Annotated in this window: 61 protein-coding genes, 1 other RNA gene and 1 pseudogene; 32 read left to right on the top strand and 31 right to left on the bottom strand. The window is 34.1% G+C overall.

Annotated features, from left to right (window positions below; genetic code table 11):
• Positions 1–16 precede the first annotated feature (16 nt).
• The gene (locus tag HHX25_RS20870; RefSeq protein ID WP_205958089.1) at positions 17–5,461 is read left to right on the top strand and encodes a T9SS type B sorting domain-containing protein; all 5,445 of its coding nucleotides are present in this window, start codon (positions 17–19) and stop codon (positions 5,459–5,461) included.
• A 41-nt stretch (positions 5,462–5,502) separates the two neighbouring features.
• Positions 5,503–6,474, top strand: coding sequence for a PorP/SprF family type IX secretion system membrane protein (locus tag HHX25_RS20865; protein WP_169677358.1), 972 nt, complete (start codon positions 5,503–5,505; stop codon positions 6,472–6,474).
• 24 nt (positions 6,475–6,498) lie between these two features.
• On the opposite strand, the gene HHX25_RS20860 is transcribed toward HHX25_RS20865, so the two are convergent.
• Complete coding sequence (locus HHX25_RS20860) at positions 6,499–7,344, bottom strand: carboxypeptidase-like regulatory domain-containing protein (protein WP_169677357.1); 846 nt, start codon at positions 7,342–7,344, stop codon at positions 6,499–6,501.
• A 310-nt stretch (positions 7,345–7,654) separates the two neighbouring features.
• Between HHX25_RS20860 and HHX25_RS20855 the strand changes: the two genes are divergently transcribed.
• From HHX25_RS20855 to HHX25_RS20840, 3 genes are all read left to right on the top strand, one after another.
• Positions 7,655–10,486 (top strand): M16 family metallopeptidase, encoded by a 2,832-nt coding sequence (locus tag HHX25_RS20855; RefSeq protein WP_169677356.1) that lies wholly within the window; start codon positions 7,655–7,657, stop codon positions 10,484–10,486.
• A 250-nt stretch (positions 10,487–10,736) separates the two neighbouring features.
• The gene (locus HHX25_RS20845) at positions 10,737–13,010 is read left to right on the top strand and encodes a protein-disulfide reductase DsbD family protein (protein ID WP_240964598.1); all 2,274 of its coding nucleotides are present in this window, start codon (positions 10,737–10,739) and stop codon (positions 13,008–13,010) included.
• On the top strand, positions 12,991–14,490 hold the full coding sequence (locus tag HHX25_RS20840; protein WP_240964597.1) for an aminotransferase class V-fold PLP-dependent enzyme: 1,500 nt from the start codon (positions 12,991–12,993) through the stop codon (positions 14,488–14,490). Before HHX25_RS20845 ends, HHX25_RS20840 begins: the two co-directional genes overlap by 20 nt.
• Before the next feature lie 570 nt (positions 14,491–15,060).
• On the opposite strand, the gene HHX25_RS20835 is transcribed toward HHX25_RS20840, so the two are convergent.
• Complete coding sequence (locus HHX25_RS20835) at positions 15,061–15,939, bottom strand: LysR family transcriptional regulator (protein WP_169677355.1); 879 nt, start codon at positions 15,937–15,939, stop codon at positions 15,061–15,063.
• A gap of 79 nt (positions 15,940–16,018) precedes the next feature.
• Between HHX25_RS20835 and hutH the strand changes: the two genes are divergently transcribed.
• The 3 genes from hutH to hutI are packed head-to-tail and all read left to right on the top strand — an operon-like array spanning position 16,019 to position 20,758.
• On the top strand, positions 16,019–17,512 hold the full coding sequence (gene hutH / locus HHX25_RS20830) for a histidine ammonia-lyase (protein ID WP_169677354.1): 1,494 nt from the start codon (positions 16,019–16,021) through the stop codon (positions 17,510–17,512).
• Between the two features lie 7 nt (positions 17,513–17,519).
• Entirely contained in the window at positions 17,520–19,517 is a 1,998-nt protein-coding gene (locus HHX25_RS20825) for a urocanate hydratase (RefSeq protein WP_169677353.1), read from the top strand.
• On the top strand, positions 19,517–20,758 hold the full coding sequence (gene hutI / locus HHX25_RS20820) for an imidazolonepropionase (RefSeq protein WP_169677352.1): 1,242 nt from the start codon (positions 19,517–19,519) through the stop codon (positions 20,756–20,758). The genes HHX25_RS20825 and hutI overlap by 1 nt, the downstream gene beginning before the upstream one ends.
• A 93-nt stretch (positions 20,759–20,851) precedes the next feature.
• Here hutI and HHX25_RS20815 read toward each other — a convergent pair whose 3' ends face one another.
• Positions 20,852–21,889 (bottom strand): glutaminyl-peptide cyclotransferase, encoded by a 1,038-nt coding sequence (locus tag HHX25_RS20815; RefSeq protein ID WP_169677351.1) that lies wholly within the window; start codon positions 21,887–21,889, stop codon positions 20,852–20,854.
• An 88-nt stretch (positions 21,890–21,977) separates the two neighbouring features.
• Here HHX25_RS20815 and ffs point away from each other — a divergent pair.
• The 4 genes from ffs (at position 21,978) to HHX25_RS20795 (ending at position 24,088) form a co-directional block, all read left to right on the top strand.
• Positions 21,978–22,076, top strand: an RNA gene (gene ffs, locus HHX25_RS20810) — signal recognition particle sRNA small type.
• A gap of 127 nt (positions 22,077–22,203) precedes the next feature.
• Positions 22,204–23,007 (top strand): SDR family oxidoreductase, encoded by an 804-nt coding sequence (locus HHX25_RS20805; protein ID WP_169677350.1) that lies wholly within the window; start codon positions 22,204–22,206, stop codon positions 23,005–23,007.
• A gap of 84 nt (positions 23,008–23,091) precedes the next feature.
• Positions 23,092–23,484 (top strand): hypothetical protein, encoded by a 393-nt coding sequence (locus HHX25_RS20800; protein WP_169677349.1) that lies wholly within the window; start codon positions 23,092–23,094, stop codon positions 23,482–23,484.
• 193 nt (positions 23,485–23,677) lie between these two features.
• A complete protein-coding gene (locus tag HHX25_RS20795) occupies positions 23,678–24,088 on the top strand; it encodes a hypothetical protein (RefSeq protein WP_169677348.1) in 411 nt (136 codons plus the stop codon).
• Positions 24,089–24,102: 14 nt separating this feature from the next.
• Here the strand turns inward: HHX25_RS20795 and HHX25_RS20790 are convergent, their stop codons facing one another.
• Positions 24,103–25,521, bottom strand: coding sequence for a TlpA family protein disulfide reductase (locus HHX25_RS20790; protein ID WP_169677347.1), 1,419 nt, complete (start codon positions 25,519–25,521; stop codon positions 24,103–24,105).
• A 286-nt stretch (positions 25,522–25,807) separates the two neighbouring features.
• On the opposite strand from HHX25_RS20790, the gene HHX25_RS20785 reads away from it, so the two are divergent.
• Together HHX25_RS20785 and HHX25_RS21560 are read left to right on the top strand one after the other, a co-directional pair.
• Positions 25,808–27,433 carry an ABC-F family ATP-binding cassette domain-containing protein gene (locus HHX25_RS20785; protein WP_169677346.1) on the top strand — a complete coding sequence of 542 codons (1,626 nt, stop codon included), beginning with the start codon at positions 25,808–25,810 and terminating at the stop codon, positions 27,431–27,433.
• Between the two features lie 117 nt (positions 27,434–27,550).
• Positions 27,551–27,718 (top strand): annotated as a pseudogene (locus HHX25_RS21560) (DUF3995 domain-containing protein); the annotation flags it as partial.
• A 101-nt stretch (positions 27,719–27,819) separates the two neighbouring features.
• Here the strand turns inward: HHX25_RS21560 and HHX25_RS20775 are convergent.
• The 3 genes from HHX25_RS20775 to pheT all read right to left on the bottom strand — a co-directional run bounded on the left by HHX25_RS20775 (position 27,820) and on the right by pheT (position 31,484).
• Positions 27,820–28,053: a putative signal transducing protein gene (locus HHX25_RS20775; RefSeq protein ID WP_169677344.1), complete on the bottom strand. Its 234-nt coding sequence runs from the start codon at positions 28,051–28,053 to the stop codon at positions 27,820–27,822.
• Positions 28,054–28,190: 137 nt separating this feature from the next.
• Positions 28,191–28,997 carry a phosphatase PAP2 family protein gene (locus HHX25_RS20770; RefSeq protein ID WP_169677343.1) on the bottom strand — a complete coding sequence of 269 codons (807 nt, stop codon included), beginning with the start codon at positions 28,995–28,997 and terminating at the stop codon, positions 28,191–28,193.
• 60 nt (positions 28,998–29,057) lie between these two features.
• Positions 29,058–31,484, bottom strand: a complete 2,427-nt coding sequence (gene pheT / locus HHX25_RS20765) for a phenylalanine--tRNA ligase subunit beta (RefSeq protein WP_169677342.1) — start codon at positions 31,482–31,484, stop codon at positions 29,058–29,060.
• A 154-nt stretch (positions 31,485–31,638) separates the two neighbouring features.
• On the opposite strand from pheT, the gene HHX25_RS20760 reads away from it, so the two are divergent.
• Positions 31,639–32,850, top strand: a complete 1,212-nt coding sequence (locus tag HHX25_RS20760) for a TlpA disulfide reductase family protein (protein WP_169677341.1) — start codon at positions 31,639–31,641, stop codon at positions 32,848–32,850.
• A 471-nt stretch (positions 32,851–33,321) separates the two neighbouring features.
• The gene (locus HHX25_RS20755) at positions 33,322–34,977 is read left to right on the top strand and encodes an energy transducer TonB (RefSeq protein ID WP_169677340.1); all 1,656 of its coding nucleotides are present in this window, start codon (positions 33,322–33,324) and stop codon (positions 34,975–34,977) included.
• 246 nt (positions 34,978–35,223) lie between these two features.
• Here the strand turns inward: HHX25_RS20755 and HHX25_RS20750 are convergent, their stop codons facing one another.
• The 6 genes from HHX25_RS20750 to uvrA form a co-directional block, all read right to left on the bottom strand.
• On the bottom strand, positions 35,224–35,694 hold the full coding sequence (locus HHX25_RS20750) for a hypothetical protein (protein ID WP_169677339.1): 471 nt from the start codon (positions 35,692–35,694) through the stop codon (positions 35,224–35,226).
• A gap of 1 nt (position 35,695) precedes the next feature.
• The gene (locus HHX25_RS20745) at positions 35,696–37,300 is read right to left on the bottom strand and encodes a class I SAM-dependent methyltransferase (RefSeq protein WP_169677338.1); all 1,605 of its coding nucleotides are present in this window, start codon (positions 37,298–37,300) and stop codon (positions 35,696–35,698) included.
• Between the two features lie 93 nt (positions 37,301–37,393).
• Positions 37,394–39,805, bottom strand: coding sequence for an alpha-ketoacid dehydrogenase subunit alpha/beta (locus HHX25_RS20740; protein ID WP_169677337.1), 2,412 nt, complete (start codon positions 39,803–39,805; stop codon positions 37,394–37,396).
• A 163-nt stretch (positions 39,806–39,968) separates the two neighbouring features.
• Complete coding sequence (locus tag HHX25_RS20735) at positions 39,969–42,722, bottom strand: gluzincin family metallopeptidase (protein WP_317169151.1); 2,754 nt, start codon at positions 42,720–42,722, stop codon at positions 39,969–39,971.
• 201 nt (positions 42,723–42,923) lie between these two features.
• Positions 42,924–43,613: an LOG family protein gene (locus HHX25_RS20730; protein ID WP_169677336.1), complete on the bottom strand. Its 690-nt coding sequence runs from the start codon at positions 43,611–43,613 to the stop codon at positions 42,924–42,926.
• A gap of 79 nt (positions 43,614–43,692) precedes the next feature.
• On the bottom strand, positions 43,693–46,524 hold the full coding sequence (gene uvrA, locus HHX25_RS20725) for an excinuclease ABC subunit UvrA (RefSeq protein ID WP_169677363.1): 2,832 nt from the start codon (positions 46,522–46,524) through the stop codon (positions 43,693–43,695).
• Between the two features lie 211 nt (positions 46,525–46,735).
• Here uvrA and HHX25_RS20720 point away from each other — a divergent pair, with 211 nt between their 5' ends.
• Entirely contained in the window at positions 46,736–47,260 is a 525-nt protein-coding gene (locus tag HHX25_RS20720; RefSeq protein ID WP_169677335.1) for a hypothetical protein, read from the top strand.
• A 195-nt stretch (positions 47,261–47,455) separates the two neighbouring features.
• Here the strand turns inward: HHX25_RS20720 and HHX25_RS20715 are convergent, their stop codons facing one another.
• The 4 genes from HHX25_RS20715 to HHX25_RS20700 all read right to left on the bottom strand — a co-directional run bounded on the left by HHX25_RS20715 (position 47,456) and on the right by HHX25_RS20700 (position 52,250).
• Positions 47,456–49,021, bottom strand: coding sequence for an alpha-L-fucosidase (locus HHX25_RS20715; RefSeq protein ID WP_169677334.1), 1,566 nt, complete (start codon positions 49,019–49,021; stop codon positions 47,456–47,458).
• Positions 49,022–49,164: 143 nt separating this feature from the next.
• A complete protein-coding gene (locus HHX25_RS20710) occupies positions 49,165–49,890 on the bottom strand; it encodes a hypothetical protein (protein WP_169677333.1) in 726 nt (241 codons plus the stop codon).
• A gap of 73 nt (positions 49,891–49,963) precedes the next feature.
• A complete protein-coding gene (ggt, locus tag HHX25_RS20705) occupies positions 49,964–51,652 on the bottom strand; it encodes a gamma-glutamyltransferase (RefSeq protein ID WP_169677332.1) in 1,689 nt (562 codons plus the stop codon).
• Positions 51,653–51,656: 4 nt separating this feature from the next.
• Positions 51,657–52,250: an acyl carrier protein phosphodiesterase gene (locus tag HHX25_RS20700; protein ID WP_169677331.1), complete on the bottom strand. Its 594-nt coding sequence runs from the start codon at positions 52,248–52,250 to the stop codon at positions 51,657–51,659.
• A gap of 78 nt (positions 52,251–52,328) precedes the next feature.
• Between HHX25_RS20700 and glmM the strand changes: the two genes are divergently transcribed.
• Both glmM and HHX25_RS20690 read left to right on the top strand, forming a co-directional pair.
• Positions 52,329–53,717 carry a phosphoglucosamine mutase gene (gene glmM, locus HHX25_RS20695; RefSeq protein WP_169677330.1) on the top strand — a complete coding sequence of 463 codons (1,389 nt, stop codon included), beginning with the start codon at positions 52,329–52,331 and terminating at the stop codon, positions 53,715–53,717.
• Between the two features lie 238 nt (positions 53,718–53,955).
• Positions 53,956–55,506: a sulfatase family protein gene (locus HHX25_RS20690; RefSeq protein ID WP_205958086.1), complete on the top strand. Its 1,551-nt coding sequence runs from the start codon at positions 53,956–53,958 to the stop codon at positions 55,504–55,506.
• Positions 55,507–55,534: 28 nt separating this feature from the next.
• On the opposite strand, the gene HHX25_RS20685 is transcribed toward HHX25_RS20690, so the two are convergent.
• The gene (locus tag HHX25_RS20685) at positions 55,535–56,407 is read right to left on the bottom strand and encodes a lysophospholipid acyltransferase family protein (protein WP_169677329.1); all 873 of its coding nucleotides are present in this window, start codon (positions 56,405–56,407) and stop codon (positions 55,535–55,537) included.
• 62 nt (positions 56,408–56,469) lie between these two features.
• On the opposite strand from HHX25_RS20685, the gene HHX25_RS20680 reads away from it, so the two are divergent.
• From HHX25_RS20680 to cmk, 5 genes are all read left to right on the top strand, one after another.
• Positions 56,470–57,120, top strand: coding sequence for a rhomboid family intramembrane serine protease (locus HHX25_RS20680; protein ID WP_169677328.1), 651 nt, complete (start codon positions 56,470–56,472; stop codon positions 57,118–57,120).
• Between the two features lie 490 nt (positions 57,121–57,610).
• A complete protein-coding gene (locus tag HHX25_RS20675) occupies positions 57,611–59,404 on the top strand; it encodes a Kelch repeat-containing protein (RefSeq protein WP_169677327.1) in 1,794 nt (597 codons plus the stop codon).
• Positions 59,405–59,669: 265 nt separating this feature from the next.
• Positions 59,670–62,120 (top strand): endopeptidase La, encoded by a 2,451-nt coding sequence (gene lon / locus HHX25_RS20670; protein ID WP_169677326.1) that lies wholly within the window; start codon positions 59,670–59,672, stop codon positions 62,118–62,120.
• Positions 62,121–62,216: 96 nt separating this feature from the next.
• Positions 62,217–63,236: a type IX secretion system protein PorQ gene (gene porQ / locus HHX25_RS20665; RefSeq protein ID WP_169677325.1), complete on the top strand. Its 1,020-nt coding sequence runs from the start codon at positions 62,217–62,219 to the stop codon at positions 63,234–63,236.
• A 132-nt stretch (positions 63,237–63,368) separates the two neighbouring features.
• Positions 63,369–64,064, top strand: coding sequence for a (d)CMP kinase (cmk, locus tag HHX25_RS20660; RefSeq protein WP_169677324.1), 696 nt, complete (start codon positions 63,369–63,371; stop codon positions 64,062–64,064).
• A gap of 65 nt (positions 64,065–64,129) precedes the next feature.
• Here cmk and HHX25_RS20655 read toward each other — a convergent pair whose 3' ends face one another.
• Positions 64,130–64,504: a LysM peptidoglycan-binding domain-containing protein gene (locus tag HHX25_RS20655; RefSeq protein WP_169677323.1), complete on the bottom strand. Its 375-nt coding sequence runs from the start codon at positions 64,502–64,504 to the stop codon at positions 64,130–64,132.
• Positions 64,505–64,805: 301 nt separating this feature from the next.
• On the opposite strand from HHX25_RS20655, the gene rpsA reads away from it, so the two are divergent.
• On the top strand, positions 64,806–66,638 hold the full coding sequence (gene rpsA / locus HHX25_RS20650; RefSeq protein ID WP_169677322.1) for a 30S ribosomal protein S1: 1,833 nt from the start codon (positions 64,806–64,808) through the stop codon (positions 66,636–66,638).
• Between the two features lie 86 nt (positions 66,639–66,724).
• On the opposite strand, the gene HHX25_RS20645 is transcribed toward rpsA, so the two are convergent.
• The 6 genes from HHX25_RS20645 to HHX25_RS20620 form a co-directional block, all read right to left on the bottom strand.
• Positions 66,725–67,324 carry a TMEM175 family protein gene (locus tag HHX25_RS20645; RefSeq protein WP_205958085.1) on the bottom strand — a complete coding sequence of 200 codons (600 nt, stop codon included), beginning with the start codon at positions 67,322–67,324 and terminating at the stop codon, positions 66,725–66,727.
• Between the two features lie 178 nt (positions 67,325–67,502).
• Positions 67,503–67,904: a hypothetical protein gene (locus tag HHX25_RS20640; RefSeq protein WP_169677321.1), complete on the bottom strand. Its 402-nt coding sequence runs from the start codon at positions 67,902–67,904 to the stop codon at positions 67,503–67,505.
• Positions 67,905–68,018: 114 nt separating this feature from the next.
• Positions 68,019–69,155, bottom strand: a complete 1,137-nt coding sequence (locus HHX25_RS20635) for a ferritin-like domain-containing protein (RefSeq protein ID WP_169677320.1) — start codon at positions 69,153–69,155, stop codon at positions 68,019–68,021.
• Complete coding sequence (locus HHX25_RS20630) at positions 69,103–70,776, bottom strand: GMC oxidoreductase (protein WP_169677319.1); 1,674 nt, start codon at positions 70,774–70,776, stop codon at positions 69,103–69,105. The genes HHX25_RS20635 and HHX25_RS20630 overlap by 53 nt, the downstream gene beginning before the upstream one ends.
• Entirely contained in the window at positions 70,773–71,330 is a 558-nt protein-coding gene (locus HHX25_RS20625; RefSeq protein ID WP_169677318.1) for a hypothetical protein, read from the bottom strand. Before HHX25_RS20625 ends, HHX25_RS20630 begins: the two co-directional genes overlap by 4 nt.
• 47 nt (positions 71,331–71,377) lie before the next feature.
• Positions 71,378–72,985 carry a phospholipase D-like domain-containing protein gene (locus HHX25_RS20620; RefSeq protein ID WP_169677317.1) on the bottom strand — a complete coding sequence of 536 codons (1,608 nt, stop codon included), beginning with the start codon at positions 72,983–72,985 and terminating at the stop codon, positions 71,378–71,380.
• 433 nt (positions 72,986–73,418) lie between these two features.
• Here HHX25_RS20620 and pyrR point away from each other — a divergent pair, with 433 nt between their 5' ends.
• The 5 genes from pyrR to HHX25_RS20595 all read left to right on the top strand — a co-directional run bounded on the left by pyrR (position 73,419) and on the right by HHX25_RS20595 (position 76,740).
• A complete protein-coding gene (gene pyrR / locus HHX25_RS20615) occupies positions 73,419–73,958 on the top strand; it encodes a bifunctional pyr operon transcriptional regulator/uracil phosphoribosyltransferase PyrR (protein ID WP_169677316.1) in 540 nt (179 codons plus the stop codon).
• Between the two features lie 130 nt (positions 73,959–74,088).
• Positions 74,089–75,018, top strand: a complete 930-nt coding sequence (locus tag HHX25_RS20610) for an aspartate carbamoyltransferase catalytic subunit (RefSeq protein WP_169677315.1) — start codon at positions 74,089–74,091, stop codon at positions 75,016–75,018.
• A 3-nt stretch (positions 75,019–75,021) separates the two neighbouring features.
• A complete protein-coding gene (locus HHX25_RS20605; protein WP_169677314.1) occupies positions 75,022–75,354 on the top strand; it encodes a ribonuclease Z in 333 nt (110 codons plus the stop codon).
• A gap of 8 nt (positions 75,355–75,362) precedes the next feature.
• Positions 75,363–75,833, top strand: coding sequence for a DUF3291 domain-containing protein (locus HHX25_RS20600; protein ID WP_169677313.1), 471 nt, complete (start codon positions 75,363–75,365; stop codon positions 75,831–75,833).
• Between the two features lies 1 nt (position 75,834).
• Positions 75,835–76,740, top strand: coding sequence for a ribonuclease Z (locus HHX25_RS20595; RefSeq protein ID WP_169677312.1), 906 nt, complete (start codon positions 75,835–75,837; stop codon positions 76,738–76,740).
• Here the strand turns inward: HHX25_RS20595 and HHX25_RS20590 are convergent.
• Together HHX25_RS20590 and HHX25_RS20585 are read right to left on the bottom strand one after the other, a co-directional pair.
• Positions 76,737–77,147 carry a hypothetical protein gene (locus HHX25_RS20590; protein ID WP_169677311.1) on the bottom strand — a complete coding sequence of 137 codons (411 nt, stop codon included), beginning with the start codon at positions 77,145–77,147 and terminating at the stop codon, positions 76,737–76,739. The genes HHX25_RS20595 and HHX25_RS20590 overlap by 4 nt on opposite strands.
• A gap of 212 nt (positions 77,148–77,359) precedes the next feature.
• Positions 77,360–77,779, bottom strand: coding sequence for a hypothetical protein (locus HHX25_RS20585; RefSeq protein WP_169677310.1), 420 nt, complete (start codon positions 77,777–77,779; stop codon positions 77,360–77,362).
• A gap of 89 nt (positions 77,780–77,868) precedes the next feature.
• Here HHX25_RS20585 and pdxH point away from each other — a divergent pair, with 89 nt between their 5' ends.
• Both pdxH and HHX25_RS20575 read left to right on the top strand, forming a co-directional pair.
• Positions 77,869–78,516, top strand: coding sequence for a pyridoxamine 5'-phosphate oxidase (pdxH, locus tag HHX25_RS20580; protein ID WP_169677309.1), 648 nt, complete (start codon positions 77,869–77,871; stop codon positions 78,514–78,516).
• Between the two features lie 163 nt (positions 78,517–78,679).
• Positions 78,680–79,177 carry a CAP domain-containing protein gene (locus tag HHX25_RS20575; protein WP_169677308.1) on the top strand — a complete coding sequence of 166 codons (498 nt, stop codon included), beginning with the start codon at positions 78,680–78,682 and terminating at the stop codon, positions 79,175–79,177.
• 262 nt (positions 79,178–79,439) lie between these two features.
• Here HHX25_RS20575 and HHX25_RS20570 read toward each other — a convergent pair whose 3' ends face one another.
• The 4 genes from HHX25_RS20570 to HHX25_RS20555 all read right to left on the bottom strand — a co-directional run.
• Positions 79,440–81,362: an OmpA family protein gene (locus HHX25_RS20570; RefSeq protein WP_169677307.1), complete on the bottom strand. Its 1,923-nt coding sequence runs from the start codon at positions 81,360–81,362 to the stop codon at positions 79,440–79,442.
• A 91-nt stretch (positions 81,363–81,453) separates the two neighbouring features.
• A complete protein-coding gene (locus HHX25_RS20565; protein WP_240964595.1) occupies positions 81,454–83,373 on the bottom strand; it encodes an OmpA family protein in 1,920 nt (639 codons plus the stop codon).
• 12 nt (positions 83,374–83,385) lie between these two features.
• Complete coding sequence (locus HHX25_RS20560) at positions 83,386–84,312, bottom strand: PorP/SprF family type IX secretion system membrane protein (RefSeq protein WP_169677306.1); 927 nt, start codon at positions 84,310–84,312, stop codon at positions 83,386–83,388.
• Between the two features lie 11 nt (positions 84,313–84,323).
• Positions 84,324–86,429 (bottom strand): gliding motility-associated C-terminal domain-containing protein (locus HHX25_RS20555; RefSeq protein ID WP_169677305.1); only part of this gene is annotated, 2,106 nt, incomplete at its 5' end.

Genomic DNA, 86,429 nt, shown 5'->3' with positions numbered 1-86,429 from the left:
ACCGACAATAAATCCGGTGGCACAGCAATGTTATACGGGATCACCATTCAGCATAACCTTATCGGGCACGACTTATAATGGCTCAGCAACCTATAGCATTGGTAGCGGGTATCAAGCAAGTCCGACATTTACAATAAATGCACCGGGGACTTATACGGTAAGCATCCAGGATGATAATGGTTGTGATGCTTCAACAACTTACGTAGTAGCGCCGCAATTGTTATTGTCAGCTAACCTGACTAAAGACTTGGATTGTACGGTTACACCAGATGGAACGATCAACTTGACGCCAAGCGGAGGAACAGGAACCTATACGACCTTTGAGGTTAACTTTAATGGTGGCGGGTTTGCAGTGATTGCAGGATCACCATATACAGTAACTACAGATGGGACTTATGAGTTTAGGGTGACGGATTCTCAAGGTTGTCAGGCAGTATCTAATACCATTACGGTAAACCCATTATCAACACCGACGCTTACAGAGGTCCATACGGATGTAAGCTGTATAGGAGGAGCAGATGGAAGCATTGTAGTAACGGCTTCCAACGGCGTACCACCATACCAATACAGTATAGATAACGGCGCGACGTTCCAGGCATCGAATGTATTTAATGGATTGAATGTAGCAGGAGGGCCATATAACGTAGTGGTTAGAGATGCCAAGGACTGTGATTCGGCTGCCACCGTAGTGAACATTACGGAGCCATCAAGTGTTACGGGAACCGCGGCATTGACCCAAGGGTTGACCTGTGGAGCGGGCAACGCTACCCAGTCGGCCACAGTAACGATTACCCCAGATCCAGGTGCAGGTACGCCCCCATATATGTATAGTTTTGACGGCGGGGTTAATTTTACATCGAACAATACGTTTACAACGAATACGGCAGGCGTGGTATCCGCTATAATTAGGGACAGTAATGGCTGTACGAGTGCACCTATTACAGAAACCGTTCCAGCTTTGGATCCTCCGACCGACTTGGATTTTGTATCGACACCAGTGACCTGTTTGGCATTGACAAGTACCGTTACCTTAACGGCTACAGACGGCGTGGGACCATTGGCCTATGCTATTTTGTCGCCAGCCAGTGCCACAGGGAATGTAACGGGGGCAGCAAGCGGAATATTTACAGGTTTAGCCCCAGATACCTATCTGTTTGAGGTAACCGATGCCAACGGATGTACCTATGAGGAATTATATACGGTTGACCCTGTAGTGAATATTACGGTTTCGGGCGTGTTGGTTAACGATGTAAGCTGTAATGGTGGTTCGGATGGAGCAGTGGATTTTACGGTTGGAGATTTTGCAGGAACGTATAGCTACACCATTAATGCAGGAGCGGCAATAACAGGTCAATCGGCAGCAACGATTAATTTAACAGGGTTGCCAGCAGGAAACCAGGTAATTGTTGTAACGGACGAAACCACGGGCTGTACCGATACGTTTACGGTACCAGTTGGGGAACCAGCAGCTCCTTTATCATTTACAGCTACAGCAACAAATGTATTCTGTACTAATTATAACTCACAGATTACAGTTACAGCATCAGATGGAACAAGCCCTTATACCTATGCGGCAGTAGTATCAGGAGCAGCGGCTCCACTACCAGCAGCATACGGTACTAATAATATTTTAACGGTTGATACAAATTTAGGAACAGATTTAGTCTGGGATGTGTATGTTTTAGACCAAAATGGTTGTCCAGAAATGGATACCGTTACTATTATTAACGATCCGTTACCAACTGTAACAGTTCCTGCGATGGCTTCATGTATAGCAGGGGCAGACCCGTTTACTTTTACGGTAACAAGTAGTACAGGTGTAGCTCCTTTAGAATATTCTATAGGAACTGGTTTCCAATCTAGTGGAACATTTACAGTTGCAACAGCAGGAAGCTATACAGTAACAGTGAGAGATGCTAATGGTTGTACAGCGACCAGTACTCCAGTAACAGTTTATGAACCTTTAGGATTAACCCCAGCAATAACAACATTGCCTGGCTGTTCTGATGATGATGGTGTAATAACAGTAACACCGTTCGGAGGTTCAGGATCTTATGATTATACTATAAGTCCAAATCCAGTATCCATAAGTTTAGCTGGTAATGTATTCTCAGGTGTACCTTCAGGTACTTATACTATTGAAATAACAGATACAGTAACGACATGTACAAATGATGTTACAGTAACGTTATCTGCTGCTACGCCAGTTACATTCACGACAGATGTTGTGAATGTGAGCTGTAATGGTGGGAACGATGGTTCAATTACAGTAAACTTACCAGTAAGTAATGATAATCCAGTTTATACATATGAGATAACGGCTCCTATTGTAGTAGCGCCACAAACCTCAAATATTTTTACAGGATTGGTTGCTGGAAACTATACCGTACGAGTAAATTCTGGTAGAGGATGTTTCGATACATCTGTGGTACCAGTTACAGAACCTACACTTTTAACGGTGTCAGGTACAGCAACACCGTATGCATGTGCGCCAGATAATTCTGTAAATGCATCCATATTAACCATTAATGAAGGAGCAGGAACAGGAACTGCACCATATACATATAGTATTGACGGTACAAATTACTTTACCGCGAATACATTTGATATTATAGATACAGGAAGTCCGCAGACCATCAATATCTTTGTGAGAGATGATAATGGATGTGTAGCGACCAATACAGTAGCTATAGCACCATTACCAGCGTTGGTAGATGCATCTGTAGCGATTGTAACACCAATTGATTGTAATGGTACAGGTTCTGTCGCTATAACAGTTACAGGTGGCTCTGGAAACTTTAGTTACCAAATGTTGCCAAGCGGTACGCCTCAGGCTTCAAATACATTTAATATAACAGATCCAGGAGATTACTATTTCCAAGTGAATGATCTGGATACAGGTTGTACCATAGTGACACCACCATTTACTGTTGTGCCTTTTGATACGATTGATGCCGTGATAACGGCTACAACAGCGGTGACTTGTTTTACAGATACTAATGGCACATTTGAAATTAATGTAACTGGATATACAGGACCTTATAATTATGATATATTGGATAGTACGGGAGCTTCGGTAAGAGGTATCACAGCTGCCAATACATCAACAAACCCAGAAGTTGTAGGCGGGTTGACGGGAGGTAATTACACCGTAGTTGTAACCGAAACGGCGAGTCCGTTCTGTACAACAACATCGAATGTAGTGACTATAGATTCTCCAGCTTCTGCATTAACAGTAACCGCTTCAGAAGCTGCTAATGTGACCTGTGATAATAATGCAGGTGTCATTACAGCAGTAGCTAGTGGAGGTAGAATACCTTACGAGTATGAGTTAACAGGAGCTGCAACGGTTGCATATTCTTCAAATGGAACATTTAGGGATTTGGCAGCTGGCGTTTATACAGTAAATGTTAGAGATGCTGGTGGCTGTATAGCTTCCGATCCGATTACGTTAACAATTCCAACACCTATTGATGCGACGGTAACACCAAGCACTAACTTATTAGCGTGTTTTGGAGATAATAATGCAAGCATAACAGTGAGTCTGGTTACTGGTGGACAAGGAAGTAATTATTCTTATACACTGAATATGGTGTCTCCAACGGCAACATCGTCTGGACCTCAAACTTCTCCAGTATTTACAGATTTAGGTGCAGGAACTTATAATGTTACTGTGACCGATGGATATAATTGTGAGTTCAATTCACCTAATGTGGTTATTAATGAGCCTACGCAAATAGAAACAACTTTAGCAGTAGCTACTACGCAAACCTGTTTAACAAGTAGCGAATTAACATTAAGTGCTACGGGAGGAACAGGACCATATACGTATAGCGATACGCCTAATTTTGTAACCACTTTAGGGTCGTTTGCATCATCAGTAACAATACCTGTGGGTGTTGGAACTCATGTTTATTATGTGAGGGATGCGAATGGTTGTAATGCGAATGCTTCTAATGAAATTAGAATTGATCCGCTTCCAACATTAGTCGTTAATTTAGAATCGGCGAATCCGACCATTAATTGTGCAGGTGATAATACTGGTAGCATTACTGCTACAGCCCAAGGTGGTTTAGGCAATTATGTGTATACTTTGCAAGATGGATCGGGAACTAATATCACACCACTTACACAAAATAGTACAGGAGTTTTCACTGGCTTAATAGCTGGAACGTATCAGGTAAGAGTGGATAGTGATGATTGTTTAGCTACGTCAGCATTGATAACGATTACAGAACCATCAGCACCATTGGAAGCAACTTTTGTGCCAAGTGCTGTGTCATGTCCTGGTAGTAATGACGGTATTTTACAAATAAATGCTACTGGAGGTACTGGGTTGATTAGATATGCTATTTCTCCTAGGTTAGATCAGTTCTTCGAAACATCGACATTTGAAGACCTAGCTCCAGGTACTTATCAAGCTATTGCACAGGATGAATTAGGCTGCTTTGTTTTTGAAAGCTTCACAATTGGTGCACCAACTCCAGTGATAGTAAATGTTGTTCCTGGTTCAATAATGCCTGAGGTTTGTGAAGGTGATTTGGATGGTGAATTTAGTATTGAAATTTCAGGAGGACAAATGCCATATAGTGTAGCCTTAGATGACATAAATGGTGTGTATACAACAGGAACTGCGACGCAAACACAATTTGATTTTGCAAATCTTGCAGGTGGAGATCATATCGTTTTTGTTAGAGACGCACTTGGTTGTGAGTCTGAATGGAATATAGACTTCCCAGAATCAGTAAGTATTAACCCAGTAGCTAATATTGAATACGGTTGTACAGGTAATTTATCAACCAATACAGTTACGGTAACTGCAGATGTCACTGACCTTACAGAATTGGACTACTCATTAGATGGTGGGCCATACCAAGCCAGCAATGTGTTTGTAAATGTGCCACCTGGATTAGATCATTTTATAGATGTAAGACATACAAACGGTTGTATTCAAAGAACCGAAAACTTTGATATTTCTCAATTCGATCCATTAATGCTTGTGTTAGAAGATGGTGAATTAAACGAGATTGTTGCTGTAACCAGTGGCGGAGCCGAACCATTTGAATATACACTTAATGGTGAGTCTTATGGAAGTGAGAACAAGTTTATTATTTACGCATCTGGAGATTATACAGTCACTGTGACCGATAGTAATGGTTGTGTGGCTACTGCTACCAGATATTTTGAATACGTAGATGTGTGTATTTCTAATTACTTTACACCTAATGGCGATGGTGACCTTGATGAATGGGGGCCAGGTTGTACGTCACAATACAAAGACCTTACTTTCGATATTTTCGATAGATATGGTCGAGCCATAGCAACATTACGCGTAGGAGAAAAGTGGGATGGTAAATACAATGGCGCAGAACTTCCAACTGGAGATTATTGGTATGTATTAAAACTCAATGATCCAAAGGATGACCGTGAATTTGTTGGGCATTTCACACTTTATAGATAATGAAAAATGAGATTATGATTTTAAAAACTAAAAGGATTCAAATGCAAAAACTATTTATATATATGTTTCTCTTGGTTATAGCTAACAGCTATAGCCAGGAGTTAAACTTACCAGTTTTTACACAATATTTAGCAGAAAATAATTTTGTAGTCTCACCAGCATATGCAGGTATTGGAGATAACCTAAAGACCAGAGCCAATGGTTTAACACAATGGGTTGGTATAAAAGACGCCCCACAAAACCAATCCGTTTACGCCGATTTTAGAATCGCAGACCGTTCTGGTATTGGGTTATCTTTTTATAATGATAGTAATGGACTTACCTTGCAAAAAGGAGCTAAGTTCTCATTTGCGCATCATCTTATTTTAGATTACTATGCAAAAATGTACTTGTCTTTTGGTATTTCTTATAATCTTAATCATTTTAGAATCGATGTTGCAAATTTTGAAAACAATTCCCAAAACCCGGTAAATACGATACCAACTGATGATAGGTCTACCACAAATAATAATTTTGATGTTAGTGCATTATTTAGATGGAAAGGTTTTTTTATGAGTTTTAATGCCAATAATGTTTTGGGTAAAGATATTGATGAGTCCATTAGAAGATTAGAACCTAATCTACTTTTAAATTATCAAATTTACTCAGGGTATACATTTAGAGGCCCTAAGAAGAGTGGTCTGGAATTCGAACCATCCGTGTATTACCAATTATTTAGTAGTGATAGCAGATCGAGTACAGATTTAAATTTTAAGTTTAGAAAATTTAATAGGAAAGAAGATTATTATTGGGCTGGAATATCATATCGTTTTCTTAATGATCAATTTTTTAAGCCCTTGAATATTGGTCCAATGGTAGGTTTTAAAAAGTCTATTTTCTATTTAGGATATGCTTATCAAATAACAACAAACAATCTATCCAGTTTCAACTCTGGTACACATATGGTTACTATAGGCTTGGACTTTTTGCGAGGTATAAGTAATTGTCCATGTACACAAAGTCCTGTGCATTAATAAAACATTGAGTAAACTTTATAATCAGTCTTTTTTATTAAATAAATTATGAAAAAACTTGCCTAGTTTAGAGCGTTCAATGTCTCCGTTTTTAATTTTTAACCGACGCTCTTTACTTTTCCTTTTATAAAATTTAAAGTGGTTTTTTCTTCTTAACTTATTTAATCGTTTTCTCTCTAGTTCTTCAGGTGAATATGTGTAATGAGAGTTTCCAACGGCATCACCAACTACAACTTCGATATCACCCAAAATATCTTCTTCTAGTTCTAGTAAAACAATATTAGGTGTTTTTTCTGTGATTTTAATTTCTTTCGACTCATAGCCCAGATAACTTATCTGTAATGTATCACCTAATTTGGCTTCTATAGAAAAGTTACCGTCAGGATCACTTGTCGTGCCTCTAGTTGTCCCTTTAATCAAAATGATGGCTCCTGGTAACGGAAGTTTGTCAGTATCTCTTATAACGCCTCTAATATAATTTCCTTTTTTATCAATTGAAGAATGTTTATTTGTTTGCATTTTAGCTTTTTGTAAAGTATCCCGTTGTTCGACTTTGGTTGGTTTTTGTGAATATGTATATTGGCTAGTAAGGCCTAAGAATGCAAATAGACCTGATGCTACGAAAGATAAATAGGTATTAGTCCCTTTTCTTCTTAATACAAGCTCCCTTTTCAATTGAGTGGCTTTAAAACGGCCACAAATATTCGAATTTTCTATAAAAGTTTTTACAATGTATTCATCAGTTTTAGAAGTGAAATCAAAAACAGTTTTTTGACAAATGTTGCAATGCCTTCCTTTTTCTTCAGGGGTCATTTTATTCCAGTCCTCACGACAGGGTTTTGGGATATTAATATTTATTACTTTTCTCATGGTTCAAATAAAGAGAAGATGGACATAAAATAAAACCAAAAATGAGTAAACAAGTCTTTTGATTGAGTAAATAAAACAAAATAGTGTCCAGCTGTTAAATTAGAAAGTGTGTTAAAGAATAAACTTTATATAAATAGTGGATTATGAAACCCACCCATTCTATGTTTTACTTGTGTTATAAATAAGTCTTTTAAAAAAGTGATTAAAATGATACTTTGAAGAAGAAAAAAATCAAATTTAACATTTTATTAGTATGTTAAAGTAAGAAAAATGTTTCCTTAGTATAATATAAATAAAAACACGATTACGAATGATTAAGCAACACGTTAAAGTCATACCGTTTTTACTTTTTGTAGTAAGTATAACACTTAATACACATGGACAAGAGGCTGTTGAAAATTTAGAATTAGATAGATTGCTGCCTATAGACCAAAGTATAAGAAAGGGGGTGCTCCCAAATGGTTTGACTTATTATCTAAAGAGTACAGATGTCACTAAAGATGTAGCAAGTTATTACATTATTCAAAATGTGGGTTCCGTTTTAGAAAATGATAACCAACAAGGCCTGGCACATTTTTTAGAACATATGGCTTTTAATGGAACCAAAAATTTTGAAGGAAAAGGAATTTTGAATACCATGCAAAAACATGGATTGGTTTTTGGAAAAGATATAAATGCCTATACATCTTTTGATGAAACAGTGTATAATATAAACAATATACCCACAATACCAGAACTTATAGACACAGGCTTATTGGTTTTACATGACTGGTCAAATTACTTATTGCTAACAGACGAGGAGATTGATGCAGAACGAGGTGTTATTAAAGAGGAATGGCGTACAAGGCAAAGTGGAGGCATGCGAATTCTTCAGAAAAATATAGGAACTATGTTTAATCATTCAAAGTATGCACAACGTTTGCCGATTGGTTTGATGGACATTGTTGAGAATTTTGAATATAAAGCATTGCGTGACTTTTACCATGATTGGTATAGAACCGATTTACAAGCCATTGCTATCATAGGAGACATAGATGTTGATCAGGTCGAGGAAAAAATTAAAGTATTATTTTCCAAGATTCCAGCGGTAAATAACCCGAAAAAACGTTTTGTGATCGACATTCCAGATAACGATGATATGTTATATTCTATGGCTATGGATGAAGAAGTTACTACATCCAATATGAGTTTTGGAATCAGACACCCAAAACCATTGAAAGAAGAAACGGTTGCAAGCTTAAAAACTTCCTTATTAAATGGTATGGTAACAAGGATGCTATCTACAAGAATTAATGAACTTTCCAAAAAACCAGATGCCACTTTTTTAGCAGCACGTATAGGGTATTCCGATCATTCTAGAACAACAAAAGCCTTTAATATGGCTGTGTATCCAAAACCAAACCAACAACATGCCGCATTTAAATCTGTTTTAACAGAAGTTAATAGAGCAGTAAAGTTTGGTTTTGCCAAAGCTGAGATAGATCGAACGATTACAAATTTTAAAAGTTATTACGAAAACCAGATAAGTAAAAAGAATGATATATCTCATAATCGTATTGTAAAATCAATACAGGATGATTATTTAAATAATGTTGCTATAACAGATATTGAAAAGGAGTTCGACATCGTAAAAACAATTTTTAGCGTATTAAAACCAGAAGAGATCCATACAGCTCTTAAAAAACTATATACAGATAAAAACAGGTTTTTAACAGTAACAGGTGTAAAAGGCAATAATAATTTAACCAAAGAAGATGCACTAAATATCATCAACGAAGTGGAGCATGACACCTCTATAGAAGCTTATACCGATGACTTTGGAGGAAAGACATTAATTTCTGGAATCACAATTAAAAAAGGGACGATTACTTCAGAAGAAGAAAATGAAGCATTGGCTTCAACGACATTTAATTTAGGTAATGGTATTAAAGTACATTACAAATTTGCTAACAAAAATGCTAATGATGTAAAATTAAAAGCGATAAGTAAAGGAGGTAGGTCATTGTTAAATGATTCAGATTTACCTTCGGCAGATTTGTTAACTAATGTTATTCAGTTTTCGGGATTAGGAGATTATTCTGCTACAGACCTACCAAAAGTATTGGCAGGTAAAACAGCAAATACTAAAATTAATATTTCAGGGTTAACGGAAAATATTTCGGGTTCTTCCGTAACAAAAGATACAGAAACCATGTTGCAAATGGTTTATCTACGTTTCGTAAAACCTCGTTTTGATGAGAGCGGATTTGATGTTATCATGCAAAATGTGGAGAACTACAAAATAAGGAGAAAAGAAAACATTTCCGAAAAAATGAGGGATAGTATGACCGTTGCCTTATATGGTAATAATAATCCAAAACGACGTCTATTTAATGACGATTTTATTAAAGATATTTCTTTTGATAAAATAAAGATGATCTATAATGACAGATTTGGAAATGCAGCAGATTTTGAGTTTTTTATCGTAGGCGATATTCAAAAAGATGCTCTCAAACCATTACTGGAGAAATACATAGCTAGCATACCTACTAGTAATGTAAAAGAATCATGGAAAGATAATTCAACACCATGGCTAAGTAGAAAAATAGATAAAGATATCTATCTAAAAATGGAAGATCCAAAAAGTTCTGTAAGGATTTCTTATAAAAATGACTATAAATATAGTTTGAAAAATGCTTTATTGGCTCGTGCTTTTGGTGATATGTTAGATTTAAGATATACCGAAACGTTAAGAGAAGAAGAAGGCGGAACTTATGGAGCAAGCACTAGTGCTGGTTTGTCTAAGCGACCTTTGCAAAAAGCGTCTGTTTCTGTCAATTTTGATTGTAACCCAGAAAAGGTAGAAACGTTGATAGCTATTGTACATGAAGAAATAAATAAAATTGCGAATGGAGATATCATTCAAGTAGATTTAGATAAAACATTAACAAATTATTTAAAGGAACGAAAACAGCAAAAAGACTATAATAGTTATGATATGCGTTTGTTAACACGTTTTTATCGTGAGGGTTATAATATGAATGATTCAAAGAACTTTGAAGATATTATCAATAATATTACAGTAAAAGATATTCAAAACTTTGCTAAAGCACTTTTAAAAGATGCTAAGTCTTATGAAATTGTATTCAAGCCCAAAGTTTAAAATATTATTTGCAGTAAATAAAACATAAAATTAAATAGCAACATCTTTCTTAATACCTTTGTTATTGTGTTAATTATATTTTTGAGTTAGTCTGCTAAAATATACATAGAAAGATGAACAAAAGAGGCTGTTAATAAGTACTTAGATGTTTGCCGATTACAGTTATGAACTTTTAAATGAAGACATCCCAACTGCGTTCGATGAGACAATTTTTTGTTTTAGACGGCCTCTTTTAAAAATATAAAGTATTATGAAAAAGCTTGTACTCTTATTAGCCTTATTTTCTTTAACTATAGGGAATTCTCAAATTTTAGATCCAGTGAAATGGACTACCTCTGTAGAGAAAATATCTGATACAGAATATAAATTAATCTCTAAAGCAAGTATTGAGTCTGGCTGGCATCTCTATTCGCAAGAAGTGCCAGAAGGAGGTCCAATACCTACAACATTTACTTATGATGATGCTAATAAAACCATCAAAATAAAAGGGAGCACAAAAGAGGGAGCAGGTCATATTGTTGATGACCCTATTTTTGAGATGAAAATTAAGTTTTTTGGAGAAAGTGCTGTTTTTGAGCAAATAATAGAAGTGACCAAAAACACAAAAACTATTTCGGGAACTGTAGAGTTTATGGTGTGCGACGATACCAGATGCCTGGCTCCAAAAGAAGTTGATTTACTATTTAATATAAATGAATCAGGAGAAAGTAATTCGAACAAGGTTGATCATAATAAAGAATCTCCAACTAAGGTTGATACTACAGACGACAATAATTTAACGGAAGCAACAGAAGGTGGGGACGAAGTAATAAAAGTAGCTCCCGATATGTCAGCTAACGATACTAGTATTGATTATAAACTACATCACTCAAAAACAGAAGATATAAGCGCAAGCTTTAACTTATCAGGAGAGAATGATTCGAATGAATCTGACACTAAGAAAGCAGTTCATATATCATTATCAAATAAACCAGCTTCAACAGTAAATAATGCTGTTGTAAATAGCTTATTGTATGGTCTGACCTCAGAAGATTTAAGGATCTCTAATGTTAAATGTGAAAGTGAAGTTTCAAGTAGTGCCTCAGAAGTACAAAAAGGAGGGAAATCGTTATGGGGTATTTTCGGCTTGGGTTTTCTAGGAGGATTATTAGCTCTTTTAACACCATGTGTATTCCCTATGATACCGCTAACAGTAAGTTTCTTTACTAAAAAAAGTGGACAAAGTAAAGGCTCAGGAATTTCTAAAGCATTGCTTTACGGTTTTTTCATTTTTGCTGTGTATATCATTTTAAGTATCCCTTTTCATCTTTTGGATTCCGTAAATCCAGATATATTAAATGAAATATCAACGAATGTATGGCTTAATGTAATATTCTTTGCTATATTTTTATTTTTTGCTTTTTCATTTTTCGGATATTACGAATTAACATTACCATCTAGTTGGACAAACAGGACAACCCAAGGAGAGAATTCTGGAGGGCTTGTTGGCATTTTCTTTATGGCACTAACACTAGCTATAGTATCTTTCTCTTGTACAGGACCAATATTAGGCTCATTATTAGCAGGATCATTAACTTCAGATGGAGGTGCATGGCAGCTTACAGCAGGTATGGCAGGCTTCGGTGTATCTTTGGGCTTGCCTTTTGCATTATTTGCAATGTTTCCAAATATGATGAATGCCTTGCCAAAATCTGGAGGTTGGCTAAATACGACCAAAGTGATTTTAGGCTTTTTGGAATTGGCGTTGGCGTTTAAGTTTTTATCGAATGCCGATTTAGTTGCGCATTGGAATCTTTTAAAAATTGAACCCTTTTTAATACTTTGGATTATTATTTTTGGAGGTTTAGCATTGTACCTGTTTGGTAAAATTAAATTTCCTCATGACTCCCCAATTAAAAAGCTATCTTTTTCAAGAATAGCAGGGGGGGTATTGGTTGCAGCATTTACAATTTACTTGGCCTCTGGATTTAGGGTAAACAAAGAGACCAATACATTTACACCGTTAACACTGTTAAGTGGGTTGGCACCACCAGTTGGGTATAGCTTTTTATATCCTAACGACTGCCCCAATAACTTAGACTGTTTTAAAGATTTAAAAACAGGGATTGCTTACGCCAAAAAAGTAAATAAGCCTATTATGTTAGATTTTACTGGATACGCTTGCGTGAATTGTAGAAAAATGGAAGAGCATGTCTGGTCCCTCAAAAAGATCGATGATTATTTAAGAAATGATTATGTACTAATATCCCTTTATGTAGATGATAAAAAAGCATTGCCAGAGGCAGAACAGGTAAATGTTAACAGAATAAATGGAGGTACAAGAAAATTAAAAAATTATGGTCATAAATGGGCTAATTTTCAAACACAATTCTTTCAAAACAATTCGCAGCCTTATTATGTATTGTTAAACTCCGACGGAACTAAAATTTTAAATCAACCAGCCGATTATACACCAGATGAAGATGAATATGCACAGTTTTTAGAATGTGGATTAAAAGTTTTTAATGAAAGCAAGAATGAGTAAAACCTTAAGCGTTTCGAAACTGGAATTATATTTCGAGCCCTTTCGAAATAATATAGTTGGTTTTAACAAATCTTTTGAATCCCCTTACGGCAAACAGAAAATTATTTATGCCGATTGGACAGCTAGTGGGAGGTTATATGGACCTATAGAAGAAAAACTTCTCAATGAAATAGGACCTTTTGTAGCCAACACACACACCGAAACCTCTACAACAGGTTCTGCTATGACTCTGGCATATCATAATGCAAGAAACATTATTAAAAAGCATGTAAATGCTTTAGAAGAAGATGTGCTCATAACGGTTGGAACAGGAATGACAGGGGCTATTAACAAGTTTCAACGTATTTTAGGCCTAAAACTAAATGAGAATTTAAAAGATCATACACAGATTCCCAACGCTTTAAAACCTATCATTTTTGTATCTCATATGGAGCACCATTCCAACCAAACTTCTTGGTTGGAAACGATTGCAGATGTCGAGGTTATTCCCTCAAATGAAGAAGGATTGCCCTGTGCTGAAAATTTGGAAAAACTTATTGAAAAATATAAAGATTGTCCAATTAAAATAGCAGCTATTACAGGATGTTCCAATGTAACAGGTATTAGAACCAATTATCATGAAGTAGCAAAAATCATGCATCGGAATAATGGCTTGTGTTTTGTGGATTTTGCATGCTCAGCACCCTATGTAAATATTGACATGCATCCAGAAGATGAAGAAGCATATTTAGATGCTATTACTTTTTCGCCTCATAAATTCTTAGGGGGTCCAGGATCTTCCGGAGTATTGATATTTAATAAAAAGTTATATAAAAACATGGTGCCAGACAATCCAGGGGGAGGTACTGTATCCTATACAAACCCTTGGGGCGATCATGATTATATAGATGATATTGAAACCAGAGAAGATGGTGGTACACCAGGATTTTTACAGGCCATAAAAATAGCACTTTCCATTCAGCTTAAGGAGAAAATGGGGGTACAAAATATTTTGGATAGAGAGCATGAGCTAAATGAGATTATTTTTGAAAAACTAGGTACTATAGAAAATTTAACAATATTAGCTCCAAATCATAGAGATAGATTGGGGGTGTTTTCATTTTTTATTGAAGATGCCCATTATAATTTGGCTGTTAAGTTACTAAATGACCGTTTTGGGGTTCAAACCAGAGGAGGCTGTTCATGCGCAGGAACGTACGGGCATTATTTATTAAATGTTGATCAATCGACTTCGAAGTCTATCGAGCAAAAAATATTGGAAGGCTGTTTAATTGAGCGTCCTGGATGGGTAAGAATGTCTATTCATCCTACAATGACTAATGAAGACATTTATTTTATCTGTAATGCTATAAAAGAAGTGGCGGCAAATTACGAGGATTGGGGGAAAGATTATGAATATAACGCTTTAAAAAATGAATTCATTCATAAAGAAAATCCAAATATTGAAAAAGAAATAACAAAGGGATGGTTTAATTTGTAGTTGTATATTGACGTAATTTAATACGTTATATTCATAATCTTTCATCCATGCTAAGGTGGGTTTTTGTAGTGCTCTGCTCGAAAAGCAGAAAAATTATAAATATTTAGCTATTATTTGATAATTATTCCTTTGTCATTCCTGCGAAGGCAGGAATCCACTAACTAAGCATTAAGTTTCATGTATAGACCGTTCACCAATATTATCTTTATATCCTAGCTAATAAAACTTGTGGGACCTTATTGGTGTAATAAACAATTTATAGCGACGCATGTTTGAGTACAAAAACCAATTAATTGAAGGCTTTACAAAGAAACATGGCTAAGATAAATTATTTTACTTTAAAACGGATCAATATGTTAATGATGCCTTTGAAAGAGAAGAATATAAAGAAATGGAAACCTCAAGGAAAATTGATTTAACGGAAAAATAAAAGCCCAAATGGAAAGACTTGTCTAAAGATTGGGTTTATTTAATTGAGTAAAACACAGAATTGGTTCAATATTTTTACAATTAAAGTGGATTCCTATCTGTGCAGGAATGACAAAACTTAAATCTTATTCGATAACCTCTCTAAATAAAATCAAAAACCCTATTTAAAATAGGATTTCTATTATGTTTATTCCATACCATTGAAAGTGTTGTTTTTTGTTTTATGTTAGCTAATTCAATGAACTTGACTTTTTTATTATTAATATCCATTAAAGATTTAGGAACAATAGAGACTCCAAAATTGTTTTCTACAAGCTTATATATAGAGCTCGCATGAATAGTATTATGTGAAACGATTGGGGTAAAACCGCTATCATCGAAAATTTGCATGACTTTTTCAAAATAGGTAGCGCTATATTTTGGATCGAATAAGATAAACGATTCCTTTTTTAATTGATACAAAGTTTGGAAGTCTTCTTTATTTAAAATGTGGTCATATGGTAAGACCAAACAAAAATTTTCTTTTAAAATGGGTTTTATCTCCAATTCTTTTGGCACTCTGTCTAAACGCACAAAACCTAAATCAATATCATATGACAATAAACCTTCAATTTGCTTATGATTATCCATTTCTTTCAAATTAAAAAGGATATTTGGGTGTTCTTTTTTAAATGCTATCAATAAATTTGGAATCATATCTTGCATAGCAGACCCTACATAGCCAAATTTTAAATCACCTTTTTTACCATCATTTAACAATTTAGCATGATAAAAGGTATGTTCTAGGTTTTTTAAGTTTAGGGTTAATTCTTCTTTGAGGTATTCACCTGCCTTGGTTAGTATAACTTTTCTATTATGCCTTTCAAATAAAACAACACCTAAATCATCTTCCATCTGTTTAATTCGCCTGCTTAACCCTGGTTGCGAAATAAACAGCTTTTCCGCTGCTTTTCTAAAGTGTAAATCTTTAGCAACAGCTAAAAAATATCTGATATGTCTTAATTCTATTTGATAACTCATGGTTATTGTTTATGTTATTAAATGGTATTGTTGGTTATCAAAAATAAAAATAACTTTGTTATTGACCAATTTTTGTAATATGACATTTAAATACGGTATAGATAACCTAACAGTAAATAAAGTACTGGCCATTTCTAAAGGGAAATTGAATGCGGTTATAACTTCAGAAGCAAAAGAAAAGGTGATTGCCTGTAGGAAAAGGGTAGAAGCTATAGCATCTGGAAATAAAGCAGTTTATGGGATTAATACTGGATTTGGGCCCTTATGTGATGTGCAAATTACACTTGAGGAGACAAATAAACTACAAGAAAACTTGCTTATTACGCATGCTGTTGGTGTTGGAGAACCTATAGACAAAATGTTATCTAAAATTATGATGATTTGTAAGGTACATGCATTATGTCAAGGGTATTCTGGTGTTCGATTAGAGTTAATAGAAAGAATTTTATATTTTGTTGATCATAACTTGTTGCCAGTAGTTCCAGAGCAAGGTTCCGTTGGAGCGTCTGGGGACTTGGCTCCACTATCTCATTTATTTTTGCCATTAATAGGCGTAGGCGAATTTTGGATTGGTAACAAAATAGAACGGGCAAAAACTGTATTGGAAAAACATCAATTAAAACCTTTGTCATTACAGGCTAAGGAAGGTTTAGGGTTGATAAATGGTACCCAGTTTATTTTGGCACATACCATTATTGGTTTGCATAAGATGGGATATTTATTGGATTTAGCAGATGTTGCTGGGGCTATGAGTATTGAAGGATATCAAGGGAGTTCTTCTCCGTTTAGAGATGAATTACATAAAATACGTCCTTTTAAAGGCACTATTGAAGTCGCTGAAAGAATGTTTATGTTGCTTTACAAGTCACAAAATGTAGATTCTCATGAAAATTGCGAACGTGTCCAGGACCCTTATTCAATGCGTTGTATCCCTCAGGTACATGGTGCCTCTAGACATGCTTATTATCATTTAAAAGAGTTAGCAGAAATAGAAATGAATTCTGTAACCGATAACCCTATTGTTTTAAGTGATACAGAAGCCATTTCTGGAGGGAATTTTCACGGGCAACCATTGGCTATGGCATTAGATTATGCTTCCATAGCCGCATCAGAGTTAGGGAATATTTCAGATAGGAGATGCTATCTATTATTAGAAGGGAAATTTGGCTTACCCCGATTATTAACGAGTGGAGGTGGATTAAATTCAGGTTTTATGATTCCGCAATATACCACGGCAGCTTTGGTTACAGAAAATAAATCATTATGCTTTCCACCATCGGCAGATAGCATTCCAACATCTTTAGGGCAAGAAGACCATGTGTCTATGGGAAGCATTTCTGGCCGTAAATTCAATCAAATATTAGGAAACATTGATAAAATATTAGCGATAGAATTAATGTATGCAGCCCAAGCTTTAGAATTTAGAAGACCCAACACTTTTTCAGATATTATAGAAGAAAACTTTAGAATCATTAGGAAAAAAGTACCAAAATTAGAGGATGATAGACTTTTAAAAGATGATATCGATACGATGATTCTGTTGGTTAAAAATCAAGCTTTCAATTTAAAGTAAATATAGAATGACATTTCAAGATCAAATATTACAAGGAATTTCTAATAAATTACCAGGTAAAAGAGTTTATCCATCTGGTGTAAATAAGGCGCCTAAGCGGAAAGATATTCTATCAATAGAAGAAAAAAGATTAGCCGTTAGAAATGCGCTACGCTATTTTCCAAAAGATTGGCACAAGGAGTTGGCTATAGAATTTGCTGAAGAATTGAAAGCATATGGTAGAATTTACATGTACAGATTTAAACCAGACTATGAAATATATGCAAGATCAGTTTCAGAATATCCTGCTAAATCTTCACAAGCAGCAGCCATTATGTTGATGATTCAAAACAATCTTGATCCTGCTGTTGCACAGCATCCTGAGGAGTTAATTACCTATGGAGGTAATGGTGCCGTATTTCAAAATTGGGCGCAGTATCTTCTAGTTATGCAATATTTAGCCATCATGACAGACGAACAAACGTTGCATATATATTCTGGTCACCCAATGGGATTATTTCCTTCCTCAAAAGGAGCCCCCAGGGTTATTGTAACGAATGGCATGATGATACCTAATTATTCACAACCTGACGATTGGGAAAAATTTAATGCCCTGGGAGTGACCCAATATGGACAAATGACGGCTGGGTCCTTTATGTATATAGGACCACAAGGAATTGTACATGGAACAACGATTACAATTATGAATGCCTTCCGCAAAATTTTACCTAAAGGAGATGGCCCAAAGGGAAAAATATTTTTAACTGCAGGATTAGGCGGAATGAGTGGTGCGCAACCAAAGGCAGGTAATATAGCTGGGTGTATTACTATTTGTGCTGAAGTGAATCCGAAGGCAGCAATTAAACGTTTTGAGCAAGGTTGGGTAGATGTATTGATTGATGATATGGATACCTTGATTATTAGAGTACAACAGGCACAGACAAATAAAGAAGTTGTTTCTATAGCATTTATAGGCAATGTGGTTGATGTATGGGAGCGCTTTGATGAAGATAATATTTTTGTTCATGTAGGATCAGATCAAACCTCATTGCACATTCCTTGGACAGGTGGTTATTACCCTGCTGGTATGTCATATGAGGAATCAAACCGATTAATTCGTGAAGCCCCAGAACTGTTTAAAGAAAAGGTACAAGCATCATTGCGTAGACATGTCTTAGCAATTAATAAACACACTAATAAGGGGACTTATTTTTTTGATTATGGCAATGCATTTTTGTTAGAAGCGTCTCGAGCCAGTGCAGATGTGATGTCAGAAAATGGGATCGACTTTAAGTTCCCATCGTATGTCCAAGATATTTTGGGTCCTATGTGTTTTGATTATGGTTTTGGTCCTTTTCGTTGGGTCTGTACCTCTGGAAAATCAGAAGATTTGGATGCAACCGATACCATAGCAGAAACTGTTTTACAGGATATCAAGAGAAGCTCACCAGAAGAGATTCAATTGCAAATGCAGGACAATATTACCTGGATTAAAAATGCGAGGAAAAATAAAATGGTTGTAGGGTCACAAGCACGTATTTTATATGCTGATGCTGAGGGACGGACTAAAATAGCAGAGGCGTTTAATAACGCCATTGCGGCAGGTAAAATAGGGCCAGTGGTTCTAGGTAGGGATCATCATGATGTAAGTGGAACAGATTCTCCATTTAGAGAGACATCTAATATTTACGATGGCAGTAAATTTACAGCAGATATGGCCATTCATAATGTTATTGGCGATAGTTTTAGAGGAGCTACATGGGTATCTATTCATAACGGAGGTGGTGTAGGTTGGGGAGAAGTCATTAATGGTGGTTTTGGGCTGTTGTTAGATGGTTCGCCAGAAGCAGAGGCTCGCTTAAAAAGCATGTTGTTCTATGATGTAAACAATGGCATTGCTCGCAGAAGTTGGGCCAGAAATAGTGAAGCTATATTTGCTATGAAGCGAGAAATGGAAAGAACGCCCCATTTAAAGGTAACAATTCCTAATTTAGTAGACGATAACTTGCTTAACAATATATTTTAATGACAACTCTATTCAAAAATATAAAAGAACTTATTCAAGTCCGGGAAAACCCGATACCATTTGTTTCTGGAAAAGCAATGCGCGATTTACCTACTATTAAAAACGCATTTTTATTGATTGATAATGGATTGATTTCTGATTTTGGAAATATGGAAGACTGCCCTAAAACAGGTTTTTCGGAAGTCATCGATACTACAGGAAAAATGATATTACCGTCTTGGTGTGATTCCCATACACATATTGTTTATGCAGGAAACCGTGAAGGCGAATTTGAAGACAGAATTAAGGGATTGTCTTATGAAGCTATTGCAGCTAATGGCGGCGGAATTTTAAATTCAGCCAAGGTCCTACAAGAAACTTCAGAGGACGTTTTATACCAGCAAAGCAGGGAGCGACTGGAGGAGGTTATTCAATTAGGGACTGGAGCTATCGAAATTAAATCGGGTTACGGTTTAACTCTGGATTCTGAACTAAAAATGTTACGAGTTATTAAACGATTAAAGGAGCATTATCAAATACCTATTAAAGCCACTTTTTTAGGAGCACATGCCGTTCCGGAAGTGTATAAAGAAAGTAAGGGCGCGTATTTAAAACTATTGATAGATGACATGTTGCCAAAAATCGCTGAAGAAAATTTGGCCGAATATATTGATGTTTTTTGTGAAACCAATTACTTCTCTGTTGCCGATACAGAGTTAATTCTAGAAGCGGGTAAGGCATTTGGGTTGAAACCAAAAATACATGTTAATCAGTTTACGGCTATTGGAGGTGTTCAGGTAGGCGTGAAGCATCATGCTTTGTCTGTAGATCATTTAGAAGAAATGAGAGATGAAGATATAGAAATCTTAAAAAATACGAATACTATGCCCGTGGCTTTACCAGGTTGTTCTTATTTTCTGGGTATTCCATATACACCAGCTCGTAAAATAATCGATGCAGGATTGCCATTAGCTTTGGCAACAGATTATAATCCTGGCTCTGCACCGTCAGGAAACATGAATTTTGTGGTTTCTTCTGCTTGCATAAAGATGAACATGACACCTGAAGAGGCTATTAATGCTGCCACTATAAATGGTGCTTATGCCATGGGTTTAGAAGCTAAAGTAGGTTCTGTAACCAAAGGGAAACAAGCAAATTTGATTCTTACTAAAGTAATTAATTCCTATGGGACTATTCCATATGCATTTGGATCAAATCAAATAGAAAAAGTATACCTAAGAGGTAAAACGATTGGTGTTTAAGTATGTATTATTGATTATGACTTTAAGTCGGTTAAATCTTTCAGCTGTATTACATTTAGTAAAAATCACATAATATATAACAGCGTATATTTTCTACTTTTCAATAATTTCTACTTCAAATAGTTTATCCCAATGTTTACCAGTCACAAAAATGGTATTGGTCTTTGGGTTATAGGCAATGCCGTTGAGGACATCCAGTGTTTCATGTTGTGTTACTAACTTTTTAAGAGGGGAAAAATTAATAACACCTGTAACGGCACCATTTTTCGGATTAATAATAGCAACTCCATCTTTTTGATAGCGATTGGCATATATTTTCCCGTCTATCCATTCCATTTCATTAACACCAACAATTTTTCCTTTATTGGTATATACTTGGATAAATGATTCTTCAGCTAAGGTTTCTGGATTTAAAAGCCATATTTTTTCTGTACCGTCACTTTTGTAAATTGTATTTTCGTAGTTGCATAATCCCCAACCTTCCTTGCTGTTACCATATTTAAAACTACTTAGTTTATTAAATGAATTCACATCGTAAACAAACCCAGTACCTTTTCTCCATGTTAGTTGATATATTTTGTCATTTAAGATAGTAAGACCTTCACCAAAGTATTCATCTGCTAAGTCAATACCTTTAATAATTTTACCTGTTTTATAGTCAATTTTTCTAAGTTTGGATTTTTTATATTGACCAGTACTTTCATAAAGAGTATCGTTAAAAAACTCTATACCTTGAGTATACGAAGTGATATCATGAGGGTATTCATTTATAATTTTATAGCTATAGACTTTTGGCGGTACATCATTTAATATGGTTACCGTTGTGTTGACCATTTCTTTTTCACTACTATTAAAGTATACGATGGCTTCTACAGTTTGTTTGCCTAATTTGAAATTACGTAATGGAACATTTTCACCAACATTAATACCATCTAAAGCATAAGAAACAGAATCTATTGTATGATTTTTTTTATTTTCTATAGATAGCAATAACGCTTCATTATTAGAAATATCTCCTTTATTGGCATTTGTTTTTATAGAAAAGACATTTTTATTTTTACCAGAATTTGAACCGCAAGAAATAATTAATCCACCTAAAAATATGATTAATAGATATTTGAATGTATTCATTGTTAATTTTTAATTTGAAGCAAGATATTTATTTAAAATCAGTTTAAAAAATCATTGTGAAAATTTTAAAAGATTGTATCTTTGCACTCGGCAAGTCCTACACAACCAGCTCCTGTTGAATCCTCCAGGTCGGGAACGAAGCAAAGGTAAACGGTTGTAGCGGTGTGATGTAGGTAGCTTGCCTTTTTTTGTGCAATAAATTCAAATCTTGAAAGCGCTAGCGAATCAAGATTTTTTAGTTTAATACATTTCCGTGAAGATGGAAACCTTATAATTTTAATTGTATTTTTGGTACTTCAATATATTAAAAAAAGATGTCTAAAGTTGTTTTAATTACGGGCGGTTCCTCGGGTATTGGAAAATCTATAGGAGACTATTTAATTCAAAAAAACTTCATAGTTTATGGAACTAGTAGAAACCCTGACAAATATAAAAATAATAAGTTTTCTATTTTAGCATTGGATGTTAAGGAAAATGATACTATACTAAGCACGGTTCGTACCATTATTGAAAATGAGGGCCGACTGGATGTTGTTATTAATAATGCGGGAGCTGGTATCACAGGGCCTATTGAAGAAATACCAGAAGAAGAAATTAAGAACAATTTTGAGACTAATTTTTTCGGTCCTATAAATGTTATTAAAGCGGTATTACCGCAAATGCGAGAGCAGCAATCTGGACTAATTATAAATGTAACCTCTATAGCTGGTTATATGGGGTTGCCCTATCGGGGTATATATAGTGCCAGTAAAGGTGCTTTAGAACTTTTAACAGAGGCCTTTAGAATGGAACTAAAAGCATTTAATATTAAAATGACCAATGTTGCTCCTGGCGATTTTGCTACAAATATTGCTGCAGGGCGTTACCATGCACCACTTCTTGATACATCTCCTTATAAAGAAACGTATGGTAAATCTTTAAGTTTAATGGATACTCATGTAGATAATGGAAGCAATCCAAATTTAATGGCACATGCTGTATATAAAATTATAAATACAGGAAACCCGAAAGTACATTATAAGGTAGGAGAGTTTATGCAAAAATTCTCAATTGTTTTAAAACGCATATTACCAGATAAGTTGTATGAAAAGTTATTAATGAATCATTATAAGCTTTAACCAATTTTAATTCTTAAAAAAGGTAAGAAAAGCGTTTTTGGTACATTTTTTGTGATACATTGCTTATAAGCTTAACCTGCAAAAATGAAACGATATTTACCTATAATTTTTTTAATTTTTCTTTTTTCTTTAAGTGCTTGTGAACCTATATTTAATTGTATTATTGGCGTAAAACCTATATTACATAGCAAAACTTTGGACAATGGATTTATTGCTGAATATTATACCGAAGTTATTACTGCTAAAATTAAAAATAAAATTAATGATGATGATTTTAGTTATTCTTTCGATGTTTCTGGGTTACCAGTAGGTTTAAAATCTTCCAGTGAGGGACATAGAAAACTTATTTTGAAAGGAGTACCTAGAGAATCAGGTGAGTTTATTATAGAAGTTTTTGTAAATGTGAGGTCAGTAAACGGGGAAGATAAATTATGTAGAAATAGAGCTTCTAAATCTTATACTCTAACCATTAAATAAGGGGAGCTTATAGTGTGATTAAAAGGCATTAGCTCATATACGTTAGTCTGTTATAACTCCTATATAGTAGTCTGGATAATCATATTCTATGTATTAACAGTGCTAGTATAGAATTTAGAGCTTTTAATGATTATAAACTTTAAAATATTTTTCGGCATATTATTTGATATCTATTGTTTTTAAACCTAGAATTATGAAACGATATTTACTTATAATTTTTTTAATTCCTCTTTTTTCTTTGAGTGGCTGTGATGATTTATTAGATTGTATTATTAATGTAAAGCCAGAATTGCATGCTAAAACTTTGGCTGTTGGATTTGTTAATGAGTACTATTCAGAAATTATTACTGCAGAAATTAAAAACGAGCCCAATGATAATGATTACGATTATTATTTCGATGTTTCGGGCAGGTTGCCAGAAGGCATAGACGTTTTCTACAATAGACATAGAGAAGTAGTTTTTAAAGGTGTACCTAAGGAATCGGGGCGATTTAATATTAAAGTCTATTTAGAAGTGATACCTCATTATAACGAGTTTGGAAGAAGTAATGGACCGCTATGTTCCGACGACACTTCTAGGGACTATGTGATAGCCATTAAATAAAAATAGTTTTTTTATTATTGATTTATTAAGCCTAAGAGCTGTTTTTCGAATTTTACAGAAAAAATATTCGTATTGTTATTCACTATTTTTTTATCTTGATCAACGATTATGGCCTTTGTCATAGGGTGAATGGCCAGAGTTTTGGTAGCTTCTTTGGGGTTTTTAAATATATATTCATTATGGCAAGAAAATTTATTTCTTTTTAATGATTTTTTAGATTTCTCTAGCCCATAATCATCAATATTGATAGTAATAAAAACAACTTCAGGATACTTTACCTTTAGTTTTTTTATCTCTTTATGACTATCTTTAAAATGTTCATGGTAAGTATGAGACCAAAAGCTTATAACCGTGGGAGCATCTATAATTGTACCTATGTCAACTTCTGCATTTTCATGATTAACGAGTGCAATATTGGGAATGTTAGAACCAATTTTCAACGCGTTTAATGAGTTTGTAAAGCTTATCATCTTCTGTTTTCTTTTTTCATCTTTGGCTTTACTTAAATAAGATTTTAAAACAATATTATTATTCTCTACATGCTTGTTTTTTGATACATAATTCATAGTTAGATCATAAAGCAAACCGTCTTTTATAGAAGTATTTGTTACTAAGCTATCAATAAGTTTTAATTTATCTAGATTATAGCACAACGAATACCTGTTAAAATGTTTGTTTTTAGAATGAACGTAGTGTTCTTTCAAAGAAATATTACTGAAGGTGTATTTTAAAAACTTATTGTATTTATAGTAATGAATAGATAAGTCATCATTGTAATTGATATCTTTTCTGTAACTATAAAAATCTTCTGGGAGCGATTTTAGAATATCTCCTTTATTTTTACCATAATGAACAAACGGATATACTTCTTTACTAGAATAATAATCATAATCTATATTGGCTCGTGCAATTTTTTCGAATAGAGGGGAGGTTTCATACTTTTTTTTAAAGGTTTCAAATTTTTTAACCTTTAAGGTTTTTAATGAATCTATATGGTTTTGATAAACCATAGGGGTTAATTGACACAGTTTAAAAATATGTTTTTCCTCAATTTCATTTTCTAAAAACTCATTTATTAAATAGTTATTTTTTTTAGCCCCTTTACCTGTAAAAACAAGTGATTCATCAAAATCTAAAGTATTTAGCCTAAAAAGAACACTATCTTTTGGCTCTAATAATATCATTTGATACTCATAACCATGTCTAAATGAATATAAACCTTCTTCAAGATCATGGATCTTGTATAAAAATCTGTTTCTATTATCTAGTTTTATAGTATCTATAGTCTCTTCAAGCTTTAATAATACGACATAATTAGCAGTTGGATTAATAATTTCGCCACCAATGTATGCGTAATTATATTCCGCTTCACTTTTATTTTTACAGCCTAAAAGTGTTAATAGTGTTAATATTATCGAAAAGTATAACTTCATAAAATCCCCCTAATAGTATTAAATAATACAAATTATTGTACAAAAATATGTGTTGTATTTATAAAGTGCTGTTAATGCGTTGTTAAATATTACTATAGCTGAATAAAAGGAAACTTTTTTATTAAAAAAGAACATAGCTAAGTTTCTTTGTAACCTTTGAATTTTCTACTTTTGCAAAAACTTACAGATTAAGGCTTATGTCAAGGAGTAAATCTTATCATTTTAGTAAGTTTATAAAGCCCTGATTTATTAAATTAAATATCTGAGTAAATAAAAATAACGCTATATGCTATCAGTATCAAATCTTTCAGTTCAATTTGGAAAACGCATTCTTTTTGATGAAGTTAATACGACCTTTAATAATGGTAATTGCTACGGAATTATTGGTGCCAATGGTTCAGGAAAGTCAACATTTTTAAAAATACTTTCTGGTAAGCAAGAAGCTACATCTGGTCATGTTTCCTTAGAATCAGGAAAACGCATGTCTGTGTTAGAACAGAATCATAATTTGTATGACGAACACACTGTTTTAGAAACTGTTTTAATGGGTAATAAACCTTTGTTTAAGATAAAATCTGAAATGGATGCGCTCTATGCCGATTATTCGGACGAAAATGCTGAAAAAATAGGTGAGCTTCAAGTGCAATTTGAAGAAATGAATGGCTGGAATGCAGATAGTGATGCGGCTGCTATGTTATCTAACTTGGGTATAAAGGAAGAATTTCATTACACATTAATGAGTGATTTGGATGGAAAACAAAAAGTACGTGTTTTGTTAGCACAGGCGTTGTTTGGGAATCCAGATGTCTTAATTATGGATGAGCCAACTAATGACTTGGATTATGAAACTATTGCATGGCTTGAAAATTTCTTGGCAAACTATGACAATTGCGTTATAGTTGTATCACACGACCGTCACTTTTTAGATGCTGTGTGTACTCATATTTCTGATATAGATTTTGGAAAAATAAATCACTTTTCGGGTAACTATACTTTTTGGTATGAATCATCACAGTTAGCAGCTCGTCAACGTGCGCAGCAAAATAAAAAGGCTGAAGAAAAGAAAAAAGAATTAGAAGAATTTATCAGACGTTTTTCTGCCAACGTAGCAAAAAGTAAACAGGCAACTAGTAGAAAAAAGATGATTGATAAGCTAAATATTAATGATATAAAACCTACTTCACGTCGTTATCCTGCAATTATTTTTGAGCGTGACAGAGAGGCTGGAGATCAGATTTTAAATATTGAAGGTTTGGCGGCATCTGCAGATGGAGATACTTTGTTTAAGAATATAGATTTAAATCTGGCAAAAGGTGATAAAGTTGTAGTTTTTTCTAGAGATTCCAGAGCAACAACAGCTTTTTATCAAATATTAAATGATAGAGAGAAGGCAGACGCAGGTAAATTTGCCTGGGGAATTACAACAACGCAGTCTTATTTACCATTAGATAATAGCGAATTTTTTAATAATGATTTAAATTTAATTGATTGGTTGCGTCAGTGGGCACAAACAGAGGAGGAGAGAGAAGAGGTTAATATCCGTGGTTTTTTGGGAAAAATGATTTTTAGTGGGGAGGAAGCCTTTAAAAAATCATCTGTATTATCTGGAGGAGAGAAAGTACGTTGTATGCTATCTAGAATGATGATGACAAGAGCTAATGTGCTTCAATTAGATGAACCTACAAACCATTTAGACTTAGAGAGTATCACGGCTTTTAATAATTCACTTAAAAACTTTAAAGGAACGATCTTATTCACGACGCACGATCATGAATTTGCGCAAACTGTGGCCAATAGAGTGGTAGAGCTAACACCAAATGGTATTATTGATAGATACACAACATTCGATGAATACATGCAGGATGCTAAAATTAAAGAATTGCGCAACAAAATGTATTCGGTTACAGCTTAACGGATACTATTTATAATTTATGGATAGTATTATCCTAAAGAATAGATAGTGCTATTGTTGAATTTGGGCTTATAAGCTTTGCCCTATTTTATCTGTTAAACTGAAGTTGTAAATTTTAATGTGCCCGATAGGATCTTTAAATACGGAAGCTGGATAATATCTATCGTATTTATTCTAAGAGCTATTGGTGAATTTAAATATATTGGTTTTTTCAAAAAAATAAAAACATACGCCTTTTGGGAAGCTAGACACAAAATTTTACTCGCCTTTATGCGCTTCGATTAGCATTATTGTTATTTAATAGAAAAGAATTCTCCGAGACTCTGCCTCGAGGATAGTTCGTTTTAAGAAATTCTTTATTAGAAATTTTGTAATCCTGTTATACCTTAGAACTCAGAGTTTATGCTTTCAACAATAGGAACAGCCATGTCAAGCTCATCTTTATTCACAAAAACTTCTTGGAAACCTGGCAATATACCAGCAGCATAACCACTTAAGCGTGCAGATTCGGCTGGGTCTTTAATAATAGCATTAATATTAATAGCTTTTAACTCACTAATAATGCGTTGAACAATCATAAAATTTCCTGTAAATATTTTTATATAATTAGAATCTTTCATAAAGAATGGATTTATAGGTGCATTTTAAAGTTACGAAATTTTAAATTAAAATCCCAGAAATAATGGGGTTTTAATTTTTAATTTACCTATAGATTTTGCATGTACAAATAGGAATATTTATGTAGAAAAGAAAGTAACTAAAATGTGCCTGCAATCCCAATTTTATTTCCAGTAAAGCGAAATCTCCAGGAAATACGATTCTTTTCTTTTGCAGTGCCATGATATGCCTTTGTGTTGAATAAGAACTTATCTACAGCATCTACAACAGCAATACTTAGAACAGCTCCCATGGCAACATCTGTAAGCCAGTGGACGCCTGAAAATAGTCTTGAAACTGGTGCTATTGAACCTAATGTATATATTCCAGCTTTGTGCCATACATTATCAAATTGCTTAGCAATAGCATGGGCCATTGTTATAGATAAAACAGTATGTCCAGATGGAAATGAATGAAATTGCGCTTCTTTTGACCAAAACCTGAATTCTGTGCTTTTATAACCGTTTCCTGGGCGAGCCCTACCAAAAGCCGTTTTACTTAGGCTTTGTATGACACCTGTGGTAAATGAAGATGAAATTATTAAAACACTCGTCTTCCTAATCTTTTCATTTTTTGTAAATAGTCCAAAGCCATAAAGCCCAGCATTCGCAATAAAATAAACTTGTGGGCTTCCAAACCGAGTGCCTGCTTCTTGAAATATGTTTGGCACATCTGGTTCTTGGCGAATAAAGAAAGTACTACCTTCATCATCTATAGTAGAAAGTGCAAAGGCTCCAAGAGCTACAGTGCCTATAGTTGCAAAGTCCTTCTTTTTCCAATGAAAAGGTCTTGTAAAAGTATGCTTTATACCTAAAAGAGTTTGTTTAGCATCGTAGGCTGCTAATTGACCTATGGAAGACGTATCTTTAGATTTTTCTAATTCTAAGGTTGTTTCTTGCGCACTCAATTCGAGAGAGGCCAGAAATATAACTATTAGAAAGAAAACCTTTTGTAACATACCATATTATCATCTTAGTTCCGCACCAAGTTGCTTCTTAAAGTTACCTTGTAGCTTATCCATTACTTTGTCTATTTGCTTATCGGTAAGGGTTTTGTTTTCGTCTTGAAATGTAAAGCTAACGGCGTAACTCTTTTTCCCTTTCGGCAAGTTCTTGCCTTGATAAACATCAAATAAATTAATATCTTTTAATAGCTTTTTCTCACTTTGTCTTGCAATTTTATAAATAGATTCAAAAGTAACTTCATCATCTAATAATAAAGCAAAATCACGTCGTACTTCTGGATATTTTGGAATGGGCTTAAACTTAATTTTGTTATGTTTCACTAAATCTAGAATAGCATCCCAATTAAAATTTGCGAAAAGTACATCTTGAGAAATATCAAAATGCTTTAATATCGGTTTTTTTATTAATCCAAAATCAACCAATTTGGTTTTTCCTTGATTAAGTTCTAATCCTTCACTAAAAAAATCATTTGCAACAGGTGTTTCATTGAATCTTGAAATACCTAATCGTTGCAACACAGCGATAATATAGCCCTTAATTAAAAAGAAATCACTTTTTTTGTTTGGACTATGCCAATTTTCTGATTTTTGGCTCCCAGTTACAAAAAGCGATAAATGCTTGAATTCTTCTCTTTGATCACCAAAATCATGATAGGTTTTGCCGTATTCAAACAATTTTAAATCTGCTCGCTTTCTGTTGATGTTAAAAGAGATAGCTTCTAAACCAGAAAACAATAGTGATTGTCTTAAAACAGACAGATCATTACTTAAAGCATTTAGGATATTAACATGGTACGCTTCCTTTAATTGTTCACTTAAGGATGTATAATTAGGAGTTGTTAATGAATTAGAAAGAATTTCATAGAACCCTTGCGAAACCAATTGATTTCCTATAACGTTTTGTATTTTATAATCTTCAAATTTTGATACACCAGAAATGGAAGCGTTTAACTTTTTGGTCGTTTTAATATTATTGTAACCATATACACGCAATACCTCTTCTATAATATCTGCTTCCCTTTGTACGTCATTTCTATAAGCAGGAACGGTTAAACCAAGACCAGCTTCGGTAACATTATTTACTTTAATGTCTAATGACGATAATATACGTTTAATGATTTCTTTTGGGATCTCTTCTCCAATAAGTTTTTTTGCATTCTCGAAACTTAATCTAACCTCAAAATCTTTAATTTTATTCGGATAAAGATCAACCAAGTCACTAGTAATTTCACCACCTGCTATTTCTTGAATTAATAATGCGGCACGTTTTAATGCATATTCCGTAATGTTAGGGTCTATGCCACGCTCGAATCTAAAAGAAGCATCCGTATTTAATCCGTGTCTTTTAGCAGATTTACGAATACTAACAGGGTTGAAATAAGCACTTTCTAAAAAGATGCTAGTTGTGGTTTCTGTGACTCCAGAACCAATGCCGCCGAAAACACCAGCAATACACATTGGTTTTTCGGCATCACAGATCATTAAATCGTCTTCGTGCAATTCACGCTCTATACCATCTAAAGTTGTGAATTTGGTGCCTTTTCCCAATGTTTTTACTTCAACTTTATTACCTGCAATTTTTACGGCATCAAAGGCATGCAAGGGTTGTCCTAACTCATGCAATACATAATTTGTAGCATCGACGATATTGTTTATGGGGCTTAAACCAATAGCTTTTAATCGGTGTTGTAACCAGCTGGGGGACTCTTTAACTTTTAGTCCAGATATGGTAACACCACAGTAGCGGGGTGCTAGATCTTTGTTTTTTACGTCTATATCAATTTTCAGGGTGCGGTTATCTATACGAAATGCGCTTACCGAAGGAGTAATAAGTTCTAAATTAATATCTTTTTGTAATAAACCAGCTTTTAAGTCGCGAGCCGTACCTAAATGGCTCATGGCATCAGCTCTATTAGGGGTTAGGCCAATTTCGAACACTTGATCGTTTTCAATTTCAAAAATATCTGAAGCCAGCGTTCCAACTTTAACGGTGTTTTTTAGAACCATAATACCGTCGTGCGATTTTCCTAAGCCAAGCTCATCTTCGGCACAAATCATTCCATGACTTTCCTCACCTCGTATTTTTCCTTTTTTTATGGTCCAGGATTCCCCTTCTTCTGTATACAAAGTAGTACCAATGGTAGCAACAGGTACTTTTTGACCAGCAGCCACGTTTGGAGCACCACAAACTATTTGCAAAGGCGCATCACCACCTATATTTACTGTGGTAATTTTTAGCTTATCTGCATTCGGGTGCTTTATACAAGTTAAAACCTCCCCAACAACAACACCTTCCAGCCCTCCTTTAACAGACTGATAGCTTTCAATACCTTCAACTTCAAGTCCTAAATCTGTAAGTAATTCGCTAGTTTGTTCGGGTGTCCATTCCGTTTTTAAAAACTGCTTTAGCCAGTTGTAAGAAATTTTCATAAAAAAATTGCTATTTTAAGAGTGCAAAGATAAAATATTGAAGCTAGCATTCAAACATTGCTCGTAATTTGTAAGCTTAAAAAGCAGAATTATTATCTTTTATTTGTTGGTAATATGTTGTTATTTCGAATAATGTAATTCAAATGATCTTTATATGAGATATATGGCCATCGGGTTATTAGCTTTTTTAGTTTTTGCCTGCACACAAAAGGTTAAAATAAATAAATTAGAGAAGGGAAGGTACCGTGCTTTACTAAAAGTAAATGAAGTTGAAGATTTACCGTTTAATTTTGAAGTGATTTCTGAAAACAAGCTATATATTTTCAATGCTGATGAAGTCATTGAAGTTGATGCCATTACTTATAAAAAGGACTCGGTCTATATAAAAATGCCTATTTTTGAAGGGTACTTAGTAGCTAAAATAAAAAAGGATAAGCTTTTAGGAAGTTTTGTAAAAACAGAACTGAATAGAAAGATGTTATTTTCTGCAGAAAAGAATGCGGTAAGATTTACCGTAGAAGAAAGTGCTAAGCATGATATTTCTGGTAGTTGGGAAACTGTTTTTAGTCCAGATTCAGAAGAAGACAAATATTTTTCAAAGGGTATTTTTAGTCAGGAACAAGATATAGTTACAGGAACTTTTAGAACAACAACGGGCGATTATCGTTATTTAGAAGGGGTTATGGACGGTAACCAGCTTAAACTGTCAACTTTTGACGGAGCACATGCTTTTTTATTCACTGCTACGGTGACTGATAGTACGATGCTTGGCACTTTTTACTCTGGAAATCATTTTCAAGAGTCTTTTGTTGCTAAACGTAATGCTATTTATGAATTGCCAGATGCAGATAGTCTTACTTTTTTAAAAGAAGGTTATGACAAATTAGAATTTTCATTCCCTGATGAAAATGGAGAAATGGTTTCTTTACATGATACTCGTTTTAAGGATAAAGTTGTTTTGGTACAGATTATGGGAACTTGGTGTCCAAATTGTTTGGACGAGAGTAAATTTTATTCAGAATTTTATAAAAACAATCAAGATAAAGATCTAGAGATAGTAGCTTTGGCTTTTGAGTATGTAAAAACCGAAGAAACAGCTTTTAAAAACATCAAACGTTTAAAGGATAAAACAGGTATTACTTACCCAGTTTTGTTAGCGCAGTACGGTTCTGCCAGTAAAGTTAAGGCGCAAGAAAAGCTACCTATGCTGAATCATGTGCTGTCCTATCCAACGACTATTTTTATTGATAAAAAAGATGTAGTTAGGAAGATTCATACTGGTTTTAATGGTCCGGCTACAGGAGAGAAATACCAGGTTTTTAAAAAGGAGTTTGAGGCATTTGTTAATGAGTTGCTTAGCGAATAATTGAGAAGGCATAATACCTTGGCTGTATTTGTTTTCTAAGTTTTATGAAGTCCTATTATTTTTTTAGCGTAAAAAGTTATGTAAAAGTTAAAAAACGAATAAGTGTTTTTAGTTAGTAGCTTGATCGCATTGAGAGACGTGGAAAATTGCTTTGTTTTCCCCCTTTGTTTGTATAGCCTTACTAATACAATTTACAACGTCTATGGTTTTATATTGTAGTGTTTTTTAACATCTTTATTGCCATAGTTGTTTCTTTTACAAGAATTTGTAATGTATTCATAAACTAAAAAATAATATGTTTTTTAGGAGCAATGGCTTCAAAAAATCGACCAAAATGTAACCAATAAAACATCTTAATTTCGAATAAAATATGCTAAAATTTTTATTTATAGTGTATTTTGTCGATAAAATTTGCATTTCATGGATTATAATTGTAGGTTTGGAGCGTGCTATTATTAACAATTATTTAACATGAAAAATTATTTAACAATATTTTGGGTCTTTTTTTTGCTAATTTATAGTGCAAATGCTCAGCAGGAAGAAGAAATAATAACAAAGAATGAATGGTTAAAGCATTGGACGGACTTTAAGCCAAATTTAACCGAGAATAATGAGCCTTCTCAGATATTAGCAGGTGAAATTGCTGAAGATCTAACGCTTTCTAAAAGAGAAACGTATTTATTGTTAGGCCATGTTTTTGTAAAAGAAGGTGTTACACTAACTATAGAACCTGGTACAGTAATAATTGGAGATTATAAAACAAAAGGATCTTTAACGATAGCTAAAGGGGGAACTATCATTGCTGATGGTTTAGAAACAGACCCTATCGTTTTTACATCAAATAGAAGTGTTAAAAAAGCTGGAGATTGGGGAGGTATTGTTTTATTAGGAGATGGGCCTTCAAATAGGTTTGGAAGAGCTTCTGTTTCTTCCCTTTATTCGGAATTAGACCCTAAACTTTATAAGAACACCAATTATGGAGGCGAAAATGTTGTAAGTAACTCTGGTATATTAAAATTTGTAAGAATAGAATATGCAGGTAAAAAGGAGTACTCATCTAGTGGTAGTTTTAGTGGTTTATTATTAGCAGGTGTAGGTAGTGAAACTATTATAGAAAACGTAATGGTAAGTTATTCTGCTGGAGATTCTTTTAAAATTTGGGGTGGAGAAGTCAATTTAAAAAATATGGTTTCTTATAAGTCTAGTGGAAATGATTTTAGTCTTAATTTTGGTGCTAAATCGAAGTTGGATAATTCATTATCTATTAGATTTCCTTACACGTCCAACAGTAGAGGGGCAAGATGTATAAACTTAAAATCTTATGATAAAAAAGAAGATGTCGATTTTTCTAAAAAAGGAACAAGTTTAGTTGCTGAAAATCTGAAATTAATCAATTATAGTAGAGATTTAGAATTTGATATTCAAGCTGGGTTGATAAAGGAGGGTGTTTATGTGGGACATCATACTTTACTTAACATAAAGAATAGTATGATTTCTGGTTTTAAACCTGCAGTTATATTTGAGGGAAAAATCCAGGCGAATCAAGAAAATTTAGAGAAAATTAAAATTACTGATGTACATTTCAAAAATTGTTTAGGGTATGTGTTATCAAAAGACAGTGGTAACAATGCGGCCTTGGAAAATTGGTATTCTAGCAAAGAATTTTTAAACATGTTTTCTAAGGGTAATCAGTTAAAAATACTTATTGCAGATGCTAAAAAAGTAGAATTGGAGAATAAAAAAGCTAAAAAGAATGCTGTAATAGATAAAAATGTTGCTATGCCTTTTGACCTTGTTGAAAAAGCGCCTACATTACCAGGGTGTGAAAGGGCAACAAAAGAAGAATCAAAGGAATGTTTTAAAAAGAAAATGCGATCTCATATAGCCAAAAATTTTCATTATCCAGAAGAAGCGCAGCAAAATAATATAGAGGGACGTGTTTTAGTTTTATTTAATATAGATTCTAATGGTAATGTCAGCAAAATCCAATCAAGAGGGCCGGATAAAAGTTTACAAGAAGAAGCTGAGCGTATTATTAAATTATTGCCTAAAATGCGCCCTGGTGAAAAACAAGGACAGCCAGTTACGGTAGCTTACGGGATTCCTATCGCTTTTAAGAGTTTGTAAGGCTTATAGTATAGCTTTCTTAGAATGATTTATTTTCAATTGCATTTGTTATTTCGATATAAAACCATTTATATTTAATTCTAACACGAGATCTGTGCAGGTGGCTTTTTATAAGTACATATAACTAAAAATAGTAAAAGGGGGGGAGCATAGATATGTTTTTTTATTAACTATTTGAATATGATGTTAAATAGAATTTAGCTTTAAAATTTAAATATATTATATCCACAAAAAAATCTTGACCGTTTATAAATTATTAATCATCAAATTATAATCATATTGCAAATCTTCATGCAATTTTGAGATGATTTTTTTAGAAAGTAACAACTGTCTGTTATACATGTTTTGTAGTTGGACACTTTTGTTAATGCTAGGCGTGAAATCTTTTAATTTCTGGCAGAAGTAGAGAAGGAGTTCCACTTCTGTTTCTTTGTTTTGCGAATAGCGAATGTATTTTTTAATGTTTCTTAAAATTTTCCGAACACTTTTTCTAATATAAAAATAACTATCTCTGTTAATCGATTCAAATGCTTCGTCTATATAGCTTTTTATACTTTCAATATAGCCAGATTCATTATGGGACTCAAAGAGTAAATAGGTTAGAAGCTCTTTGTTTTCCTTTTTAAACCGTGATAGGCGTAGGCAAAGCTCTTGAATCTCTTGTGTTGAAAGCGTATTTAATTCTTGCTTAATTTCTCTTAATGTTACCGCTTTCATTTTAGTGTCCTTTTAATAAGTTGATGCTTACTGTAGCTAATTCGTTATTGGGAAATGTTGTAAAATAATTAAGGTCTGGTTTTAGGCCAGCTTCTGTAGCCACTTTATTAAAAATGTCTACTTCCAGAATATATTGATCGCTATAACCATGTGTGGCATCATAAGCTGTGGCAGCTGTTTTTCCCAAATTATTGGCAGTCAATTTCGGACCTATAGTGTGTAATTCTATAATTAACAGACCAAATCGTTCTACATAGGGTTTCCATTTTTGTAAATGTTCCAGTAAAGAACTTTCTACTAAATTATTGCCAATACGCTTGCCTTCAAAGCTATAAGCTCCTGTAGAGTAGCTTATTCTGCCTGAATTTTGCTTTGGAGATTCCCATATGCGGTTATGGTCTAAAAAGGTTCTAACGTTTAATAAATCTTTTAAATCGATATTATAGTCTTCTTTTAAATCTTTTGCCAGTAAATCGGGTCTGCCAATGTTGCCCCAAATGACCTTTGCCCAAATATCTGCTTTAATTAAATTTGCTCTGGTTACCTTTAAGGCGGCTTGATTAAAATCAGCACCAACTAGTAATAGTGGATATTCATCAAGCACTTTACCTCTTGATGTTTTAAATTCGATAACATCAAAAATATGCTGGATAAAAGCCCCATTACCACAGCCCATATCTAAAATTCCCTTAGGCTGTTCGTCAATGGGTTTATTGAACAACTCAATAATAACATCATCTATTATTTTAAAGTAGGTTGCATGTGCACCACCGCTTCCCCAAACATTCATTTCTCTATCTACGTGTTTTTCTTTTTCATCTTGCGAACTTGTTTTTAGCACTAATGGGTTTCCAAAAATAAGTTCATCTAATTTCATAAATGTTGGTAAGTATGAAACCGTAACGCCGTATGCACTGGCTCGTTTTGCAAAAAATAACCCTTTGTCGGTAAACCGATATGTGTCTTTCTTTTTGGTAAACCAACCTAGGTGCGATAAAAAATCAAGTATTTTTTTGAAACTTTCAGGGTTTTTATGATATTCTTCAGCCCTAAAAGAGGCTTCCATGAAGTATTTATGGAAAAAACCATTAAGGCCTAATAACACGATGATAGGTGCTGCTATAACACCTTCTATATGTTTTAGTACCTGGTGTTCAATAGCGTTGGTTTTGGCTGTAGAAAGCCCGAAATTTTGTTTATATTTTATAAATATTTTTTCTAACACATTGAAAGCATCAGGGCCAATACCTTCTTCTGGAAATTTAACCGAGTAGTTTAATAAACTAACAGCATCAGTATAAATAGGGGTTAACTTAAAAGCCCTTTCACTTTTTGGATTGGTTTCGTAATGAACTGTGTTGTTGGAGGTGTTAATATGCATGTTCAGCCAGCCTTGAGAGGATAGTACACGCAAGCCTACATTAAGGTAGCCTTCGTTTGCATTAAATGTTTTAGACAGATTTTCTATACTAGATTTTTTATGGCTCAACAAATATTGGAGCACTCCTTTTTTGTGAAGCGAATAAGCAGTAGTTGCTGTAGCTATGCCATCCAGATGTCTAAAAATAGTGCTTCTAAATTGCTCTTTGTCTAGCTTTGTTAGCATATGATAGGTTATTTGGTCTATAATATAAATATAAAAAGAAAAACCCTACCAATTTAAATAGGAAGGGCTTTTAAGAATATTTTGTTTTTTGAGCTATCTAAGCTTTGGAAAATCTGTAGGGTTCAATTCATGCATCACATCATAAACAGCTTCAAAAATGTCTTCTGCCGAAGGTTTTGAAAAATAGTCACCATCATTTCCATAAGCAGGTCTATGCGCCTTTGCAGTAAGTGTTTTTGGTTGACTATCTAGGTATTGATAGGCATTTTGAATGTTTAATATTTCGTTTAAAATGTATGCAGAAGCACCACCTGGGACATCTTCATCGATAATCATAACACGATTTGTTTTTGCTACGCTCTTTACGATGTCATGATTTAAATCAAAAGGTAACAAAGATTGTACATCTATAATTTCTACATCGATACCAATTGCTAAAAGATCTTTTGCTGTTTGTTCGACTATGCGTAAGGTAGACCCGTAAGATACTAAGGTGATATCTGTACCTTCCTTAACGGTCTCAACAACACCAATAGGTGTTTTAATAGCGTTTAAGTTGTTAGGCATCTTTTCTTTTAGTCTGTATCCGTTAAGGCATTCAATAACAATAGCTGGGTCGTCACCTTGTAAAAGCGTATTATAAAAACCAGCAGCTTTGGTCATATTTCGTGGCACTAAAACATGTACGCCTCTTACTAAGTTTAAAATACCACCCATTTGAGAGCCAGAATGCCAGATACCTTCAAGTCTATGCCCTCTGGTTCTTATTATTAAAGGCGCTTTTTGTTTGCCTTTTGTTCTGTAGTGTAAGGTTGCTAAATCATCACTAATAATTTGAAGTGCATATAAAATATAGTCCAGATATTGAATCTCGGCAATAGGTCTCAAGCCACGTAATGACATGCCTATCCCTTGCCCAATAATGGTTGCTTCTCGTATACCAGCATCAGCAATGCGCAATTCCCCATGTTTTTCTTGTAAGCCTTCCAATCCCTGATTTACATCACCAATATTACCTGTATCTTCTCCAAAAACCAATGCTTCTGGGTGATTACTAAAAATAATATCAAAATTATCCCGTAGAATGATACGGGCATCAACCTGAGTTGCATCATTGTCGTAAGTGGGCTTTACTTCTTTTACCAGAATGTTCGATCTGTCAGTTTCAGAATACAGATGAGAACTGAAATCGGGTTGGATCTTTTCAAAAATGTTGTTAATCCAATCGCTAAGTTGCTGCTTTTCCTTAGAAGATTCTCCTATAACATACCTTAAGGCTTTTCTTGCGTTCGATAGGATGTCTTTTCTGGTTGGTTCATCGATGCGGGTAAGCTCATCTTTTATTTTAGAAATGAATGCCTTATTAGGGCTAGATGAAGCGACCTGCGTTAATAGGGAAATTAACTCTTGTTTATCTTTTATGATAGGTTTTAAAAAAGTATTCCATGCTTTCTTTTTAGCTTCTCGAACATCTCTTTTAATGGTTCTTTCTATATCGGTAAGCGTTTCATTGGTAGCTATACCGCTTTCTATTATCCATTCACGAAATTTTAAGTTACAATCGTGTTGGATTTCCCATTTTAAGCGTTCTGCTGTTTTGTATCTTTCATGAGAGCCTGAAGTCGAATGCCCTTGTGGTTGTGTTAGTTCTAATACATGAATTAGTACTGGTACGTGTTCTTCTCTGGCTATATTAGAAGCTTCTTGGTATGTTTCTATAAGATTTGCATAATCCCAACCTTTTACACGTAAAATCTCATAACCTTTATGTTTGTCATCTCTCTGAAACCCTTTCAAAATCTCAGATATATCTTCTTTGGTTGTCTGGTGCTTTGCATGTACAGAAATGCCATATTCGTCATCCCATATGCTTATAACCATAGGTACTTGTAAAACACCAGCAGCATTAATGGTTTCAAAAAACAAACCTTCACTAGTACTTGCATTTCCTATAGTACCCCAAGCAACTTCATTTCCATTAATGGAGAAGTTATTAGCGTTAATGTTATCAACATTTCTAAAGATTTTTGAGGCTTGGGCTAAACCTAACAGGCGAGGCATCTGTCCTGCAGTAGGCGAAATGTCTGCACTTGAGTTGTACTGCTTGGTAAGGTCTTTCCAGCTACCATCTTCGTTTAAACTATGCGTTACAAAATGCCCGCCCATTTGACGACCAGCCGACATGGGTTCTAATTCTAAATTGGTGTTAGCATATAGACCAGCAAAAAATTGTTCAATAGTTAGTTCACCAATAGCCATCATAAATGTTTGATCTCTGTAGTAGCCAGATCTCCAATCACCTTTTAAAAAAGCTTTAGCCATGGCTAATTGCGGTACTTCTTTACCGTCTCCAAAAATTCCAAATTTGGCTTTTCCAGTTAAAACTTCACGCCTGCCAAGTAAACTACATTCACGACTTTTTATAGCGATTCTGTAGTCGTTTAGAACTTCTGCTTTAAAATCATCAAACGATATGTCGGTCTTCAAATTTGGAATGGTTTGCATTTAGCTGTGCTTTTTGCTCGTGCAAAAGTAGTTAAAACATGTCATTTTTGCAATTATTTTGGAGTATAAATACTTGTTGTATTGTTAAAAATATCTAAAAAAAATAAATTTAAATGATAATAATTTAACAAAAATCGATTAAAAGTAAAAATTCACTAAAATATTAGTACCAGCGCCTTCTAAATAAACCTAAAAGTATTTGTGGGTCTACAGTAAATTTAAATCTGATTTTTTCATCATAATTAGGTTGCCCTATTTCCCAACCAAGATTAGAATATATGGGAAAATAAATTTCGAAATAATCGGTAACCAAGTTAATTCTTACTCCTGAGTCATATGCAAAATAAGGATCACTAAATTTGTTTTTAACGAGACCAATATCTCCGTATGCCAATACATATTTCCATAGTGTGGTACTTGCATTAAATGTAGCAATCCATTGGTTGGCAAAAGGTGTTTCTAATTTAGATTTAAACCCACCTTCGGCATCAATGTATTGTTGACTAAAAATGCCAGAGGCTTCAGAGCGCCCTAAATAAGGAAGATCGAATAGGTAATCCGTTGGTCTGTCTAAAGCAAAGCTGAAATAGTCTGAAGTGATATCTGTTTTGTTTTTTAAAAAAGCCCCCGCAAACATACGCAGATTTAATTGTCTATTACTTTGAAACAGACGCCTATATTCATAATTGAAAGCAATTTTGCTAAATTTTTCACCGATTTGAAAGTCGGTGTACCATTTATTAAAGTTTATGAGGTTATCGTCTGAATTTCTATAACGAATATTGAAAAGCTTGTAGTTGGGCCTAAAAGTAGGGGAGACATTGTTAACATCTTCATCCCTCTGTATATCTAAATATCTAAATCTTAATGTTTGCCTTTTGTTTGAACGTAAATCACTATTTCTTCTGAAATACAATGTTACGGAAGGCTTTATTTGTCTAACAAACAAGTCTTCGGCATAGGATGTATAACTACCTACGATACCATAATTAATAGCAAATAGATCATTGTCGAAATAATGTATTTTATATAAGGAAGCAGAGCCAGTCAACGATTTGGATTTAAAACCATAGGATGGCTCAATTTTGTAATTGAAAAGTTTTCTTAGAATCGTTGTATTATAAGCACGCATACCTAAAGTGAGCCCGTCATAAATATTGTTAAATTCGGCAACAGGTAATAGGAATACTTGATTATAGTGCGGGTCTTCAATATCCTTGAAAAGTCTAAATTGCAAAGGTTTATTATTAAAAAAGAAGCCTTTTAAAGATTTCCAATTATCTCTTAAGTTGATTTCGGGAACATACTTTTCGTAGTTTAATACAAGTTTATTTGCATTATTCCTAGGAATAGTGAGTGTCTTGCTTTTTATGATATTTTCTATCCATGTTTTAGAGATAATACTATCATTATTTAAAGTGTACAAAGAGATAGGCATCTTGTTATCTCGTTTGTTCTTTATAGTAAGTGTAATGGAGTCTTCGGTTTTGGTTACCTTCTTGATTTTAAAATCTATTTTTTTTCGAGTAGCTAAATAATCTTCAAAAAACCAATCAATGTTTTTCTCGGTTTTAGATTTTAAATAGGCTTCAAAATCTTTAGTTGTGGTTTGTTTTAACTTATGTTCAGATATAAATGATGTTATACTGTTTTCTAGTACTTGCTCGTTTATAAAATCATCTAAGTATTTAAGTCCTATACCTGCCTTGTATTTATTAGCTATGTTGGTGTTGAATTTAAGTAAGGAGTCCTTTTGCATGGTAAGCGGCTGGTCTCTATTTGTTCTAGCAGCAGACATGGCCGCTAAGGTGTATTTGTCATTAAATTTCATATCTGCAATATGAAAGGACTTGATCCCCCAGAAATTAGCCAAGGCTCCAAGAAATTTCATGTCTGGATAGTATTCTTGAACGTAATTCATCAAATAATAAATTTGAATACCATCTAATAGCCATTGTTCTTTTCTTGGATTTACAAGCAAAGTATTTTCTAAATAATTGTGTAGTGCAATTTTTAATAATTTAAGTTCGTATTGAAAATGATTGGGATATGTTTTTATGAATTTAGGTAAAAAATTCACCCCATAAACAGGATCTTTTACATTATCAATTTCTGTTAGCAAAAGTCTCTTGTGTGGATATTCCCCAAAGTTTTTTAAAATAAACTTTGTTACTTTTTCTGTAATTAAAACTCTGTCTATAACATCTAATCCTTCGTCACTTATGTTTGAAACTATAGAAAAATCATCAGATTGTATCGTACTAAAATCTGATCCTTTACTCAAAAACAACTTATTGTTGTTTCTGTTTTTTCCACTTAGTTCAACTATTTGTTTATCAATTAATTGTGTTTTTTTAATTAAATCTAATTCTGAAGTTAGGGTATATGTGTTTGGATGTTCGATTTTTAGTGTAACATCAGATCTGGGGATGTATAAATCATCTAAATTTTTATTACTATAGTATTGCCACTCACCATTATAAACAGCTGGTGTTATGTACCAATATCTCAAACTTAAATTACCCTCATTTGTTATGCCATAACTTGTAAATTTGGCGTTTGGAATTTGAACAATATATTCTAAATCAATTTTATAAGAATCATTTGGTTTTAATGGCGTGTTTAATTCAACTTTAACAACATCTATTTGACCCTTTAGTTGTTGGAATACTAAATCGGCATTATTTTGTTTAATGGAAGTAATGGCAGAATAGCCGCGGTCTCTGTTTTTTGCTAAATGAAAGTCATTTTTATATTCATCGGCAATTCGTATGGCTAGCGGTGTTTTTTTTGTTGAATAGCTATTACTCCAGTCGTTTAAATAAATGGACTGTAATATATCTTGCGTTGTGTTTTGGTATTGAATGGTTTGTGATATTTTAATCTGCTTATTTTCAATATCAAAAACCGCTTTCACATCAATTTTATTTTGGCTAAAACTAGTAAAGCATATTAGGGTACAAAGCGTACAATAAAAAAGATGTAATTTCAATATATTATAAAACATTTAACGGTTATAATTCATAATAAGGCCTTGCAATATAGCAAAATATGGTGGTTTAAAAATTCACCAATGTATATAGTGCCTAAACACTTAGTCGTAAAAGGTGTGTTATCTTTAAAAGTTAGGACTCAAACCAGATTCTTTATAGAACGAATCAAGAATGGCTATAACTTCATCTTCTGTATCGACCAAATGAATTAAATCTAAATCTTTGGGGCTTATATTGGAAAAAGAATCCAGCAAGGTCTTTTTTACCCAATCTAATAAACCTTCCCAAAAATCGGTGCCTACGAGAATAATTGGGAATTTTCCAATTTTATGTGTTTGTATGAGTGTCATAGCTTCAAATAACTCATCTAAAGTACCAAAGCCACCAGGCATAACCACAAAACCTTGGGAGTATTTAACGAACATTACCTTGCGAACGAAGAAATAATCGAAATCCAAGCTTTTATCTGTATCAATATAAGGGTTATCATGCTGCTCAAAAGGGAGGTCGATATTCAGGCCTACAGAGGTACCGCCACCTAAATGGGCTCCTTTGTTACCGGCTTCCATAATTCCTGGGCCTCCACCAGTAATTACACCATAACCAGCTTCTACAATCTTTTTTGCTACTTTTTCTGCTAGCTGATAATATCTGTCTTCTGGTTTTGTTCTGGCAGATCCAAAAATAGACACACATGGGCCTATTTTACTCATTTTTTCAAAACCATTAACAAATTCACCCATTATTTTAAAAATAGCCCAAGAATCGTTTGTTTTTATTTCATTCCATCCTTTATGGTGTTGTTCTTTTCTCATATGTATAAGTTTATGCGTTTATCTGTTTCTTTCGTATTTATATTTTTTAAAATCAGTTTTTCTAAATTAAACCTTTTTACTAGTTCAATTCTTTTTTAAGGAATTTGGCAGTATGGCTTTTTTTATGTTTTACAACTTCTTCTGGTGATCCCTCTACAATGATTTGTCCACCACCTTGTCCACCTTCGTAGCCAACATCGATAATATGGTCAACGGTTTTTATAACGTCTAAATTGTGTTCGATGATAAGGACTGTATTTCCTTTGTCTGCTAGTTTGTTAAGTACGATCATAAGTACTCTAATGTCTTCAAAGTGCAGTCCTGTTGTGGGTTCATCAAGTATGTAAAAGGTGTTTCCCGTATCACGTTTACTTAATTCTGTTGCCAGTTTAATACGCTGTGCTTCTCCGCCAGATAGCGTTGTACTTTGTTGACCAAGAGTAATGTAGCCTAGTCCAACATCCTTAATAGTCTTTAGTTTTTTATAAATTTTTGGAATGTGTTCAAAAAAGGAGACAGCTTCGTTAATAGTCATGTTCAACACATCACTAATTGATTTTCCTTTATAACGAATCTCCAGGGTTTCTCTATTAAAACGCTTGCCTTGGCAGGTTTCGCACTCAACATATACATCTGGAAGAAAATTCATTTCAATAACTCGTAATCCGCCACCTTGGCAAGTTTCACAACGACCGCCTTTAACATTAAAGCTAAAGCGCCCTGCTTTATAACCCCGAATCATGGCTTCAGGGATTTTAGCATATAACGCTCTAATTTCACTAAAGGTACCCGTATAGGTGACTGGGTTGCTTCGTGGGGTTCTACCAATAGGAGATTGGTTAATATCAATGACTTTGTCAATATGCTCTAAACCTTTGATACTCTTATAGGGCATAGGTTTTTTTACGCCATTAAAATAGTGCGCATTTAAAATAGGGTATAGGGTTTCGTTGATTAATGTGGATTTTCCACTACCTGAAACGCCTGTGACTCCTATCATTTTGCCTAATGGGAATTTTACTGAAACATTTTTTAAATTATTTCCAGTACATCCATTAAGTTCAAGGAATTTTCCGTTGCCTTTTCTGCGTTTATTGGGGACTTCAATTTCTTTGTTGCCGTTTAGGTAATCGGCAGTTAAGGTTTCATGCGTTTTTAATTCATCTGGATTGCCAATACTAATTATTTCTCCACCATGTTTACCTGCTTTAGGGCCAATATCTATGACGTAATCGGCACGCTCAATCATGTCTTTGTCATGTTCTACAACGATGACCGAATTTCCAATATCCCGGAGTGATACCAAGGAATTAATTAGTTTTTCATTATCGCGTTGATGTAAGCCAATACTGGGTTCGTCCAGAATATATAGTACCCCTACCAGTTGAGAACCTATTTGAGTTGCTAAACGAATGCGTTGTGCTTCTCCTCCAGATAAGGATTTTGAGCTTCTGTTTAACGATAAATAATTTAACCCTACATCCAACAAAAATTGTAATCTAGATTTTATTTCTTTTAAAATCTCTTCGGCAATTTTGATTTGTTTTTCGGATAAATATTTATGCAAGTTGTTAAACCAAGAAGCCAGCTCAACAACATCTGTATTGGCTAGTTCGGCTATGTTTTTGTTATTTACTTTAAAATAAAGTGATTCCTTTTTTAATCTTGAACCTTGACATTCTGGACATTTAATTTTATCCATGTAGTCTTTTGCCCATCGCTTTAAGGAAGTAGATTCGGCTGTTTTGTATTGGTTTTCAATAAAATTAGCAACACCTTCAAAATCTATTTTATAATCTCGGGTAACACCTAGTGTTTTGCTTTCTACAGAGAATTTTTCATTTCCACCATACAGAATCATTTGTTTGGCTTCTTTTGGAATGTCTTTGTATGGATCGGTTAATTTAAAATTAAAACGCTGCGCAATAGTTTGAAGCTGTTTAAAGATCCAACTATTTTTTTCTGGTCCATGAGGTGCTAGTGCTCCAGCTTTTATTGATAGGCTATCATTTGGAATGATTTTTTTTTCGTTTACCTGATATAGTTCCCCAATACCATTACAGTTTGAACAAGCGCCTTTGGGAGAGTTGAAAGAGAAATTGTTGGGTTCTGGGTTCGGGTATGAAATTCCAGAAGAGGGGCACATTAAATTTCTACTAAAATAGCGGGTTTCGTTAGTGTCTTGATCAATGACCAAGAGGACGTCTTCACCATGATACATGGCCGTATTGATGGTTTCGGTAAGACGCTTATCGTTGTCTGCCGATGTATCAATAACCAGTCTGTCTATAACAATTTCAATATCGTGAGTTTTATAACGGTCTAGTTTCATGCCTTTGGTAAGGTCTTTAATCTCACCATCTGTTCTTACCTTAACAAAACCTTGTTTTGCGATTTGTTCGAATAGCTCGCGGTAATGGCCTTTACGAGAACGTATTACTGGAGCCAATATATTAATACGTTTTCCACTAAAATCATTAATAATAAGTTCCTTGATTTGTTCGTCGCTATAGCTCACCATTTTGTCTCCTGTATTGTAACTGTAAGCGTCACTGGCACGTGCAAATAATAAGCGCATAAAATCGTAAATCTCGGTGATGGTTCCTACCGTAGATCGTGGCGATTTACTTGTTGTTTTTTGTTCAATGGCAATAACAGGGGATAATCCATCAATCTTATCAACATCAGGTCTTTCAAGCCCTCCAAGAAACTGCCTTGCATAGGCAGAAAATGTTTCAATGTATCGACGTTGCCCTTCGGCATAAATAGTATCGAAGGCTAAGGACGATTTTCCACTTCCAGATAATCCTGTTATTACAACAAGTTTTTCTCTGGGAATAGATATATCTATGTTTTTTAGATTATGTGCGCGGGCACCTTTTACTTCAATAAAGTCATCAAATTGGCTCATAAAATCGCAAAATTGCGAAGTTACGATTTTAGTTGTTAAATTCATGTGAAGTTTTATGGCATTTCTAAGTAGGTAGTAATCTTAGTTTTAAAACTAAATCTAATATCTGGAAAGATTGTATTTCAATTTTATATATTTATTTTTGATGATATTTTTGTTTAACCATTAATAGATTTCTGCATCTGCAGAAATATAAAAAAACAATTAATTAATGAAATTATTAGGAATAGGCTCAAGAATTAATCATTCGGAATACGGTAAAGGTGTAGTCACTAATGTAACTACTCAGCATTATTGGGTAACTTTTATTGAAGGGGGATTGGAAACTATAGATTTAGACAGTGATTTTGATATTATTGAAGCAGCAGATGGCGATGTAGATACCGTTAGCTTTTTTGATGTTGAAAGTAGTCTGGTAAATATTTTAAAAAAATGGAGTGACATCAGTGAAGTGGTACCAATTGCAGATAAATATAAAGGAGGCAAGCTTATTTTAGAGCCAGCGGATACTGGTTTAAAATCTTACGAATTGCCAATAGATACTTTTTTCCATAAAATAACGATGGTTAGAGATCGGTTACGTGTTATGGAACAACGTATAAACTCGAGCAGCCTTGATGAACAAGGTAAAATAGATTTACAGCAATATATTACCAGAATTTACGGTAGTCTGACTAGCTTTAATATATTATTTAAATCGAAAAGCCATAATTTTGTAGGACAAAAAAGTAAGTAGTAAAGTTTGTTTTTAGTATGTGTATTTGTTTTTTTGAAAAAAATACACTCATTTGAATTATGTTTATAATAGTAAAAAACAGCAATCAAATTGATTGCTGTTTTGTTTTTTTCAGTTTGTTGTTTTTAAGATTACATACTACAGAGCATAGGTCTTATGGAATTGATTTTGGGATATTTAACTAAATGTTTAGTGTTATTTCGATAAGTCTGAATATATTAAATCTCCTCCTGCAATTTTAAAGCTAGTAGCATAGTTTGATACTTGAAACCCTTCAGGTATTTTAATCAATAAACCATCTTCACGAATTTCATATTCAGGGATTACATCCGACCCCAAAATTTCTATATGACTAATTTTATAATCATAAAGAGGTGATTTCTTTTTAAGTGATTTGATTAAAATCTCTTTTTCTGGTTTACCCATGCTTATGGCGTAAATATCCTTGCCTTTAGATGTAAATCGAATATCAGAACTTTTAAATACACGCTCAAGGTTTTTGCGCTCTGCCATATGTGTGTGTTTTAAATTTTCTACAGTTTCTCCTTCACCAAATTTTTTCCAAGGTCTACTGTTATAAATAGCTTCTCCGTTTACTTTTAACCATTTGCCAAGCTCCGCAAGCACAAGTTTTTGCTTTTCGGGAATCGTGCCATCTGCTTTTGGCGAAACATTTAAAAGCAAATTTCCGTTCTTACTCACAATGTCTATTAAATCGTCAATAACATGGTCTGGAGATTTAACAATCATGCCATTGGTATACCCCCAATTATAAATGCCTAATGCTGTATCTGTTTGCCAAGGTTCCTTTCTAATATCATTTAATTTACCTCGTTCAATATCTAAAACGGCACATCCATCAGGCCAAATATGTCTTGTATTGTTTTTGTAATTGAAAACGACTTCTTTGCCCCATTCGTTTGCTTGGTTGTAATAGTATGATAGTAGTTCTAATTTAGTGGTCATATTTTCATGTGCATTTAGTGCACCATCAAACCAAATTAAATCAGGATGATATTGGTCGATCATATCCTTTGTACGATTTTCAAAAAGCTTTAAAAACGCTGCATCTGCAGGTACACCTTCTTCATGAGGGCGGCCATATAAGCCTACATTTTCGGGATCTGTAGTGTCAAATTTTTCATCGAATTTATAATAATACCAGTTTTCGGCATAATGCGAAGACATACCAAATTTTAGTCCTCTTGATCGGGTTTCCTTAGCTAATTCGCCTGCTATATCCCTCATGGGGCCCATATTCAAGCTATTCCATTTTGTTATTTTTGATGCGTACATAGCAAATCCGTCATGGTGTTCCCCAACGGGTACAATGTATTTTGCACCTGCCTGCTCAAAAATATCGAGCCATACTTTTGCATCAAATTTTTCTGCTTTAAACATAGGGATGAAGTCTTTATACCCAAATTTTTTATGATCACCATAAGTTTCTTTATGATGTTGATAAACATTCCAGGTCATGCCCCCTTGATTACGAACATAAGTTGAATCGTACATTCTACATGGATACCATTCGTTACAGTAAGCGGGTACGGCATAAGGGCCCCAGTGGATAAAGATTCCTAATTTAGCATTGTTAAACCATTCTGGTGTTTGATATGCTTTCACCGATTGCCAATTTGGCTTGTATAATATGCTGTTATTTGATAAGCTGTCGGGTTTGTTGTTTTCTTGCTTTTTTGATTGACAGGATATAACAATAAGGAGAAAAGCAATTTTAAAGGTGTTTTTAATGATATTCATTTTAAACTACATTTTATCACAAAAATAGATTTTATGCCTAGTTTAAAATTTACCATTTTGTTCTTTATGGTGTATAAATAGTTCAATAAAGTTACTATATGCTTTTAATTGGGATATTACGGGAGGTCTTAAGTAATATGATACTAATCGTTAGTTCCTTTAATATGAGTTATTTCTAGGCCTAAAACAAGTAGTTTGTGAAATGTAGGTAATTGTGCACCACTTTTGGTAGTCATCCAGTCGCTCCACGAAGCTTCTAGGCCATCAATGGGGAGTAGCGATGTCCACATTTTAAAACCCGTTGGCTTGCCTGTACTGTCGAGTAACCATAAATAAGAATCTCCTGGCGTGGAGCCTCCCGAAGTATATGTCACTAAAAGCGCTTTGTTGCCATTTTTAAGTTTTACAAGTCTCCGCTCTGTACCTTCATCAAAAACAGTATAAGGAGCTACCAACCAAAATGAATCGTTATTAAAATAATTTAAGGCCTTTGTTATTAACTCTTCAGCCATATCACTTTCAACTTTAAAGCTGTGCACGTAAGCTTTACTTTTAGAATGGTCCTTTAGATCTAAATTTACTTTGAATTCTTTCCAGAAAACTTCACAATTGTGATTTGCCTTGTCCCATTCATAATGGCGCCTTTTTTTGAAAGTCCATTCAATATAGTCGGTATTTTTAAAAGCATCATAGTCTAAAGCTTTAAGCATTTTGAGAGCTAGAGTATCGGCCTCTTTTCCTTGCATGCCCTCGGGTAAGTCTTCATTGTACTTAAAGAATAAAAAACCAAAAAGCAAAAAGCTGGGTAGAGTAAAAAATATGATTACGCCAGTTATAATCTTAAATATTTTCTTTGATTTTTTTGTCATAAAACCTGTGTGCAGTTTTTGGAAACCAGAGAACTAAATTATTAAATACTATTGTTTTAATGAAGATAAAGCTTTAAAAACCGACGGCCGTATCGTCACCTCGATAATCTGCACCCCCTTCTAACAATTCATCATCTAAAACGAGTATTCCATCGACCTTGCCAATCACCGGAGAATCTTTTTCGTTAATAGAATACCCCAGTTTTTCAAGTTGAAAAATTAAAGTATCATCAAATAAATTTGGTTCTATCCGAATTTCATCTGGTAACCATTGATGATGGAAACGGGGAGCATTTACAGCCTCTTGCATAGTCATATTATACTCATGTACGTTAAGAATAGTTTGTAATACAGATGTTATAATTGTGGAACCACCAGGTGTTCCGACAACCATAAATAATTTGCCGTTTTTTTCAACAATAGTTGGAGTCATGGTGCTTAACATACGTTTTTCTGGAACAATGCTATTGGCAACAGCTCCTATAAGTCCAAACATATTAGGTACACCAGGTTTGCTGCTAAAATCATCCATTTCATTATTTAAAAAGAACCCTAAATCTGAACAGTACAATTTTGAACCGTAAGCACCATTTATGGTTGTGGTTACAGACACAGCATTGCCAAATTGATCAACGATGGAGTAGTGGGTTGTTTCGTCACTTTCAACGACTTGGACATCGCCATGTGATACATCGCTAGATAATGTTGCTTTTTTGAAAGAAAAATCAATCATTCTATCTTTTAAATAGGATTTGCTTATTAATGTATCACCAGGTATATTAACGAAATCCGGGTCTCCTAAATAAAAACTTCTATCGGCATAGGCGCGGCGTTCTGCTTCTGTGATAACTTGAATGGATTTTACCGAATTATGCCCAAATTTATTTAAATCGTACGGTTCAATCATTGTCATTATTTGTGCTAAACAAATGCCTCCGCTAGATGGTGGAGACATAGAAATGATTTTTAAATCGTCATACTTAAATGTAACAGGTTTACGCCATTTAACCTCATACTTTGCTAAATCTTCTTCAGTTAATACACCGCCATTTTCTTGGATGAACTTTACTAGACGTTTTGCGGTTCCGCCTTTGTAAAATTCGTTCACGCCATGATCTAAAATACGTTCTAAGGTATTTGCAAGAGCTGGATACTTTATAGTATCTCCCATTTTCCATGCTTTATCAAATAGAATGGAATCTTTATTGGCTTTCAAAAAATAAGGTTGATACTTTTTTATTCTTGCTTCTTGTTTTTGGGTGACTATAACACCCTTATAAGCCAAATCAATTGATGGTTTTATGATATCTTCTATGGGTAAACTGCCAAATTTTTCATGAACAGCAAAAATGCCAGCTAAAGATCCAGGTACGCCTATCGCCATGGCTCCTAAGGTGCTTTTTTCTGGTATTACATCACCGTTTTCATCCAAATACATGTCTTTTGTAGCTGCTAATGGTGCTTTTTCTCTATAATCTAACGCTCCAATGTCGCCATTAGATTTTCGGTAAACCATAAAACCACCTCCGCCTATGTTACCAGCATAGGGATAAGCGACTGCTAAAGCCAATTGCATAGCTGCCATAGCATCAAATGCGTTACCATCTTTTTTAAGAATGTTGCTGCCAATTTCTGAAGCTTCTGATCGAGCGGAAACAACCATAGCGTTTTTCGTTATTAATCCAGTTTTTCTAGGTTCTATGGTATTTTTGCAAGAAACATAAGTGATAAATAATAAAAGTACGAATAGGATTTTTTTCATGGTTTTATGCTTCGTTTAATTCTTCAAGCTTTTGTTTAGAAAAGCTTATTAATTCACTAAAAAATACTGTAAATTCATTTTCAAATTCTTTGTAGAATTCTTCGAGTTCTACTATGGCTTCATGCATACCGGATATGTTTTGGGTTCTTCTGTTCATACCGTCCAGAACTCTGGAGATGCCATCAATAGACGCATAGCTTAAAAGCCAGTTATCGGCGATCATATATGGCATCATTTTTTGTATCCTTGTGGGGAGGATATGATAATGTTCTTTTAACGAATCATAAAAAGCATCTATATAGGTGTGTAAGGGAATTGGGGAGTATTTATTCCAATTTTTAGCAAGAAAATGATCATATAGAATATCTACTATAATACCAGAGTAATGTCCGTATTTTTCATGTAATCTTTTAGTGCTTAGTCTAACCGTTTTATGGGCATCTGTATAAGAGTCTATATTTCGATGTAATAAGATTCCAGTTTGAATATCTTTTGAATATTTCTTGTAGCTTTTTCCCTTGATACCATCTGCAATAAAATTACCAATGGTTACTAAATCATTATTACCAGAAAGATAGATATGTGCTAAGTAGTTCATTTGTGAAATTTACGAATTCCGATTTAAGAATTACAATTTTGGAATTGTATATTTGCCTTTTAATTTGAAAATTACAAAATGACACTTATAAAATCAATCTCAGGAATTAGAGGGACTATTGGCGGACAGGTGGGGGAAAACCTTACACCTATTGACGCTGTGAAATTTGCGGCAGCTTATGGCACTTGGTTAAAGCAGCATAGAGAAAAAGAAAATTATCGTGTGGTAGTTGGTAGGGATGCTCGTATTTCTGGAAAAATGATCCAAAATTTAGTTATGAATACCTTAGTTGGTATGGGAATTCATGTTATTGATGTTGGACTTTCTACTACACCAACAGTAGAAGTTGCTGTTCCTATGGAACATGCCGATGGCGGAATTATTTTGACAGCAAGCCATAATCCGAAACAATGGAATGCCTTAAAGCTGTTAAACGAAAAAGGTGAGTTTTTGGATGCTGTTGAAGGCGCAAAAATCTTAGACATAGCAGAAAGCAATCGCATGAATTTTGCCGATGTAGATAGTTTAGGAAAAATAACAAAAAACAAGGCTTATATAGATTTGCACATTATAGAAGTTTTGGATTTACCATTGGTAACGGTAAAGCCTATTGAGGAAGCTCGTTTTAGAGTTGTAGTAGACGGGGTAAATTCGACAGGAGGTATTGCTATTCCATTACTTTTAGAGCGTTTGGGCGTAGATGTTATAAAACTATATTGTGAGCCAAATGGACATTTTCCGCATAACCCTGAACCCTTAAAAGAACATTTAACAGATTTGTCTGCTGCGGTAAAAAAGCATAAAGCAGATTTTGGTATTGTAGTAGATCCTGATGTAGATCGTTTGGCATTTATGGATGAAAATGGCGAGATGTTCGGTGAAGAATACACTTTAGTGGCTTGTGCAGATTATGTTTTGAGCAGAACACCAGGGAACACAGTGAGTAACATGAGTTCAACCAGAGCATTAAGAGATGTGACAGAAAAGCATGGAGGTACATATGAGGCAAGTGCAGTGGGAGAGGTGAATGTTGTAAAACTCATGAAAAAGAACAAGGTTGTCATTGGAGGAGAAGGTAATGGTGGTATTATTTATCCAGAGTCTCATTATGGTCGCGATGCTTTGGTAGGTATTGCTTTGTTTTTAAGTTTATTGGCAGATAAAAATATAAGTGTTAGTGAGCTTAGAAAAACGTACCCAAACTATTTTATGAGCAAGAAGAAAATTGAGTTGACACCAGGTTTAGATGTTGATGGCATTTTAAAAGAGATGGAAGATCGTTACAAAAATGAACAATTAACAACCATAGACGGGGTTAAAATTGATTTTCCTGAAAGTTGGGTGCACCTACGCAAAAGTAATACAGAACCAATTATTAGAATATATACAGAAGCTAAATCTCAGGAAGAAGCTGACAATTTAGCAGATAAATTTATCGGGGAGATTGGCATTATTGCCAAAGGGTAGCTAATTCACAATATGATATAGTATATGAAAGCGCAAATTTATTTGCGCTTTTTTTGTTTAATATTTCTTGTAATGATATGATGGTTTAAGTAAAATATAAATTGCGATTCTTAAAATTTGAAGGAATTTATAGTTCTGTAAAGTTCAGTATGTAATTAACGGTCAAATATATGGAACTAATGGTCATTTAAAGTAATGGTAGCCGGAAGTATTAATTGAAACCATTAGATTTATAGAAATGAAATATTTCTACCATATGCACTTAAAAAGGTATTCAAGAGTCATACGATTACTTCTATTAATTTTTACAGTATCCTGTCAATCAAAAAAAGAGACTAAAAAAGACATTGCAGATTTTATAGATGAAAGGCCTAACATTGTTTTAATTATAGCCGACGATGTAAGTTGGAATGATATTGCTGTATATGGACACCCGAATATTAAAACACCAAATTTAGACAAACTGGCTAAAGATGGCATGCGTTTTAATCAAGCATTTCTAACAACGAGTTCTTGCAGTCCAAGCAGAACAAGTATTGTTTCAGGACTTTACCCGCACAATACAGATGCAGAGCAATTGTCGTGGCCATTACCAGAAGGTAAAAATACTTTTGTACAACAATTAAAGGATGCTGGATATTGGACTGGTTTAGCTGGTAAATACCATATGGGAGATCCTGTTAGAGACGATTTTGACGAATTGTTGGAGATGCAATGGAAAGATGCACCTATAGGTTTAGATAGGAGATTGGTAGGGGACGGAAGCGGCTGCGATGAGTGGATTAAGCTATTAAAAAGTAGACCAAAAGGAAAACCTTTTTTTACTTGGCTGGCATCATTTGATGCCCACAGGCCATTTTGTGAAGGTATATCTGATACCCCATACAACCCTAAAGATGCTGTAATTCCACCTTATATGCCAAAAACAGAAGCCGTTAAAAAAGATTTTGCCCTTTATTATGATGAGATATCAAGAATGGATGACTACATAGGGAAGGTCATTGCAGAACTAGAAGCCCAAGGAATTGCAGATAATACGTTGGTTTTATTTATGTCAGATAACGGAAGAGCCTTTCCGAGAGATAAAACAACATTGTATGACGGAGGCATTAAGACGCCATGGATTGTTAAATGGCCTGCTAAGGTGAAGGCGGGAAGCATAAATAACAATTTGGTAAGTTCTGTGGATATCGCTTCTACTTTTATGAGTCTTGCTGGACTCAAACCATTAGAGGAATTTGATGGTAAAGACATCAGTACTTTGTTAATGGGAGACACTAAAGACATTCATAGTGAAGTTTATGCGGAGGATCATTTTCATGATTTTGAAGATTATACACGTGCTGTTAGAACCCAAAAGTACAAGTATATAAAGAATTATTATCCAGATTTGCCTAATACTCCTTCAGCAGATGTATTAAGGGACAGAACCTGGAAAAGTATGGTTAAAGAAAACAATAAAGGCACTCTGGCTGAAGCCCAAAAGCGTTGTTTTGAAATCCCGAGACCCGAAGAGGAACTTTTCGATATTGTTGCTGATCCTTACGAGTTGAATAATCTTGCTCAAAACAAAGCGTATGTAGATGTTTTAAATGATATGCGCGTCAGGCTACAAACTATTAGAGAAAAAACAAAAGACTATATGCCAACGGAACGAACTCCAGATGATTTTTTTAGAGAGACTGGATTGCCAACCAAATATCGCATGAGACCTAGGCCATCAAAGGCTGTTTATATGAGAGCCCGTAAAGAAGGTAAAGTGTTAATTAATCCAGACTTCAATGGGTGAAATAAGGGCTAATACATGGTATTAGTCCTTAATCTTTTTTGTGTTTCCAGCGTTTATGTGTCCAGAAATAGTACTCGGGAGCTTTATAAATTTGCTTTTCTACCTCTTTAAGAAATAGATCTGTTAACTCGTAGTTTTTATATGTTTTGGAGTCTTCAGCAAGTGTTATAATTTCTGCTTCATAAAACCCGCGTTTTACTTTAGTGACTTTTAAATAGGCGGTAGACAGATCTAATTTTTTCGCTAAACGCTCTGCGCCCGTGAAGCAGGGAACATCAATTCCCATAAAATTTCCCCAATAAACATCTTTACTGAGTCTGGGGGATTGGTCGCTTAAAAAACCTGTAATACTTTTGATGCCTTCAGATTCATTATGGTTTATAATGCTTGTCGTTTCTTTAGTGCTTATAAGAGTTGTATTGAATTTGGAACGAATATCCCTAACCAATTTATCAAAATGAGGGTTTGCCAGTTTCTTATAAACGGCCAGACCTTTAAAGTTTATGTGGTTTTGAAGTACGATGGACCATTCCCAACTGGCATAATGACCAAATATCAATATAATGCTTTTGTTTAAGCCCTCTAAGCGTTTAAACTCCTCTGGATTGATAATTTTAAAACGTTTTTCCATTTCTTTTTTAGAAATAGACATGGTTTTTGCCATTTCCAGAAACATGTCACATAAATGCTTGTAGAACTTTTTTCTAATCAAAGCAATTTCCTGGTCGGTTTTATCAGGAAAAACAAGCCTTAAATTGTTGTTAACTACCTTCTTTCTGTAGCCTATGATATGATAAATCAATATGTAAAAACCATCTGATATAATATATAATAGTCCAAAAGGAAGTTTGGATATAGACCATAAAAAAGGATAAACAATAAGATAAATTAGAAATTGCATTAATTAGTTTTAGATTTGTAGCAGCAAATATATGTTAAATAGATTTTAAACGTTTACAGGGCATGGGCAAATTAGACTTAATGACTATAATTATAATTGCAGCTAATGTTATCATATCTTATAAGGGATTTGGTGATTATAGTTTTTTTGAAAGATATAAATTTCAGGTAGGTGGTGTGCAAAGGGGGGAGCAAATAAGGATGTTTAGCTCTGGGTTTTTACATGTAGATACACAACATCTATTGTTTAATATGCTTACCTTGTATTTTTTTGCACCAGTAGTCGTTAAACTGTTAAGTCCTTTTTATTTTATCTTAATCTATTTGGGTAGCCTATTATTTGGCAGTTTATTATCACTCTACTTTCATAAAAATGAATACCACTACAGTGCAGTGGGAGCAAGTGGAGCCGTCACGGGCATTTTATATTCAGCTATTTTATTGCGTCCAGGGATGGAGTTATATATGTTTTTCATTCCAATCCCCATACCAGCATATATTTTTGGAATAGGTTATTTGCTATACTCCATATATGGAATGAAAAATAGAATAGGTAATATAGGGCATGATGCACATTTTGGCGGAGCGATAGGAGGCTATCTTATTACTTTAATTTTGTCACCAGGTTTGTTTAAAACCAATTTACTTATGATTGGTTTGTTGGCAATCCCCATTGTTTTGTTGTTTGCCTTGAAGAAAACAGGGAAGATGTAGTGTATGATTATAAAAAAACGCTGATTCTAATTAAAGAAACAGCGCTTTTAGGTTAGAGTTTTAGTTGTTATTCGTAAAAGTATTCTATGGTTAAATCTAGTTCTCCATCAAAATAAGATTTGGCCATAGCAGGATAATTATTACTGTTGTAAGTGTATTCGAATGTTTCTTTATTTTTTTAGTATTTATACTAATTCCTTCTTCTATGGTTTTTGTAATATTATTTGAGTTATTATAAATTATTGCTTCAAATTTATTTTCGCTTAAAAGATTTAATATCTCAATGGAATATACATTTTTATAAGAATCATTTAGAACATTATTGGAACTAGTTTACTGTTATAGTTTCTGTGTTATTTTTTTAATGAATTTGTCTTTTATTACGATTTATGACTTGTTAATTTTAGGATTGATTGTTTTGTGACGTAGGTTGACCAAATAGTGATGTTCAACCTTGATATTTTTGCAAACTAATCAATAAAAAAACAAAATGAACTCGAATTTTAAAAACCTACTATTGCTATTAATATTTATAATAGCAGGGAGTTGCTCCAAAGATGATAATGGAACTATCGTTAAAAGCGATGCAAAAGAATTACAAACATTTATCTTTACTAAAGCAGATAATTTAAATCTTGAAGAGGATGTTACTGGAACTATTAGCACATCAGACCATACCATAATGGCAAGATTTGCGCACGGCACAGATGTAACGGCTTTAACACCAAGTATAACCTTGTCTGAATTAGCTACGGTAAGCCCAAAGGGAGCCCAGGATTTTTCGTCTCCTGTTTCCTATACTTTAACTGCAGAAGATGGAAGTACTCAGGAATATGTATGTAGTGTTTTGGTAGATAAGAACAATGCAAAAGAATTACTAACATTTGCGTTTACTAAAGCAGATAATTTAAATCTTGAAGAAGATATTACTGGAACTATTAGTACATCAGACCATACCATAATGACAAGATTTGCGCACGGCACAGATGTAACGGCTTTAACACCAAGTATAGCCTTGTCTGAATTAGCTACAGTAAGTCCATCGGGAACTCAGGATTTTTCGTCTCCTATTACCTATACGGTAACTGCAGAAGACGGAAGTACCCAGGAGTATATATGTACTGCTTTAGTAAATAGAGCTCCAGAAGCCTTTAGTTTGGTAGCCCCTGTAACAGGAGCAACGGAGGTTGATAGATTGCTCAGCTTTGGTTGGGAAGCATCCACCGATCCAGAAGGCGGAACCGTAAGCTACAATTTTTATTTAGGAACCGAAGAGACTTCAACAACATTATTTGCAGAGAACTTAAGTATTACCAGCTTTACTTTAACAGAACGCCTAAGGGCAAAACAAATTTATTATTGGAGAGTAGAGGCTGTAGATGAAGAAGGAGTAAGTACAAGTAGTGCCATTCATGCATTTAATACCAGAGAAGTGGATTTTTCTGCTTTGGCGATCACTGATAATGCAGAATTTTCAAAAAGATGGGGGCACACTACAGTAGTCTATAATGATAAGTTATGGGTTATAGGAGGGGATGATGGAGATGGAAAAAATGATGTCTGGTCTTCCTCCAATGGTATTTCCTGGGATGAAGTAGCGTCTAATGCTGCTTTTTCAGGAAGGTGGAGACATACTTCTGTAGTCTTTAATAATAAATTATGGGTTATAGGAGGGTATGATGGAACGAGAAAAAATGATGTTTGGTCCTCGTCTGATGGCATTACCTGGACCGAAGCCACTTCCAATGCTCCCTTTACAGGAAGGTATGGGCATACAACAGTCGTTTATAAGGATAAATTATGGGTTATAGGAGGGGATGATACAAGTAAAAAAAATGATGTTTGGTCCTCGTCTGATGGTATTACTTGGACTGAAGTTACTTCCAATGCTCCTTTTACAGGAAGATTTGGGCATACAACGATAGTTTATAATGATAAGTTATGGGTTATAGGGGGAAGAGATGGAAGTTATAAAAATGATGTGTGGTCTTCATCCGATGGTGTTAACTGGACCGAAGTTACTTCCAATGCTCCTTTTGCAGAAAGATATTATCATTCTGCGGTAGCCTATGATGGTAAATTATGGGTTATGGGAGGAAGTAATGCAAATCCTAGAAATGATGTTTGGTACTCCCTTGATGGAATCACATGGACTAATGTTACAGATGATGCAGAATTTTCACAAAGAAACCTCCATACTACGGTCGTTTATAATGGTCAAGTATGGGTTATAGGAGGGGTTCAAATTCGCGATTTAAAAAATGATGTATGGGCTTTCGATTAAGTTAACCTGAATATAGATAGTTTTAAATTAATAGAATAGCAACCCCTGCTTTTAGTAGGGGTTGTTTGTTAGGTAATATATGGTAATGACAATTTAAAAATATTTGGAAGCATTTTATACTGTGGCATAGCTATTGAATTATATAGTTATAATGAATATCTTTATTAGTGTTTAAGTGTTTGATATTCATGATTTTAATGTTTTGAAGAATTAATATAATAAATGATCGATCGTGTTTTAATGACAGATTGACCTAAATATATATATGAAGAAATCTAATTTTATAGCCCTTGACAGTTTGTCATTACAGGAATTTGATGAGAACTCAGAATTAATTCCATTAATGACACCAGAAGATGAAGAAGCCATCAATAATGAAGAATTACCAGAAACATTACCTATTTTATCATTGAGAAATACGGTATTATTTCCAGGTGTTGTAATTCCAATTACGGCAGGTAGAGATAAATCTATTAAACTAATAAATGATGCCAATAAAGGCGGAAAAGTTATAGGGGTAGTATCTCAAAAGGATGAGTCTGTAGAAAATCCAACAGCAAAAGACATCAATGAAACGGGTACCGTAGCAAGAATACTACGTGTTTTAAAAATGCCCGATGGTAATGTAACGGTTATTATTCAAGGAAAAAAACGTTTTAAAGTGGCAGAGGTTCTCACTGAAGATCCATACATGAATGCTACTATCAGGGACATAGCAGAAGCCAAACCAGCGGTTAATAATAAAGAGTTTACTGCCATTATAGATTCTATAAAGGACTTGGCACTGGAAATTATTAAAGAGAGTCCTAATATTCCTAGCGAAGCGTCTTTTGCTATTAAAAATATAGAAAGTAATTCATTTTTAATAAACTTCGTGTCATCTAATATGAATCTTTCGGTGGCAGAGAAGCAGACTCTTTTAGAAATGGATGATCTTAAAAAGCGCGCTTTGGCTACGCTCAAGTATATGAATGTTGAATTTCAAAAGTTAGAACTTAAGAACGATATACAGTCTAAAGTTCAAATGGATATGAGTCAGCAGCAACGTGAGTATTTCTTGCATCAGCAAATGAAAACCATTCAAGAAGAATTGGGAGGTGTAAGTCATGATGAAGAGCTTGAAGAAATGAAGCAACGTGCTAGTGAAAAGCAATGGGATGAGAAAGTCGCTAAGCATTTCGATAAGGAAATAGCTAAAATGCAACGTATGAATCCCCAAGTTGCAGAATACTCTATTCAACGTAATTATCTAGAATTGTTTCTCGATTTACCTTGGAACGAATTTAGTACAGATAAATTCGATTTGAAGTATGCCAAGAAAGTTCTGGATAGAGATCATTTTGGATTAGAAGACGTAAAGCGAAGAATTATTGAATATCTTGCTGTACTAAAGTTGCGTAACGATATGAAATCGCCTATTTTATGTCTATACGGACCTCCAGGTGTTGGTAAAACATCGCTTGGTAAATCTATAGCAGAAGCACTGGGCAGGGAGTATGTACGAATTTCATTGGGAGGTTTGCGTGATGAAGCAGAAATTAGAGGGCATCGTAAAACTTATATTGGTGCTATGCCTGGTCGTATTATTCAAAGCTTAAAGAAAGCGGGTACTTCAAACCCAGTTTTTGTTTTAGATGAAATCGATAAACTATCTAACTCGCACCAAGGAGATCCGTCATCTGCCATGTTAGAAGTTTTAGACCCAGAGCAAAATAGTGAGTTCTACGATAATTTCTTAGAAATGGGTTACGATCTATCTAAAGTGATGTTTATAGCTACGTCCAATAGTTTGTCTACCATCCAGCCAGCATTGCGCGATCGTATGGAGATTATTAACGTCACAGGGTATACCATTGAGGAAAAAGTAGAAATAGCCAAACGTCATCTATTACCTAAACAATTAAAAGAGCATGGTTTGTCTGCAGATCATTTAAAGATTGGTAAACCACAATTGGAAAAGATTGTTGAAGGATATACCCGTGAATCTGGTGTTCGTGGTTTAGAAAAACAAATTGCAAAAATGGTACGCTATGCTGCCAAAAACATAGCCATGGAAGAAGATTATAATGTGAAGGTGTCTAATGAAGACGTTGTTGAAGTTTTAGGAGGGGCTAAGTTGGAGCGTGATAAATATGAAAACAATAACGTAGCTGGTGTTGTAACAGGGCTGGCATGGACACGTGTTGGTGGTGATATTTTATTTATAGAATCTATTTTATCAAAAGGAAAAGGAACACTTACTATTACTGGAAATTTAGGTAAGGTGATGAAAGAATCTGCTACCATAGCTATGGAGTACATTAAATCCAATGCAGATAATTTTGGAATTGACGCTACAATCTTTGATAAATATAATGTGCATATTCACGTACCAGAAGGAGCAACCCCAAAAGATGGTCCAAGTGCAGGAGTCACGATGCTAACTTCTTTGGTTTCTTTATTTACTCAAAAGAAAGTAAAGAAAAGTATAGCGATGACAGGTGAGATTACGTTGCGTGGTAAAGTCCTTCCTGTTGGTGGGATCAAGGAAAAAATCCTAGCAGCAAAACGAGCACGTATAAAAGAGATTTTATTATGTGAGGAAAATAGGCGTGATATAGAGGAGATAAAAGCAGAGTACTTAAAAGGGCTTACATTCCACTATGTGACAGATATGAGTGATGTTATTAAAATAGCACTTACTAATCAAAAAGTCAAAAACGCTAAAAAGCTTTAAAATAAGACCTCGATTTACTTCGAGGTTTTTTATTATTTAAAATAAAAGATACTTGCCATCGTTTTAAGATAGATTTACTTACTTTGTATTGTAAATATGCTAAAGAAAATTGTAACATTTTTTTGCTTGTCTTTTAGTACGCTATCTATATCGCAAGTGGGTGGAGAGACGACCTATCAATTTCTTAATTTAATATCGTCGCCCCGTCAAGCTGCATTAGGAGGAAAGATACTAACTAATGTCGATTACGATGTTACGCAAGGACTATTCAATCCAGCAACCATTAATGTTGAAATGGATAATCAATTAGCGGTAAATTACTCAAGCTATTTAGGAGGTATTAGCTATGGTACGGCTTCTTATGCATATACTGTTGATAGACGTACACAAACATTTCACGCAGGGATTACCTATATTAATTATGGTTCGTTTGATGGGTATGATGAAAATGGTAATAGTACAGGAACATTTACAGGTAATGAAGCCGCACTTTCTATGGGGTATGCGTTGCAAATAGGTTATTCCGATTTTTATTTTGGTACCAATGTAAAGTTTATTACATCAAAATTAGAACAGTATAATTCATTAGGTATTGCCGCTGATTTAGGTTTGTTATATATTAATGACAATATAGATTTTAATGCTGCGATAGTTGTTAGAAACTTAGGAACTCAAATAACTACTTATGCAGGGCTTAATGAGCGTCTTCCTTTTGAAATAGCTTTTGGGATGTCCCAACGATTAGAAAATGTACCCATTCGTTGGCATGTCACTTTTGAGAACCTTCAAAAATGGCCAATAGCACGCCCCAATCCTGCACGATCTGTTAGCGACTTGGGAGGCAATCAAACCAATGAAAAAGTTGGTTTTTTAGGGCAATTGATAAGGCATACGATTCTTGGAGCAGAAATATTTCCTGAAGGCGGTTTTAATATAAGGCTCGGTTATAATTTTCGTAGAGGAGAGGAGCTTCGAATTGTAGATCAGCGAAACTTTTCGGGGCTCTCCGCTGGGATATCGATTAAAATGAATAAAATGCGTTTTAGTTATACGCATGCGAAGTATACTAGTGCAGCAAATTCAAACTTTTTTGGCTTACAAATAGATTTGCGGTAGGTTTTATTCTAAACCTGACTTAATATATGTCAACCCTTTTAATTTTAAATGGGAATCTGTTTTAATTTGAATTCGAACCTCTGGTTTTTTTCTTTAGTAGCTAAAGACTATTTTTGTTTCTTATTATACTTTATGAACAAAATCACAATAGCCATAGATGGGTTTTCTTCAACGGGAAAAAGTACTGTGGCCAAACAACTAGCTAAATATTTAGGTTATATCTATGTGGATACTGGAGCTATGTACAGAGCCGTTACACTATATGCTATGGAAAAAGGACTCATTAGCGATGATGATTTCAATATTGAAGCATTAGTTTATCAATTACCAAATATTGAAATAAGCTTTAAGTTTAATGAAATCCTTGGTTTTGCAGAAGTATATTTAAATGGCATTAATGTAGAAAAAGAGATTAGAACCTTAAAGGTTTCTGGTTTTGTTAGTCAAGTGGCAGCAGTTTCTCAAGTTCGGCATAAATTGGTCGAGCAACAACAAAAAATGGGAAAAGACAAAGGCGTGGTAATGGATGGAAGGGATATTGGTACGGTTGTTTTTCCTGATGCTGAACTTAAACTATTTATGACAGCTTCTGCCGAGAAAAGAGCAATAAGACGTTATGAAGAACTTATAGGTCGAGGTGATAAAGTTGTTTATGAGGATGTTTTACAAAATGTTCAAGAACGCGATCATATAGATACGACTCGCAAAGATTCTCCATTAGAAAAAGCTAAAGATGCTATCGAAATTGATAACTCAAGTCTTAGCCTAGAAGAACAGTTTGATAAAATTTTACAATTGGCCAAAATGACTATTGAGGACATCGAATAAAAAAACGGCTTGGTCACTGAGCGTAGTCGAAGTGCAGCCGTTTTTTATTAAATCAATTCCTTAACTTAGATGTTAGGGATAATTAATTCTTGATCTGGATGTATTAAATCAGGATTCTTTAAAATATCAGAATTAGCTTTAAAAATATCCTGGTATTTTGATGCATTACCATAATATTGTATAGCAATTTTCCCTAAAGTTTCTCCACTTTTAACGGTATGTCTGTGAAAAACACTTTCATCTGCAACTTTGATATCGGCCATAATATCTGTTGGGTTTTCACCACCAATTTCTTTTATTTTATCCCAAATTAGATTTTTTTCATAAGGTGTATTGGCAGTTCCCCAAACCTTTAAAACGCCATTTTCTTCTTGTACATCACCGTTTTGAATGTTTAAAGATTCGCCTAAATCTAATACTGCTTGGTATTTTGCTTTCATAGTTTTATAAGTGTTAAATTATTCAGTTTTTCATTTTACAATATAATAAATTTCTTATATAAAATTTATTAAAGGCTAAGCTTTTTATTTCTAATATTTTGGACACAAAATAGATATAAAAGTCACATTATAAAAGTTTATTTTATCAAATTAGGCTAATTTATTGAAAATATGTATTTTTGCACTCCTTTTAGCGAATTAGTGGAAAGATAAAAGGACGAAACATATATTTATAACTCTTCTGTGTGTTAATCGCATAAGGCTTTCCCAAAACATACAGAATACAAATTTTAATCAGCACATGGCTGAAAAAGCAAAACAAGCTGAAGTTGAAGCAACAGATGCTCCAAAAGCAGAAGCTCCAGTAGTATCTGAAGCTCAGGCAAATCCAGAAAAATTCTTAAAAGAGTTCAATTGGCATAATTATCAAGAAGGTATTGATGAGGTTGATGGTAAACAACTTAAAGAATTTGAAAAATTAGTAGCAGAAAATTTCGTTGATACGCTTAACGATGAGGTTGTTGAAGGTACTGTGGTTCATATTACAGACAGAGATGCAATTATTGACATCAATGCAAAATCTGAAGGTGTAATTTCATTAAACGAATTTCGCTACAATCCTAACTTAGCTGTAGGAGATAAAGTAGAAGTATTAATTGATGTTCGTGAAGATGCAACTGGACAATTAGTATTATCTCACAGAAAAGCACGTGTTATTAAAGCTTGGGATCGTGTTAACGCGGCCCATGATAGCGGTGAAATCGTTAATGGTTTTGTTAAATGCAGAACTAAAGGTGGTATGATTGTAGATGTTTTTGGAATTGAAGCATTCTTACCAGGTTCTCAAATTGATGTAAAACCAATTAGAGATTACGATCAGTACGTAAATAAAACTATGGAATTCAAAGTTGTTAAAATCAACCACGAATTTAAAAACGTAGTCGTATCTCATAAAGCTTTAATTGAAGCAGATATTGAAATACAGAAGAAAGAAATTATTGGTCAATTAGAAAAAGGTCAAGTACTAGAAGGTGTTGTTAAAAACATTACTTCTTACGGTGTGTTTATTGATCTTGGTGGCGTTGATGGTTTAGTTCATATCACGGATTTATCTTGGTCTAGAATTAATCATCCAAACGAAATCGTAGAATTAGACCAAAAACTTAATGTTGTAATCCTTGATTTCGATGAAAACAAATCGAGAATTCAATTAGGATTAAAACAATTAAGCAAACACCCATGGGAAGCTCTTGCAGAAGAGGTGAAAGTAGGTGATAAAGTTAAAGGTAAAGTCGTTGTTATTGCAGATTACGGTGCATTTATTGAAGTAGCCGATGGTGTTGAAGGATTAATTCACGTATCTGAAATGTCATGGTCTACACATTTACGTTCTGCACAAGATTTCGTTTCTGTAGGTGATGAAGTTGAAGCTGTTATCTTAACTTTAGATAGAGAAGATCGTAAAATGTCTCTTGGTATCAAACAATTAACTCCAGATCCATGGACAGATATTACAGGAAAATACCCATTAGCTTCTAAGCATACAGGTGTTGTACGTAACTTTACAAACTTTGGGGTTTTTGTTGAATTAGAAGAAGGTATCGATGGATTAATTTACATCTCTGATTTATCTTGGACTAAGAAAATTAAACACCCTTCTGAGTTCTGTGCAGTTGGAGACAAGTTAGATGTTATTGTATTAGAGTTGGATGTTGAAGGACGTAAATTAAGTTTAGGTCATAAACAAACAACAGAGAATCCTTGGGATAAATATGAAACAGAATTTGCTCTAGAAACAGTTCATAATGCATCTATAGCTGAAATAGTTGATAAAGGAGCTACTGTAGAATTTAATGACGATATCGTTGCTTTTATACCTTCTCGTCATCTTGAAAAAGAAGATGGAAGCAAACTTAAGAAAGGTGAAGCTGCAGAATTCAAAATCATTGAATTTAATAAAGAGTTTAAACGTGTTGTAGCATCTCATACAGCTGTATTTAAAGCTGAAGAAGTTGCAAATGTTAAAGCAGCTGTTAAGAAAGCAGCTAATGCGGCGGCAGAAGCAAAACCAACTTTAGGTGATGCCAATGATGCTTTACAAGCTCTTAAAGATAAAATGGACGGGAAAGCATAATATTTTCCAAACCATAAAAATAGAGAAGCCTTCAATTTTTTGAAGGCTTTTTTTATTTGGCTCTTTTTGAGATAAAAAGATAAAACTTAATATATAGATTGTATTCTTTTTGATATAGAATTTAGTTCAACAACTTTAAGTAAGCCTACTAATAAAAACAAAGCCATAGAGATATACGTATTTAAAAATGCTGAAGATAATCCAATAACATAAATGGATACACAAGCAAAATCCATAGTTAACCTATTAAAATGAACCGCTATTGGAGATTTTTTTTCGTGAATTTTAATAATAGAATTTCTTAGTAATAGAAATGACAACTGACTCATAAGAAGTACAAAACCGTATAGTACCACAGGAACAACATCTGTGTGATGATTACCTTGTCCAATCCAACCAGTTGTAAATGGGATGACTGATAGCCAAAATAATAAGTATAAATTTGACCATAAGACTTTTCCATTTATTTTTTCTGCAATTTTAAATAATTGATGATGAGTCACCCAATAGACACTAACATATAAGAAACTTACCAAATAGCTAATAAATGTTGGTACGATTTCAAAAAAAGCTTCTAAGGTATATTCTTTTGGTGCTTCTAGTTCTAAAACCATAATGGTAATAATAATAGCTAGTACACCATCGCTAAAGGCCTCTAGTCTTTCAGAGGTCATTTCATTTTTCATTGTAAGCTCAAATTAGCATTGTATAAAAGGGTTTTTAATTCTTTGTAGATTTATGTTAAAGAGGAAAATGGATGACACTTTCCTCTGTTTTTCTACATTGTTAAAACCGCTGCGTAGAAATTTATAAAGAACCCTTCCATTTTTGCTGGATGTTCTTTAATGAGAATATTTCACTGTTTTATTTATAATAATTCCTGTCATCAGGAGCTTCATTTAGGGTAAAAGTGTGTTGATATTCAGGATCGTATACATTCAATATCGTATAAGTGCCTGAGGTTTTCCAAGATTCACCATCCCAAGAGCCATCACTATTTAATACTTTTTGAATATGTTGAGACTGAATTAAAACACGTCCCCAAAACAGCCACTTACCATCTATGTTGTGCACAAAATAAACCCTAACAGGATCTAATTGAAAAATTCGGGCACTTGGCTTGTCTTTAAATTCAAATACCATACCTTCAACATCTTTAAGTGTTATTGGCGTTTTCTGGTGTTTTTCCAGATCGAAAACATGAACAGGAAACCCCTGTTCTGTTGTTAGTTGTAATGTGTCATTAATTTCTACAAAACTTCCCATTTTTATATTTTTAAATTATTAATTAATTTTCTTCCAAACATGTTGTCAATTTTTTTGAATCTATTTTTGTGAAATAGTGTTACCTTGTGTTTAGAAGAATGAAATTCATTTTAGTTATAGCATTCTAAAACATGGCCCGTAATGTAGCCCCTCTTTACCTGGAATTGGTATTTGCATAAGTGGTAATGCATATTGTTCTAGTTTAAACATGACCTCAATGGCATTTACTAAAGCAGCTTGACCTCTTCCATTTATAGCCCAAGCATCTTCTAGAAACTTTACCAGATCTGTATAAACTTCATCGAAACTGTTCAATAAATACCAAACTTTTGGAGAAACATCTTCCTTTTTATAACCTCCTTCTGGTATTCTAGCGATATTGTGAGTTTCTGGTCTCGGCACGGGATCTTTGAAGTAATATTTGTCTCCCTCTTGAACAATTTTCTTTTGGTAATAAACCTCCCAAAAGCGATAAAAGTGAGCTAGATTATCCATGCCCGTACTAGCAGGTGTTACATTTTCAGATCCTTCACCTTGTTCTTTAATCATATCAATGGCTTTAGAAACACTTTCGGCATCTGCCATGACCCACCAGGATAAAGGACCTGCTAATTGGCGTTCGACATCCATTTTGGGTTGCAATTCTTGAAATAATTCATTAATACGGTCGTACAGCTCACCTATGGTCGTATTATGTTCATGACTTTGAATGTGTTTTGTTGTCCCAATTTTTCCATCTTGATCACAAAGTCCACCGATGCTTACCAGTTCTTTTGTTTCATAATCATATATTTCTGCAATTTCCTCTGGTAACTCGATTTCCATGAAATTTCTAAGAGAACAATCATTTAAACCCTCTAGGTATAGGTAAAGCTCTGGGTGTACACCCCCAGGAAGGCCAGAAGGAAACTTTAACCTGTTTTCGGTATTATATATTCTTGGCTCACCCCCAATTCCTACAATCATGTTGCAGACCATAGCCATATGAAGCATTTCTTCTTGAAAAATATTGCGAATTGATTTTGCAACTTCATTTTCATTGTCCTTAATGGTCCACATGGCCTGTAAATAGATGGGAATGGTTGCGAATTCTAATACGACAGCACTATTTAAAAGTTCTTTTAAAACATGTAATTTGTCTTCTTCAACATTTTCTACAGATTTTGAGTGTAGAATTAATTCTTTTACATTGTTTAATTTAGTTGCTTTCTCCTGAAAGGCATTCTTGAATTGTATTTCTTTTGTTAACATTATTTGTCTTGGAATTAGTTTGGTTTGTTTGTTTTTCAATAAAATGATTTACTAATCTAAAAGCCATTGCCGTAAGTGTAAGTGTAGGATTTACGGCACTTCCTGTAGGGAAAGCAGCATTGGAACATACGTATAGATTATCAGTATCGTGTACCTTCATGAATTTATCGGTTACGCTATTTTCTGGACTTGTTCCCATACGAGCAGTTCCTGTTGTATGATGCCCTCCTGGTTTATCCACCCGAGAGGATATGACTTCCAGTCCCATTTTTTCAATGATCTGTTCCAATAATTTTAAGCGATCATTGGCATTTTTCATTTCTTCTTCCGTTCTGCTAAAATGGACTGTTGTTTGCGGCAGACCAAAACGGTCCTTACCAGGTTTAGCCTCTAATCTATTGCTGTATTTACCTTTTTCTTCTAAAAAAGCTTGAATATTAATAGTCATTTCTCCATAGACTATTTCATCTATCTCTTCTCTGGTTTTTCCATCAATCATTAATTGAGCAATATCAACATTTGGAGTCGTACGATTTTTAAACATAAAAATCTTTCCTTTTTTTTGATGCTCTTTGGTATTATAACTGTGCGACATTAGGGTTGGGAAATCGTATTCCTGAAACCAACCATTAGGGTTTGATGGAGCTTTACCAACCACATTTAGCATAGAATGTGATACCACAAAACGCCCTACTAAATCATGATCGTTTCCAATACCATTTTTCCAGAATTCATTTTTTGAAGCTCTTAATAGTTTAGGAACATTGTAGGCGCCAGATGCTAAGATTATTGTATTGCCTTTAACCGTATACTCATTACCGCTAAGATTATCTGTGTATGTTACAGATTCTATTTTCGATTTACTGGAAGCATTCACTTGGTGTACGGGTGCGTTTATTCTAACCTCAAAATTGATGAACCGTGTATCGTTTTTTAAATCATCTAATACATATTGAGCATTAAACCGACCGCCAATAGGGCAATATTTGCAAGTTCCTGTTGTCATACATTTTCGGTAACGTGCAATAGGCATTTTTCCAGATTTTATCTTGTTTTTTGTTCCAGGGTTTATATCACCATCTTGGTATACAACATCCAATTGTTCCCAAGCCTTAATCATTTCTCCATCGGCAGCAGTCCATTCGAAAGGAGGAACAGGGTACGGTTTCGATCTTGGAACCCAATTAGCATTATCGTCACCACATACAGATAAAAACGCTTCAGCATCATTGTAATAGGTTTCTAGATCTTCATAATTAATAGGCCAATCTGCTCCTTCTCCTGTATTAGTGAACAGGTTAAAATCTTCTGGTCTAAAACGTAAACACCAGGCTCCCCAGTGCATAGTGGATCCCCCGTATGCTTTTACACGAACTCCATCGGTTTGATAATCGATGTTGCCTGTAGAATCGGCTTCAAATTTTTGATCGTAAGTAAAGGTATATGGTCTTTCTCCTCGGGTAATATAATCCCACCAAAAACGCCTGTCTTTGGCTATGATTTCGGGACCTGCTTCCAAAATTAATATGGAGGTATCGTGTCTGTGTTCCAACAAACCTTTGGCTGTAGTTGCCGCTGCAACGCCACCACCAACAATTATATAGTCAAACTGGTTTTTCATTCCTGATCGTTTTTATGATTATTAGTATCTGGATTATAAGCACGTACTCTGGGCGTACGATTGTATCGTGTTCCTCCTAAGAACCCATGATAATTCCTTGCTTGCTCCCCATCATATTTGGTTCCCCAACTCTTGAATCCGCCAGCAGTAATTTGCATTCGGATAAACTCATTAACCACATATATTTTACAATGAGCTAATCGGGTAGTTGGTGGTGCATTATTGTCTATGCCACTTTCAAAGAATAACTTTTTATAAGCATCTTCGGTTCCATACATGGCTTTTAATTCATTAATCACATAAATAGCATTTACATATTCTCCTGCATAATTAGGAGCATTTTCGGTTTTTGCTTTTAGCATTTCATACCATGAGCTCCTTTGGTTATTGGAATTATAAATGGTATTAGCCCAACTGGCTCCTATGGCTTCAAAGATTTCCCATAAGGCTTCTTTATTTTGATGTGTAAGGCTTTGTCCTTCGGCAAAAATTAAACCAGCAGAAAGTGTTTCATTGCAGACAGCCCCCCCAATAGAAGTAAGTTCTGTATTCATAAATTGTGTGTTTAAAAGATTAATTGTGTACATGTTTTGAACTCTTTTTAGCTAAAGAGTTCACGTTCCATATAGTGTTGTGTTCCTTTTTTGAAATAAATATTGGTCCATGAATTATCTGTAGCCAAATAATCGCTAAAATAAACTTCATCAAATCCATTGTTTGCTAATTGATCGCGGAATTCAAAATGATTGAATAAACGGGTAAACTCTGTAAGATACACATCCACTACATTGGTGTTACCACGAATAATGATCATATTCTCATCGTTATTTTGTGTTGATGCTTTTGAAAAATTAGCAGATCCAGTAATAAGGATTGGATCATCTGTCAATGGGTCTACAAAAAGATATTTGGTATGCAAATATTTAACATGATCGTTTAAGCCAGTTAGATGTTCGGCTTCCCAGTTTTTTAGACCTTCTTCTTTTATTTCTTGGTCATTAATCACAGCTCCTAGAGCAATTCTATTGTTTGGGGTATCTTTAAATTCATCAAAGGTATTCCCTTCATGTTCTAATAAAATGTATCGAAGTGAATCGTCCTCTTTGCTCATGATATCTGCAAAATCCTTATTCACTCCAAAAGCTGCTGTAAAACCAATAGATTGTTTTGCTTCTTCAATTTGTTTTCCGTACCAATCCAAAACACTTAAATCAGGTCTGGGGCTAAAAATTGGAGTAATTCCTTTTGGTACACCTTTTTTTGGAGTAGGGGTGTGGTCTTCATTTAAAGGACGAATTTCTTTCATCTGAGGATCTTTGGAAAGTCGTGTCCAATATTCTAAATATGCCTCAGCGATGATTTCGTCCCTTACTATATGGCCGACATTTGATTGTCCAAAAATTCCACCTTTTGTAAAATTAGTGGAACCCATCCATACTTCTATTGGCTTTCCTTTATATAATAATACAATATATTTATTATGTTTTATGGATGAGTTTGCTGTTCTGGGGATCATTAATTTTTCAACACCAGGGACGTTGGCTATAGCTTCATCCGTATTTTTCCAAGGGCCAGCTTTAGATCTGTCGTAAACAATCTTTACATCTGCGCCTCTTTTTGAAGCATCGTATAAAGCTTGAATAACTGGTACGTAATCAAATTCGTAAGCAGCTACACGCAAGGCATAATCTTTTCCTTTTGCTTCCCCTATAAAAGCCAACATGGCTTCCTCCAAACCTCGGGATAACCATTTATAGGCTTCATGATTTGGGATTTCTTCGGGGTTTTTATTGTCAAATTTTCTAGCATAGGCTTGACCTACTGTACCACGATTAAAGAAGACACCGTGTTCTCCTGAGTTTGGATTTTCGGTAATAATCTCTACTTTAATTTCACTACCGTTTTTTCTGTTTTCAGGAGTCCCGTAAACTGGCGTTGCAGAATATTCGTAATTGGTATTGGGTACTGCGGTATAATCACCCCAAAGAAAAGATTGAATTAAACTTTCATCATTTTTATTGCCGTTTTTTTCAAATTCTTTAAACCCTTTAAGTGTTTTTGATTTTCCTGAAGCAATTTCTTTTCGTTTTAGCAAAAAACCTAATAATTCTTTTCTTGCAGTTTCGTTTACATCCAAACAAAGTAATACAACATGGGTTCCTGCTATGACATGCAATGAAACACCATTTGCTTGATTTCTTAATCTCATATATTCAATTTATTGGTTACATTTAATAGTTTTTTTGAGCTATTAAATAATTAATTACACATTTTAATTAAGACAGAAATCAATCCATCTATATGAGAGAAATTTCGTCACTAATCTAGTTTTATTTTTTTACAATAACAAGAAAAATCATACACTCTTTATTATTTATAATCATTTTAGGCTAAAATTATAAAGACAAAAAATATGTAAAGTATTGATGATGTATAGATTATGTCAATATGCCAAGATTAAAAATTCTAGTTATATAAAATATTGCATTGTACAAAAGATGTAATTACTAATAAATGGCATTTAAATAGTTAAAACATTTTTTATTGGCATCATGATATTGATGGTATAAGTCCTAACTTTATGTTTATACTTCTAAAATTTTGCATTATCTTTGTATTCCAGATACGTTTGGATAGTATATATGAGTCAAAAAGTTTTACTTAACGCAAAAGAGGTAAACATCATTCTTCATCGATTGGCTTGTCAACTTATTGAAAAACACAATGACTTTTCTAATACAGTTTTAATTGGTTTACAGCCACGGGGTATTTTCTTAGCTGATAGATTAGCGAAAATATTGAAAGAAGATTATCATGTTAAAAACATTCAATTAGGCCATCTAGATATTACATTTTACAGGGATGATTTTCGTAGAGGGGAGAAAACGCTTGAAGCTAATACGACTAAACTTAATTTTTTAGTAGAAGATAAAAACATTGTGTTTATTGATGATGTTTTATATACAGGTCGTAGTATTCGTGCTGCTTTAACTGCCATTCAGTCTTTTGGTAGGCCAAACGAAATAGAATTATTAACGTTGATAGATAGACGTTTTAGTAGACATTTACCTATACAACCAGATTATCGGGGCAGGCAAGTAGATGTTATAAATAACGAAAAAGTAAAAGTAAACTGGGAAGAGCATGATTATGAGGATTCTGTTTATTTAATTGAAAAATAATAGTCTTCTAGAGCTAGAAATAAAGGGGGAGATAGATCGAGCTTTATGGTTTTGCTTAAGACAAGTGAAGTCGAGACCTAATCTAATAAAAAACAGGCAACTGATAATTGCCACTGAATATTAAAAAAATATGAGTGAATTAAGTGTCAATCACTTATTGGGAATAAAGTATCTTAATAAACAAGATATCCAACTTATTTTTGAAACTGCCGATCATTTTAAAGAAGTTATTAATAGACCTATTAAAAAAGTCCCTTCGCTTAGAGATATTACCATAGCTAACCTTTTCTTTGAAAATTCAACAAGAACAAAACTATCATTCGAATTAGCCGAAAAAAGACTTTCAGCTGATGTTATCAATTTTTCGTCAGGCCAGTCTTCGGTTAAAAAAGGCGAAACCTTAATAGATACGGTTAATAACATTTTATCTATGAAAGTTGATATGGTTGTCATGAGGCATCCAAATCCTGGAGCTGGTGTATTTTTATCAAAACATATTAATGCTAGCATTATAAATGCGGGTGATGGTGCTCATGAGCATCCAACGCAAGCGCTTTTGGATTCTTATTCTATAAGGGAAAAATTAGGAGATGTAAAAGGAAAGAAAGTTGTTATTGTTGGAGATATTCTTCATAGTCGTGTAGCACTTTCAAATATATTTGCACTACAGCTTCAGGGTGCGCAAGTCATGGTTTGTGGACCAAAAACATTGTTGCCCAAGTATATTGATAAACTTGGAGTAAAGGTTGAGACTAATTTACGTAAAGCATTAAAATGGTGCGATGTAGCAAATATGTTGCGTGTTCAAAATGAGCGGATGGATATTAGTTATTTTCCATCAACTAGAGAGTATACACAGCAGTTTGGTGTTAATAGAGAATTGCTAGATTCATTAGATAAAGAAATAACGATCATGCATCCAGGCCCCATTAACAGGGGGGTGGAAATTACCAGTGATGTTGCCGATTCAAAACAATCAATTATTTTAGACCAAGTTCAAAACGGTGTCGCTATAAGAATGGCAGCTATATATTTATTAGCATCTAAAATAAAACAGTAGATTATGATTTTAGACCAAAACGGAAATACTTCTATAATCACACAGGAAAAGGCCACGGTTATAGAATTAGTTAAAAAATTACAGGCTTTATATCCTAAGTTCAAAAACAATAACATCATTGTTGTTTTAACAACTTTAGATAAGCTGAGTTTACAAGATATTGTTGAATTTCTTGATGTTTCAAATAGGCATCGTGCAGCTAAACAATCTTTTGTAATTGTTTCAAATAGTATTAACCTGGATGATATTCCAGACGAAATTATAGTTGTACCAACTATTCAGGAGGCTTATGATATTATTGAAATGGAGGAAATGGAGCGCGATTTAGGACTTTAAATTTGAATATGACTGAATCACATCTAGCGCAGATAAATATTGCAAAAAGACTAGCTCCACTTGATGATCCTATCATGTTGGATTTTGTTAACAATTTGGATAGAATTAATGCTTTAGCAGATAAAAGTGAAGGTTTTGTATGGCGTTTAAAGGATGAGAATAAGGAATTGGCAGCTCAGGTTTTCCAAGACGAAGCTTTGCTTATTAATATGTCGGTCTGGGAAAATATCGAAGCTTTATTTAATTACACTTATAAATCGGGACATATCGAAGTTTTTAAACGTAAAAAAGAATGGTTTGACAAAATGAAAATGATGCATATGGCATTTTGGTTTATACCTAAAGGACATGAACCAACATTTCTCGAAGCTAAAAACAGACTGGATTATTTAAATAAGCATGGCGAAACGCCTTATGCTTTTAGCTTTAAAAGCAAATTTACAGTCACAGATTCATTAAATTACAAACCTGTCTTGTAATATGAGGCTCACAATTTTAGGCTGTTATAGTGCAACTCCAAGAACACTAAACAATACGACATCCCAAGTATTAGAAATTAATAACCATATGTTTTTAATTGATTGTGGGGAAGGCACTCAAGTACAGCTCCGTAAGCATAAAATAAAGTTTAATCGTATTAAACACATATTTATATCGCATCTACATGGGGATCATTTTTTTGGATTGGTTGGTTTAATATCAACGTTTAGGTTGCTTACCCGAGAAACAGATCTGCATATTTATGGCCCAAAAGGTATTAAAGAAGTGGTAACCTTACAAATGAAGTTGGCTGATTCCTGGACTAATTATAATCTTATTTTCCATGAGTTAACTTCGAATGAATCAGAACTAATTTTTGAAGACGACAGGGTAGAAGTACACACTGTGCCATTAAATCATAGGGTTTATACCAATGGATTTTTATTTAAAGAAAAAGAAGGCAATCGTAAATTGGATATTGATGCTGTTGAAGCGGCGAATATCCATGTTGCTTATTACCGAAAGCTAACACAAGGTTTTGATGTTGTAAATGAAGATGGTAAAACTATTAAAAATGAATCGGTAACTAAAGCTGGTTTAAAACCAAAGAGTTATGCCTTTTGTAGTGATACCATGTATAAGGAGGACATTGTACCTATTATAAAAAATGTAGATGTGTTATATCATGAATCTACTTTTTTAGAAAAACACGCACATTTAGGTCCGAAAACAAAGCATTCTACTGCAAAAGAAGCAGCTACTATAGCAAAGTTAGCTCAAGCAAGTACGCTGTTACTAGGCCATTATTCAACACGTTACGATAGCCTGAATGCTTTTAAAGAAGAAGCACAAGAAGTTTTTGATAACGTTGAGTTATGTGAAGATGGCAAAACTTTTGAGTTTTAATTCACTTCTTCCAAGTCTAAAATCCAGTCCATAGCTTCATCTAAAGATAGACAAGGGTGAATTTTAATTTTAGAGAACCTTTTTTCTAAAGTAGCATTCATATACATCATATGATTGTAATATACAATGGCACAACTCTTAATTAAATTGTACTGTTCGACCTTGATCCAATTATGAGGATCTATAGAATATGAGTTTACTCTGTTGGATATAAATCCTAATTTAGCATCTTTACCATAAAAATCTATGATTTCTTTAACTAGTATCTCAATCTTGGACCAATCTACGTGTAAACCAGCATGTAATTCTGATATTATGAGTTCTTCGCAGAAGTAGAAGTTTCCAAATGGCATTTCTAATTTGTAATATTTTAAGGTACTACTATAGGTAGAATTTTCAAATTTCATATAGGGCAATTTAGGGCGGTACGAATTTACAACGTTTTGTAAAATTTTTATACTTTCAAAAACATTATTTTCTTATTTTATTGTAATCGATGTATAATAAATCGAGTAAGTGTAATCTTATGAGAAAAGAAGGGGGTTTTTAAATTGAAAATCTAAATTTTGTGTCACAATAACAATCTCTATTTACAAATAAAGATTGGAAAATTTTTGGCTTAATTTATAGCCTCTAAGTTGAGTACCCAATCTATAGCCTCATCTAAAGATAGGCACGGAAGAACCTGAATTTTTGAAAATCTTTTTTCTAAAGATGCATTCCTATACATCATATCATTGTAATATATAATAGCACCACCTATCACCATGTTATTTCTATTATATTTTTCAGCTTTAGTCCAAACTTGTGGGTCCACCGAATAAGAATTAATTCTGTTGGATATGTAGCCCACTTTATCATCTTTACCGTAAAAATTTAAAACATCTTTGGCAACTTCTTGGATTTTAGGCCAATCTAAATGAATACCAGCATGTAATTCTGATATTATGAATTTTTTACAGAGGTAGAAATAACCAAAAGACATTTCTAACTTGTAATAATTAATCGTTTTGCTGAACGGAGAGTTTTCAAATTTCATAAAAAATTTTGATTGATAGTAATAATGCTAATTTACGATGTTTTACAAAATTTCAATACTCAAGAAATATTTTTGTTATTTTGTAGTCTATGGAAAAGGATTTAAGCAATTATAGAAAGTCTTACGAAAGGCACGAATTACTACTAAAGGATGTGCCAGAAAACCCAATAGAATTATTCCAGAAATGGTTTTACGAAGTTGATAAATTCTTTACTAAAGATGAAACGAACGCAATGACAATATCTACTATTGGATTAGATGGATTCCCCAAAAATAGAGTTGTACTTCTGAAGCGTTTTACCTATGAAGGTTTTATTTTTTATACGAATTACAACAGTGAAAAAGGCAAGGCTATAGCCCAAAACCCAAATGTTTGTTTGTCTTTTTTTTGGCATGGCGCAGAACGCCAAGTTATTATAAAAGGAAAAACAGAAAAGATTGCTGAAAATTTAAGTGATGGCTATTTTGAGTCCAGACCAAGAGGGAGTCAATTAGGCGCATTAGTTTCAAAACAAAGTGAAGTGATTGAAAGCAGAGATGCTATTGAAAAAAGACTTTTAGAATTGGAAAAAGAATTTGAAGGAAAAGAAATACCTAGACCAACTCACTGGGGTGGTTACATAGTAAGACCTTCAGAAATAGAGTTTTGGCAAGGGCGCCCCAATAGATTGCATGATAGAATTAGGTTTATACTTCAACCTGATTATAATTGGAAAATAGACCGACTGTCCCCTTAAATCATCGTTTAAGTGTGTGTATTGTCGGTTGAAATAACACTTCGTCGATAAAAAACAAAATAATACGACAAAAAGCACGTTTTTAATCGATTTTAACATTTATTTAACATTTACTTCAGAGTAGGCTGCTAATTTTACGAAACCTAATCTAAATTACCTACTTATGAAATCAGTAATCAAACTGCCTTTTTTGGCATTGTTGGCTGTATTTGTACTTACTTCATGTACAACAGACAGCATAGATGATAAAACAGATGCTGTTGAGTTAAATCTTGTTGCTCAAGAAGCCAAAGACATAGAAATAGATATTCTAGAGCTTATAAATGATTATAGATTATCATTGGGGTTGAATCCTTTAAATGATATGTCTGTAGTAAAATCTGTGGCATTTAGCCATACAGATTATATGATTGATAATGATCAGGTATCACATGATAATTTTTATACCCGTAGTAACTACTTAAAAGCGAATGCTGGTGCTAAAAAAGTGTCTGAGAATGTAGCATACGGATATAGTTCTGCTGAAACTGTTGTTAAGGCTTGGATTAAGAGTGAGGGCCATAGGGGTACTATCGAAGGCGATTTTACAAATTTTGATATTTCGGCTGAAAAAAATGATAACGGAAGATGGTATTTTACTAACATCTTTATAAAAAAATAAATTGCTTTTATTTAAGCAATTGAAAGTATAGCCTAATTTTAGTAAAACTTACATGATGGCATTGTGTATTGTGAAATTAAAATAGGTTATGTATTGATAACTTAATCGTTATTGAATTTAGCTTTAGGTAAAGGTCCTCCCAATAAAATGGGAGGATTTTTTATTTATACCTTAATATGGCGCCCTATTATAATTAAAAAAGCCGTCATAAGATGAAATCTTCTGATGGCTTTTACATAATTATTATTGAACTAAGCTTATACTATTCCATTTTAATCACAATAAATTGTGTACGCCTGTTGGCTTGATGCTGTTCTTCTGTACAATCCATGGTATCATCACAATCATTAGTTAATTTTTGCTCACCATAACCTTTATATTCAGTAATTCTATTGGGGTCCACTCCTTTATCTACTAAATACTTGTAAGTAGCATTTGCTCTGTCTAAAGATAGTTTGTCATTGTATTTCGAAGAACCTCTAGAATCTGTATGTGATTCTATTTTAATGATCATACTTGGATACGTATTCATCATTAAATTAACGATTCGATCTAATTCAACAGTACCGTCACGTCTAATATCAAACTTGTTAAAGTCAAAATAAATAGGGTAGAGTTCTGTTATTGGGGTTACCTTTTTTACTATACGGTTTAAATTAAAATCGGCAGTAATACTTCTAACTTTATTTTCTAGGCCTTTAGAGGAGACCTGTCTGGTGTCTTCTATATAGTTATCTTTTTTAATATTTATAATATAGTCGGTATCTCTATCTATATTTATTTCATAATTTCCATCGTCATCTGTTTCTAAACGTGCAATTTCTTTATTGTTACTATCAAGTAGTGTAACCATTGCATTTGGCACAGGTGTATTTGTAGTTATGTCTGTAATGGTACCTTCAATTTTTAATTGTGGAATTCTGTCATATGCATAAATATCATCGCTACCAATGCCTCCATTTCTGTTCGATGCAAAATAACCAGACAAACCATCTTCATTCATGAAGAATGAAAAATCATCTTTACTTGAGTTCACAGGAACCCCAAGGTTAAGAACACTAATTATATTATTGTCTTTGTCTGAAACGGTTCCGAAAATATCCAATAAACCTAAGCCTGGGTGCCCATCTGAAGAAAAGAATAAAACACCTTCGTTATTTATAAATGGAAACCTTTCATTTTTATCTGTATTGACTACATTTCCTAGGTTTTGAGGTTTACCAAAAGAACCGTCATTGTTTATATCTACATAGTAAATATCTGTCCCACCAAAACCATCAGGCATATTGGAAGCAAAATACAATTTTGTTCCATCGTTATTTAGTGCGGGATGTCCATTAGAGAAGTCGTTACTGTTAAAAGGCAATTCTTCAATATTTGTCCATTCATCTTCAATTAAGGAAGCTTTATAAATTTTAAGGTTGGTCATTCCTTCCTCATCCTTTCCTAAAACATTTTTGCTGAAATTGTTTCTGGAAAAAAATATGGTTTTACCATCCTTAGTTATGGTTATTGGACCTTCATGATAAATAGTATTTATATCACCTTTAAGTTTAGATTTGTGATCTATAATACTATCATTAACACTTTTATCTGTTACATAGATGTCTAAAAAAGGTTCTTCGTTCCAACCGTAAATATGTTTTGTTGAAACCCCTGTATTTCTCGACGAAGCAAAGTAAATATGACCATCATGTTCGTAAGCTCCAAAATCGCTATATTTTGAATTGAAATTAACATCAGTTAAAAAATACTGTTGCTTTGCATTAAAAATAGAGTTAATAAAATCTGAATCTTTTAAAAACTTTTCGTCATTTATTTCTCCTCCAGCCTTTTTATAACGTTTTAACCAAACACGAGATTCTTTATAAGCTTTTACGCCTCTTAGTGCTTGGGCATAGTTGTAATAGTATGCTATAGGCACATTGGGCTGTTCCACTACTTTTTTATAGTATACTACAGCGCTATCTGGATTTCTCATAAAGGCATAGCTATCTGCTAATTGTCTGGTTGCATAATCGGCATTAAAGTCTTTTTCTATAAGATTATGATACACTTGGGCAGCACTAACAAACGAAAATTTGTTAAATAGGTTATCCGCCTTTTTTTGAGAACCATATTGAGCAAGTACGGGTAGGCTTGTTAGCAATATGATGCTTGTTAATAAATAATTTCTTAATCTCATGGGGTCATTAGTTTTAATTATAAACCTACACTAATTAGTTAATTAGTTGTCGTTTTTGTTTATTTAAACATAGTTGATTAAAGCTTTGTTATTATTCCATTTTTACAACGATAAATTGCGTACGTCTATTTAATTGATGCTCTTCTTCTTCGCAGTCTTGTCCATCTTCACAACCATTTGTTAATCTACGTTCACCAAAACCTTGATGTTCAGTAATTCTTTCTGGAGCAATGCCTTTGGAAATTAAATATTCGTAGGTTGAATTTGCTCTATCTATAGATAATTTGTCATTGTATGTAAGGTTACCTCTCGAGTCTGTATGAGATTCAATTCGAATCACCATATCAGGATAATCGTTTTGCATGAGACTAACTATTTTATCAAGTTCTAAAGCAGCATCTTCTCTAATATTATATTTATTGAAATCAAAATAAATAGTGTTTAGCTCTGCAAGCTTTATAACATTAGGAACTGGATTTAATAATAAATTAGCATTAATAGTGACAAGTTCTGTCTGAATGTTTTTAGAGGTAAATGTTCTGTAGTCGTCAATATATTTTTCTTGACTAGCAACAATTTTATAGTCTTTGTTTCTGTCTATGTTTATTTGATAATAACCATTTTCATCGGTTATCATGTTGGCTATCTTGTTACCTTTATCATCAAACAAAGTGATAACAGAATTAGCAATAGGATTCATGTTAATAGCATCTGTTACAACTCCTTCAACATGAAGAACAGGTTCTCTGTGATAAGCATATATATCATCACTACCACGACCACCTTTTCTATTGGATGCAAAATAACCTGTAATGCCATTTGGATTCATTGAAAATGAAAAGTCGTCTTTATTGGAATTTACAGGGACACCTAAATTTATAACATCAGCTATGCTATCGTCATCTTCTCCTTTAATCGTTGCAAAAATATCTAACAAGCCTAAACCCGTATGTCCATCTGAAGAAAAGAATAAAACACCTTCGTTATTTATAAATGGAAATCCTTCAGCGCTTTCGGTATTTACGATATCTCCAACATTTTGTATGTCTGTTAGAGTACCATCGGGTTGTATGTTGACATACCATATATCTGAACCTCCTCTGGTTCCAGGTCTATCGGATGTAAAATACAACTTGGAATCATCAATATTTAAAGCGGGGTGTTGTGTGGAAAAATCATCACTGTTAATTGATAAATCTTCTATATTTGTCCATTCACCATCAATCAAAGTCGCTCTATAAATCTTCATGTTTGTTAAACCCTTTTTGTCTTTAGCTTCAACACCTTCTGTAAAATTATTTCTAGAAAAGTACATGGTACGGCCATCCTTTGTAATCGTCACTGGCCCATCATGATAAATGGAGTTAACGTCTCCTTTTAACTTTCCTGTATGATCAACATTTTTTCTAGATCCGACCTCAGTAACGTAGACATCTAAAAAGGGTTGCTCATTCCAACCATAAAGCCGTTTTACAGAAACACCTTCATCTCTGGAAGACGCGAAATATACTTTACCATCATGCTCAAAGGCACCAAAGTCACTATATTTTGAGTTGAAACGAACCCTATCTAAAAAATACTGTTGTTTAGCTCCAAAAACACTGGTGATAAAATTGATATCTTTAGAAAAATCATTGGCATTTACGACACCTCCAGAATCTTTGAAACGCTTTAACCAAATTTGGGAGTCGTCATATTTTTTCATACCCCTAAGTGATTGTGCATATTTGTAGTAATACTCAATAGGCACATTGTCTTGCTTAACGACATTCTTATAATATCTTGAAGCATTTCTTGGGTCTCTTAAATAAGCATAGCAATCTGCTAATTGACGGGTTGCATAATCCTTATTATAATTATTTTGAATAAGTTCTCTGTAAACTTTTGCAGCTTTTACAAAAGAGAATTTATTGAATAATGTATCGGCTCTTTTCTGTTTTCCTTGTTGAGAAAATACAGAAAAGCTTAACATTAAAGCGATACAGACTAATATGTAGTTTTTATTTTTCATATAAAAATCGTATTAGAAATATCTTGGTGATTTTAATTTAGAACTTAAGAATTTAAATTCATATATAAGCAATATCTCATGGGTTCCGGTCGTGTAACTGGCTATGTCTGAAATTGGTTTTTCGTAAGCATAACCTACACGTAATTGTCTAGAAACTTGAAAATCTGCAATACCACCGATAGCAGCGGTTTGCTCATTAATTCTATAAGAACCTCCTATCCAAAATTTCTCATTATATAAGAAATTAGCGGTAAGATCGAATGATAAAGGAGCACCATTAGTTGCTTTTATTAAACCAGCAGGTTTAAATTTGAAACTTTTGCTTATATCTAGTACACCACCAAGTGTAAAGTAGTAGCTGATACGTTCTAAAGCTTTGTAATCTCCTTGTTTGTTTTCATCTGTATTTAATATTCTAGGAGCAGATAATCCTGCATAAAACCTGTTAGTATGGTAGTATACCCCAGCACCAATGTTAGGAGCCCAACGGTTTTCTGTTCCACTAAAGAAAGGGTCTTCAGAAATTGTAGGGTCGTTTATAAAATCCTGATCAAAACTATAGCCTGTAAAACCACCTTTTACACCAAAAGCTAATTTACCAGTCCTTCCAGTAGGGATTGTATATGAGAAATCACCATATAGATATGAATAGTTTTGTGGGCCTAAATCATCCTCGATAAATGTAAGACCTAATCCAATTCTATCATTCCTTAACGGCGTGTGTATAGAAAGTGTTTGTGTTATAGGGCCTCCTTTAAAACCAACCCATTGGCTTCTATGTAACCCAACGATGCTTAAAGCTTCTCGACTTCCTGCATAGGCTGGATTTATTGAGATTGTATTGTACATATACTGCGTGAATTGCGGTAATTGTTGTGCAACTCCAACCGTACAGCTTAACAATGCAATAGCGATTATATTAAATTTAATAAGTCTCATAGGTTATGTTTTTATTTGGTTCCTAAGTAAACAGGTCCTGTAATAGGATTCAATCCACTATTTTGTAATTTTATTATATAGTAATATGTTCCGTTAGGGACTTTTCCAGCAGCTCCAATTGATGCGCTACTAGTCGTACCATTCCAATCATTTTGGTAATTGTCAGATTCGTACACTAAAGCTCCCCATCTGTTAAATATTTTTACGTCATAAATAAATCCACATAATTCAATACCTGAAATCTCAAAATATTCATTATAAGCATCACCATTAGGAGTTACGGCTTTAGATATTGTAATATCGTTTTCTCCACAAGGCAGTACCACACAATCTGCATGTACATTCATAGTAACTTCGGTAATACTTATACAACCTTCATCGGTAGTTGTATATCTGAACTTATAATCAATTCCACCACTTTCTGGCAAGAAATCTAAGCTAAGTTCTAGATTAGAAGGATCGAATACACTACCAGTCAATGTAGCGGTCGTATCACCCTCTAAAAGTTCCCAAGTACCATTAGTATTAAGACCATCGGCTAATAAATTATTCATATTAATAGCGCCTTCATCATAACACCAGTCTGGTGCAACGACTTCGGTAACAACTTCGTCTAGCGAGACAAAAAGTGTTTGTGTATAAACTTCTTCATTGTCGCATTCGTCTCTAACTGTCCAAGTTCTAACAATCTCATAATCTGCAAATACGTTTTCATCAAATGAGTTTGTTTCGTTAAATACAACAATAATATTGGTTGAACAGTTATCGCTAAAGGTTAACTCTGGTGCGTCAGGTATATCGGTACAACTCACATTTAAGGTTGCTTCAAAAGTTGTTGTTGGCACAGGAGCTGTTGTATCTTCAACTGTTATAACTTGTGTATGCGTTGCTGTTAAACCACATTCATCGGTAGCTGTCCAGGTACGCATTATTATATAATTGTTAGGACAATTACCATTTGTTTTAACATCTTCAACAGTTACGGTAGCATCGCCACAATTGTCTGTTGCGGTTAATGTTTCTGCATCTGGTATAGCATCACATTCAACAGTTGCAGTAGTTGCTGGAAGTGTTCCTTCAAAAGTTGGAGGTGTTGTATCTTGTACTGTAATAATTTGTGTATGCGTTGTTGTTAAACCGCATTCATCCGTAGCCGTCCAAGTACGTGCTATGGTATAATTGTTAGGACAATTTCCGTCTGTTCTAACATCATCAACTGTTACAGTTGCAGAACCACAGGTATCTGTAGCTGTTAAAGTTTCAGCATCTGGAACAGCATCACATTCAACAACTTTGACAAGATCAGGAAGTATCCCTTCAAAAGCAGGAGGTGTTGTGTCTTGAACTGTTATTGTTTGAATATGTGTGTTGGTTAACCCACATTCGTCAGTAGCGGTGTAAGTACGTGTAATAGTATAGTTATTAGCACAATTTCCATCAGTTCTAACATCATCAACCGTTACAGTTGCAGAACCACAATTATCTGTAGCTGTTAAAGTTTCAGCATCTGGAACTCCACTACATTCAACAGTTATATTTCCAGGAAGTGTTGTTTGCTCAAATTCTGGAGCAGTTGTATCTGATGTTGAAATTATTTGGTCGGCATTTGCTTCATTTCCACAGGCATCCGTAGCTGTCCAAGTACGTGTAATTGTAAACGTTCCAGGGCATGCACCATCTGTTCTAACATCTACAAAAGTAATGATAGGATTTGCATCGCAATTATCTGTTGCAGTTGCTGTACCAAAAGCTATTGGTGTTAGATTATCACTACATTCTGCTGTTTGGTTAGCTGGTAGTGTAAGGACCGGAGGTATTGTATCATCAATTATAATTGTTTGGATTACATTGATCGTATTCCCACAATCATCCGTAATACTATACGTTCTAATAATCGTTTCAGCACAAGTATTATTGTCAGAAACATCCGAGACAAAAGCCACAACAGGGCTGGAGGTACAATTATCCGCCTCATCGGTAACAACAGTTATATCTGGCGTTGGAACATCAGCCAAGCACTCTACAGTAATATTGGCAGGGTTCGAAGCTGTCGGCAATGTGGTGTCGCTGACATTGATTATTTGAGTGGCAGTTGCCGTATTGTTGCAGGCATCTGT

The organism is Flavivirga algicola, from assembly GCF_012910715.1.
GTDB classification, from domain to species: domain Bacteria; phylum Bacteroidota; class Bacteroidia; order Flavobacteriales; family Flavobacteriaceae; genus Flavivirga; species Flavivirga algicola.
The sequence above is the reverse complement of the archived record's forward strand: the minus strand, read 5'-3'. Positions and strand labels throughout refer to the sequence as shown.

What these genes read in the sequence shown, in the direction of transcription:
- HHX25_RS20865 (WP_169677358.1), top strand. Translation starts at nt 5,503, where the DNA reads ATGCAAAAACTATTTATATATATGTTTCTCTTGGTTATAGCTAACAGC.
- HHX25_RS20860 (WP_169677357.1), bottom strand. Translation starts at nt 7,344, where the DNA reads ATGAGAAAAGTAATAAATATTAATATCCCAAAACCCTGTCGTGAGGAC.
- HHX25_RS20855 (WP_169677356.1), top strand. Translation starts at nt 7,655, where the DNA reads ATGATTAAGCAACACGTTAAAGTCATACCGTTTTTACTTTTTGTAGTA.
- HHX25_RS20845 (WP_240964598.1), top strand. Translation starts at nt 10,737, where the DNA reads ATGAAAAAGCTTGTACTCTTATTAGCCTTATTTTCTTTAACTATAGGG.
- HHX25_RS20840 (WP_240964597.1), top strand. Translation starts at nt 12,991, where the DNA reads ATGAAAGCAAGAATGAGTAAAACCTTAAGCGTTTCGAAACTGGAATTA.
- HHX25_RS20835 (WP_169677355.1), bottom strand. Translation starts at nt 15,939, where the DNA reads ATGAGTTATCAAATAGAATTAAGACATATCAGATATTTTTTAGCTGTT.
- hutH (WP_169677354.1), top strand. Translation starts at nt 16,019, where the DNA reads ATGACATTTAAATACGGTATAGATAACCTAACAGTAAATAAAGTACTG.
- HHX25_RS20825 (WP_169677353.1), top strand. Translation starts at nt 17,520, where the DNA reads ATGACATTTCAAGATCAAATATTACAAGGAATTTCTAATAAATTACCA.
- hutI (WP_169677352.1), top strand. Translation starts at nt 19,517, where the DNA reads ATGACAACTCTATTCAAAAATATAAAAGAACTTATTCAAGTCCGGGAA.
- HHX25_RS20815 (WP_169677351.1), bottom strand. Translation starts at nt 21,889, where the DNA reads ATGAATACATTCAAATATCTATTAATCATATTTTTAGGTGGATTAATT.
- HHX25_RS20805 (WP_169677350.1), top strand. Translation starts at nt 22,204, where the DNA reads ATGTCTAAAGTTGTTTTAATTACGGGCGGTTCCTCGGGTATTGGAAAA.
- HHX25_RS20800 (WP_169677349.1), top strand. Translation starts at nt 23,092, where the DNA reads ATGAAACGATATTTACCTATAATTTTTTTAATTTTTCTTTTTTCTTTA.
- HHX25_RS20795 (WP_169677348.1), top strand. Translation starts at nt 23,678, where the DNA reads ATGAAACGATATTTACTTATAATTTTTTTAATTCCTCTTTTTTCTTTG.
- HHX25_RS20790 (WP_169677347.1), bottom strand. Translation starts at nt 25,521, where the DNA reads ATGAAGTTATACTTTTCGATAATATTAACACTATTAACACTTTTAGGC.
- HHX25_RS20785 (WP_169677346.1), top strand. Translation starts at nt 25,808, where the DNA reads ATGCTATCAGTATCAAATCTTTCAGTTCAATTTGGAAAACGCATTCTT.
- HHX25_RS20775 (WP_169677344.1), bottom strand. Translation starts at nt 28,053, where the DNA reads ATGAAAGATTCTAATTATATAAAAATATTTACAGGAAATTTTATGATT.
- pheT (WP_169677342.1), bottom strand. Translation starts at nt 31,484, where the DNA reads ATGAAAATTTCTTACAACTGGCTAAAGCAGTTTTTAAAAACGGAATGG.
- HHX25_RS20760 (WP_169677341.1), top strand. Translation starts at nt 31,639, where the DNA reads ATGAGATATATGGCCATCGGGTTATTAGCTTTTTTAGTTTTTGCCTGC.
- HHX25_RS20755 (WP_169677340.1), top strand. Translation starts at nt 33,322, where the DNA reads ATGAAAAATTATTTAACAATATTTTGGGTCTTTTTTTTGCTAATTTAT.
- HHX25_RS20750 (WP_169677339.1), bottom strand. Translation starts at nt 35,694, where the DNA reads ATGAAAGCGGTAACATTAAGAGAAATTAAGCAAGAATTAAATACGCTT.
- HHX25_RS20745 (WP_169677338.1), bottom strand. Translation starts at nt 37,300, where the DNA reads ATGCTAACAAAGCTAGACAAAGAGCAATTTAGAAGCACTATTTTTAGA.
- HHX25_RS20740 (WP_169677337.1), bottom strand. Translation starts at nt 39,805, where the DNA reads ATGCAAACCATTCCAAATTTGAAGACCGACATATCGTTTGATGATTTT.
- HHX25_RS20730 (WP_169677336.1), bottom strand. Translation starts at nt 43,613, where the DNA reads ATGAGAAAAGAACAACACCATAAAGGATGGAATGAAATAAAAACAAAC.
- uvrA (WP_169677363.1), bottom strand. Translation starts at nt 46,524, where the DNA reads ATGAGCCAATTTGATGACTTTATTGAAGTAAAAGGTGCCCGCGCACAT.
- HHX25_RS20720 (WP_169677335.1), top strand. Translation starts at nt 46,736, where the DNA reads ATGAAATTATTAGGAATAGGCTCAAGAATTAATCATTCGGAATACGGT.
- HHX25_RS20715 (WP_169677334.1), bottom strand. Translation starts at nt 49,021, where the DNA reads ATGAATATCATTAAAAACACCTTTAAAATTGCTTTTCTCCTTATTGTT.
- HHX25_RS20710 (WP_169677333.1), bottom strand. Translation starts at nt 49,890, where the DNA reads ATGACAAAAAAATCAAAGAAAATATTTAAGATTATAACTGGCGTAATC.
- ggt (WP_169677332.1), bottom strand. Translation starts at nt 51,652, where the DNA reads ATGAAAAAAATCCTATTCGTACTTTTATTATTTATCACTTATGTTTCT.
- HHX25_RS20700 (WP_169677331.1), bottom strand. Translation starts at nt 52,250, where the DNA reads ATGAACTACTTAGCACATATCTATCTTTCTGGTAATAATGATTTAGTA.
- glmM (WP_169677330.1), top strand. Translation starts at nt 52,329, where the DNA reads ATGACACTTATAAAATCAATCTCAGGAATTAGAGGGACTATTGGCGGA.
- HHX25_RS20690 (WP_205958086.1), top strand. Translation starts at nt 53,956, where the DNA reads ATGAAATATTTCTACCATATGCACTTAAAAAGGTATTCAAGAGTCATA.
- HHX25_RS20685 (WP_169677329.1), bottom strand. Translation starts at nt 56,407, where the DNA reads ATGCAATTTCTAATTTATCTTATTGTTTATCCTTTTTTATGGTCTATA.
- HHX25_RS20680 (WP_169677328.1), top strand. Translation starts at nt 56,470, where the DNA reads ATGGGCAAATTAGACTTAATGACTATAATTATAATTGCAGCTAATGTT.
- HHX25_RS20675 (WP_169677327.1), top strand. Translation starts at nt 57,611, where the DNA reads ATGAACTCGAATTTTAAAAACCTACTATTGCTATTAATATTTATAATA.
- lon (WP_169677326.1), top strand. Translation starts at nt 59,670, where the DNA reads ATGAAGAAATCTAATTTTATAGCCCTTGACAGTTTGTCATTACAGGAA.
- porQ (WP_169677325.1), top strand. Translation starts at nt 62,217, where the DNA reads ATGCTAAAGAAAATTGTAACATTTTTTTGCTTGTCTTTTAGTACGCTA.
- cmk (WP_169677324.1), top strand. Translation starts at nt 63,369, where the DNA reads ATGAACAAAATCACAATAGCCATAGATGGGTTTTCTTCAACGGGAAAA.
- HHX25_RS20655 (WP_169677323.1), bottom strand. Translation starts at nt 64,504, where the DNA reads ATGAAAGCAAAATACCAAGCAGTATTAGATTTAGGCGAATCTTTAAAC.
- rpsA (WP_169677322.1), top strand. Translation starts at nt 64,806, where the DNA reads ATGGCTGAAAAAGCAAAACAAGCTGAAGTTGAAGCAACAGATGCTCCA.
- HHX25_RS20645 (WP_205958085.1), bottom strand. Translation starts at nt 67,324, where the DNA reads ATGAAAAATGAAATGACCTCTGAAAGACTAGAGGCCTTTAGCGATGGT.
- HHX25_RS20640 (WP_169677321.1), bottom strand. Translation starts at nt 67,904, where the DNA reads ATGGGAAGTTTTGTAGAAATTAATGACACATTACAACTAACAACAGAA.
- HHX25_RS20635 (WP_169677320.1), bottom strand. Translation starts at nt 69,155, where the DNA reads ATGTTAACAAAAGAAATACAATTCAAGAATGCCTTTCAGGAGAAAGCA.
- HHX25_RS20630 (WP_169677319.1), bottom strand. Translation starts at nt 70,776, where the DNA reads ATGAAAAACCAGTTTGACTATATAATTGTTGGTGGTGGCGTTGCAGCG.
- HHX25_RS20625 (WP_169677318.1), bottom strand. Translation starts at nt 71,330, where the DNA reads ATGAATACAGAACTTACTTCTATTGGGGGGGCTGTCTGCAATGAAACA.
- HHX25_RS20620 (WP_169677317.1), bottom strand. Translation starts at nt 72,985, where the DNA reads ATGAGATTAAGAAATCAAGCAAATGGTGTTTCATTGCATGTCATAGCA.
- pyrR (WP_169677316.1), top strand. Translation starts at nt 73,419, where the DNA reads ATGAGTCAAAAAGTTTTACTTAACGCAAAAGAGGTAAACATCATTCTT.
- HHX25_RS20610 (WP_169677315.1), top strand. Translation starts at nt 74,089, where the DNA reads ATGAGTGAATTAAGTGTCAATCACTTATTGGGAATAAAGTATCTTAAT.
- HHX25_RS20605 (WP_169677314.1), top strand. Translation starts at nt 75,022, where the DNA reads ATGATTTTAGACCAAAACGGAAATACTTCTATAATCACACAGGAAAAG.
- HHX25_RS20600 (WP_169677313.1), top strand. Translation starts at nt 75,363, where the DNA reads ATGACTGAATCACATCTAGCGCAGATAAATATTGCAAAAAGACTAGCT.
- HHX25_RS20595 (WP_169677312.1), top strand. Translation starts at nt 75,835, where the DNA reads ATGAGGCTCACAATTTTAGGCTGTTATAGTGCAACTCCAAGAACACTA.
- HHX25_RS20590 (WP_169677311.1), bottom strand. Translation starts at nt 77,147, where the DNA reads ATGAAATTTGAAAATTCTACCTATAGTAGTACCTTAAAATATTACAAA.
- HHX25_RS20585 (WP_169677310.1), bottom strand. Translation starts at nt 77,779, where the DNA reads ATGAAATTTGAAAACTCTCCGTTCAGCAAAACGATTAATTATTACAAG.
- pdxH (WP_169677309.1), top strand. Translation starts at nt 77,869, where the DNA reads ATGGAAAAGGATTTAAGCAATTATAGAAAGTCTTACGAAAGGCACGAA.
- HHX25_RS20575 (WP_169677308.1), top strand. Translation starts at nt 78,680, where the DNA reads ATGAAATCAGTAATCAAACTGCCTTTTTTGGCATTGTTGGCTGTATTT.
- HHX25_RS20570 (WP_169677307.1), bottom strand. Translation starts at nt 81,362, where the DNA reads ATGAGATTAAGAAATTATTTATTAACAAGCATCATATTGCTAACAAGC.
- HHX25_RS20565 (WP_240964595.1), bottom strand. Translation starts at nt 83,373, where the DNA reads ATGAAAAATAAAAACTACATATTAGTCTGTATCGCTTTAATGTTAAGC.
- HHX25_RS20560 (WP_169677306.1), bottom strand. Translation starts at nt 84,312, where the DNA reads ATGAGACTTATTAAATTTAATATAATCGCTATTGCATTGTTAAGCTGT.